This is a genomic window from Streptomyces tibetensis, assembly GCF_007655005.1.
Taxonomy (GTDB): Bacteria; Actinomycetota; Actinomycetes; order Streptomycetales; family Streptomycetaceae; genus Streptomyces; species Streptomyces tibetensis.
In genome coordinates this window covers 1-113559 of sequence record NZ_SZVW01000008.1, presented here as the reverse complement: position 1 = coordinate 113559, position 113559 = coordinate 1, and the positions used below count along the sequence as shown (strand labels likewise).

Annotated in this window: 103 protein-coding genes, 1 tRNA gene and 1 riboswitch (1 of these 105 only partly in view); of the genes, 40 read left to right on the top strand and 64 right to left on the bottom strand. The window is 71.9% G+C overall.

Annotated features, from left to right (window positions below; genetic code table 11):
- The 3 genes from FDO69_RS15500 to FDO69_RS15490 form a co-directional block, all read left to right on the top strand.
- Nucleotides 1-898, top strand: the 3' portion of a protein-coding gene (locus tag FDO69_RS15500; protein WP_104780409.1) for an amidohydrolase family protein. Its footprint begins 242 nt before the window's first position; only the last 898 of its 1140 coding nucleotides appear in the window; the start codon falls outside the window, past its left edge; its stop codon occupies nt 896-898.
- Nucleotides 899-983: 85 nt separating this feature from the next.
- Complete coding sequence (locus FDO69_RS15495; protein WP_167526612.1) at nt 984-1511, top strand: NUDIX hydrolase family protein; 528 nt, start codon at nt 984-986, stop codon at nt 1509-1511.
- 33 nt (nt 1512-1544) lie between these two features.
- Nucleotides 1545-2546, top strand: coding sequence for a glycoside hydrolase family 43 protein (locus FDO69_RS15490; RefSeq protein ID WP_104780407.1), 1002 nt, complete (start codon nt 1545-1547; stop codon nt 2544-2546).
- 66 nt (nt 2547-2612) lie between these two features.
- Here FDO69_RS15490 and FDO69_RS15485 read toward each other — a convergent pair.
- Nucleotides 2613-2686 (bottom strand) — tRNA-Pro (locus FDO69_RS15485).
- A 135-nt stretch (nt 2687-2821) separates the two neighbouring features.
- On the opposite strand from FDO69_RS15485, the gene FDO69_RS15480 reads away from it, so the two are divergent.
- Together FDO69_RS15480 and FDO69_RS15475 are read left to right on the top strand one after the other, a co-directional pair.
- A complete protein-coding gene (locus tag FDO69_RS15480; protein ID WP_104780406.1) occupies nt 2822-3532 on the top strand; it encodes a thiamine pyrophosphate-dependent enzyme in 711 nt (236 codons plus the stop codon).
- A 27-nt stretch (nt 3533-3559) separates the two neighbouring features.
- A complete protein-coding gene (locus FDO69_RS15475; protein ID WP_104780405.1) occupies nt 3560-4471 on the top strand; it encodes a transketolase family protein in 912 nt (303 codons plus the stop codon).
- 13 nt (nt 4472-4484) lie between these two features.
- Here FDO69_RS15475 and FDO69_RS15470 read toward each other — a convergent pair whose 3' ends face one another.
- The 11 genes from FDO69_RS15470 to FDO69_RS15420 form a co-directional block, all read right to left on the bottom strand.
- Nucleotides 4485-4841 carry an MmcQ/YjbR family DNA-binding protein gene (locus tag FDO69_RS15470; protein ID WP_167526602.1) on the bottom strand — a complete coding sequence of 119 codons (357 nt, stop codon included), beginning with the start codon at nt 4839-4841 and terminating at the stop codon, nt 4485-4487.
- 30 nt (nt 4842-4871) lie between these two features.
- Nucleotides 4872-5399, bottom strand: coding sequence for a GNAT family N-acetyltransferase (locus FDO69_RS15465; RefSeq protein WP_104780403.1), 528 nt, complete (start codon nt 5397-5399; stop codon nt 4872-4874).
- Complete coding sequence (locus FDO69_RS15460; RefSeq protein WP_104780402.1) at nt 5396-5968, bottom strand: helix-turn-helix domain-containing protein; 573 nt, start codon at nt 5966-5968, stop codon at nt 5396-5398. Before FDO69_RS15460 ends, FDO69_RS15465 begins: the two co-directional genes overlap by 4 nt.
- Before the next feature lie 46 nt (nt 5969-6014).
- Entirely contained in the window at nt 6015-6917 is a 903-nt protein-coding gene (locus FDO69_RS15455) for a LysR family transcriptional regulator (RefSeq protein WP_104780401.1), read from the bottom strand.
- A gap of 26 nt (nt 6918-6943) precedes the next feature.
- Nucleotides 6944-8146 (bottom strand): glycine C-acetyltransferase, encoded by a 1203-nt coding sequence (locus FDO69_RS15450; RefSeq protein ID WP_104780400.1) that lies wholly within the window; start codon nt 8144-8146, stop codon nt 6944-6946.
- A 36-nt stretch (nt 8147-8182) separates the two neighbouring features.
- On the bottom strand, nt 8183-9211 hold the full coding sequence (tdh, locus tag FDO69_RS15445) for an L-threonine 3-dehydrogenase (RefSeq protein WP_104780399.1): 1029 nt from the start codon (nt 9209-9211) through the stop codon (nt 8183-8185).
- A 179-nt stretch (nt 9212-9390) separates the two neighbouring features.
- Complete coding sequence (locus FDO69_RS15440; protein WP_104780398.1) at nt 9391-9963, bottom strand: GAF domain-containing protein; 573 nt, start codon at nt 9961-9963, stop codon at nt 9391-9393.
- 61 nt (nt 9964-10024) lie between these two features.
- Nucleotides 10025-10654, bottom strand: a complete 630-nt coding sequence (locus FDO69_RS15435; RefSeq protein WP_104780397.1) for a GTP-binding protein — start codon at nt 10652-10654, stop codon at nt 10025-10027.
- Complete coding sequence (locus FDO69_RS15430; RefSeq protein ID WP_104780396.1) at nt 10632-11003, bottom strand: DUF742 domain-containing protein; 372 nt, start codon at nt 11001-11003, stop codon at nt 10632-10634. Before FDO69_RS15430 ends, FDO69_RS15435 begins: the two co-directional genes overlap by 23 nt.
- Before the next feature lie 2 nt (nt 11004-11005).
- Entirely contained in the window at nt 11006-11437 is a 432-nt protein-coding gene (locus FDO69_RS15425; protein ID WP_053671618.1) for a roadblock/LC7 domain-containing protein, read from the bottom strand.
- A gap of 93 nt (nt 11438-11530) precedes the next feature.
- On the bottom strand, nt 11531-13876 hold the full coding sequence (locus FDO69_RS15420; protein ID WP_104780395.1) for a sensor histidine kinase: 2346 nt from the start codon (nt 13874-13876) through the stop codon (nt 11531-11533).
- A 147-nt stretch (nt 13877-14023) separates the two neighbouring features.
- On the opposite strand from FDO69_RS15420, the gene FDO69_RS15415 reads away from it, so the two are divergent.
- Nucleotides 14024-14344, top strand: coding sequence for a hypothetical protein (locus FDO69_RS15415; protein WP_138430100.1), 321 nt, complete (start codon nt 14024-14026; stop codon nt 14342-14344).
- 228 nt (nt 14345-14572) lie between these two features.
- On the opposite strand, the gene FDO69_RS15410 is transcribed toward FDO69_RS15415, so the two are convergent.
- Nucleotides 14573-15838: an MBL fold metallo-hydrolase gene (locus FDO69_RS15410; RefSeq protein ID WP_104780393.1), complete on the bottom strand. Its 1266-nt coding sequence runs from the start codon at nt 15836-15838 to the stop codon at nt 14573-14575.
- Between the two features lie 139 nt (nt 15839-15977).
- Here FDO69_RS15410 and FDO69_RS15405 point away from each other — a divergent pair, with 139 nt between their 5' ends.
- A complete protein-coding gene (locus FDO69_RS15405; RefSeq protein WP_104780392.1) occupies nt 15978-17156 on the top strand; it encodes a glutamate dehydrogenase in 1179 nt (392 codons plus the stop codon).
- 95 nt (nt 17157-17251) lie between these two features.
- Nucleotides 17252-17863 carry a TetR/AcrR family transcriptional regulator gene (locus FDO69_RS15400; RefSeq protein ID WP_276616063.1) on the top strand — a complete coding sequence of 204 codons (612 nt, stop codon included), beginning with the start codon at nt 17252-17254 and terminating at the stop codon, nt 17861-17863.
- A gap of 149 nt (nt 17864-18012) precedes the next feature.
- Here FDO69_RS15400 and FDO69_RS15395 read toward each other — a convergent pair whose 3' ends face one another.
- The 4 genes from FDO69_RS15395 to FDO69_RS15380 form a co-directional block, all read right to left on the bottom strand.
- Nucleotides 18013-18798: an SGNH/GDSL hydrolase family protein gene (locus FDO69_RS15395; protein WP_104780390.1), complete on the bottom strand. Its 786-nt coding sequence runs from the start codon at nt 18796-18798 to the stop codon at nt 18013-18015.
- A gap of 145 nt (nt 18799-18943) precedes the next feature.
- Complete coding sequence (locus tag FDO69_RS15390) at nt 18944-19660, bottom strand: DUF6250 domain-containing protein (RefSeq protein WP_104780389.1); 717 nt, start codon at nt 19658-19660, stop codon at nt 18944-18946.
- A gap of 195 nt (nt 19661-19855) precedes the next feature.
- On the bottom strand, nt 19856-20782 hold the full coding sequence (locus tag FDO69_RS15385) for a M23 family metallopeptidase (protein ID WP_104780388.1): 927 nt from the start codon (nt 20780-20782) through the stop codon (nt 19856-19858).
- A gap of 4 nt (nt 20783-20786) precedes the next feature.
- Nucleotides 20787-20941: riboswitch (cyclic di-AMP (ydaO/yuaA leader) on the bottom strand.
- 316 nt (nt 20942-21257) lie between these two features.
- Nucleotides 21258-23333, bottom strand: a complete 2076-nt coding sequence (locus tag FDO69_RS15380) for an alpha-galactosidase (protein ID WP_104780561.1) — start codon at nt 23331-23333, stop codon at nt 21258-21260.
- Between the two features lie 179 nt (nt 23334-23512).
- Between FDO69_RS15380 and FDO69_RS15375 the strand changes: the two genes are divergently transcribed.
- A complete protein-coding gene (locus tag FDO69_RS15375; protein WP_104780387.1) occupies nt 23513-24310 on the top strand; it encodes a tyrosine-protein phosphatase in 798 nt (265 codons plus the stop codon).
- Between the two features lie 16 nt (nt 24311-24326).
- On the opposite strand, the gene FDO69_RS15370 is transcribed toward FDO69_RS15375, so the two are convergent.
- From FDO69_RS15370 to FDO69_RS15280, 20 genes are all read right to left on the bottom strand, one after another.
- The gene (locus tag FDO69_RS15370; RefSeq protein ID WP_104780386.1) at nt 24327-24446 is read right to left on the bottom strand and encodes a DUF6126 family protein; all 120 of its coding nucleotides are present in this window, start codon (nt 24444-24446) and stop codon (nt 24327-24329) included.
- Nucleotides 24443-25126 (bottom strand): helix-turn-helix domain-containing protein, encoded by a 684-nt coding sequence (locus FDO69_RS15365; RefSeq protein WP_234387944.1) that lies wholly within the window; start codon nt 25124-25126, stop codon nt 24443-24445. The genes FDO69_RS15370 and FDO69_RS15365 overlap by 4 nt, the downstream gene beginning before the upstream one ends.
- Before the next feature lie 67 nt (nt 25127-25193).
- Nucleotides 25194-26609: an aspartate aminotransferase family protein gene (locus FDO69_RS15360; RefSeq protein ID WP_104780385.1), complete on the bottom strand. Its 1416-nt coding sequence runs from the start codon at nt 26607-26609 to the stop codon at nt 25194-25196.
- Nucleotides 26606-28501, bottom strand: a complete 1896-nt coding sequence (gene dxs / locus FDO69_RS15355) for a 1-deoxy-D-xylulose-5-phosphate synthase (RefSeq protein WP_104780384.1) — start codon at nt 28499-28501, stop codon at nt 26606-26608. Before dxs ends, FDO69_RS15360 begins: the two co-directional genes overlap by 4 nt.
- Before the next feature lie 29 nt (nt 28502-28530).
- Nucleotides 28531-29688: a flavodoxin-dependent (E)-4-hydroxy-3-methylbut-2-enyl-diphosphate synthase gene (gene ispG, locus FDO69_RS15350; RefSeq protein ID WP_104780383.1), complete on the bottom strand. Its 1158-nt coding sequence runs from the start codon at nt 29686-29688 to the stop codon at nt 28531-28533.
- Nucleotides 29689-29692: 4 nt separating this feature from the next.
- Nucleotides 29693-30715, bottom strand: coding sequence for an adenosyl-hopene transferase HpnH (gene hpnH / locus FDO69_RS15345; protein WP_104780382.1), 1023 nt, complete (start codon nt 30713-30715; stop codon nt 29693-29695).
- Nucleotides 30716-30720: 5 nt separating this feature from the next.
- Nucleotides 30721-31362, bottom strand: coding sequence for a phosphorylase family protein (locus FDO69_RS15340; RefSeq protein ID WP_104780381.1), 642 nt, complete (start codon nt 31360-31362; stop codon nt 30721-30723).
- Nucleotides 31359-33446, bottom strand: a complete 2088-nt coding sequence (gene shc, locus FDO69_RS15335; protein WP_104780380.1) for a squalene--hopene cyclase — start codon at nt 33444-33446, stop codon at nt 31359-31361. Before shc ends, FDO69_RS15340 begins: the two co-directional genes overlap by 4 nt.
- Nucleotides 33447-33568: 122 nt before the next feature.
- Entirely contained in the window at nt 33569-34636 is a 1068-nt protein-coding gene (locus FDO69_RS15330; RefSeq protein ID WP_167526601.1) for a polyprenyl synthetase family protein, read from the bottom strand.
- Between the two features lie 65 nt (nt 34637-34701).
- The gene (hpnE, locus tag FDO69_RS15325) at nt 34702-36114 is read right to left on the bottom strand and encodes a hydroxysqualene dehydroxylase HpnE (RefSeq protein WP_104780378.1); all 1413 of its coding nucleotides are present in this window, start codon (nt 36112-36114) and stop codon (nt 34702-34704) included.
- Nucleotides 36111-36245, bottom strand: coding sequence for a DUF6380 family protein (locus tag FDO69_RS41940; protein ID WP_234387943.1), 135 nt, complete (start codon nt 36243-36245; stop codon nt 36111-36113). The genes hpnE and FDO69_RS41940 overlap by 4 nt, the downstream gene beginning before the upstream one ends.
- Complete coding sequence (gene hpnD / locus FDO69_RS15320; RefSeq protein WP_104780377.1) at nt 36242-37192, bottom strand: presqualene diphosphate synthase HpnD; 951 nt, start codon at nt 37190-37192, stop codon at nt 36242-36244. The genes FDO69_RS41940 and hpnD overlap by 4 nt, the downstream gene beginning before the upstream one ends.
- Nucleotides 37189-38091 carry a squalene synthase HpnC gene (gene hpnC, locus FDO69_RS15315; protein WP_104780376.1) on the bottom strand — a complete coding sequence of 301 codons (903 nt, stop codon included), beginning with the start codon at nt 38089-38091 and terminating at the stop codon, nt 37189-37191. The genes hpnD and hpnC overlap by 4 nt, the downstream gene beginning before the upstream one ends.
- Before the next feature lie 359 nt (nt 38092-38450).
- Nucleotides 38451-39239, bottom strand: a complete 789-nt coding sequence (locus FDO69_RS15310; RefSeq protein ID WP_167526600.1) for an ABC transporter ATP-binding protein — start codon at nt 39237-39239, stop codon at nt 38451-38453.
- Nucleotides 39232-40161 carry an ABC transporter permease gene (locus FDO69_RS15305; RefSeq protein WP_104780375.1) on the bottom strand — a complete coding sequence of 310 codons (930 nt, stop codon included), beginning with the start codon at nt 40159-40161 and terminating at the stop codon, nt 39232-39234. Before FDO69_RS15305 ends, FDO69_RS15310 begins: the two co-directional genes overlap by 8 nt.
- Before the next feature lie 106 nt (nt 40162-40267).
- Nucleotides 40268-41140 (bottom strand): glycosyltransferase family 2 protein, encoded by an 873-nt coding sequence (locus tag FDO69_RS15300; RefSeq protein ID WP_104780374.1) that lies wholly within the window; start codon nt 41138-41140, stop codon nt 40268-40270.
- Between the two features lie 5 nt (nt 41141-41145).
- The gene (locus tag FDO69_RS15295; RefSeq protein ID WP_104780558.1) at nt 41146-41925 is read right to left on the bottom strand and encodes a CDP-alcohol phosphatidyltransferase family protein; all 780 of its coding nucleotides are present in this window, start codon (nt 41923-41925) and stop codon (nt 41146-41148) included.
- Nucleotides 41903-42964, bottom strand: coding sequence for an iron-containing alcohol dehydrogenase family protein (locus FDO69_RS15290; protein WP_104780373.1), 1062 nt, complete (start codon nt 42962-42964; stop codon nt 41903-41905). Before FDO69_RS15290 ends, FDO69_RS15295 begins: the two co-directional genes overlap by 23 nt.
- A complete protein-coding gene (locus tag FDO69_RS15285) occupies nt 42952-43704 on the bottom strand; it encodes a phosphocholine cytidylyltransferase family protein (protein ID WP_104780372.1) in 753 nt (250 codons plus the stop codon). The genes FDO69_RS15290 and FDO69_RS15285 overlap by 13 nt, the downstream gene beginning before the upstream one ends.
- A complete protein-coding gene (locus tag FDO69_RS15280; protein WP_104780371.1) occupies nt 43701-45515 on the bottom strand; it encodes a DUF5941 domain-containing protein in 1815 nt (604 codons plus the stop codon). Before FDO69_RS15280 ends, FDO69_RS15285 begins: the two co-directional genes overlap by 4 nt.
- A 278-nt stretch (nt 45516-45793) precedes the next feature.
- Here FDO69_RS15280 and galE point away from each other — a divergent pair, with 278 nt between their 5' ends.
- The 3 genes from galE (at nt 45794) to idi (ending at nt 48819) form a co-directional block, all read left to right on the top strand.
- A complete protein-coding gene (galE, locus tag FDO69_RS15275) occupies nt 45794-46765 on the top strand; it encodes a UDP-glucose 4-epimerase GalE (protein WP_104780370.1) in 972 nt (323 codons plus the stop codon).
- Nucleotides 46766-46912: 147 nt separating this feature from the next.
- Entirely contained in the window at nt 46913-47848 is a 936-nt protein-coding gene (locus FDO69_RS15270) for a cation diffusion facilitator family transporter (protein WP_104780369.1), read from the top strand.
- 377 nt (nt 47849-48225) lie between these two features.
- Nucleotides 48226-48819, top strand: coding sequence for an isopentenyl-diphosphate Delta-isomerase (gene idi, locus FDO69_RS15265; protein ID WP_104780368.1), 594 nt, complete (start codon nt 48226-48228; stop codon nt 48817-48819).
- Nucleotides 48820-48911: 92 nt separating this feature from the next.
- Here the strand turns inward: idi and FDO69_RS15260 are convergent, their stop codons facing one another.
- Complete coding sequence (locus FDO69_RS15260) at nt 48912-49418, bottom strand: ATP-binding protein (protein ID WP_104780367.1); 507 nt, start codon at nt 49416-49418, stop codon at nt 48912-48914.
- A gap of 218 nt (nt 49419-49636) precedes the next feature.
- Here FDO69_RS15260 and FDO69_RS15255 point away from each other — a divergent pair, with 218 nt between their 5' ends.
- Nucleotides 49637-50392: an enoyl-CoA hydratase/isomerase family protein gene (locus tag FDO69_RS15255; protein WP_104780366.1), complete on the top strand. Its 756-nt coding sequence runs from the start codon at nt 49637-49639 to the stop codon at nt 50390-50392.
- Here the strand turns inward: FDO69_RS15255 and FDO69_RS15250 are convergent.
- Together FDO69_RS15250 and FDO69_RS15245 are read right to left on the bottom strand one after the other, a co-directional pair.
- Nucleotides 50379-51014, bottom strand: a complete 636-nt coding sequence (locus tag FDO69_RS15250) for a DJ-1/PfpI family protein (protein ID WP_104780365.1) — start codon at nt 51012-51014, stop codon at nt 50379-50381. The two genes, FDO69_RS15255 and FDO69_RS15250, sit on opposite strands and share 14 nt — an antisense overlap.
- 32 nt (nt 51015-51046) lie before the next feature.
- The gene (locus tag FDO69_RS15245) at nt 51047-52006 is read right to left on the bottom strand and encodes a GlxA family transcriptional regulator (protein WP_104780364.1); all 960 of its coding nucleotides are present in this window, start codon (nt 52004-52006) and stop codon (nt 51047-51049) included.
- Nucleotides 52007-52120: 114 nt separating this feature from the next.
- Here FDO69_RS15245 and FDO69_RS15240 point away from each other — a divergent pair, with 114 nt between their 5' ends.
- From FDO69_RS15240 to FDO69_RS15230, 4 genes are all read left to right on the top strand, one after another.
- Nucleotides 52121-52990 carry an SCO6745 family protein gene (locus FDO69_RS15240; RefSeq protein ID WP_104780363.1) on the top strand — a complete coding sequence of 290 codons (870 nt, stop codon included), beginning with the start codon at nt 52121-52123 and terminating at the stop codon, nt 52988-52990.
- Between the two features lie 74 nt (nt 52991-53064).
- Complete coding sequence (locus FDO69_RS42695; RefSeq protein ID WP_267889763.1) at nt 53065-53190, top strand: LPFR motif small protein; 126 nt, start codon at nt 53065-53067, stop codon at nt 53188-53190.
- A 99-nt stretch (nt 53191-53289) separates the two neighbouring features.
- Nucleotides 53290-55686 (top strand): Tex family protein, encoded by a 2397-nt coding sequence (locus FDO69_RS15235; RefSeq protein ID WP_104780362.1) that lies wholly within the window; start codon nt 53290-53292, stop codon nt 55684-55686.
- 113 nt (nt 55687-55799) lie between these two features.
- Nucleotides 55800-56348 carry a putative glycolipid-binding domain-containing protein gene (locus tag FDO69_RS15230; RefSeq protein WP_104780361.1) on the top strand — a complete coding sequence of 183 codons (549 nt, stop codon included), beginning with the start codon at nt 55800-55802 and terminating at the stop codon, nt 56346-56348.
- Here the strand turns inward: FDO69_RS15230 and FDO69_RS15225 are convergent.
- Complete coding sequence (locus FDO69_RS15225; RefSeq protein WP_104780360.1) at nt 56345-57982, bottom strand: ABC-F family ATP-binding cassette domain-containing protein; 1638 nt, start codon at nt 57980-57982, stop codon at nt 56345-56347. The two genes, FDO69_RS15230 and FDO69_RS15225, sit on opposite strands and share 4 nt — an antisense overlap.
- A gap of 103 nt (nt 57983-58085) precedes the next feature.
- Nucleotides 58086-59108 carry an oxidoreductase gene (locus FDO69_RS15220; protein ID WP_104780359.1) on the bottom strand — a complete coding sequence of 341 codons (1023 nt, stop codon included), beginning with the start codon at nt 59106-59108 and terminating at the stop codon, nt 58086-58088.
- 67 nt (nt 59109-59175) lie between these two features.
- On the opposite strand from FDO69_RS15220, the gene FDO69_RS15215 reads away from it, so the two are divergent.
- Nucleotides 59176-60126 carry an NAD(P)/FAD-dependent oxidoreductase gene (locus FDO69_RS15215; RefSeq protein ID WP_104780358.1) on the top strand — a complete coding sequence of 317 codons (951 nt, stop codon included), beginning with the start codon at nt 59176-59178 and terminating at the stop codon, nt 60124-60126.
- A gap of 135 nt (nt 60127-60261) precedes the next feature.
- Here FDO69_RS15215 and FDO69_RS15210 read toward each other — a convergent pair whose 3' ends face one another.
- The 3 genes from FDO69_RS15210 to FDO69_RS15200 all read right to left on the bottom strand — a co-directional run bounded on the left by FDO69_RS15210 (nt 60262) and on the right by FDO69_RS15200 (nt 65307).
- Nucleotides 60262-61986, bottom strand: a complete 1725-nt coding sequence (locus FDO69_RS15210; RefSeq protein ID WP_104780357.1) for a BCCT family transporter — start codon at nt 61984-61986, stop codon at nt 60262-60264.
- An 85-nt stretch (nt 61987-62071) separates the two neighbouring features.
- Entirely contained in the window at nt 62072-63346 is a 1275-nt protein-coding gene (locus FDO69_RS15205; RefSeq protein ID WP_104780356.1) for a M14 family metallopeptidase, read from the bottom strand.
- Nucleotides 63343-65307: a Xaa-Pro dipeptidyl-peptidase gene (locus tag FDO69_RS15200; protein WP_104780355.1), complete on the bottom strand. Its 1965-nt coding sequence runs from the start codon at nt 65305-65307 to the stop codon at nt 63343-63345. The genes FDO69_RS15205 and FDO69_RS15200 overlap by 4 nt, the downstream gene beginning before the upstream one ends.
- A 211-nt stretch (nt 65308-65518) precedes the next feature.
- Between FDO69_RS15200 and FDO69_RS15195 the strand changes: the two genes are divergently transcribed.
- Both FDO69_RS15195 and FDO69_RS15190 read left to right on the top strand, forming a co-directional pair.
- Nucleotides 65519-67012 (top strand): M1 family metallopeptidase, encoded by a 1494-nt coding sequence (locus FDO69_RS15195; protein ID WP_167526599.1) that lies wholly within the window; start codon nt 65519-65521, stop codon nt 67010-67012.
- A 217-nt stretch (nt 67013-67229) separates the two neighbouring features.
- Nucleotides 67230-68117: an arginase family protein gene (locus FDO69_RS15190; protein WP_104780353.1), complete on the top strand. Its 888-nt coding sequence runs from the start codon at nt 67230-67232 to the stop codon at nt 68115-68117.
- 362 nt (nt 68118-68479) lie between these two features.
- Here FDO69_RS15190 and FDO69_RS15185 read toward each other — a convergent pair whose 3' ends face one another.
- Nucleotides 68480-69205: a dienelactone hydrolase family protein gene (locus tag FDO69_RS15185; protein ID WP_104780352.1), complete on the bottom strand. Its 726-nt coding sequence runs from the start codon at nt 69203-69205 to the stop codon at nt 68480-68482.
- Between the two features lie 221 nt (nt 69206-69426).
- Entirely contained in the window at nt 69427-70893 is a 1467-nt protein-coding gene (locus tag FDO69_RS15180) for an amino acid permease (protein WP_104780351.1), read from the bottom strand.
- A gap of 229 nt (nt 70894-71122) precedes the next feature.
- Between FDO69_RS15180 and FDO69_RS15175 the strand changes: the two genes are divergently transcribed.
- Nucleotides 71123-71845, top strand: a complete 723-nt coding sequence (locus tag FDO69_RS15175; protein WP_104780350.1) for a MerR family transcriptional regulator — start codon at nt 71123-71125, stop codon at nt 71843-71845.
- Here FDO69_RS15175 and FDO69_RS15170 read toward each other — a convergent pair.
- From FDO69_RS15170 to FDO69_RS15155, 4 genes are all read right to left on the bottom strand, one after another.
- Nucleotides 71831-74017 (bottom strand): 3-hydroxyacyl-CoA dehydrogenase NAD-binding domain-containing protein, encoded by a 2187-nt coding sequence (locus FDO69_RS15170; RefSeq protein ID WP_104780349.1) that lies wholly within the window; start codon nt 74015-74017, stop codon nt 71831-71833. The two genes, FDO69_RS15175 and FDO69_RS15170, sit on opposite strands and share 15 nt — an antisense overlap.
- A gap of 34 nt (nt 74018-74051) precedes the next feature.
- On the bottom strand, nt 74052-75266 hold the full coding sequence (locus FDO69_RS15165) for an acetyl-CoA C-acetyltransferase (protein WP_104780348.1): 1215 nt from the start codon (nt 75264-75266) through the stop codon (nt 74052-74054).
- An 11-nt stretch (nt 75267-75277) separates the two neighbouring features.
- Entirely contained in the window at nt 75278-76423 is a 1146-nt protein-coding gene (locus tag FDO69_RS15160; protein ID WP_104780347.1) for a CaiB/BaiF CoA transferase family protein, read from the bottom strand.
- 110 nt (nt 76424-76533) lie between these two features.
- Nucleotides 76534-76914, bottom strand: a complete 381-nt coding sequence (locus FDO69_RS15155) for an MmcQ/YjbR family DNA-binding protein (RefSeq protein WP_104780346.1) — start codon at nt 76912-76914, stop codon at nt 76534-76536.
- 91 nt (nt 76915-77005) lie between these two features.
- Here FDO69_RS15155 and FDO69_RS15150 point away from each other — a divergent pair, with 91 nt between their 5' ends.
- On the top strand, nt 77006-78184 hold the full coding sequence (locus tag FDO69_RS15150) for a saccharopine dehydrogenase family protein (RefSeq protein ID WP_104780345.1): 1179 nt from the start codon (nt 77006-77008) through the stop codon (nt 78182-78184).
- A 15-nt stretch (nt 78185-78199) separates the two neighbouring features.
- Here the strand turns inward: FDO69_RS15150 and mmpA are convergent, their stop codons facing one another.
- Both mmpA and FDO69_RS15140 read right to left on the bottom strand, forming a co-directional pair.
- Complete coding sequence (mmpA, locus tag FDO69_RS15145; RefSeq protein WP_170320889.1) at nt 78200-78346, bottom strand: morphogenic membrane protein MmpA; 147 nt, start codon at nt 78344-78346, stop codon at nt 78200-78202.
- 88 nt (nt 78347-78434) lie between these two features.
- Nucleotides 78435-79127, bottom strand: a complete 693-nt coding sequence (locus tag FDO69_RS15140; RefSeq protein WP_104780343.1) for an endonuclease V — start codon at nt 79125-79127, stop codon at nt 78435-78437.
- A 62-nt stretch (nt 79128-79189) separates the two neighbouring features.
- On the opposite strand from FDO69_RS15140, the gene FDO69_RS15135 reads away from it, so the two are divergent.
- Entirely contained in the window at nt 79190-79483 is a 294-nt protein-coding gene (locus tag FDO69_RS15135) for a YciI family protein (protein ID WP_104780342.1), read from the top strand.
- Between the two features lie 10 nt (nt 79484-79493).
- On the opposite strand, the gene FDO69_RS15130 is transcribed toward FDO69_RS15135, so the two are convergent.
- Together FDO69_RS15130 and FDO69_RS15125 are read right to left on the bottom strand one after the other, a co-directional pair.
- Complete coding sequence (locus tag FDO69_RS15130) at nt 79494-79817, bottom strand: plasmid stabilization protein (protein WP_104780341.1); 324 nt, start codon at nt 79815-79817, stop codon at nt 79494-79496.
- Between the two features lie 70 nt (nt 79818-79887).
- Nucleotides 79888-80934, bottom strand: coding sequence for a beta propeller repeat protein (locus FDO69_RS15125; protein ID WP_170320888.1), 1047 nt, complete (start codon nt 80932-80934; stop codon nt 79888-79890).
- Nucleotides 80935-81239: 305 nt separating this feature from the next.
- Here FDO69_RS15125 and ssgD point away from each other — a divergent pair, with 305 nt between their 5' ends.
- The gene (gene ssgD / locus FDO69_RS15120) at nt 81240-81656 is read left to right on the top strand and encodes a spore wall synthesis regulator SsgD (RefSeq protein ID WP_104780339.1); all 417 of its coding nucleotides are present in this window, start codon (nt 81240-81242) and stop codon (nt 81654-81656) included.
- A 1-nt stretch (nt 81657) separates the two neighbouring features.
- On the opposite strand, the gene FDO69_RS15115 is transcribed toward ssgD, so the two are convergent.
- Together FDO69_RS15115 and FDO69_RS15110 are read right to left on the bottom strand one after the other, a co-directional pair.
- Complete coding sequence (locus tag FDO69_RS15115; RefSeq protein ID WP_104780338.1) at nt 81658-82488, bottom strand: isocitrate lyase/PEP mutase family protein; 831 nt, start codon at nt 82486-82488, stop codon at nt 81658-81660.
- Between the two features lie 86 nt (nt 82489-82574).
- Nucleotides 82575-83219, bottom strand: a complete 645-nt coding sequence (locus tag FDO69_RS15110) for a GOLPH3/VPS74 family protein (protein ID WP_167526598.1) — start codon at nt 83217-83219, stop codon at nt 82575-82577.
- 309 nt (nt 83220-83528) lie between these two features.
- On the opposite strand from FDO69_RS15110, the gene FDO69_RS15105 reads away from it, so the two are divergent.
- From FDO69_RS15105 to FDO69_RS15090, 4 genes are all read left to right on the top strand, one after another.
- Nucleotides 83529-85154, top strand: coding sequence for an ABC-F family ATP-binding cassette domain-containing protein (locus tag FDO69_RS15105; protein ID WP_104780336.1), 1626 nt, complete (start codon nt 83529-83531; stop codon nt 85152-85154).
- Nucleotides 85155-85383: 229 nt separating this feature from the next.
- On the top strand, nt 85384-87927 hold the full coding sequence (locus FDO69_RS15100) for an Orn/Lys/Arg family decarboxylase (RefSeq protein WP_104780335.1): 2544 nt from the start codon (nt 85384-85386) through the stop codon (nt 87925-87927).
- Between the two features lie 192 nt (nt 87928-88119).
- Complete coding sequence (gene ddaH, locus FDO69_RS15095) at nt 88120-88896, top strand: dimethylargininase (protein ID WP_104780557.1); 777 nt, start codon at nt 88120-88122, stop codon at nt 88894-88896.
- 190 nt (nt 88897-89086) lie between these two features.
- A complete protein-coding gene (locus FDO69_RS15090; RefSeq protein WP_104780334.1) occupies nt 89087-90064 on the top strand; it encodes an acyl-ACP desaturase in 978 nt (325 codons plus the stop codon).
- 106 nt (nt 90065-90170) lie between these two features.
- On the opposite strand, the gene FDO69_RS15085 is transcribed toward FDO69_RS15090, so the two are convergent.
- Nucleotides 90171-90416, bottom strand: a complete 246-nt coding sequence (locus FDO69_RS15085) for a WhiB family transcriptional regulator (protein ID WP_030841026.1) — start codon at nt 90414-90416, stop codon at nt 90171-90173.
- Between the two features lie 225 nt (nt 90417-90641).
- Between FDO69_RS15085 and FDO69_RS15080 the strand changes: the two genes are divergently transcribed.
- Entirely contained in the window at nt 90642-91427 is a 786-nt protein-coding gene (locus tag FDO69_RS15080; protein ID WP_104780332.1) for a VOC family protein, read from the top strand.
- A 108-nt stretch (nt 91428-91535) separates the two neighbouring features.
- On the opposite strand, the gene FDO69_RS15075 is transcribed toward FDO69_RS15080, so the two are convergent.
- Nucleotides 91536-92573: a LacI family DNA-binding transcriptional regulator gene (locus FDO69_RS15075; protein WP_104780331.1), complete on the bottom strand. Its 1038-nt coding sequence runs from the start codon at nt 92571-92573 to the stop codon at nt 91536-91538.
- A 95-nt stretch (nt 92574-92668) separates the two neighbouring features.
- Nucleotides 92669-93646 (bottom strand): multicopper oxidase domain-containing protein, encoded by a 978-nt coding sequence (locus tag FDO69_RS15070; protein ID WP_104780330.1) that lies wholly within the window; start codon nt 93644-93646, stop codon nt 92669-92671.
- 188 nt (nt 93647-93834) lie between these two features.
- Between FDO69_RS15070 and FDO69_RS15065 the strand changes: the two genes are divergently transcribed.
- A complete protein-coding gene (locus FDO69_RS15065) occupies nt 93835-96315 on the top strand; it encodes a ThuA domain-containing protein (protein ID WP_170320887.1) in 2481 nt (826 codons plus the stop codon).
- Between the two features lie 44 nt (nt 96316-96359).
- A complete protein-coding gene (locus FDO69_RS15060) occupies nt 96360-98504 on the top strand; it encodes an OmpL47-type beta-barrel domain-containing protein (RefSeq protein WP_104780556.1) in 2145 nt (714 codons plus the stop codon).
- On the opposite strand, the gene ligD is transcribed toward FDO69_RS15060, so the two are convergent.
- Entirely contained in the window at nt 98491-99522 is a 1032-nt protein-coding gene (ligD, locus tag FDO69_RS15055; RefSeq protein WP_104780328.1) for a non-homologous end-joining DNA ligase, read from the bottom strand. The two genes, FDO69_RS15060 and ligD, sit on opposite strands and share 14 nt — an antisense overlap.
- Before the next feature lie 74 nt (nt 99523-99596).
- Between ligD and FDO69_RS15050 the strand changes: the two genes are divergently transcribed.
- Nucleotides 99597-100661, top strand: a complete 1065-nt coding sequence (locus FDO69_RS15050; protein WP_104780327.1) for an ATP-dependent DNA ligase — start codon at nt 99597-99599, stop codon at nt 100659-100661.
- A gap of 78 nt (nt 100662-100739) precedes the next feature.
- Here the strand turns inward: FDO69_RS15050 and FDO69_RS15045 are convergent, their stop codons facing one another.
- Nucleotides 100740-101930 (bottom strand): zinc-dependent alcohol dehydrogenase, encoded by a 1191-nt coding sequence (locus FDO69_RS15045; protein ID WP_104780326.1) that lies wholly within the window; start codon nt 101928-101930, stop codon nt 100740-100742.
- 189 nt (nt 101931-102119) lie between these two features.
- Here FDO69_RS15045 and FDO69_RS15040 point away from each other — a divergent pair, with 189 nt between their 5' ends.
- Nucleotides 102120-103109, top strand: a complete 990-nt coding sequence (locus tag FDO69_RS15040) for a DUF3048 domain-containing protein (RefSeq protein ID WP_234387942.1) — start codon at nt 102120-102122, stop codon at nt 103107-103109.
- A 36-nt stretch (nt 103110-103145) separates the two neighbouring features.
- On the opposite strand, the gene FDO69_RS15035 is transcribed toward FDO69_RS15040, so the two are convergent.
- Entirely contained in the window at nt 103146-103610 is a 465-nt protein-coding gene (locus tag FDO69_RS15035; RefSeq protein ID WP_104780324.1) for a MarR family winged helix-turn-helix transcriptional regulator, read from the bottom strand.
- A gap of 217 nt (nt 103611-103827) precedes the next feature.
- Here FDO69_RS15035 and FDO69_RS15030 point away from each other — a divergent pair, with 217 nt between their 5' ends.
- The 7 genes from FDO69_RS15030 (at nt 103828) to pcaDC (ending at nt 110332) form a co-directional block, all read left to right on the top strand.
- Nucleotides 103828-104583, top strand: coding sequence for a CoA transferase subunit A (locus FDO69_RS15030; RefSeq protein ID WP_104780323.1), 756 nt, complete (start codon nt 103828-103830; stop codon nt 104581-104583).
- A complete protein-coding gene (locus FDO69_RS15025; protein ID WP_104780322.1) occupies nt 104583-105227 on the top strand; it encodes a CoA transferase subunit B in 645 nt (214 codons plus the stop codon). Before FDO69_RS15030 ends, FDO69_RS15025 begins: the two co-directional genes overlap by 1 nt.
- Nucleotides 105224-106426, top strand: a complete 1203-nt coding sequence (locus FDO69_RS15020; protein WP_104780321.1) for a thiolase family protein — start codon at nt 105224-105226, stop codon at nt 106424-106426. Before FDO69_RS15025 ends, FDO69_RS15020 begins: the two co-directional genes overlap by 4 nt.
- Before the next feature lie 113 nt (nt 106427-106539).
- Entirely contained in the window at nt 106540-107313 is a 774-nt protein-coding gene (gene pcaH / locus FDO69_RS15015; RefSeq protein ID WP_104780320.1) for a protocatechuate 3,4-dioxygenase subunit beta, read from the top strand.
- Between the two features lie 6 nt (nt 107314-107319).
- The gene (pcaG, locus tag FDO69_RS15010) at nt 107320-107925 is read left to right on the top strand and encodes a protocatechuate 3,4-dioxygenase subunit alpha (protein ID WP_104780319.1); all 606 of its coding nucleotides are present in this window, start codon (nt 107320-107322) and stop codon (nt 107923-107925) included.
- Entirely contained in the window at nt 107922-109217 is a 1296-nt protein-coding gene (pcaB, locus tag FDO69_RS15005) for a 3-carboxy-cis,cis-muconate cycloisomerase (protein ID WP_104780318.1), read from the top strand. Before pcaG ends, pcaB begins: the two co-directional genes overlap by 4 nt.
- Nucleotides 109214-110332: a bifunctional 3-oxoadipate enol-lactonase/4-carboxymuconolactone decarboxylase PcaDC gene (gene pcaDC / locus FDO69_RS15000; RefSeq protein WP_104780317.1), complete on the top strand. Its 1119-nt coding sequence runs from the start codon at nt 109214-109216 to the stop codon at nt 110330-110332. The genes pcaB and pcaDC overlap by 4 nt, the downstream gene beginning before the upstream one ends.
- A 137-nt stretch (nt 110333-110469) precedes the next feature.
- On the opposite strand, the gene FDO69_RS14995 is transcribed toward pcaDC, so the two are convergent.
- Nucleotides 110470-113154 (bottom strand): ATP-binding protein, encoded by a 2685-nt coding sequence (locus FDO69_RS14995; RefSeq protein WP_104780316.1) that lies wholly within the window; start codon nt 113152-113154, stop codon nt 110470-110472.
- Nucleotides 113155-113559: the final 405 nt, after the last annotated feature.

The following is a 113559-nucleotide window of genomic DNA, read 5'->3' as shown; positions in this document are numbered from 1 at the left end:
CGGCTGGCGCGAGGTGCAGCGCCGCTTCCTGCGCGCGACGGGCACGGACGTCTTCTGCGTCGACACCGGCTACGCCCCCGACCGCATCACCACGCCCCGGGACATCGCCGAGGCCGCGGGCGGGGCGTCGTACGAAGTCGTGCGGCTGGAGGGCGTCGCGGAGTCGGTGGGGGCCGCGGGCGTCGAACCCGAGACCTACGCGGACGCCTTCCGCACGGCCGCGCTGGACGCGGTGCGGCGGCCCGGCGTGGTGGCCGTGAAGTCGGTTGCGGCCTACCGCACCGGTTTCGATCTGGACCCGGCCCGCCCGTCGGACGCGGAGGTCACCAAGGCGGCCCGGTCCTGGCTCGGCAGAGGGGGCCGTCTCGACGACCCGGTCCTCATGCGGCACCTGCTGTGGACCGCCGTCGACCTCGGTCTGCCGCTCCAGCTGCACACCGGTTTCGGCGACAACGACATCCGGCTGCACCGCGTGGACCCCACCCACCTCACGGACTGGCTGCACCTCACCGCCGGGACGGTCCCCGTCCTGCTCCTGCACTGCTGGCCCTACCAGCGGCAGGCCGCCTACCTGGCGGCGGTCTTCGAGCAGGTCTACCTCGACGTCGGCCTCACCCTCCACCACGTCGGGCCCGCCCGTGCCGGTGCGGTCCTCGCGGAGGCCCTGGAGATCACACCGTTCCGCAAGCTGCTGTACAGCTCCGACGCCTACGGTGTGCCCGAGTTCCACCACCTCGGGGCGCTCGCCTTCCGGCAGGGGCTCGCGGGGCTGCTCCAGGAGCGGGTGGACGCCGACGAGCTGGCCCTGCCGGACGCGCTGCGGATCGCCCGCTGGGCGGGTCGGGACAACGCCCTGCGGGTCTACCGGCTGCAGAACGAGTGGCCTCAGGACGATTGAACAGGCGTGGGGCCGGTCACAGTTCCCCTGAAGCGGCTACCCAGGAAGTCCGAACGGCTGAAAGTATGATCAAGCAATGTCTGACATGACCGAAACCACGCCCGGCTGGCTGTCCTCCGACGAACTGGAGATGACACGTGCCCGCATGCCGATCCTGTACGTCGAGGCCGTCCCGGTACGCGTCGACGACAGCGGCGAAGTGACCAGTGTCGGCCTGCTGCTGCGCATCGGGCCCGACGGCACGGTCAGCCGGACGCTGGTATCCGGCCGCGTGCTGCACCACGAGCGCGTCCGCGACGCCCTCCTGCGCCACCTGGAGAAGGACCTCGGCCCGGTCGCGCTGCCCCGCGTCCCGGCGTCGCTCCAGCCGTTCACGGTCGCGGAGTACTTCCCGACGCACGGCGTCACGCCGTACCACGACCCGCGCCAGCACGCGGTGTCCCTCGCCTACATCGTGCCGGTGACGGGCGACTGCCGGCCTCGGCAGGACGCCCTCGACCTGGTGTGGTTCAGCCCGCAGGACGCCGTCTCGGAGGCGGTGCAGAGCGAGATGCCGGGCGGGCACGGGGTGCTGCTGAAGCAGGCGCTGGCGCATGCGGGCTGCGGGATCTGACCGTCCCGGGCGGTCAGGAAAGGACCTCCACCGATGCGGCTTCCCGGCATGCCGCTGCACGACCCGTTCGTCGTCGCCGACGACGCGACACGCACCTACCACCTCTACACGTCCAACGTTCCCGCGGTGTCGGGCGTGGGCGGCACCGGCACGATGGTCTATCGCAGCCGTGACCTGCGCGACTGGACGCCGCCGGTGGTGGTCTTCCTGACGGCCGGGCAGGAGGACCTCTGGGCCACCGACGGCGCGTGGGCGCCGGAAGTGCACGCGTGGGACGGCAGGTACTACCTGTTCACCACGCTGCACAACGCGGACCGGCCACTTCCGGTTCCGACGCCGAACCAGTGGGGTGTGCCCTTCCGGACCCCGACCCACATGCGCGGCACGGTCACCGCGGTCTCCGACTCCCTGCTCGGCCCCTTCACGGTGCTCGACCCGTCGCGCCCGGTACCGCCCGAGCACCTCATGACCCTGGACGGCACGCTGTACGTCGACCCGTCCGGTCAGCCCTGGATGGTGTACGCGCACGAGTGGCTGCAGACCATCGACGGAACGATGGAGGCGGTCCGTCTGACCCCGGACCTGTCCCGCTCGGTCGGCGATCCGGTGTTCCTCTTCAAGGCGTCGGACGCGCCCTGGACCGGTGAGCAGATTCCCGCCGGCGTCCCGCACCAGTTGCCGCCCTACATCACCGACGGCCCCCAGCTGTCCCGCACCCCCGACGGCTGCCTGCTCATGCTCTGGTCGACCTACGAGAAGAACGTGGCCGGCCAGGACGGCACGGTCAGCGGCGGCTACGCGCAGACCTACGCCGTGTCCGGCTCCGGGGACCTCACGGGGCCGTGGGAGCAACGCCGTCCGCTGGTCCGCGACGACAGCGGCCACGGCATGCTCTTTCACACCTTCGACGGCCGGCTGATGATGATCCTCCACCGGCCCTTCGAGAACGCCCGCGGCAAGCTGTACGAGATGCGGCTCGACGGCCACGAGCTGGAGATCGTGCGCCGGTGCGACGACCTGGACGGTGGCGGCTGACGTCGGCCGGACCCTCCGACGCGATCAGCGGGCCCGCCGATACCGGCGGACCCGCTGATCATTCTGTCGGGACGACAGGATTTGAACCTGCGACCCCTTGACCCCCAGTCAAGTGCGCTACCAAGCTGCGCCACGTCCCGTTGCCCGTCTGACCTGGGGGTTCCCCCGGCCGAACGCGCAGGGAAACAATACCGCACTCGCACCGCTGATCGCGCATCCGTTTCCGGCGAACGCCACTTGACCTCAAGTTTGGTTGAGGTTGCACGCTCGTCGTCATGACCGACGCGACACTGACGCACACGCACGCGTACACCTATGCCGACCTGCCGGGGCTGATGGGCCTGATGACCGGCGACGAGAAGCACGGCCCGGCCGCGACGTCCACGCTGGACGTGCTGTGGGTCCTCTACGACCGGGTGCTGCGGGTGAGCCCGGAGGGCCTGGAGGACCCGGGACGGGACCGGTTCCTGCTGTCGAAGGGGCACGGGCCGATGGCGTACTACGCCGTGCTGGCCGCCAAGCGCTTCCTGCCGGTGGAGTGGCTGCCCGGCTTCGGCTCCTACGACTCCCCGCTCGGCCACCACCCCGACCGGACGCTCGTGCCGGGGGCCGAGATCGGCAGCGGATCGCTGGGGCACGGGCTGCCCATCGCCGTCGGGACGGCGCTGGGGCTGCGTGCCCAGGGGCTCGACGAGCCGCGGGTGTGGGCGCTGATCGGGGACGCCGAGTTGGACGAGGGCAGCAACCACGAGGCGATCGCCTTCGCCGGGCCCGCCGGGCTCGACCGGCTGCACACCGTCGTCGTCGACAACGCCTCCGCCGCATACGCGCGGCCCGGCGGGATCGCCGCCCGCTTCGAGGCGGCGGGCTGGTCCGCGCTGACCGTCGACGGCCGTGATCACGACGCCCTGTACGCCGCCTTCACCGCGCCGCACCCGGGTCGCCCGCACGTGGTCGTGGCCCGGGTCGAGCCGAAGTCCGCCTGAGCCCCGCACCGAAAGGAACCTTTCCCCATGGACACCATGCGTGACCGTTTCGCCCCCGTCGTCTCCCGGCTCCTCGACGAGGATCCCCGGGTCGCCGTGGTCCTGGCCGCGATCGGCACGGACGGCTTCGCGGGGGCCGCCCGCCGCCATCCCGGCCGGGTCGTCGACGTCGGCATCCGTGAGCAGCTCCTGATCGGGGCGGCGGCGGGGCTGGCACTGACGGGGCTGCGGCCCGTCGTGCACACCTTCGCCAGCTTCCTCGTGGAGCGGCCCTTCGAGCAGGTCAAGCTGGACCTCGGGCACCAGGACGCGGGGGCGGTGCTGGTGAGCGCCGCCGCCTCCTACGACTGGCCGGCCGGCGGCTACACCCACATGGCACCGGGCGACGTGGCGTTGCTCGACACCCTGGACGGCTGGACCGTCCATGTGCCAGGGCACCCGGACGAGGCCGAGACGCTGCTGCGGCACGCGGTCGCCGCGGGCGATGACAAGGTGTACGTACGGCTGTCCGTCCAGGCCAACGGACAGGCGCTGCCGGTCGACGGCGAGCGCTTCCGTACGGTCCGCGAGGGGCGCTCCGGCGTGGTGGGCGCCGTCGGGCCGATGCTCGACGCCGTACTCGCCGCCACCGAGGGACTGGACGTCACCGTCCTGTACGCGACCACCGTCCGCCCCTTCGACGGCGCCACCCTGCGCCGGGCCACCGAGACGGCAGGGACGGACGTCGTCCTCGTCGAGCCCTACCTGGCGGGCACCTCGACGGCCGCCGCGAACGACGCGCTGTCGGATGTGCCGCACCGGGTCCTCGGACTGGGCGTGGGACGCCGAGAGCTGCGGCGGTACGGGCAGGTGGAGGAGCATGTCACCGCCCACGGCCTCGACGCCCGGTCGCTGCGGGAGCGCATCGGGGGCTTCGTCGGGGCGGGCGTCCGGGTGTGAGACCGGGCGGACGTCACTGCGCCGGGAGGCCGAGCCGGGGGTGGGTTTCAAGGAGCCGGGTCGGGGCCGCCTGGCGCCAGGAGTCGGCGAGGATGTCCCGCAACTCCCCCTCGTCCTCGATGGCTTCGAGCCTGGCCCGCACCCAGGCGAACTGGGACTCGTGGTCGGCGATCCAGAACTTCCCCGGCTCGGCGAGCACCAGCTCGTTCCGCTCCTCCTTGGGGCAGCGCACGGCGATGGAGGTCTCGTCCTCCGGCAGCGTGGCGAACATCTTCCCCGCGACCCGGAACGTGGGCATGCTCCAGGCGATCTTCTCCGTCGTGTCCGGCAGGGACAGGGCGATCCGTCGTACGTCTTCGGCATCCGGCATGGCAGGCACCGTATCGGCTCCCACTGACAATTACCTGGTGAGAGCGGCTGCCGGTACGCGCTTGTAGTAGATCGTCGTCGGCCGCAGCACCCCGCCGGGATCGGCCGCGTAGTCGGGGATCGCGCCGATCGGGGTCCACCCGGCGGACCGGTACAGGCGCTCGGCGGGGCTGCCGGTCTCGGTGTCCAGGTGCAGGAGAGTGAGACCGGCCGCCGCTGCCGCGTCCTGCGCCGTGGCCAGGAGCCCGCGGCCGAGACCGCGGCCACGGGCCTCCCGGTGCACCATCAGCTTCACGAGCTCGGCGCGGTGCCGGCTGTTGGTCTTGCCGGGGAAGGCCAGGCTCACGGTGCCGAGCACCCGCTCCCCCTCGCACGAGACCCAGACGGCGAGCCGGCCCGCGGCGACGTCCGCGGCCCGCTCCTCCCACCAGGTCAGGGCTTCCGCCCGGGTGAGCGGGGCGAGGAATCCGACCGACGCACCACCGTTCACGGTGTCGCACAGCAGATCCGCCAACGTCCCCGCGCGCTCCAGGAGCCTGGCCTCGTCCAGGCGGATCACGGCCGCACCACCGCCAGCAGGTACCGCACGCCCGCGGGAGCGGTACACCGGAACCGGGTCGGGCCCCACACGCGCATCCTCAGGCAGTCGCCGGTGGCGAGGTGGTGTTCGGTGTCCTGGGCGGTCACGTCCAGGGCCCCCTCCAGGATCCAGATGTGCTGCTCCAGCCCGGCCAGGGGCGGACGGTCGTAGGCGATGTCGGCGCCGGGCGCGAGGCGGGCCTCGATCAGCTCGCCGCGCAGGGCGGTGTGCGGGGGCGACACGGAGCGCCGTACGAAGCCGGAGGCCCGGTCCTGCCACACGGGCTGCCCGGCGGAGCGGACCACCGTCTCCGGTTCCGCCTCGACCTCGCTGAGCAGCTGGGACATGGTGCGTCCGTAGACGGCGCAGAGGCGGTTCAGGAGTGCGGCCGTCGGGCTGATCTCCGCCCGCTCGGCCCGGGACAGGGTCGAGCGGCTCACCCCGCTGCGGTCCGCCAACTCGCCCAGGGACCAGCCGTGTTCGGCCCTCAGTTCGGCCAGGCGTACGCCCAGCCGGGCGTCGACGGGGTCCACCTCGTCATGTCTCATATCCGGGACGCTATCCCGGATATGAGACGGCCGCGTTACGAGGTGCTCACACCCGGGCCGCGGCGCCGAGCGCGTCCAGCACGGGGCGGATGAGCGGGTGCTCCTCGGCTCCCCTGCGGACGGCGGCGAAGACCCGGCGGGTGGGGGGCGTCCCGTCGACGGGGCGGACGACCACTCCGGTGAGGTCCATGCCGCGCAGTGCCGAGCGCGGCACCAGGGCGACGCCCGCGTCGGCGGAGGCGATGGCGACGACCGCGCGGAAGTCGTCCGAGGAGTGCTCCATGCGCGGCTGGAACCCGGCGTTCTCGCAGGCCAGGACCACCACGTCATGGCAGGGATTGCCGGGGTACGGGCCGATCCACGCGTCCTTGGCCAGTTCGGCGAGCGGCACCTCGGGCGTGCCCGCCAGGCGGTGACCGACCGGCAGGACCGCGTCGAAGGGCTCGGCGTACAGCGGTACGTGGGCCAGTCGCGGGTCGTCGGCGGGCGGGGCCCCGCGGTACTCGACGGCGACCGCGACATCGACCTGCCGGTCCAGCACCATCGGCAGGCTGGCGTCGCCCTCGGCGTCCTGGACGCGGATGCGGATCCCGGGTGCCGACCGGGCGAGACCGGCCACGGCGGGCGCGACGACCAGGGCGATGCCGGTGGCGAAGGAGGCGACCGTGACGGTGCCGGCCGCGCCCGAGCTGTACGCGGCGAGCTCGGCCTCGGCCCGCTCCAGCTGGGCGAGGACCGCATTGGTGTGGTTGAGCAGGATCTCCCCGGCGGGGGTGAGCCGTACGCCCTTGGCGCCTCGCTCGACGAGCCGGTGGCCGGTCTCCTGCTCCAGGGCGGCGAGCTGCTGGGAGACGGCCGACGGGGTGAGATACAGCGCGGCGGCAGCCGCCGTCACCGTACGGTGGTCGGCCACCGCCCGGAGGATGTGGAGCCGCCGCGCTTCGATCATGCGATCGATTGTCTCAAACGCGTCCCTCAGGCCTGCTCGGAGTCCAGCTGGGCCCGGGCCGCCACGAAGGCGTCCACCGCGCGGTTGACGTCGTCCGTGGAGTGCGCGGCCGACAGCTGGACGCGGATCCTGGCCTGGCCCTGCGGCACCACCGGGTACGAGAAGCCGATGACGTAGACGCCGCGTTCCAGCAGCAGCTCCGCCATGCGGCCGGCGACCGCCGCGTCGCCGATCATCACCGGGGCGATGGCGTGGTCGCCGGGGAGCACGTCGAAGCCCTCCTCGGTCATGCGGCCGCGGAACAGGGCCGTGTTCTCTGCCAGCCGGACGCGCAGGTCGTCCGCCGACTCCAGCAGGTCGATGACCTTGAGGGAGGCCGCCGCGATCACCGGGGCGAGCGTGTTGGAGAACAGGTACGGCCGCGAGCGCTGGCGCAGCAGGGCGACGATCTCGGCGCGGGCCGCGACGTAGCCGCCGGAGGCGCCGCCGAGGGCCTTGCCGAGGGTGCCGGTGATGATGTCGACGCGGTCCATGACGCCGTGCAGTTCGGGCGTGCCCCGGCCGCCGGGGCCGACGAAACCGACCGCGTGGGAGTCGTCGACCATGACCATCGCGTCGTAGCGGTCGGCGAGGTCGCAGATCTCGCGCAGCGGGGCGACGTATCCGTCCATGGAGAAGACGCCGTCGGTGACGATCAGGCGGCGGCGCGCGTCGGAGGCCTCCTTGAGGCGGGCCTCCAGCTCGGCGAGGTCGCGGTTGGCGTAGCGCAGGCGGCGGGCCTTGGACAGACGGATGCCGTCGATGATGGAGGCGTGGTTGAGCGCGTCGGAGATGACCGCGTCCTCCGCGCCGAGCAGCGTCTCGAACACGCCGCCGTTGGCGTCGAAGCAGGAGGAGTAGAGGATGGTGTCCTCCTGGCCGAGGAACGCCGAGAGCCTGGCCTCGAGTTCCTTGTGCACCTCCTGGGTGCCGCAGATGAAGCGGACGGAGGCCATGCCGTAACCCCAGCGGTCCAGGGCCTCGTGGGCGGCGGCGACGACCTCGGGGTGGTCGGCGAGGCCGAGGTAGTTGTTGGCGCAGAAGTTGAGGACCTCGCCGGGGCGGCCGCCCGCGGTGACGTTCACGGTGGCGGACTGCGGACTGCCGATCACGCGCTCGGGCTTGTGCAGGCCGGCGGCGCGGATCTCGTCGAGGGTGGCGCGCAGGTCGTCGCGCACGGAGTCGAACATGGGGGAAGCTCCTAGGGTGCTCGCGGAGAAAGGGAGTTACGCCGTCCAGTCGAGGATGACCTTGCCGCCGCGGCCGCTCGCCGCGTCCTCGAACGCCGCCTCGAAGTCGCGGTGGCCGTAGCGGCCGGTGATGACGGGTGCGAGGTCCAGGCCGGCCTCCATCAGGACCGACATGGCGTACCAGGTCTCGAACATCTCGCGGCCGTAGATGCCCTTGATGGTGATCATCGAGGTGACGACGCGGGCCCAGTCGACGGGGAACTCCTGCGCGGGCAGGCCGAGCATGGCGATGCGGCCGCCATGGGTCATGTTGGCGATCATGTCGCGCAGAGCCTCGGGGCGGCCGGACATCTCCAGGCCGATGTCGAAGCCCTCGCGCAGTCCGAGCGTGCGCTGCCCGTCGGCGATCGTCGAGCCGGAGACGTCCAGCGCCAGGCTGACACCGATCTTGCGGGCCAGCTCCAGCCGCTCCGGGCTGACGTCGGTGATCACGACGTTGCGGGCGCCGGCGTGCCGGGCCACGGCGGCGGCCATCAGGCCGATGGGGCCGGCGCCGGTGATCAGGACGTCCTCGCCGACGAGCGGGAACGACAGGGCGGTGTGCACGGCGTTGCCGAACGGGTCGAAGATCGCGGCCACGTCGAGGTCGACGGGCACCCGGTGCACCCAGACGTTGGCGGCGGGCAGGGCGACGTACTCGGCGAACGCCCCGTCCCGGCCCACGCCCAGCCCCACGGTGGCCCGGCAGAGGTGCCGGCGGCCGGCCTGGCAGTTGCGGCACTTGCCGCACACCAGGTGGCCCTCGCCGCTGACCCGATCGCCGATGCCGATGTCGGTGACGTCCCGCCCGGTCTCGACGACCTCGCCGACGAACTCGTGCCCGAGCACGAGCGGGGTGCTGATCGCCTGCTGCGCCCAGCCGTCCCAGGCCCTGATGTGCAGGTCGGTGCCGCAGATGCCGGTGCGCAGCACCTTGATGAGCACGTCTTTGGGCCCGACGGTGGGCTCGGGGACGTCCGCGAGCCACAGCCCGGGTTCCGCCTTCTGCTTGACCAGCGCCTTCACCGCTACGGCTCCTGTGGGTGAGTCCCGGCTCCGGGCATGCCGAAGGAACCCCTGGACCGGGAGAGGAGTGGGATCGCACTGCAATCTGCCGTACGGCGGCCTGCCGGTCCATCGAGGATTTCTTAACCGCCGCCTCAGCTTTCCTTCACGCCCCAGGGGTCCTGTGGGAACCCGCGGCGTCAGTAGGGCGGCAGGCCGTCGCGGCTCTCCAGCTCCACGACGAGCAGCGAAGCGTGTTCCTTGATCGCCGTCAGGCCGGGTTTCCCCCACGGTCGCGGCGCGACGTCCGCCACGCTGACCGTGCCCAGTACCAGGCCCGTGCCGTCGATGAGCGGTGCCCCCAGATAGGAGCGGATGCCGAACTCGTCGACCACCGGGTTGCCCGCGAACCGCGGATAGTCGGCGACGTCCTCCAGGGCGAGGGCCTTGCGGCGCGCCACCACATGGGGGCAGAAGCCGTGGTCGCGGGGCAGGGCACGGCCGAGGCGCGGGCCGGTGCCGTCGCTGCGCACGACCGGGGGGACAGCCGGCACGTACAGGCCCGCGTAGAACTGCCCCTGTTGGCCGGGGAAGTTGACCATGGCGTACGGCGCCCCGGTGAACTCGGCGAGGCGCTGCGCGAAGGCGTCGAGTGCGGGTTCGGGGCGCTCCCCCAGGCCCAGTCGGCGCAGTCGGCCGGTGCGGGCGGGGGCCTCCCTGTCCTCGGGTGTGAGCAGCAGACGACCGGCCGGGCGCGGCGGGTCGTAGGTCATGGGCATGCTCCCGGGCTGTGGGTTTGCGTCATGTACGGGCTCCCTGGGGGATGTGAAGGGGTCACGTGTGGGCGCCATATCCCGAAGCAGGGGCCGGCGTGTGGGCGATGAGGTGGCGCACCAGGGTCAGCAGGGTCTGGACCCCGGAGCTGGAGATCCGCGCGTCGCAGCACACGACGGGGACGTCCGCGGACAGATCCAGGGCACCGCGCACCTCATCCGGGTCGTAGCGGTGGGCGCCGTCGAACTCGTTGACGGCGACGATGAATCCGAGGCCGCGCTGCTCGAAGAAGTCGACGGCCGCGAAGCACTCCTGGAGCCGGCGGGTGTCGGCGAGGATGACCGCGCCGAGCGCGCCCTCGCACAACTCGTCCCACATGAACCAGAACCGCTCCTGCCCGGGCGTCCCGAACAGGTACAGCACGTGCCGCGGGTCGAGGGTGATGCGGCCGAAGTCCATGGCCACGGTCGTCTCGAGCTTGTTCTCGATGCCGTCGAGATTGTCGGTCGCGGCGCCGACGGTGGTGAGCAGCTCCTCCGTGCTGAGCGGCGCGATCTCGCTGACCGCGCCGACGAAGGTCGTCTTGCCCACGCCGAACCCGCCCGCCACCAGGATCTTCAGCGCGGTGGGGAACGGGTCGGCGCCGTGGCCCGGTCCGTCGGTGTAGTCAGAGCTGTCGTCGTAGTCCATCGAGCACTGCCTCCAGAAGGGCCCGGTCCGTCGGGTTGTGGTGGAACGCGGGGGGCTTGGTCGTCAGCGCCCCGCAGTCGACGAGGTCCGCCAGCAGCACCTTGGTGACGGCCACCGGCAGTGTGAGATGGGCGGCGACCTCGGCGACGGCGACGGGCACCCGGCACCGCTCGATCGCCTGCGCGTGTTCCGGGCCGAGATAGCCGAGGGGGGTCGCCCCGGTGGCCATCACCTGCGACACGAGGTCGAGCGCGACGGTCGGACGGGTGCGGCCGTTGCTGACCGTGAACGGCCGCACCAGCCGCCCGGCCGCATCGTCGAGCCAGGGCCCGTCACCGGCCGCCGTCACGCTCAAGGCCTCATCGCCGGGGAATCGACGGACTGCCGGGGAGCGGTCACCAGGTAGGGGCGGACGCTCTTGACCAGCATCGCCATCTCGTAGCCCAGCACGGCCGCGTCGGCCTCGCGGCCGGCGAGCACGGCCAGGCAGGTGCCCGAGCCCGCGGTGGTGACGAACAGCAGGGTCGAGGCGAGTTCGACGACGACCTGCCGCACGTCGCCGCCGTCGCCGAAACGGACTCCTGCGCTACGGCCGAGGGAGTACAGGCCGGAGGCCAGCGCTGCCATGTGGTCGGCGCTGTCCGGATCGAGGCCGTGCACGGACTTCACGAGCCCGTCGCAGGACAGGAGCACCGCGGCGGTCGTGTGCGGTACGCGCTGCACGAGGCCGCTCATCAGCCAGTCGAGATCGGAAACATGGGCGGTCGGCGCATCGCTCGCCATGGTGGATCGACTCCTTGGGGTACGAAGGTCTGGGGGAGCGCTGGGGGTGGGGGTGGAAATCGGGGTGGTAAGGGGGGTGGTAAGGGGGGATGGTCATCCGGCAGGTGCGCTCCCGTCCTGCCGGGTCCTGGTCGTGCGGTGGTCGGAACGGGATCCGGGCTCGGGCCTGCTCGAGGGGGACGGCTCCGAGGGGAGCGCCTCGAGGTGAACCGGCCGGACGGGCATCGGCTCCCTGGGAGCGGACCCGCTGGGTGCGGGGTCCGCGTGGGCCTGGTCTGTGTAGGCGGAGTCCATGTGTGCGGAGCCCATGTGGGAGGCATCCGTGTGGACCGAACCCACGTGCGAAGGGTCCGTGTGGGCCGCACCGGTGTGGGAGGGGCCGGCGTGGGAGGGGCCGGTGTGGACCGGGTCCGTGTGGGAGGACTCCGTGTCGTCCCAGTCCGTGTGCCCGGCCTCCATGTTCTGCTGGGCTTCCGCGAGGCTGATGCCGCGCTGGAAGGCCGCCATCAGACCGGGGTCGTGGCCCACGAGGTGGTCGGGGTCCTGGCGTGGCGTCGGGCCGTCGCGCAGTTGGGGCGCGATGTGTTCCTGGGCGCGCCGACGGGGCAGTTGGGGTTTGCCCATGGTGCCGCGCACGGCGCCGTTGCGGGGGGTGGGCAGCTCGGTGATGTTCTCGGCGAGCACGCGCCGGTCGTCGGGACCGATGCCGGGCCGTGCCTCGGCCGGGGTCGGACGCTCCCGACGGGCACCGCGCATGGGCAGGGGCGCCGGCCTGCCGCCCGGAGCGTTCCCGCCCGGAGCCGGTTCGGCTTCCTGTTCGTGCCCGCGCGAGGCCCCTGGTGCCGGTGCCGCGAGCGGCATCGACGCCCCGGATCCGGACACGGGCAGCTGGGGGGAGGAGGCCCCGAGTTGAGTCCCCTCGACCGACGACCGGTCCGTCGGCGTGGCCCCGGCAACGGCACTCGGCCCGGCTCCGGCACCAGCCGCGGCCTGCCCGGTCCGGCCCTGCCGCCCGGCCTGCCCACGCTGCCCGGTCTGACCCCCCTGCCCGGCCTGCCCACGCTGCCCGGTCTGACCCCCCTGCCCGGCCTGGTCTCCCTGCCCGGCCTGGCCAACATGCCCGGCCTGCCCGGCGGGTGGACCCACCACGGCCGGACGCTGCGCACCGGCCGTGCCGCCCTCCGGCTGCCCCACTCCCCCGGCCGCCCCCGCCCCGGCCCCGCTCTCCGCTCCCAGCAGCGCCTGCGGTACGACGAGCACCGCCTGCACTCCGCCGTAGATGTTGGTCTGGAGCCGGACGGTGATGCCGTGCCGACGGGCGAGCTGGGAGACGACGAACAGGCCGATGCGGCCGTCCGCCAGGAGCCTTGCGACGTTCACCTGGTCGGGGTCGGCGAGCAGCGCGTTCATCCGCGTCTGCTCCTCCAGGGGCATGCCGAGTCCGCGGTCCTCGACCTCGACGGCGAGCCCTGAGGTGACGAGGTTGGCGCGCAGCAGGACGTGGGTGTGCGGGGCGGAGAACACCGTCGCGTTCTCGACGAGTTCGGCCAGGAGGTGGATGACGTCGGCGACGGCGTGCCCCCGCAGCTCCCCGTCGATCGGCGGCACGAGCTTGACCCGCGAGTACTGCTCGACCTCGGCGATGGCCGAGCGCAGCACCTCGGTCATGGAGACCGGGTTGCTCCACTGGCGGCGTGAGACGGCCCCGCCGAGCACGGCGAGGTTCTCGGCGTGCCGGCGGATGCGGGTGGCGAGGTGGTCGACGTGGAAGAGCCCCTTGAGCAGGTCGGGGTCCTCCATCTCGTTCTCCAGCTCGTCGAGGATGGAGATCTCGCGGTGCACCAGGGACTGCAGGCGCCGGGCGAGATTGACGAACACCTCGAGCTTCTGTTCGCTTCCGGTCTGGCTGGAGAGCTGGGAGGCCTGCACGACGGCGGTGACGGCGCCGTCGTGTGCGCGTGACAGGTCGGCGGCGAGGAGGTCGAAGTCGTCGGCGTCCTCCGCGGGCGCCCCTGTCCGGCTCTGCGGTGCCAGCTGCGGCGGGCCGTCGCCGCGGCGCAACGTCTCGACCAGGGTGCGCAGATCGGCCTCGCGCCGAGCGGTGCCGCGGCGCAGCACGCCGATGCGGTCGTGCACGGAGCGGGCGGCCCGGTCGGCGGCGACGGCGGCGACGACGATCCCGACGAGGGCCACGAAGACCGCGCCGCCGAGCACCGCCCACAGGGTGGGGCCCGGCCGCGTGCCGGTGGACCGGACGGTGAAGAGAACGGCGGCGCAGCCGCTCAGTGCCACGGCGACGGGGGGCAGGACCGCGAGCCGCAGCAGCTGGGGCCGTATGTGGGTCTCGGGCAGCGTGGGTGCGGTGCGGACGGCGGGCCGCCCGTGCCGCCCGCCCTCACGGCGGTCTGCGCGCGCGGCCGGTGCGCGGAGGTGAGACATCGGTGTCCTCGTACTGGTACGTCGGGCCTGGCTGCCAGGGGGGCTCGCAGGGTTGCGACCGGGTTCGCGCGGCCGCTTGCGCACGCCCCGGGCCGCGCGCCCGGGCTCCCCTGGCTTCCGCCCGGCCCCGGCGCCACCGGGGCCCGCGTGCCGGCCCGGGCCATGGGCTCCGGCACCACGAGCGCCGGCCGCGGCCGAACCCGCGCCACCGACGGCGGCGGTTGCGCCACCGGCCCGGGCGCCCGGGTCACCGGCCCGCGCACCCCGGTCACCGGCCCGCGCACCCGGGTCACCGGCCCTGGCACCCCGGTCACCGGCCCGCGCACCCGGTTCACCGGCCGCCCCCGGGCCGGCCTCACTGGCGCGCGGGCAGCGGGGATCCCCGTCGCGTCGACTCCCTCGTCCGCCCTGCGCCTGCACGTGCCGGCCCCCGCTCCCTGTTCCGCCCTGTTTCCCGACGGCCACTGACAGTAGTCGCCAGCGCATCATGTGCGGTGGGCAGTTGACAAACTCATACGGTGAGCGTCCCGCTCTGGTATGAGGCCTCGCACGACAGATCGATTGCACCCCTCCGCATCCGAGCCTGAAGGGAAAGAGATCGATCCGACCTGGTCAGAAGCGGTCACGCAGAGACGGCGAGGGCCGGGGAGCCCCTCGCTCCCCGGCCCTCGCCGTCGGCCTGCCGTACGCCCCGGGTCAGCCCGCCGGGAGCGTCTCGGGGTCCCCGGTGTCCTTGCCCGCCCCGCGACCACTGTCACTCACCGTGCCGGCCTGGGCCATGGCTGCCGTGTCCGACGCGGTCTTGATCGTGGCGCCGGCGGGGGCTTTCCCGGCCGGGAAGCCACCGGCCGGGGCGAGCGCCACCCCACGCCACCACGGCTCGGACGGGACGTTCTCAGCGGCGGGCTCGAAGGGCTGGCCGGGGCGGGGCAGGGCGACTCCGGCGCCCACCGCGCGGGCGGCCGCGAGCGTCCCCTCGCCGGGATCCGCCCACGGATGCGCCGCCAGATTGAAGGTGGCCCAGTGGATCGGCAGCATCGGGCCGTGCTCCGGGCCGCCCTGGAGGTCGAGGTGGGCGCGCATGCCCTCCTCGGGGGTCATGTGGATGTCGGGCCAGAAGTCGGAGTACGCGCCGATCTGGATCATCGTGGCGTCGAACGGCCCGTGCTCGGCGCCGATCTCCTTGAAGCCGTCGAAGTAGCCGGTGTCGCCGCTGTGGTAGATCCGGTGCTCCTCGCCGGTGACGACCCAGGAGGCCCACAGGGTGTGCTGGGTGTTGCGCAGCCCCCGGCCGCAGAAGTGCCGGGCCGGGGTGGCGGTCAGGGTGAGGCCGCCGACCTCGGTGGACTCGTGCCAGTCCAGCTCGCGCAGCCGGTCGGCGGACACACCCCAGTGCTCCAGGTGCGCGCCGACGCCGAGGGGCACGGCGAACAGCGTGTCCGTGCCCGCCAGTGCCTTGATGGTCGGCATGTCCAGGTGGTCGTAGTGGTCGTGCGAGATGACCACGACGTCGACCGGGCCGAGGGCGGCGAGCGGCAGGGGCACGGGGTGCAGCCGCTTGGGACCGGCGAAGGAGAAGGGGGAGCAGCGCTCGCCCCACACCGGGTCGAACAGGACGCGCCGGCCGTCCACCTCCGCGAGCACGCTGGAGTGTCCCATCCAGGTCAGCCGGAGCCCGGTGGCCGGGGGGCGGGCGATGTCGGCGAGGGTGGTGGAGTGCACCGGGACGGTGCCCTTCGGGGCGCGGCGGGGCCGGGTGTCCTTGTCGAAGAAGACCTTCGCGAAGTCCAGGGTCGAGCCCGAGGGCCGGGTCCGCGCGGGGCCGCCGGGGTTCTGGAAGACGCCGTCCTTGAAATGGGGGGATCTGCGGATGCGCGCCATGCGCTCACCGCCCGGGTCGGCGCCGAACGCCCCGGGCTGCAGCGCGCGGAGCCCGGAGCTCAGGGTACGGAAACCGGCCACGGTACCTCCAGGTCGAGTCGGTCAGGCTTTCCATTATGGTCGGCCCCTCGGACCACACCGGATCACAGGGGCCCCACCGGAAGCGAACCGGGGCGATACTGACCGATGATTCAGTAACCCGCGTCGCCAAGGAGCCCGGATGGCCACCCCCCTGTTGTCCCTGACCTGGACCGATCACCTCACGGGACGGCAGGGCTTCCTGGTCGTCGACCGGCTGGTCCGCGGGGTCGCCAGCGGCGGTCTGCGGATGCGCGCCGGGTGCACCCTGGACGAGGTCACCGGCCTGGCCCGTGGCATGACCCTCAAGGAGGCCCTGCACTACGACCCGGCGAGCCGCTACGTCCCGCTCGGCGGCGCCAAGGGCGGCATCGACTGCGACCCCCGCGATCCCGGCGCGTACCCGCTGCTGGTGCGGTACCTGCGCGCGATGCGGCCGTACATAGAGACCTGCTGGACGACGGGCGAGGACCTGGGACTCACCCAGGACCTGGTCGACCGGGCGGCGGCCGAGGCGGGGCTGGTCTCCTCGATCCAGGCCGTGTATCCCCTGCTCGACGACGAGGCCGAGGCCCGGCAGCGGCTCCGGGACGCGTTCGCGGTCGAGGTCGACGGCATCGGCCTGGACGAGCTGGCCGGGGGCTGCGGTGTGGCCGAGGCGACCCTGGCCGCCCTGGACCGTGCCGGTGTGCCGGCCACCGGGACCCGGGTCGCCCTCCAGGGTTTCGGCACCATGGGCGGGGCGACCGCGCGTTTCCTCACGCGCGCGGGGCTCACGGTCGTCGCCGTCGCCGACCTCAAGGGCACGATCGCCAACCGGGAGGGACTGGACGTCGAGGCGCTGCTCGCGGCCCGGGACGCCCACGGCACGGTGGACCGCTCCGCACTGCGCCCCGGCGACCGCGAACTACCGGGCGAGGCCTGGCTGGCGGCCGACGCGGACGTACTGGTTCCGGCCGCCGTGTCGTACGCGATCGACGCCGGGAACCAGGAGCGGATCACCGCCCGCTGGGTGGTGGAGGCGGCCAACATGCCCGTACGTCCGGAGGCGGAGCCGCTGCTGACCGCGCGCGGGGTGACCGTGCTGCCGGACGTCGTGGTCAACTCGGGCACGAACGCCTGGTGGTGGTGGACGCTGTTCGGGGACATCGGCGCCGACGCCGAGGAGGCGTTCGCCCGCACCCGCCGCTCGATGCGGGCGCTGGTGGAGCGGATGCTTGCGCGCGCGCAGGCCGACGGCACGACGCCCCGGGCCGCCGCCCATGCGATCGCGGCGGACCGGCTGCCGCTCATCGCGGAGCGGTTCGGCTGGTTCCGGTGAGGCGCCCGCCGTCTCTGCCGGCTGTCCCGGCGGGCCCGCCGGGCAGGCCGAAACGCCCCGTCAGCGGACGGCACGGCCGTGGGTAGGGTGACGGCGTGACGAGAGTCCGGTTGAGTGTGGCTCAGCGGCGCGGAGATCTGTTGCGGGCCGCCATCGAGCAGATCGAGGCGAGGGGTGTGGCGGCGGTCAGGATCGCCGACGTGGCCTCGGCGCTCGGTGTGAGCAACGCGCTCGTCCTCTACCACTTCTCTTCGAAGGAGCAGTTGGTCGCCGCCGCGTTCCGGCACGCGGCGGAGGGCGACCTGGCGCATCTGCGCAAGCTCCTCGGCCGCCGTTCGCCCGCGCTGCGCCGGCTGCGGTCGGCCGTGCGGTGGTACGCCCCGACCGGGCAGGCCAAGGGCTGGCGGCTGTGGATCGAGGGCTGGGCGGCGGCGCTGCGCGACCCGGCGCTGCGGGAGGTGGCCCAGGATCTCGACCGGCAGTGGAAGGCGGCCCTGGCCGGGGTCATCGCGGAGGGCGTGGCCGCCGGTGAGTTCCGCTGCCCCGACCCGGGCGGCACGGCCCTGCGGCTGACCGCCCTCCTCGACGGTCTCGCCGTCCAGTTGACGTCCTACGCCGGTGCGGTGCCGCGTGCGCGGGCCCAGGAGTGGGTGGAAGAGGCCCTGACCCGCGAGTTGGGCCTGACGGCGAAGCCGCCGACGCCTTAGCCGGTGTCTTGCGGATCACTCCGGAGCCACGGGGCTCCCCGGCACCGCGAGTCGGGCTGAGCCGGAAGACCCGCCCTGGAAGCCACGGCTCCTGTGCGTGCGGGCCGCGCCGGGGTCCCACCGGCGCGGCCCGCACGCGCAGGAGCCGCTCACGCCACCGATGCGATCCACGTCCTGATGTCGTCCGGCGACAGCGCCCCCTTGGCCGTCACGTGGTCGCCCGAGGACTCCCCGCGCAGTCGGCGCCCGATCCACGGCACGAGGAACTCGCGTGCCCAGGCGACGTTGTCACGCCGCATGTCGAGAGCGCCGCGCGGGGGCAGCGCAGGCCACGCCTGCTCGGGGTCGGCCGGCACGTCGAGGCCGAGCACCTGGCCCGCGCGGAGCGCCACGCGTGTGTGCCCCTCGGGCGACAGGTGCAACCGGTCGGCGTCCCAGGCCCGGCGGTCCTGCACGCTGCGCAGGGACCACAGGTCGAGCACCGGGCAGCCGTACCGGTCGGCGATGGCCCGGACGTGCCCGTTGTACGTGGCGATCTTGCCGCGCAGATGCTTGAGCACGGGCACGCCGCGGGTGTCGAAACCGGTCGTCACCATCACCGTGCCGGACACGGCGGTGAGTTGGGCCAGGGCCCGCTCGAAGCGCTCGGCCACCTCGTCCGGGTCGGTGCCGGGCCGGATGATGTCGTTGCCCCCGGCGCAGAACGAGACGAGGTCCGGGGCCATGCCGACGGCCCGCGGAACCTGGTCCGCCACGATCTGGTCGAGGAGCTTTCCGCGTACGGCGAGATTGGTGTACCGGAAGTCGCCCTCGGGCCTGCGGTCGGCGAGCAGGACGGCGAACCGGTCGGCCCAGCCGACGAACGCCCCGTCGGGGCCGGGGTCGCCGACGCCCTCGGTGAAGCTGTCCCCCACCGCCACGTACGACCCGATCACTGCTTTGCTGTCACTCTTCGAATCGTCTGCCACAGCAGTCCATGATTCACCTTCGAATGTGACCTACGCGACCGTAGGAAAGGGTTGACCTGCGGTGAGATAAGCCACTCCTAAAGTGTTCGCCAACTCCGGAATACCCGGCTTGTCAGGGATGTTTCGGGGTGAGCCGCCAGACCCGGAACCCGTTGATCCGGAAATGGCTCCAGACGGTCCGGAAGGCGAAATGGCCGCCGGTGTAGGGCTGCGGATCGGTGTGGTCGAAGACGAGCCGTCCGTTGTTCCACCATCGGACCGTGGAGCCGTCGGACACGATCCGCACCCGGTTGGGCTCGTTCGGTGCCAGCAGCGGCTCGGTGTAGTCGAAGACCAGGGGGCGGACGCCGGGTTCGCCGACGTAGCGGCGCAGCCGGGTCGTGGTGTTGTAGTTGGCGCCGTAGCCCGCGTAGTACGTCGTGAGGTGGTCGTACTCGTCGAGGGCTCCACCGCGCGGTGTCGCGAAGAGGTCGTCCGGGGAGCGGACGTCGGTCGCGTTCCAGAAGTTGTTGAGGTCCGAGACCCGGTCGTTGACACCGCCCTCGGCGACGGGGGTCGCGGTGTATTCGAGGAGGTACGGCCCTTCGAGCCGCTGCCTGAACCACACGGTCGCGCCGCTCGGTACGTCGATCTCCAGCGTGCCGCGTGAGGCGGTGACGGTGCCGCCGTCCTGGAGTTCGGTCGCCCACCGCCCGAGGCCGTGACAGAAGTCGTCGCGTGCGACGAGACGGCGGTGAGGGGAGGCGGCGTACGCGGTGACCGTGGGGGCGAGGGCCCCCAGGGCGGCGCCGGCGGCCAGGGCTCCGAACGCTCTGCGGGTGGTCGGCACGGTGACACAACTCCTCGGGATCCGCCGGGAAGGCTCTGGGAAGCGCTTTCACTCCGGCCGTGATCACTCTGTCCCAACTGCCGCCGCCTGTCGATCCCTTGGGGCGAGCGACGGCACGCGTACACACCGAAGGCCGGACCCGGGGATCGGGGTCCGGCCTTCGGCCGCGTGTCAGGCAGGTGGTCGTGCGGTGGGTCAGCCGACGGAGACGCCGTGCGAGCGCAGGAAGGCGACCGGGTCCACGTCCGAGCCGTAGTCCGGCGTGGTGCGGATCTCGAAGTGCAGGTGCGGTCCGGTCACGTTGCCGGTCGCGCCCGACAGGCCGACCTGCTGCCCCGCGGTCACGGTCTGGCCGGCCGAGACGGAGAGCTGGGACAGGTGGGCGTACTGGGCGTAGTAGCCGTCGTCGAGCTTGATGACGACCTGGTTGCCGTACGCACCGCCCCAACCGGCGGAGACGACCGTGCCCGCGCCGACGGCCTTGAGGGAGGTGCCGGTCGGGACGACGAAGTCGACACCGGTGTGGTAGCCGCTGGACCACATGCTGCCGGACATGTGGTACGGGGTGCCTATCGTGGCACCGGTCACCGGGAGGGTGAAGCCGCTGGAGTTGTTCTCGGCGGCGGCCGGCTTCGCGGCGGTCTCCGTCTTCGGGGCCGAATCGGCGGCGGACGGCTTCGGAGCCGAGGCCTTCGGCGTGGACGGGGCCGAAGCCTTCGGCGTGGACGGGGCCGCAGCCTTCGGGGCGCTCGCCGCCTTCTTGCCGATCGACAGCTTCAGGCCCGGGTGGATCAGCGACGGGTCGGAGCCGACGGCGTCACGGTTGTCCGCGTAGAGCTTCTTCCAGCCGCCGCTGACGTGCTGCTCGCCGGCGATCTTCGCGAGGTAGTCACCGGCCTTCACGGTGTACGTGCGGACGCCGTTGGCCTTTTCGGCGGCCTTTTCCCCGGCGGCCGGAGCTGACTGGACGGCCTTTTCCGGAGCCGACTGCGGGGTGGCGGCGTGAGCGCCGGCGGCCCCCATGAGCGGCAGGGCGAGAGCGGCCCCGCCGGTTCCGGCGACGGCGATGGAGCGGGTGAAACGCTGGGTCTTGGGACGGCGGTGCTTACCCTTCGCGGGCATGGCGAATTCCTCTCCGTCGCCTGCGAGGTGAGCTGTCGGGTGCGGGCTGGAGATGCCCGGCCGTGCCGTGGCGCGGCTGAACCCCAAGCCGTTCCGGGAACCGGAACAGGCGTCTTACCTGTGGGTCCCCCGCTCCTGCCGTGCTTCGGGTCAGTGTGTGCGGGCTCCGGGCGGCGGCAGGATTAGGCGTCCGTCCGGATTGGTGTGGAACGTAAGCGACCACGACGCAATAGGACAAGCTTGCGGTTGCCCGTGACGGTGTTTTTCTTGACGCGTCGCCACATGTGCCGTCACCGAGCGTGGATTACCGATCTCCCGCTTGCTTCAATGGCCCTGCAAATTGCGCAGATTACGTGAACATGGCGACAGCATATGGTCACGAATATGACAATGGTCACGCACCCCGACCTCATCTCCTGTGCGATCGGGGCACGTTATCCCTAAGCGGCTAAAATTCCTTATTCGGACAGAATGGTTACTTACGCTTAAGGCGGACGATGGCGGCATCCAGATCCCCGCGCACACCGACCCGCAGTCCGTGATGGAGCAGTACGGCCCCTCGGTGAACTTCGCCCGTTTCAAGGCATTCATACGTTTTTGTCGGGTCGAGGCCGCGCAGCCGGAGCGTCGGAGCGGGCTCGCCGTAGCGCTGGGCCTGGAGCCACGCGAAGACCACCGTCTCCTCGCCGAGGACGTACTGCACGGCGCTCAGCCCGCCCTCCGGAGGCCGCAGCCGGTACTGGTCGCCGCGCTGCACCACGGCCCGGATCTCCTTGTAGAGCCCCACCCACTCCGCCGCCTCGGCGAGCTCCTCCTGCGTCCACTTCGTGAGGTCGCCGCCGACGCCGAGGACCCCGGCCATGGCGCTGACGAACCGGAACCGCAGCGAGCTGGCCCGGTGGTTGAGCATGGCGTTCGGGCTGTCGGTGACCCAGGCGGCCATGACCCGGGCCGGATGGATCTGGCTGAAGCCGTGCTGGATGGCGAGCCGGTCGAGGGGGTCGGTGTTGTCGGAGGTCCACACCTGGTCCGTTCGGCTCAGCACACCGAGGTCGATCCGCCCGCCGCCGCCCGAGCAGGACTCGAAGGCCACCCCCGGATGGGCGGCCCGCAGCCGGTCCAGCAGGGCGTACAGGCCGCGCACGTGGTCGACCCACAGCCGCTGCGGGTAGGCGTCGTCCGGCCAGCCGGCGTCGGTGAAGCAGCGGTTGAAGTCCCACTTCACGTAGTCGATCGGAGCACTGGAGAGGAGCCCGTCGAGCTGCTCCCACAGGTACTCCCGGACGTCCTCGCGGGCGAGGTTGAGTACCAGCTGGTTGCGGAACTCTGTCCGCGTTCGTCCTGATTGGTACTGCACCCAGTCCGGGTGCGCGCGGTACAGGTCGCTGTCCGGGTTGACCATCTCGGGCTCGACCCAGATCCCGAACTGCATACCGAGGCCGTGCACATGGTCGGCGAGCGGCTTCAGCCCGCCCGGGAAGCGGTCGAGGTTCGGACTCCAGTCGCCGAGCCCGGCCCGGTCGCTGGTGCGCGCCCCGAACCAGCCGTCGTCGACGACGAACAGCTCGACACCCATGGCGGCGGCCCGCCCGGCGAGCTCCCGCTGCTGCTCCTCGGAGATGTCGAACTCGGTGGCCTCCCAGCAGTTGAACAGCACCGGCCGGTCCCGGTCGGCGTCCGGGATCACGTACGCCCGCTGGTAGGCGTGCCAGGCGCGGCTCGCCCCGCCGAACCCGCCGTCGCACCAGAGCCCGGCGAAGACGGGGGTCGTGTACGACTCCCCGGTCCCGAGCATCAGCAGGCCGGAGTCGTCGTGGCCGGCGCCGCCGGTGATCTGCACGCGCGCGTCCGGGAGCTGGGCCACGGCGATGCGCCAGGACCCTGACCAGCCCAGGGCGCAGCTGTAGACCTCACCGTGCTCCTCGGTGGCCTCGGTGTCGAGGGCGACCCACGGCAGGTGCTGGTGGGAGGTGTGGCCGCGACGGCTGCCGATGACCTTCTCGCCGTGGGTGAGGGCGGAGCGGGTCAGCCGGGACTCGGCGCCCCAACGGCCGTGCAACTGGGAGAGCCGCCAGGTGTCGCGGTCGGGCAGGGTCCAGGTGGCGGAGTCGGCACGCAGCAGCTCGACGGCCGGTCCCCGGTTGTCCACGGTCACCCAGCGCTCGACGACATCCGCCGAGGGGCGCATCCGGTAGTGCAGCGTGATGTCCAGGTCGCCGTCGCGGAACCGGAGCCGCAGCTCGCCGTCCTCGGCGTCGTGCCCCTCGTAGGCCCACTCGGTGCCCCGCCGCTCGGCTGTGCGTACGGACAGGGCGGGACGGACGAAGCGGGGACCGCCTTCGACCGGGTACTCCTCGCGTCCGTCGAGCGGGGACTCGAAGGGCCAGAAGTCCGGCAGCGGGCGGACGGCGAGGGCCTCGGCGTCGGCCAGGCCGATACGGGGGCCCCAGTGCAGGTGCAGCAGCTCGTCCCGTTCCGTGACATGGACGGCATAACTGCTGGCCGGCCCGGAGAGGACCCAGGTACGACCGTCTTCGGAGATGTCCAGCATCATGCCCTCACATATTCGAACAAGCCCGACCAGGTGCGACCAGGCGGCAACATCATCAGGGGCCGCGGGGCTTCCGGGCAACGCCTGTGGACAACTCATTGCCCCAGGCAGGCATGTCGTATCGTCGAGAGACGCCCGTCGACGAGCCGCGCCGGCGGCGCCGAAGGGGAGGAGCCCTCGTGACACAGCAGGTCCCGTCGACCGAGCCCGAGCTGGCCGGAGTGCGCAACTTCCGTGATGTGGGCGGACTTCCGACCGTGGACGGGCGGCGGGTGCGCCAGGGCGTGCTGTTCCGCAGTGGCCACCTCGCCCACGCGACCGGGGAGGACGCCGCCTTCCTGACCGGTCTGGGCCTGCACACGGTCTTCGACTTCCGCAACGCGGCGGACCAGAAGCTCGAGGGGCCGGACGTCGAGCTGCCCGGCGTGCGCAATGTGAACCTGCCGTTGAGCGACCCCGCCGACGGCGCCGAGTTCTGGAAGATGGTCCGCGACGGCGACCTGGACCAGCTGCGCGAGATCCTCTCGGACGGCAAGGGCGCCGGCCGCATGATCGCCTCGTACCGCACGATCATCAAGCACCGCACCGACGAGCACTCCCGGGTGCTGCACGCGCTCGCCGAGGACAGTGTCCCCGCGCTGATGCACTGCGCGGCGGGCAAGGACCGCGCGGGGCTGTCCATCGCGGTGACGCTGCTCGCCGTGGGCGTCGAGCGCGAGGCGATCGTCGAGGACTACCTGAAGTCGAACGCCAAGCACCGCCGCTACAAGGTGCACCGCTCCAGCTCCGCCGCCTCGGCCTACTCCCCCGAGGTCATGGAGCTGCTCAGCCCCCTCTTCGACGCGCGCGCCGAGTACCTGACGGCGGCCTTCGACACCATCGAGGAGACGTGGGGCGGCGTCGACACCTACCTGGAGAAGGGGCTGGGGCTCTGCGCGCAGACCCGGGAGCGACTGCGCGAGCGGCTCCTCGACTGAGGTGCGCGGGCGGAGGCTACTTCGCCCCGACCTCGAGCAGCAGGTACACGAAGGCGGCGAAGACGTGGCCGGCGATGAGGTAGATGAACAGCCTCACCCACAGGGCACGGGGGAACTTCTCCTCCATGTTGCTCATGACAGGTCTCCGGGGGTGGGGCCCAGGCACAGGGCGGCCGTGGGGCTCTGCAGCAGGGTGTGGACGAAGAGCAGGTCGACGCCGTCGTGGTCCTCGGCGGCGATCCGGTGCGGGGTGAGCGAGTCGAAGTGGGCGCTGTCACCGGCCGCCAGCCGGTGCGTGGTGTCCCCGAGGCGCAGCCGCAGCCGGCCGCGCAGCACGTGGAGCCACTCCTCGCCGGGATGGACGCGCACGATGTCGCCCTGGGAGCCGTGGGGGACGTGGACCCGCAGGGCCTGCATCCCGCGGCCGGGGGCGCCGGCCTGCCAGTAGGTCCAGCCGCCCGCCGCGGTGGGTTCCATGTCGGTTGCGCGGATGACGGCGTCCCGGTCGGCGACCGTCTCGCCGAGCAGCTCGGAGACGGTCGTACCGTAGATACGGGCCAGTGCGAGCAGCATCGGCAGCGAAGGCTGGCGCTGTCCGGTCTCAAGACGGGAGAGGTGGGCGGGCGACAGCCCGGCGGTGCGGGCCGCGGCCTCCAGCGTCAGGGAGGCCTGGCGCCGCAGCGCCCGCAGCTGCGGCGCCACCACGGGCGGCAGCGCACCGGCCGCCGGGTCGGCCGACGCGTCGGCCCCGGGGGGCCGCTCGGTCTCGGGGGGCCGCTCGGTCTCGGGGGGCCGCTCGGTCTCGGGGGAGCTCATGCCTCCATTCAGCCGGAGCCTTGCCTCAGCGGCAAATTTCTTGCCTCACAGGCAAAAGCCCCCGTTCTCAGCGGTTGGCCACGGCCTGCTTCACGAGCGTCTTGCCGAAATCCCACACCAGCCCGCCGTTGTGCGCGTCGTCCATCACGGCCGTGAAGGCGTCGACGAACCGGTCCACCTCGCGCTCGCCGATGATCAGCGGCGGGATCAGCTTGATCACCTCCATGTGGTCGCCGGAGACCTGAGTGAGGATCCGGTGCTTCTGCAGCAGCGGCACCACGACCATCTGTGCGAAGAGCCCCTTGCGCGCCGCCTGGAGCATCGTCCAGCGGCCGCGCAGCTTCAGCGACTGCGGCCGGCCGAACTCGATGCCGATCATCAGCCCCCGGCCGCGCACCTCGGCGAGCATCTCGTACTGGTCCGTGAGCGCGGCCAGCCGGGACCGCAGCCGCTCACCGGTGGCCCGAACGTTCGCGACGATCTGCTCGTTCTCCATCACCGACAGCACCGCGAGGCCGGCCGCCATGGCCTGGGCGTTGGACCCGAAGCTCGCCGAGTGGACCAGGACCCGGTCCATCGACGAGTAGACCTTCTTGAAGATCCAGTCCTTGCCGATCGTGGCGCCGACCGGCACATAACCACCGGAGAGTGCCTTGGCCACGCACACCAGGTCGGGCTCCACGCCCTCCTCGTGCTGATAGGCGTAGAAGTCGCCGGTGCGGCCGAGGCCCGTCTGCACCTCGTCGGCGATGAGCAGCGCCTTGTGCCGGTGCAGCAGCTCCTGCGCGGCCCGCAGCCAGCCGGGCGGGCCCGTGAGGACCCCCTTGCCCTGGATCGGCTCGACGATCAGCGCGGCGACGTCGCCCTTCCTCAGCTCCCTCTCCAGCACGTCGAGGTCGCCGAGCGGGACGGCCGTGTCCGGCAGCAGCGGGGCGAAGCCGTCGCGGAAGCCGGATTCGCCGTTGACGGACAGGGAGCCGGTGGTGAGTCCGTGGAAGGCGTGTGCGCAGTACAGGACCCTGGGCCTGCCCGTGACGAATCGGGCGAACTTCAACGCGCCCTCGACCGCCTCCGTGCCGCTGTTGCCGAAGAACACCCGGTCCAGGTGCGGGCTGTGGGCGAGCAGCTTCTCGGCCAGCAGGCCCGGCAGCGGCTGGCAGTCGAACCGGGTGAGATCGGCCAGCTGCGCGTCCAGGACGTCGTGCAGCGCCTTGCGGATCACGGGGTGGTGGCGGCCGAGGCCCATCACCCCGAACCCGGCGAGCATGTCCAGGTAGTCGTCGCCGTCCGCGTCGTAGAAGTAGGCGCCCTCGGCGCGCTCGTAGACCTTGTCGAAGCCGATGGTGTGCAGCATGCGCGGGAGCTGGTGGTTGAGGTACCGGGTGTGCAGCTCGTAGCGCTCGGCTCCGCGGTCGGCCAGCAGCCTGCCGAGGTCGAACTCCCCGGCCTGCGACGACTCCGACGCGGATTCGGCGGTGGTCATTCCTCTGGCTCCTTGGACAGCTCTTCCTTGACGGCCAGGCTCGCGCCGATCCGTCCGGCGACCTCGACGGGTGTCAGGCCGATGTCGGCGAGCACCTCACCGCGCTTGGCGTGCGCGAGGAACTGCTCCGGGATGCCGAACCGCCGTACCGGTACGTCGACCTCGGCGTCGCCCAGGGCGAGCGCCACGGCCGAGCCGACCCCGGCGGCGCGGCTGTTGTCCTCGACGACGGCGACGAGGCGGTGCTCGGCGGCGAGTTGCGGGAGCGCCGGGTCGACGGGTTTGACCCAGCGGGGGTCGACGACGGTGCAGCCGATGCCGCGCGCTTCCAGCAGCTCGGCGGCCTGCAGGCAGACCGGCGCCATCACACCGACGGCCACCAGGAGGGCCTGCGGTTCGGGCGAGCGGTGCAGCACGTCCAGTCCGCCCACCCGGTCGACCGCCGGGACCGCCGGGCCGACGGACTCCTTGGGGAAGCGCACGAGGGTCGGCGCGTCGTCCACGGCGACGGCCTCGCGCAGCTGGGCGCGCAACTGGTCGGCGTCGCGCGGCGCGGCGATCCTGAGCCCGGGCACGACCTGGAGGACGGACATGTCCCACATGCCGTTGTGGGAGGCCCCGTCGACGCCGGTGACACCGGCCCGGTCCAGCACGAAGGTCACCCCGCAGCGGTGCAGGGCCACGTCCATGAGCAACTGGTCGAAGGCGCGGTTGAGGAAGGTGGCGTAGACGGCGACGACCGGGTGCAGACCGCCCGTCGCCAGGCCGGCCGCGGACACGGCCGCGTGCTGCTCGGCGATGCCGACGTCCCACACCCGGTCCGGGAACCGCTCGGCGAAGGCACCGAGACCGACCGGGTGCAACATGGCGGCGGTGATCGCCACCACGTCCTCGCGCTCCTCGCCGATCCGGACGATCTCCTCGCCGAACACGGAGGTCCAGGAGGGGCCGCCCGCCGGGGAGAGCGGTGCGCAGGTCAGCGGGTCCATCACGCCGACGGTGTGGAAGTGGTCCTCCTCGTGGGCGAGGGCGGGTTCGTAGCCGCGGCCCTTCTCCGTCAGGCAGTGGACCAGCACCGGGCCGTGGAAGCGCTTCGCGCGCCGCAGCGCGGACTCCACGGCCCCGGTGTCGTGCCCGTCGATCGGCCCCAGGTACTTCAGGCCCAGGTCCTCGAACAACCCCTGCGGGGCGAACGCGTCCTTGAAGCCCTTCTTGGCGCCGTGCAGAGCCTCGTAGAGGGTGTTGCCGACCAGGGGCGTGCCCTGGAGCACGTCCTTGCCCCAAGCGAGGACGCGCTCGTAACCGTCGGTCGTGCGCAGGGTCGCGAGGTGGTTGGCCAGGCCGCCGATGGTGGGGGCGTAGGAGCGTTCGTTGTCGTTGACGACGATGATCAGCGGGCGGTCCTTGGCGGCCGCGATGTTGTTCAGGGCCTCCCAGGCCATGCCGCCGGTGAGGGCCCCGTCGCCGATGACCGCGACGACATGGCCCTTCCCGCCCTGCACCTGGTGGGCCTTGGCGAGTCCGTCGGCCCAGCCGAGGGCGGTGGAGGCGTGGCTGTTCTCGATGACATCGTGCTCGGACTCCTCGCGCGAGGGGTAGCCGGACAGGCCGCCCTTGCCGCGCAGCTTGGAGAAGTCCTGGCGGCCGGTCAGCAGTTTGTGGACGTAGCTCTGGTGGCCGGTGTCCCACAGGATGCGGTCGGCCGGTGACTCGAAGACCCGGTGCAGGGCGATGGTCAGCTCCACCACGCCCAGGTTGGGTCCCAGGTGCCCGCCGGTCCTGGCGACCGCGTGCACCAGGAACTCCCGGATCTCTTCAGCCAGTTCCCCCAGTTCCGCCTCGGACAGCGCCTTCAGGTCGCGTGGTCCCCGGATGTTCTCCAGCATCGTCACGCTCGGGCCCCCTTCGGATTCCGTGCTGCTCAGCTCACGGTGACGGCCGGCTCCCCCGACCCCACGCCGTCGTTCTCCATCTGCTCGGCGATCTTCATCGCCTCTTCGATCAGCGTCTCGACGATCTTGGATTCCGGGACGGTCTTGATGACCTCGCCCTTCACGAAGATCTGCCCCTTGCCGTTGCCGGAAGCGACGCCGAGGTCGGCCTCGCGGGCCTCGCCGGGGCCGTTGACCACACACCCCATGACGGCGACCCGCAGCGGCACCTCCATGCCGTCGAGCCCGGCCGTGACCTCCTCGGCGAGCTTGTAGACGTCGACCTGGGCGCGCCCGCAGGACGGGCACGACACGATCTCCAGCCGGCGCTCCTTGAGCCCGAGGGACTGCAGGATCTGGATGCCGACCTTGACCTCCTCGGCCGGCGGCGCGGACAGCGACACCCGGATCGTGTCGCCGATGCCGCGCGAGAGCAGCGCCCCGAACGCCACCGCCGACTTGATCGTGCCCTGGAAGGCCGGGCCCGCCTCCGTCACGCCCAGGTGCAGCGGGTAGTCGCACTGTTCGGCCAGCTGCCGGTACGCCTCGATCATCACGACCGGGTCGTTGTGCTTGACGGAGATCTTGATGTCCCGGAAGCCGTGCTCCTCGAACAGCGACGCCTCCCACAGCGCGCTCTCCACGAGCGCCTCCGGGGTCGCCCTGCCGTACTTCTGGAGCAGCCGCCGGTCCAGCGACCCTGCGTTGACGCCGATGCGGATCGGAGTGCCGTGGTCCTTCGCCGCCTGGGCGATCTCCTTGACCCGGTCGTCGAACTGCTTGATGTTGCCGGGATTGACGCGGACCGCCGCGCAGCCCGCCTCGATGGCCGCGAACACGTACTTCGGCTGGAAGTGGATGTCCGCGATCACGGGGATCTGCGACTTGCGCGCGATGGTCGCGAGGGCGTCGGCGTCGTCCTGGGTGGGGCAGGCGACCCGGACGATCTGGCAGCCGGACGCGGTCAGCTCCGCGATCTGCTGCAGCGTGGCGCCGACGTCCGACGTGCGGGTCGTCGTCATCGACTGCACCGACACCGGGGCCCCGCCCCCGACCGCTACCGGACCGACCTGGATCCGGCGCGAGATGCGCCGCTCGGCGATCGGCCGGGCCGGCACCTCGGGGACACCCAGCGGGACAGCGGTCATGACATCACTCCCGGTTCCCGGAGACCGTCTCGCGCATGGCGCGCAGCGACTCCTTGAGCGATCCCATGGTGGCGAGGACGGCGGTGGGCTCGTAGCCGCAGTGCGCCATGCAGTTGGCGCAGCGCGGGTCCTTGCCGCGCCCGTACTTGTCCCAGTCGGTGTCCTCGACCAGCTCCCGGTACGTCGGCACGTAGCCGTCGCTCATCAGGTAGCAGGGGCGCTGCCAGCCGAAGAGCGAGTAGTTCGGGATGGCCCACGCGGTGCACGGGAAGTCGACCTTGCCCTCCAGGAAGTCCAGGAAGAGCGGGGAGTGGTTGAGCCGCCAGCGCCGCCGGTTGCCGCCGGAGAAGGCCTTCTTGAACAGCTCGCGGGTCTGCTCCACGCCGAGGAAGTGCTCCTGGTCGGGGGCCTTCTCGTAGGCGTAGGCGGGCGAGATCATCATCTCGTCGACCTGGAGGTCGTCGTTGAGGAAGTTGAGCACCTCGATGATGGTCTGCGGGGTGTCGGTGTTGAAGAAGGTCGAGTTGGTGGTGACCCGGAAGCCGCGCCGCTTGGCCTCCTTGATCGCCTCCACGGCCTCGTCGAACACGCCCTCCTTGGCGACCGACTCGTCGTGCCGCTCCCGCAGCCCGTCGATGTGCACCGCGAAGGCGAAGTAGGGCGACGGCGTGAACGCGTCCATCTTCTTGCGCAGCAGCATCGCGTTGGTGCAGAGGAAGACGTACTTCCGCTTGGCCACCAGCTGACGCACGATCTCGTCGATCTGCGGGTGCATCAGCGGCTCGCCGCCGGCGATGGACACCATCGGGGCGCCGGACTCCACGACCGCCCCCACGGCCTGGGCGACCGGCATCCGCTGCTTGAGCACCCCGGCCGGATGCTGGATCTTGCCGCACCCCTCGCATTTGAGATTGCAGGCGAACAGTGGCTCCAGCTCGACGATCAGCGGAAACTTGTCCCGTCGACGGATCTTCTGTTCAGCCAAATATGTAGCGACCTTGATGGACTGTCGGAGCGGCATGGCCATCTGGCTCACCTCCTGGGGAGCAGCAAGGAACGGTGCCATTCGAAGAAAGCGGGAAGGACGGAACGAAGAACACGGAAAGCTGATATTCCACCGCGCACCGTGCCGATCCGGACGAGTTCATGTTCAGGAGCGTCCACGACCACCCGGACGGCCGCAACCGGGCGCTCGCCCGCGCGCACGGCGCTCAGGAGCGTGACGGCGGACTCCATGTCGACCGCGATCGCGCCCGTCGCGCGCAGAGCGGACCGTTCGGGGCCGCGCACGACGTGGTCGGAGCCGGTCAGCGGCCCGGTGTGCACGGTCCGCCCGGGCAGCGCGCGGGCCAGTTCCTTCACCAGCAGTTCGGTCCCGACGCAGGGCGTCGTGCCGCGCGGGTCGCGGGTCTCCTCGGCGACGACCAGATCGCCGGGGTGCATGCCCGGCGCGAGGCCCGCGCAGAAGCCGGTGGCCAGGACGGCGGCGTCGCGCAGGGCCGGGTCGGCCAGCACGCGGGTGACGGCCCGCTCGGCGGCCGCCGGCCCCATGCCCGTCCGCAGCACCGTGACCGGCCCGCCGGCCTCGCCCCGGCCGCCCGCGCGCAGGGCGAACTGCTCGATGCCGAGCGCGCAGGCGATCAGCAGCGGGGCCGGGGCGGGCTGTGCGCTCATCCGCTCCCCTTGGCCCCGGCCAGCGGCTCGCCGTCCCCGCTCTCCGGAAGCTCCTCGGCCTTCCGGGTGCCCCGCGGCTCCCCGGCCTTTCCGCTCTCCCGGGGCTTCCCGGCGAAGGGCTCCCCGTGCAGATACCTGCCGAGCGCGGTGAGCGGGAAGACCTGCCGGTAGAGGTGGTAGTTGATCGAGAAGTCCCATGGGAAGCCCGTCCCGGTGAAGTACGGCTCGTCCCAGGAGCCGTCCTCCCGCTGCGTGGCGGCGAGCCACTCGACCCCGCGCTCGACGGCCTTGGAGTCGCGCTCCCCCGCCGCGAGCAGGGCCATCAGCGCCCATGCCGTCTGCGAGGCGGTCGAGGCGCCCTTGCCGCTCCACTCCCTGACGTACTTGTAGGAGCGCAGGTCCTCGCCCCAGCCGCCGTCGTCGTTCTGGACGGACTCCAGCCAGGCCACGGCCCGTCGGATCGCCGGGTGCGCGGCGGGGATGCCGGCGGCGGTCAGCGCGGGCACGACGGACCCGGTGCCGTAGACGTAGTTGACGCCCCAGCGCCCGAACCACGAGCCGTCCGGTTCCTGCTCGGCGAGCAGCCACTCGATGCCGCGCCGGGTGCGCGGGTCGTGGGCGAGGCCCTCCACCGCGAGCATCTCCACGACGTGCGCGGTGACGTCGGCGGAGGGCGGGTCGATGACCTCGCCGAAGTCGCAGAACGGCAGCCGGTTCGGGAACGGGCTGGTGTTGTCGACGTCGAACGCGGCCCAGGCCCCGTTCTTCGACTGCATGCCGAGCGTCCAGCGCATGCCGCGCACGACGGCCCGGTCCAGCCGCTCCGGGTCGGGGTGGGTGATCCGGCGCAGTGCGAGGATCACCTCGGCGGTGTCGTCGATGTCGGGGTAGTTGTCGTTGTGGAACTCGAACGCCCAGCCGCCGGGCCGCAGTCCGGGCCGCTTCACGGACCAGTCACCGGGCCGGACGATCTCCTCGCCCAGCATCCAGTCGGCCGCCTTCACCAACTGCGGGTGGTCGGCGGGCAGTCCGGCGTCGACCAGGGCGATGGCGGCCAGGCAGGTGTCCCACACGGGTGACTGGCAGGCCTCGATCATCCGGGCCCCGTCCTCGCGCCAGACGGCGAACCGGTCCAGGGACGCCAGCCCCTCGCGCATCACGGGGTGTTCGAGGTCGTAGCCGAGCAGGTGCAGGGCGATGATCGAGTACACGGCCGGGGGCTGGATGCCGCCCCAGCAGCCGTCGTTCTCCTGCCGCTCGATGATCCAGCGGGCGGCGCTGTTCAGGGCGGCTCTGCGCAGCCGGCGCGGCGCGATCTTCCGCAGGGCGTGCAGGCCCTTGTCCATCCGCTGGAACGCCCCGTCCCAACTGAACGGCGACGCCAGGGGTCTGGGCGGATTGGGGTGGTCGGGGTCGGTGTGCAGCTCGTCGAGCGGGAAGGGTGCGGGGCGTACCGGCCGCTTCGCGGAGACGATCGTCAGCGGGACGATGGTCTGGCGCGCCCAGCAGCCGAAGTCGTAGATGTTGAGCGGCACCCACTTCGGGAAGAAGACCAGCTCCGGCGGGAGTTCGGGCAGGTCCTCCCACTTCCACCAGCCGAACAGGGCCAGCCAGATGCGGGTGAAGACCCGGGCGGCGGCGATGCCGCCCTGCGCGCGGATCCAGGCGGAGGCCCTGGCCATGTGCGGGGCCTCGGGCGCGTCACCGGCCAGGCGGAGGGCGACGTACGCCTCGATGGTGGCGGACAGTTCGCTCGGTCCGCCGTAGAAGGTGGCCCAGGTGCCGTCCTCGCCCTGCTCGCCGCGGATGTGGAGGGCGGCGGCCTGCGTGGTCTTCTCGTCGCGGATGCCCAGGAACTGACGGAGCAGCAGGTCCTCGGCGTCCATCGTGACGTTGGTCTCGAGGTCGCCCTTCCACCAGCCCTCGGCGTCCTGGAGGGAGAGCAGGAAGTCGGTGGCACGCCGGGCGGCGCGTGCGGCGGCTTCCGGTACCCCGGCCGCCCCGGGGGTGTGCGTGTCGGTGTCGCTGGCCGCGGCGGCGCGGGGTGGCAGGGCCCCGGTGCTTCCGTCGGTCGTCGCTGTCATGGCTTCCCCTTCGTGCAGTGGTGCAAGGTGTGCAGCTGCTGTGGGTCCGCCGTCGGCCGGTGCTCCGTGATCTCTCACGGCACCGGCCGGCGACTACGCGAGGGCTATTCGGCCGATAGTGATCATCTCTTCCGTACGACGACGAAGTCCGCGAGGGCCGTGAACTGTTCCCGCACCCGGTCGGGCATGTCGACGGCGTCGAGGGCCTCGATGGCGATGGTGTGCTGACGGCGTGCCTCGTCGGCGGTCCACTCGCGACCGCCGGCCTCCTCGATGAGGGCGGCGCGGGCCGCGAACTCCTCCTCGGAGAAGTTCTCGAAGTCGCTGCTCTTGGCGTCGGCGGCGAGGATCTCGCCGAGCCGCTCGGAGGCGGAGCCGCCGGCGGCGAGGGCGGCCACGACCGGCAGGGACTTCTTGCGCTGGCGCAGGTCGCTCCAGGTCTGCTTGCCGGTGGAGACCGGGTCGCCCCAGATGCCGAGCAGGTCGTCGACGGCCTGGAAGGCGAGACCCAGGTGGTAGCCGTACTTCTCGAGGGTGTCGGCGGTGTGGTCGTCGGCGCCGCCGAGGACCGCGCCGATGGAGCTGGCACAGGCGAGCAGGGCGCCGGTCTTGTTGCCCTCCATCTCCAGGCACTCCTCGACGCTGACGCGGTCGCGGTGCTCGTAGGAGATGTCCTGGGCCTGGCCGTCGATCAGGGCGCGGGTGGCGGTGGTCAGGCGGCGGGTGGCGCGGCCGGCCTCGACGGTGCCGAGTTCGAGGAGGACCTCGTTGGCCAGGGCGAACAGGGCGTCGCCGACCAGGATGGCCTGGGCGGGCCCGTGCACCTTCCACACCGTGTCGCGGTGACGGCGCTGCTCGTCGCCGTCCATGAGGTCGTCGTGCAGGAGGGAGAAGTTGTGGACGAGTTCCACGGCGACGGCGCCGGGGATGCCCGTCTCGGGGGCGGACGACATGACCTCGGCGGACAGCACCGCGAGGGCGGGGCGCACGGCCTTGCCGCCGTCCCCCTCCGCGGGCCTGCCCTGGGCGTCGATCCAGCCGAAGTGGTAGGCGGCAACAGTGTCCATGGGAGGTGCCAGGCGGTCGACGGCCGCCCGCAGTACCGGTGTGGCCAGGGTCCGGCCGCGCTCCAGCAGCGCGGTCACGTCCACCGCCTCGGCAGTCTTCGAGGCCGGGGGCACAGTGGGCACAGTCTCTCCTCTTGTTGCGGTACCGGGGGTGCGGGGGCCGCCCGCCGCGCCGGCCTGGGCCGGCATCACGCCGCCTCCTCGAAGTCGAAGAGGTGGCGAGGACGGGGCCGGCCCAGGGCGCCCAGCACGGCGTCTGCCGCGCTCACACCACTGCGGACCGCACTCTCCATGGTCGCGGGCCACCCGGTGGCGGTCCACGCTCCGGCCAGGTAGAGGCCGGATGCCTTGGTGCGGGCGCCGGGCCTGAGGTGCCCGACGCCTGGGGTGGGAGCGAACGTCGCGGTGCGCTCCCGGGTGACGAAGAAGTCCTTCACGTGGGCGCCGCGGGTCAGCGGCAGCAGTCGCTCCAGCTCGGGCAGGTACCGCTCGCGCAGCACGGCCACGGGCTCGTCGATCTCGTCCTGGGCGGCCGACTGGGACAGGGCGAGGTACTGGCCCTGGCGCAGCCCGGACGCCTCGGTCCGGTCGAAGACCCACTGCACGGGGCTGCCGAGGGCGGTGAAGAAGGGCCGGCCGAGGACCTTGCGGTCGTAGACCACGTGGACGTTGAGGATGGGCGCGGTGCCGATCTCCAGGAGCCGTTCGGGCGCGTCCAGGGCGCCCGCGGGCAGCAGGTCGTGCGCCTCGCGCTGCGGTACGGCGAGGACCACGGCGTCGGCCTGGAGCGTCTCGCCCGGGACCTCGACGCTCCACTGCCCGTCCCCGTGGGAGGAGACGGAGGTGACACGGGTGCGGACCTCGGTGCGCACGCCCGCCGAGTCGAGCGCCTTGCGGGCCAGCCGGTCGTGCAGGTCGCCCAGCGGGACCCGCGCCCAGCCGATGTCGGCAGCGCCCGGGTCGGACAGCAGGCCGGTCTTGAACACCATCGCGGCCAGCGCCAGCGAGGCGTCGGAGGCGACCGCGTTGAGGGTGGCGACCCCGACCAGGTCCCACAGGGCCTCCACGGCGCGCGCCGACTGGCCGTGCGCGGCCAGCCAGCTGCCGAAGTCCTGCGTGTCCAGCGCCGGGTCGGTGAGGTCGAGTCCCTTGAGCGCGAGCGCGGCCCGGCCCACCTTGGCCCGGTCGGCGAGCGACAGGTGCGGATAGGCGGCGAGGCTGCGGCCCAGGTGCAGCGGCACGGGCAGGGCGTCGCGCCGCAGCCGGCCGAGCCGCCGCCCCTCGGGCCGGGCGAGGTCGAGGACGGGAACGTCGAGCCGGTCCTGCAGCGGGGCCAGCGCCGCGCCCTCGATGCGGTCGAGGAACCAGCGGTAGGCGGTGCAGCAACGCAGGTAGACGTGCTGGCCGTTGTCGACGGTGAGTTCACCGCGCCGGAAGGAGAAGGCGAGGCCGCCGAGCCGCGGCCTGCCCTCCAGCAGCGTGACGCGCACCCCGGCGTCGGCGAGCGCGAGCGCCGTGGTGACACCGGCGAGCCCGCCGCCCACCACGACGGCATGCCGCGCTTGTGCGACCGGTCCCCCGGACCCTGTGCCATGGGTCATCGCGCGCCCTCCCCCGCGGCCCGGGCGTGCTGCTCGAACGGTGCACGGCCGGCCGTCTCCGTCAGGGACGCGGCCCCGGGCCGGAGGGTTGCCCGCCGCTTCTCGCCGACGGCGGCGTCTGTGTCCGTCACGCACGCCTCCTGACGGTCCGCCGGGTCACGTGCCGGGCGTCGAGTCCTGACAGGCCGCGCACGGCGACGTACGCCTTCTCCCGGCCGGGCAGGGAGACCCGGCCGCGCAGCACGGCCTGCGGGTCGCGCTCGATGCGGTCGAGGAGGCGGCGGTAGATGCCGGCCATGGCGGCGACGCAGGCGCCGCTGCGCCGGTCGAGCATGGGGAGCAGCCGGTAGCCCTCGGCGAACAGGGCGCGGGCCCGTCGCACTTCGAAGTGCACGAGGCCCGCGAAGTCGGAGCCCTCCGGTGGCCGCGGCCCGCTGAAGCCGGCCGAACAGCCGAACTTGGCGAGATCGTCGGCGGGCAGATAGGTCCGCCCGCCCACGGCGTCCTCGCGGACGTCTCTGAGGATGTTGGTGAGCTGAAGCGCGAGCCCGAGCGTGTCGGCATACTCCGGCGCGCGGTCCACTCCGCGCGCCCCGGGTTCGGTGCCGAAGACGCCCAGCGAGAGCCGCCCGATCGCACCGGCGACGCAGCGGCAGTAGATTTTCAGGTCGTCCCAGGTCTCGTACGTCTCGCCGCGGACGTCCATGAGGACGCCGTCGATGAGCTCGTCCAGGCCGCAGAGCGGGATCGGGAAGGCCCCGGCGGCGTGCGCGAGGGCGACCGCGACCGGGTCGGTGTCGTCCTCGTCGACCCGGTCCTCGCGGATCCGGGTGAGCAGCGCCCGGGTCTCCTCCAGCCTGGCCACCTTGACGTCGTCGGCGAGTGCGCCGTCGCCGATGTCGTCGACCCGCCGCGAGAACGCGTACAGCGCCGACATCGCCCGGCGCTGAGGCGCCGGCAGCAGCCGGATGCCGTAGGCGAAGTTGCGGGCCTGCCGCCCGGTGACGGCCTCGCAGTAGCTGTAGGCGGCGAGTACCGGCGGGGACGCGTGCGGTTCCGACTCCACGGTCCGGATCACCCCTCTCCTCGCAGAGTCACGCCCACCTCACGCAGCAACCGGACCTTGCCGGGCTCGGGCGGGCCGGGAAGTACGTCGTATTCGGCGGCGGCGATCGCGTGGAGGGCCGCCCTTCCCCCCGCCACGAACCCTGCGAGCAGCAGCTTCAGCCTGCCGTGGACGCTACCCACCAAGGGGGCGCCTTCATTCAGGAGGTCCCGTGCCCTTTGCGCTTCGTACGCAATCAGCGCACGGACCGACGCACCGGCGGATGTCGTGGCGAGATCCGCTTCCTGGACGTGGAAGCGTTTCATGTCGGCCGCAGGCAGGTAGACCCGGCCGCGGGTGAGGTCCTCGGCGACGTCCTGGAGGTGCTCGACGATCTGGAGGGCCGTGCAGATCATGTCGGAGCGCCGGATCCGCTCCGGAGTCGAGGTGCCGGTGAGGGCGAGGACGAGACGGCCGACGGGGTTGGCGGACAGTTCGCAGTAGGCGAGCAGGTCGTCGTAGGTCTCGTAGCGGCTGACCAGCTGGTCCCGGCGGTTGGCGGCGATCAGGCCGAGGAACGGCCCCGGGGTCAGGGAGCAGCGGCGAACGGTCGACTGGAGGCGGCGCAGCAGGGGGTGACGCGGGGTCGAGTCGAAGACCCTGCGCAGGTCCGCCTCGAAGGCGTCGAGCAGCACCAGCCGGTCCTCGGCCTCCTCGGCGCAGACGCCGAGCAGCCGGGCGTCGGCGCCGCCGGGGGCGAGATCGCCGTCGCCGATGTCGTCGACCAGGCGGGCGAAGCCGTAGACGGCCATGAGGTCGGTGCGCCAGGCCCGGGGCAGGAAGAAGGGGGCCACCGGGAAGTTCTCGCCGGCGGCCTTGTCGAGCGTGCCGCGCTCCGGATCGAGGGAGCGCGCCGTGCCGGTTCCCGTCACCGCCGACTGCCCGGCGCGGGGACGGCACGTGCTGCGTGGAGCTGGGGAGTTTCCGTAGCCATCGCCGTCACATCTCCCGTTCTACACTGCCGACCCAATACACACTATTTCGGACACGCCGCCCCGCCGTCCGCACGGTGGTCCGACGGGCGGTGTCGCGCATTATCACCCTGATTGCCGTGTTTCGGGACCGGTACAGCTTACGTTGTACAACGCGACACGGTTCGTCAGGGTGTCCCGCACATCACGAGAACACACCGATTGGCCCCAAGATTCCTGAGATGGGCCGGAGTTGACGTTTCCTTTGCAGACGCCGGGCCCCGCCGGAACAGTTCCGTCGGGGCCCTGTCCGAAAGCGGCTACTTGCCCGTGAACTTCTCGTACTCCTTGAGCACCTCGTCCGTGGGGCCGTCCATGCGCAGCTCGCCGCGTTCCAGCCACAGGACGCGGTTGCAGGTGTCGCGGATGGACTTGTTGTTGTGGCTGACCAGAAACACCGTGCCGGCTTCCTTGCGCAGCTCCCGGATGCGGTCCTCGGAACGCTTCTGGAACTTGCGGTCGCCGGTCGCCAGAGCCTCGTCGATCATGAGGACGTCGTGGTCCTTGGCCGCCGCGATGGAGAAGCGGAGCCGGGCCGCCATACCGGAGGAGTAGGTACGCATCGGCAGGGTGATGAAGTCGCCCTTCTCGTTGATCCCGGAGAAGTCGACGATGTCCTGGTAGCGCTCCTTGATCTCCTCACGGGACATGCCCATGGCGAGGCCGCCCAGTATGACGTTGCGTTCGCCGGTGAGGTCGTTCATCAGGGCCGCGTTGACGCCCAGCAGCGAGGGCTGGCCGTCGGTGTAGACCTTGCCCTGCTCGGCGGGGAGCAGGCCCGCGATGGCGCGCAGCAGGGTCGACTTGCCGGAGCCGTTGGAGCCGATCAGGCCGATGGCCTCGCCGCGGTACGCCACGAAGGAGACCCCTCGCACGGCGTGCACCTTGCGAACGCCCCGCGCCGTGTCGTCGGAGCCTCGCTTGACGATGCGGCTGAGGGCGGCGGTGGCGCTGCCCTTGCCGGTCTTGGCGCCGTTGACGCGGTAGACGATGTGCAGGTCGTCCGCGACGACGGTGGGGATGCGTGCGTCCTGCTTCTGCTCAGCCACGGCCGTACCTCTCCTCCGCCTTCCAGAAGTACACGAAGCCGCCGAGGGCGAACAGCACGGCCCAGCCGCCCGCGACCGCCCACACGTGGTCGGGCAGGTTCTCCGAGCCGTAGCCGTCGATGAGGGCGAAGCGCATCAGGTCCATGTAGATCGCGGCCGGGTTCCACTGGAGGACGTTCGCGATCCACTCCGGCTTGTCCTTGAGGAAGATCGGAATGGAGAACATCACGCCGGAGGCGTACATCCACGTGCGCATCACGAACGGCATCAGCTGTGCCAGGTCGGGAGTCTTGGCGCCCGCCCGGGCCATGATCAGCGCGAGACCGGTGTTGAAGCAGAACTGCAGGACGAGCACCGGCACGATCAGCGCCCAGGACAGGTCCGGGTAGCTGCCGAAGCCGACCGCGATGGCGAACAGCACGATCATCGAGAACAGCAACTGCTGGAGCTGCTGGAGCGCGAAGGAGATCGGCAGCGAGGCGCGCGGGAAGTGCAGGGCGCGGACCAGGCCGAGGTTGCCGGAGATCGCGCGCACCCCCGCCATGACCGAGCTCTGAGTGAAGGTGAACACGAACACGCCCGTGACCAGGAACGGGATGTACACCTCCCGGGACATGCCCCGGTCGGCCTCCAGGAGCAGGCCGAAGATGAAGAAGTACACGGCCGCGTTCAGCAGCGGCGTGGCCACCTGCCACAGCTGGCCCAGCTTGGCCTGGCTGTACTGGGCGGTCAGCTTCGCCCGGGAGAAGGCGAGGATGAAGTGCCGCCGGTCCCAGAGCTGACGGACGTACTCGATGAGGGACGGACGGGCGCCGCTCACGGTCAGCCCGTGCTTGGCGGCGAGTTCCCTCGCCGTGAGGCCCTCGTCGGGCGCCGCGGGCGGGGTCACCGCGACCGTGGCGTCGTGCGTTGTCTCACTCACTAGTGGAAACTTTCGTCTTCGAGATGCTCGGCCTGTGCCGGTCCGGCACGCGCCGGGGCCAGGGTACGGCCCGGGGGCTCCCGGGTGTCTCCCGGATACGAGCTTGTCAGATGACGGGGGGCCGGCCCAGCCGGGTCAGCCGCCACACCGTACGCCACTTCATGGGCCGGCGGGGACCGCACGAGGTGGTCCAGCCTTCGCGGAATCCGCCGAACCAGGCCCGCAGCGCACTGCGGGAGGGGCGGCGCAGCAGAGTGAGCAGCAGCCACACGCCGAGGTAGACCGGGACGAGCGGCGCGGGGAGGTTGCGGCGGGCCAGCCAGACGCGGTTGCGGGCGACCATGCGGTGGTAGACCGCGTGCCGCGAGGGGGCGGTCGTCGGGTGGTAGAGCACCATGTCGGACCGGTAGTCGATCATCCAGCCCGCGTCCAGGGCCCGCCAGGCCAGGTCGGTTTCCTCGTGGGCGTAGAAGAACTCGTCCGGGAGTCCGCCGACGTCGGCGAAGACGCGGGTGCGCACGGCGTTGGCTCCGCCGAGGAAGGTGGTCACACGCGAGGAGCGCATCGGGTCGGCGGCGCGCAGCCGGGGGACGTGGCGGCGCTGGGTGACGCCGGTCTCCGGGTCGGCTATGCGGAAGCTCACGATGCCGAGCTTCGGGTCGGCCTCGAACGCCTTGCGGCACAGCTCGGCGGTGTCGTGGCTCGCGAGCAGTCCGTCGTCGTCGAGGAAGAGCAGGACGTCGACGTCCCGGCCGGACGGGCCGAAGGCCTCGATGCCGACGTTGCGGCCACCGGGGATGCCGAGGTTCTCGGGCAGCTCGATGGTGCGGACGCCCTCGGGGACGTCCGGGACGGGCGAGCCGTTGCCGACGACGACCACCTCCACCCGGTCGCCGTCCTGCTTGGCGACGGAGTCGAGCAGGGCGCGCAGTTCCTCGGGCCGGTTGCCCATGGTGATGATGACGGCGCCGACCTTCATACCGCTCACTTCAGCCTGCTGGAAGCCAGGATGGACACGAGGTGCAGCAGGGTCTGCACGAGCGCGATGCCGGCCAGCACCGCGACGCCGAGCCGGGAGAAGAACAGGTCGCCGCGGACCTGGTCGACGATCGCCAGCACGAGGATCAGCAGGGACGCCTCGATGCCGAGGATCAGCCGGTGGAAGTTCAGGGCGGCGGCGGCCTTGCGGGCCAGCGCCATGCCGGAGGAGCGCATCTCGGCGGCGGCCTCCTTGACCGGGGGCTTGCCGGCCTGGTGCCGGGCGACACCGACGAGGTCGGTCTCGGCCTTGATCAGGATGGCGCCGAGGGCGGCCAGGGTGCCGAGGAAGGCCCACAGCCAGTCGATGCGGCCGGTGCCCCACAGGTCGGCGGCGCGCAGGCCGAAGCCGGTGAGCACGGCGGCGTCGGTCAGGTAGGCGCCGACGCGGTCAAGGTAGACCCCGTTGAGCGAGTACTGCTTCTTCCAGCGCGCGATCTCGCCGTCGACGCAGTCCAGCAGCAGATACATCTGCACGCAGACCACACCGAGTACGGCGCCCGCGATCCCCGGCACGAGCAGTGCCGGGGCCGCGAGCACACCGAAGACGGTCATCAGGTACGTGAGCTGGTTGGGTGTGACCCTGGTGTTCACCAGGTAGCGGTCGACCCGCAGGGACACCTCACGCATGTAGAGGCGTCCCATCCAGTGCTCACCGCTGCGCCGGTCCTTCACCCCTGCGGGGTGAACGACGGGGCGTAGTTCAGCTACCGATGGCCTTGACATAGTCGGCGTAGATGTCCTTGATCTGTTCGGTGTTCAGGTCGAGGTGTTCGAGGATGGTGTAGCGGCCGGGCCGGGTCTCCGGGGCGAACTCGACGGCCTTGACGAACTCGTCCGTCGTGAAGCCGATCTCCTCCGGCAGCACGGGCAGGCCGTGGCGGCGCAGGACCTCGGCCATGTACGCCGAATCCTCGTGCGCCCCGCGCAGCCACATCGCGAAGGCCGCGCCGAGACCGCACTGCTCGCCGTGGGCGGCGGCCCGCTTCGGGTAGAGCAGGTCGAAGGCGTGGTTGATCTCGTGGCACGACCCCGAGGCCGGCCGCGAGTCGCCGGAGATCGACATCGCGACGCCGGTGAGGACGAGCGCCTCGGCGAGTACCTGGAGAAAGCCGTTGTCGCCGACCCCGGCCGGGTGCCGGAGCACCGCTTCGCCCGCCTGGCGGGCCATGGCGGCGGCGAGTCCGTCGATCTTCTCGCCCTTGACGCGGTTGGCCAGTTCCCAGTCGGCGATCGAGTTGATGTTGGAGATCGCGTCGCCGATGCCCGCGCGCACGAAACGCACCGGGGCCTCACGGATGACGTCCAGGTCGATGACCACGGCGATCGGGTTCGGCACACCGTAGGAGCCGCGGCCCGCGTCGTTGTCGAGGGTGGCGACCGGCGAGCACAGGCCGTCGTGCGCGAGGTTCGTCGGCACGGCGACCAGGGGCAGGCCGACGCGTGCCGCGGCGAACTTGGCGCAGTCGATGATCTTGCCGCCGCCGAGACCGACGACCGCGTCGAAGTGGCCGGCCTTTATGTCGCTCGCCAGCCGGACCGCGTCGTCGAGGGTGCCGCCGCCGACCTCGTACCAGGTGGCGCCGGGCATGCTCGGCGAGATGCGCTCGCGCAGCTTGGCGCCGGAGCCGCCGCTGACGGCGACGGCGAGGCGGCCGGAGTGCGAGATGCGCTCGTCGGCGAGGACGCAGGCCAGGTCCTCGAGGGCACCCGGGCGGATGTCCACGACCAGCGGCGAGGGGATGAGCCGGGTCAGTACTGGCACGCGATCTCCCGTCCGCGGGCGAGATCGTCGTGGTTGTCGATCTCCACCCACTTGACGTCGCCGATCGGCGCCACGTCGATACGGAAGCCGCGGTTGACGAGCTCCTGGTAGCCGTGCTCGTAGAACTGCTGGGGGTCGGTCTCCCAGACGGCCTTGAGGGCGTCGGCCAGCTCGGGGGCGGCGTCGCCCTCGATGAGGGTGACGCCGATGTACTCGCCGGTGGCCTCGGCGGGATCCATCAGCTTGGTGATCTTCGTCATGCCCTTCTCGGGGTCGACGACGACCTTCATCTCCTCTTCCGCGAGGTCCTTGACCGTGTCGAGGGCGAGGATGATCTTCTTGCCGTCGCCGCGGGCGGCGAGCAGCGTCTTCTCGACGGAGACCGGGTGGACGGTGTCGCCGTTGGCGAGGATCACCCCGTCCTTGAGCGCGTCACGCCCGCACCACAGGGAGTAGGCGTTGTTCCACTCCTCGGCCTTGTCGTTGTCGATCAGGGTGAGCTTGAGGCCGTACTTCTGCTCGAGGGCTTCCTTGCGCGCGTACACGGCCTCCTTGCGGTAGCCGACGATGATCGCGACCTCGGTGAGACCGATCTCGGCGAAGTTGCCGAGCGTCAGGTCGAGAACCGTGGGCTCGCCTTCTATGCCCGCGGGGCCCACCGGCACCAGTGCCTTGGGGAGGCTGTCGGTGTAGGGGCGCAGACGCCGTCCGGCGCCGGCTGCGAGCACGAGGCCGATCATGCGGTTTCTCCTTCGTCGTGTACGGCGGGTGCGCCGCCCTGGTGGGCGCCGACCCAGAAGCGGATGCTCTCGACGAGCACCACGAGGGCCACAGCCACGGCCAGTGCCGTGAGCGCGACCTTGAACTGCGAGGCGGTGAGCAGCGCGGCGAGGACGGTGACGAGCAGCGTCCGCCCTTCGTGCCCTCCGATGGAGCGCACCAGCCAGGCCGGGGGCGCTCCGGCGTCGCCGCGGATGCGGTAGACCGTGTCGTAGTGATGGTAGGCGACCGCGGCCACCAGCCCGAAGGCCGCGGGGAGGGCCCCGTTCACGTCCGTCTTGGCCGCGAGGACCAGGACGGTGCCGTATTCGGCGGCGCGGAAGACCGGGGGGACCAGCCAGTCGAGGGCGCCCTTGAGGGGGCGGGCGACGGCGAGGCCCGAGGTGAGGGCGTAGACGAGCGCCGCGACGACCGGCCAGGGACCGCCGAAGTCCGTCAGCGCCGCGGTGAGGGCGACGGCGAGACCGCCGAGCAGGGCGATCACGGGGGCGGTGAGGCCCGGCAGCTTTCGGGCGGGCTTCTTGAGCGCCTCGGCGAAGCCCTGTGCGAGGGGGCCGCTGTCGGCGAGGTCGGCCAGGGCGCCGGCCGCCCGGTCGGTCCGCCTGGCCTTGCGGGTCAGGGAGCGCAGCACCCGGCCGGCCGTGGTGTAGGTCGCGGCGAAGGCGCAGCCGATGAGCAGCGCGTAGAAGGTGATGCGGGGCGTGGTGAGCGCCGTCAGGACCGCGATCATCGCCCAGCGCTCGCCGATCGGCAGCACGATCATCCGGCGGATCCACACCGTCCAGCCGACACTGTCGAGCTTGTCGGAGAGCGCGGCGGTGGGGCTGGTGTTGGCGGTGGCGTCGTGGTTGGCCTCGTTGAAGGAGAAGTCCACGACGTGCCGGCAGGACTGCAGGACCATGGCACCGAGGGCCAGGGCCCACACATCGTCGCCGCCGCGGGCGGCTCCGAGGGCGAGGCCGGCGTAGTAGGCGTACTCCTTGGCCCGGTCGAAGGTCGCGTCCAGCCAGGCGCCGAGCGTGGAGTACTGCAGGGAGTAACGGGCGAGCTGGCCGTCGGTGCAGTCCAGCACGAAGGACGCGATCAGCAGGACGCCGGCCGCGACGAAACCGCCGCGGGTGCCGGTGGCCGCGCAGGCCGCCGCTATGAGGGCGGTGATCAGCGAGGCGGTGGTGACCTGGTTCGGGGTCAGGCCACGGCGGGCGCACCAGCGGGCGATGTAGCGGGAGTAGGGGCTGATGCAGTACGTGGTGAAGAAGCCGTCGCGGGCCTTCACGGCGGACTTCAGGCGTACGGCCTCGTCGTCGACGTCGGTCACCGCCTGCCGTGCTTCGTTGCGGGCCTGCGGGTCGGCGGGGACGGCGGCGACGAGACTGCCCAGCTCCGGGCGGTGCACGGCGGTGCCGTCGGCGTCGAGGGCGGTGAGAATGCGGTCGGCGAGGCTGTCGACGAGGGTGGTGCCGCCGCCCGCGGAGTTCTCGCGGGCCATCGCCCGGGTCAGCGCCTGGCGGCCGGCGGGCTGGGCGGTGACGGCACCGGGGATCGCGGCGAGCGGGAAGCGGGGGTCGGTGAGGCCGAGGCGCAGCGCGTGCACGTGGCCCACGAAGCGGGCGTCGACCAGGGCGACCCTCTGGTCGCCGGGTACCTCGGCGAGGAGGGTCTCGGCCTCGGCGGCGTCGGTCGCGGTCCGGAGGTCGAACCCGAGGGACCGCAGGTCGGCCTCGATCGACGATCCGGGGACCGGCTGGCCGGTGAGGATGGCGGTCGACAACCGAATTCACTCCCTGGATACCGACGCGTCGACGCCGGTGACGTACATGATGGGGGCGCCTTCTCCGGTGGCTCCCGGGCGGCGTGTCGGCAGAGGCTATCGGATGCCGGGAGGGCCACGTTCACCGCCTGTTCGGCGGATGGATCGACGCGGTTCGCACGAGCCTTTGCCGCGATCATCATCGTGGATCCGGGGCCCGCCCCACAAACCGCGCCCCCTTAAGCGGACATCGAGGACATTGCGCAGGCGGTGTCCTCGGCCGCATAGGGTGGGCGACCATGACGTGGCTGATCACCGGCGGTGCCGGCTATATCGGAGCACATGTGGCGAGGGCCATGACCGAGGCCGGGGAGAGCGTCCTCGCCCTGGACGATCTGTCGGCCGGGGTGCCCGCGCGGCTCCCTGCCGAGGTCCCGCTCGTGCGGGGCTCCTCGCTGGACGGGGGGCTGCTGAAGCGGGTCTTCGCCGAGCACGGCGTGACGGGCGTGGTGCATCTCGCGGCGCGCAAGCAGGTCGCCGAGTCCGTCGCGCAGCCGACGCGCTACTACCGGGAGAACGTCGGCGGTCTGGTGACTCTGCTGGACGCGGTCGCCGAGGCCGGGATCGAGCGCTTCGTGTTCTCCTCGTCGGCCGCCGTGTACGGCGACCCGGGTGTGGACCTCATCACGGAGGACACCCCCTGCGCGCCGGTGAACCCGTACGGCGAGACCAAGCTGGCCGGGGAGTGGCTGGTGCGGGCGGCGGGAAAGGCGCACGGAATCTCCACCGTATGTCTGCGCTATTTCAACGTGGCGGGCGCCGCCGCGCCGGAGCTGGCGGACACGGGCGTCTTCAACATCGTCCCGATGGTCTTCGACCGGCTGACGCGCGACGAGGCGCCCCGGATCTTCGGCGACGACTACGCGACCCCGGACGGCACCTGCGTCCGTGACTACATTCACGTCGCCGACCTCGCCGAGGCCCATCTGGCGGCGGCCCGGCGACTGGCCGGGGGCGGTGGCAAGGGTGATCTGACGGTCAACATCGGCCGCGGTGAGGGTGTCTCGGTCCGCGAACTGGTCACGGTCATCGGCGAGGTCACCGGCGACCGCCGGACTCCGATGGTCGAGGGGCGCCGCCCCGGAGACGCCCCCCGTGCGGTGGCCTCGGCCGCCCGGGCGGCCGCCGAACTCGGCTGGACCGCCCGGCGCGGGGTGCGCGAGATGACCGAGTCGGCCTGGCGGGGCTGGCGGCTGCACCACGGCTCCTGATCGCCCGCAGCGCCCTGACCTGCGCAACGTTTCCGCAGGTCAGGGCACATGACAACGGTGTTCAGTGCCGCGTTGCACATACCCCCTCCCCGTAGTTCACTGGGGTCCCCGAGCACGATCAGGCGGACACACGGAGGCTGACTTCTCATGGGGGCTGGGCACGATCACGGGCACGCGCACGGCGCGGGGGCCGGTACGGCGACCTCGGCGTACCGCGGCAGACTGCGCGTCGCGCTGGCGATCACGCTCGGCATCGTGGCCGTGCAGATCGTCGGCGGCGCCCTGGCCGACTCCCTGGCACTCGTCGCGGACTCCGCGCACATGGCGACGGACGCCCTGGGCCTCGGCATGGCGCTGCTCGCCATCCACTTCGCGAACCGGCCGCCCAGCGAGCGGGCCACCTTCGGATACGCCCGGGCCGAGATCCTCGCCGCCCTGGCCAACTGCCTGCTGCTGCTCGGTGCCGGCGGCTACGTCGTGTACGAGTCGGTCCAGCGCTTCATCACGCCGGCGGAGACCGAGGGCCGACTGGCTCTGCTGTTCGGTGCGATCGGCCTGGTGGCGAATCTGGTCTCGCTGTCGCTGCTGATGCGCGGGCAGAAGGAGAGCCTGAACGTGCGCGGCGCGTTCCTGGAGGTGGCGGCGGACGCCCTGGGCTCGGTCACGGTGATCGTCTCGTCCGTGGTGATCATGCTCACGGGCTGGCAGCCCGCCGACCCGATCGCCTCGCTCGTCATCGCGCTGATGATCGCCCCCCGGACGTGGAAACTGCTGAGCGAGACGCTCTCCGTGCTGCTGGAGGCCGCTCCCAAGGGCGTCGACATGGTGGAGGTGCGGTCGCACATCCTCGCCACGGAGGGTGTGGAGGACGTGCACGACCTGCACGCCTGGACGATCACCTCCGGTATGCCGGTGCTGTCGGCGCACGTCGTCGTCAGCTCGGAGGCCCTGAACGCGATAGGCCACGAGAAGATGCTCCACGAGCTCCAGGGCTGCCTCGGCGACCACTTCGACGTGGAGCACTGCACCTTCCAGCTGGAACCGGTCGGGCACGCGGAGCACGAGGCGCGGCTCTGCCACTGACGCGGCGGTCGCGGAGGCGTGTGCGTCAGGTGGGGGCAGGGGTGTGAGTCAGGTGGGGCAGGGGTGTGAGTCAGCTGGGCAGGGTTGTGAGTCGGCTGGGGCAGGTGGGAGCAGGTAGGGCGCACTTCGCTGCGCGTGCGCCGGAGAACGCAACCTTCCGCCACACGCCCGCGCCCTGAGCCCCACAGCCCCGGCAGGGACGAATTTCCGCCTGCCCGGCCGGGCACGATCATCTACCGGGTCCCTTTCCCGGCGTCCGACCGGTGCCGGCCGCGGTCCGCGCAGCCGCGCGGGACATGCGGGCGTGCCGCGAAGTGCCGGGAGTGCCGGATTCGTACGGCAGACTTGGGGCGCGAAGACCGATGTGAAGGATGGGTATGCCGATCACACCTGCCACCGCGACGCACAACCCGTCGAACGGCACCGCAGACGCGATTTTGCTGGAACTGGTCGACGAGGACGGCGTGACGATCGGCACCGCGGAGAAGCTCGCCGCCCACCAGCCGCCCGGACAGCTGCACCGCGCGTTCTCGGTGTTCCTCTTCGACGAGTACGGCCGGCTGCTCCTCCAGCAGCGCGCGCTGGGCAAGTACCACTCCCCCGGTGTGTGGTCCAACACGTGCTGCGGCCACCCCTACCCCGGCGAGGCGCCCTTCGCCGCGGCGGCGCGGCGCACGTTCGAGGAACTCGGCGCGTCCCCGTCCCTGCTGGCCGAGGCGGGCACGGTCCGCTACAACCACCCGGACCCGGAGTCCGGCCTGGTGGAGCAGGAGTACAACCACCTCTTCGTCGGCATGGTGCAGGCCGTGGTGCGGCCGGACCCGGAGGAGGTGGCGTCGACGGTGTTCGTGACCCCGCCGGAGTTGGCGGAGCGGCACGCCAAGGACACCTTCTCGTCCTGGTTCATGACCGTCCTGGACGCGGCCCGGCCGGCGATCAGGGAGCTGACGGGCCCGTCGGCCGGCTGGTGACGGGGGCCCGGCGCCGGGGCCTTGGGGGGTGGGCTCCTTTCACCCGGGCCGCCGGGTCGCGCGGCCCGGCACCGCTCTGAAGGGACCTTCCCTCACGCGAAGCGCGCGGGTTTGAGCGGCAGGGCGGCCCAGACCACCTTGCCGCCGCTCGCGGTGTACTCGACCTCGCACACGCCGCCCGCCTCGCGGGTGATCTCGCGCACCAGGAGCAGTCCGCGCCCGCCGGTGCGGCCGTGGTCCGTCTCCAGGGCGGTGGGCCGGTACGGATGGTTGTCCTCCACGGACACCCGGAGCCACTCGGCACCGACGGCCAGCTCGACGGCGATCGTCGGGGACAGCACGGCCGCGTGCTTCACGGCGTTCGTCACCAGCTCCGAGACGATCAGCAGCAGCCCCTGCGCCAGGTCGTCCGAGACCGGCACTCCCTGCCGCAGCAGCAGGTCCCGCACGGCGTGCCGTGCCTGGGGGACCGAGGCGTCGACCGCCGGTGCGGTGAACCTCCAGACCCCTTCATAGGGCAGCGGATCCGCGGGCCCCGGGCCGAAGGGCGCCGCGCCGCCCTCTGGGCGCGGACCGAACCCACGCCCGTCGTCGTCCATAGTCCGGTCGCCACCCTCGCGCTCGATTGTCGCCACACACCGAGTGTTGGTAACGATGCGCCTCGCGCCCCGGGACTGAACAGAAGTCAGCAGATATCGAGCGCTTCTGACCGTTGGCGTATGACACGGTCAGTTGTGGGACTGGTCCTGTCCCTGTTGTGCCGTCTCGGCGAACTATTCGGGTTGTACGGGTTTGGCATCCGGATAGCATCCGGCGCATGGAGCCGCAGCTGAAGCACCGCGTGACCGACTCGGTCGCGACGGTCGTCATACGTCATCCCGAGAAGCGCAACGCCATGACGGCCGCGATGTGGCGCTCCCTCCCCACTGTGCTGGATGAGCTCGCGCAGGACCCGGCCGTACGGGCGCTGGTGCTGACCGGTGAGGGGGGCACGTTCTGCGCCGGGGCCGACATCTCGACGCTGCGGGGCTCGCCCGAGGAGGCGCAGGGGCTGGCCGTGCGGGCCGAGGAGGCGCTGGTCAGGTTCCCGAAGCCGACGCTGGCCGCGATCCGGGGGCACTGCGTGGGCGGCGGGTCGCAGCTGGCGGCGGCCTGCGATCTGCGGTTCGCCGAGGACGGGGCGCTGTTCGGTGTGACACCCGCGAAGCTCGGCATCGTGTATCCGGCGTCCTCGACCCGGCGGCTGGTGTCCCTGGTGGGTCCGGCCACCGCCAAGTACCTGCTGTTCTCCGGGGAGTTGATCGACGCGCAGCGGGCGCTGCGCGCCGGGATGGTGGACGAGGTGCTGCCCGAGGGTGAACTCGGCAAGCGGGTCGCCGAGTTCACCCGGATCCTGGCATCCCGTTCGCAGCTGACGCAGGCGGCGGCCAAGGAGTTCGCGGACGGGCGTACGGACCGGGACGCGCACTGGGCCGGGCAGGCGCGGGCGAGCGGCGACACCGCGGAGGGTGTCGCCGCCTTCCTGGAGCGCCGGCAGCCGCGGTTCGGCTGGAGTGTGCCTACGTCAGGATGACGCCGGAGTGCGTGCGGAGCAGTTCCACGAGATGCGCGGGGGCCTTCTCGGGTGATCCGGCGTCGTAGGGCGGCTGCGGGTCGTACTCGGTGGCGAGCTGGACGAGTTGCGCGTGGTCGTCGCCCGCGATCCGGCCGAGCAGGGTGAGGCCCATGTCGATACCGGAGGAGACACCGGCCGCGGTGACGTACTTGCCGTCGGTGACGACCCGCTCCCCCGTCGGCTCGACGCCGAGGCGCTTCAGCTCCTCCAGAGCCAGCCAATGGGATGTGGCGCGGCGGCCGCGGAGAAGTCCCGCGGCGGCGAGCAGCAGGGAACCGGTGCACACGGACGTGGTCCAGGTGCTGGTGGCGTCGGCGGTGCGCAGCCAGCTGAGCAGGGGCCCGTCCGTGGCCAGCGGGAGCGGGCCGGGGCCGCCGGGGACCACGATGATGTCGGGGTGCGGTACGTCTGCCAGGGCCCGGTCGGCGATGAGCGCGAGGTTCCCCGAGTCGTTGCGCACGGGGCCGGCCTCCTCGGCGACGAAGACGGTCTCCGCGTCCGGCAGCCGGCCGATGGTCTCGTAGGGGCCGATGGCGTCGAGGGCGGTGAAGCGGTCGTAGAGGACGATGGCGATCTGCATGGGGACCTTTCGTCGGCTGGTGTCGAGGAGGTTCAGGGCGTGGTCGCGGGGCGGAAGCGGCGGCGGTACTCGGCCGGGGGCGTTCCGAGGGTCCGGACGAAGGCCCGGCGCATGGCCTCGGGGGTGCCGTAGCCGCTGGTGCGGGCGATCTCCTCGACACCGCCGGCGGTGTCCTCCAGGAGGCGCCGGGCGTGTTCGAGGCGGACGCGGTCCACGTAGCGGCCCGGTGTCATGCCGGTCTCGGCGCGGAAGGCACGGGCGAAGTGGCGGGGCGAGAGACGGGCGCGGGCGGCGAGGGTGTCGACGCTGAGGTCCGCGTCGGGGTGGTCGGTGATCCACCGCTGGACGTCCCGCAGGGGCTCCCGCTGTGCGGTCTGGGCCGCGAGCTGGGCGCTGAACTGGGCCTGGTTGCCCGGGCGGCGCAGAAACACCACCAGGTGCCGGGCGATCGTCAGGGCGGCGTCCCGGCCCAGGTCCTCCTCGACCAGGGCGAGGGCCAGGTCGATGCCGGCGGTGACACCGGCCGAGGTGGAGATGCGCCCGTCGCGTACGTAGACGGGGTCGGGGTCGATCTCGACGGCCGGGTGCTCGCGGGCGAGCCGGTCGCAGTACGCCCAGTGGGTGGTCGCGCGGCGGCCGTCCAGCAGGCCCGCCCCGGCGAGCACGGCCGCGCCGGTGCACACGGAGACCAGACGGGCCGCGCGCGGACCGCGTTCGCGCACCCAGTCCACCAGGCGCGGGTCGGGCCGCAGGCTGCCCGGTCCGCCGGGGACGAGGAGGATGTCAGGGTCTCTCGCGTCGGCAAGGGACCCGTCGGGTACGAGCGTCAGCCCGCTGGTGGTCCGCACGGGCGCGCCGTCCAGGGAGGCGGTGCGGATCCGGTACGCGCCCGGGGAGAGCAGGTCCGCGCCCGCGAAGACCTCCAGGGGTCCGGTGACGTCGAGACTCTGCAGGCCGTCGAAGAGGACGGCGAGAACCGTGCGGGGGGCCATGCGGTCGATTCTTCGCGGGGGCCGGACATGGCCGCAAGGACGAGTACCCCACCTTTCCTGCCATGCGGTGCCTGCCCGTGGAGAACATACCAAGCGGTTGGTAACCTGCCGGGCATGACGACTGCCGCTCTGGAGCCGCGCGCCGGCCGACGCTGCCACAACGTGCTCAACTCCCTGCACGCGACGCACTACTTCTCCCCCGACCTCGGGCGCGAGCTGGGCGCCGTCGGGGTCACCGACCCGCGTGCCGTGAACTTCGCCGTGCGGGCCGCCGCCTTCGGACCGGTCGGCGCCGGGGCCGTGACGGCCGCCTTCTACAACTACAAGTACGAGCTCGTGGCCCGGTACGTGCCGGCCGTGTGGGAGACCGCCACCCCGGGACAGATCCTGGCCGCACGCACGCGTGCGGTCGACGCGACACTGCACCGCCTGCTCGGAGCGGAGGCCCTGGCGTCGGCGGAGATGGCCGAGGCCGCACGGCTCGCGCTGCGCGCCGCCGAGGCCTGCTCGCGCGGGGCACGGCCGCTGTACTCGGCACACGCCGACCTGCCCGTCCCCGAGGAGCCGCACCTCGCCTACTGGCACGCGGCGACCCTGCTGCGCGAGCACCGCGGCGACGGGCATCTGGCCGCCCTGATGTCCGCGGGTCTCGACGGCCTGGAGGCGATGGTGACCCACACGGCGACGGGCAAGGGCATGACCCCGAGGTGGGTGTGCGCCACTCGGGGCTGGAGCCGGGACGAATGGGACGCTGCGACGGACCGGCTGCGGGGGCGCGGGCTGCTGGATGCCTCCGGTGACCTCACGGAAGAGGGCGGAGCCCTGCGCCGGGAGATCGAGGACGAGACGGACCGGCTGGATCGCGCCCCGTACGAGCATCTCGGCCCGGAGGGAGTGACCCGGCTGACCGAGCTGGGCGGGGTGTTCGCGCAGGCCGCACTCGAGGCGGGGGCCTTCCCGGCGGATCTGATCGGCAAGGGATGACGCATAGTGACGCGTCTGCGAGGTACCCGCACTCCACCGGCCGGCGCGGCCGGGAGTGGAGAAAGGGGAATTTCGTGTTCCGTGCTATCGCAGACGTGCTGCGCCAGATCGGCGGCGCCATCGCCACCGTCGTGACACTGCCCTTCCGGGCCCTGGCCCGGCTGTTCGGCGGGGCCTCGTCCTCCACCCGCAGGGCCTGATCCGGACACGGACCTGCCGGGTGCCGCCTTGATCCCCATGTGCCGGTGCCACCTGCCACAATTGCCGCGCAACCTCAGCGGAGAAGGCGGTACGGGATCGTGACGACACCCGGGTCCAACGGGTCCATCAACGCAGTGTCCATCGAAGGCAGGATCGCCGAGGAGCTCGGCGTACGGGAGCGGCAGGTCAGGGCCGCCGTGGAACTGCTCGACGGCGGTTCTACGGTGCCCTTCATCGCCCGCTACCGCAAGGAAGCGACCGAGATGCTCGACGACGCGCAACTGCGCACCGTCGAGGAGCGACTGCGCTATCTGCGGGAGCTCGAGGAGCGGCGGACGGCGATCCTGGACTCGGTGCGCGAGCAGGGCAAGCTCACCGAGGAGCTTCAGGCGAGCATCCGGGGCGCCGAGACGAAGGCGCGCCTGGAGGACATCTATCTCCCGTACAAGCCCAAGCGACGCACCAAGGCGCAGATCGCCCGCGAGGCGGGGCTCGAGCCGCTGGCGGAGGGGCTGCTCGGCGACCCCGCCGTGGATCCCCTCGCCGCGGCCGCCGCGTTCGTCGACGCCGACAAGGGCGTGGCGGACCCGCAGGCAGCCCTCGACGGCGCCCGGGCGATCCTCACCGAGCGGTTCTCGGAGGACGCCGACCTGATCGGCGAACTGCGCGAGCGCATGTGGGTACGCGGGCGGCTCGCCGCCAAGGTGCGCCAGGGCAAGGAGGAGGCGGGCGCGAAGTTCGCCGACTACTTCGACTTCGCCGAGCCGTTCACGGAGCTGCCCTCGCACCGCGTCCTCGCGATGCTGCGCGGTGAGAAGGAGGAGGTCCTCGACCTCGTCCTGGAGCCCGAGGAGCAGACGGACGGGCCTTCCTCGTACGAGGGGATCGTCGCCCAGAAATTCGGGATCGCCGACCGGGGCCGCCCCGGGGACAAGTGGCTGAAGGACACGGTCCGCTGGGCGTGGCGCACGCGCATCCTCGTCCACCTCGGCATCGACCTGAGGCTGCGGCTGCGTACGGCCGCCGAGGACGAGGCGGTGCGGGTCTTCGCGGCGAATCTGCGCGACCTGCTGCTCGCCGCCCCGGCGGGCACCCGCGCGACGCTCGGCCTGGACCCCGGTTTCCGCACGGGCGTGAAGGTCGCCGTGGTCGACGCCACCGGCAAGGTCGTCGCCACGGACGTCATCCACCCCCACGTCCCGGCGAACCGGTGGGACGAGGCCATCGCCAAGCTGGCCCGCCTCGCCAAGGAGCACGCGGTCGAGCTGGTCGCCATCGGCAACGGCACGGCGTCCCGCGAGACCGACAAGCTCGCCGGGGAACTGATCACCAAGCACCCCGAGCTGAACCTGACGAAGGTGATGGTGTCCGAGGCCGGCGCGTCCGTGTACTCGGCGTCCGCCTTCGCCTCGCAGGAGCTGCCCGACATGGACGTGTCGCTGCGCGGCGCCGTGTCGATCGCCCGCCGGCTCCAGGACCCGCTGGCCGAGCTGGTGAAGATCGACCCGAAGTCGATCGGCGTCGGCCAGTACCAGCACGACCTGTCCGAGGTGAAGCTGTCGCGTTCGCTGGACGCGGTGGTGGAGGACTGTGTGAACGGCGTGGGCGTGGACGTCAACACGGCGTCGGCCCCGCTGCTCGCCCGGGTCTCCGGCATCACCTCCGGGCTCGCCGAGAACATCGTGGCGCACCGGGACCAGAACGGACCCTTCAAGGCCCGTGGCGAGCTGAAGAAGGTGGCGCGGCTCGGCCCGAAGGCGTACGAGCAGTGCGCGGGCTTCCTGCGGATCCGTGGCGGCGACCCGCTGGACGCGTCGAGCGTGCACCCGGAGGCATACCCGGTGGTCCGGCGCATGGTGAAGACCGCCGGGCAGGAGGTCGGCTCGCTGGTCGGCAACACCGGCGTGCTGCGTTCGCTGAAGCCGCAGGACTTCGTGGACGAGAAGTTCGGTCTGCCCACCGTCACCGACATCCTGAAGGAGCTGGAGAAGCCCGGTCGCGACCCGCGCCCGGCCTTCAAGACGGCCGTCTTCAAGGAGGGCGTGGAGAAGATCTCCGACCTGTCGTCCGGGATGATCCTGGAGGGCGTCGTGACGAACGTCGCCGCGTTCGGGGCGTTCGTCGACGTCGGTGTCCACCAGGACGGCCTGGTGCATGTCTCCGCCATGTCGAAGACGTTCGTGAAGGACCCGCGGGACGTGGTCAAGCCCGGCGACATCGTCAAGGTGAAGGTGCTCGACGTCGACATCCCGCGCAAGCGGATCTCGCTGACGCTGCGTCTGGAGGACGAGGCGGCCCAGCAGGGACAGCAGGGCGGCGGCTCGGGTGAGCGCCGGCAGCGCGGCGGGCGTCCGCCGCAGCAGCGGCAGGGCGGGCGTGGTGGTGGCCGTGGCGGTGGTGGCGGTTCGCGTCAGGCGCCGCCGCCTGCCAACAGTGCGATGGCCGACGCGCTGCGCCGCGCGGGGCTGGCGGATCCCAAGGGCGGCAAGCGCTGACTGTTCCGTCGGGGAGGCCGTGGGGAGCTGCGGGCCCGTTGTGGCTGGTCGCGCAGTTCCCCGCGCCCCCAGGAAAGAGGCGCTTCGCACCCTTTCCGTTCTAGGGTTGCCGAATGCGTGCCATCACCTGGGAAGTGTCCGGCAGCCGAGGGTTCGAGACCGCCTGGCTCCAGCTCGGAGAAGGCGCGCTGCGGGCGCGCGGGCGGGCCGTCGGTACCGTTCCGGAGCCGTACTGGATCTCGTACGAGCTGGAGACCGCCGAAGGATTCGTGACCAGGCGGTTGACTGCCACGGCGGAGACCGGTGCCGGGACCCGCGCGCTCGATCTGCTCCACGACGGTCAGGGCCGATGGACCGCGAACGGCGAGCCGCTGTCCGATGCCGACGGGGCGCTCGATTGCGACCTCGGGCTGTGCCCGCTCACCAACACCATGCCGGTGCTGCGGCACGGGCTCCACCGGATGCCCGGTCAGCGGGAGTTCCTGATGGCCTGGGTGTCGGTGCCGGACCTGACGGTGCGGCCGTCGCGGCAGACCTACACGCATCTCGGGGCCGGGCGGGTCCGTTTCGCCTCCGGCGACTTCCGGAGCGACCTGGAGTTCGACGAGGAGGGGTACGTCGTGGACTACCCCTCCCTCGCCACCCGCCTGACGACCCCTTAGCGCTCGGTCACCTTGCCGTCCGCCACCTCCAGGCGGCGGGTGACGTGCACGGCGTCCAGCATGCGGCGGTCGTGCGTGACCAGCAGGAGGGTGCCCTCGTAGGCGTCGAGGGCCGACTCCAGTTGCTCGATGGCGGGCAGGTCGAGGTGGTTGGTCGGCTCGTCGAGGACCAGGAGGTTGACGCCCCGGCCCTGGAGCAGTGCCAAGGCGGCCCGGGTGCGTTCGCCCGGGGAGAGGCTCGCCGCCGGGCGCAGCACGTGATCGGTCTTGAGGCCGAACTTGGCCAGGAGGGTGCGGACCTCGACCGGTTCGGTGTCCGGGAGGGCCGTGCGGAATGCGTCGAGCAGCGACTCCTCGCCGTGGAACAGCTTGCGGGCCTGGTCGACCTCGCCGAGCAGGACGCCCGAGCCGAGCGCGGCGTGCCCGGCGTCCAGCGGGACACGGCCGAGGAGGGCGGCGAGCAGCGTGGACTTTCCGGCGCCGTTCGCGCCCGTCACCGCCACCCGGTCCGCCCAGTCGATCTGGAGGGAGACGGGGCCGAGGACGAAGCCCTCCCGGCGCACCTCGGCGTCCCGCAGGGTCGCGACGACGGCGCCCGAGCGCGGGGCCGACGCGATCTCCATCCGCAGCTCCCACTCCTTGCGGGGCTCCTCGACGACGTCCAGGCGCTCGATCATGCGCTGGGTCTGGCGGGCCTTCGCGGCCTGCTTCTCGCTGGCCTCGCTGCGGAACTTGCGGCCGATCTTGTCGTTGTCGTTGCCCGCCTTGCGGCGCGCGTTCTTCACACCCTTGTCCATCCAGGAGCGCTGCGTCTGCGCGCGGTCCTGGAGGGCCGCCTTCTTGTCGGCGTACTCCTCGAACTCGTCGCGGGCGTGCCGGCGGGCCACCTCCCGCTCCTCCAGGTAGGCCTCGTAGCCGCCGCCGAAGAGGTTGATCTGCCGCTGGACGAGGTCGAGCTCGAGGATCTTGGTGACGGTGCGGGTGAGGAACTCGCGGTCGTGGCTGACGACCACCGTGCCGGCGCGCAGGCCGCTCACGAAGCGTTCGAGGCGCTCCAGGCCGTCCAGGTCGAGGTCGTTGGTCGGCTCGTCGAGGAGGAAGACGTCGTAGCGGGACAGGAGCAGGGAGGCGAGTCCGGCGCGGGCCGCCTGACCGCCGGACAGGGACGTCATCGGCTGGTCCAGGCCGACCGCGAGCCCGAGGCCGTCCGCGACCTCGGCGCGTTCGTCGAGGTCGGCGCCGCCGAGCCCGAGCCAGCGCTCCAGGCTGGTGGCGTAGGCGTCGTCCGCTCCGGGCGCTCCGTCGACCAGGGCCTGGGTGGCCTCGTCCATGGTCCGCTGGGCCTCGGCGACGCCGGTGCGGCGGGCCAGGAACGCCCGTACGGTCTCGCCGGGCCGGCGGTCCGGTTCCTGCGGGAGGTGACCGACGGTGGCGGTCGGCGGGGACAGTCGCAGTTCGCCCTGCTCGGGAGCGGTGAGTCCGGCGAGCATGCTGAGCAGGGTGGACTTGCCCGCGCCGTTGGCCCCGACCAGGCCGATCACGTCGCCGGGCGCGACGACCAGGTCGAGTCCGGTGAACAGGGAGCGGTCGCCGTGGCCGGCGGCGAGGTTCTTGGCGACGAGGGTGGCAGTCATCAGGGCGCCGATCCTAGTACCGCGGCAGGCAACGCTCACCCGGTCGCGACGCCCGGCAGGCTCTCTCGCCGCGCCGGCCGAAGGCCCAAGTACGTCCAGCCGCTCACTGCCGCACGGCCGCCACCAGGACGCTTGTGGAGGTGCGCGCCACGAGGAACGACCGGCTCCTTGCCGCCTTCGCGTCGAGGGCGAGCCGGTGGCGGCCCGTTTCGAGGACGCCGTCGAAGACCTCGTGGGTGTGGGTGCGGGAGAGCCGGTCGAGGCGGTACGCGGTCAGGGTGACCCGGCAGGACGAGGTGACCTCGACGTGCGCGCCGCCGTCGGTCACGGTCAGGCCGGTGAGGCGGCGCTGCTCGGCCGGGCTGCTGTCCAGCGCGTGTTCGATCTGGGCGACGAGGAGCGGCACGATCGGGGCGAGGCCGTCGACGTGGGCGACCGGGACCCCGGCGCGCTCGAAGGCGCGGCGGACGGCGGCACGTTCCTGCTCCCCGGCCGCATGACCGAAGGCGACGGCGCCGTAGCCGCGCAGTTCGTCGGCCGGTACGCCGTCGGCGTCGTGGGCGATGTCGGCGCCGACGCCGATGGTGCGCAAGGCGGCGGCCAGCTTGGCGAGGACGGCGACGCGGGGTCCGATCAGCAGGACGCGGCGCCGGGGTTCGGGCGCGGAACCGTTGAGCAGGGCGCTCAGCGCCGTCCGGTATTCGGCGCCGCGGAAGCGGAACGGGCCGATGCCGTGGTAGCCGTTGAGGTCCAGGTCGGCGTGTTCGTCGGTCTGCCAGGCGAAGTCCCGCCAGACGAAGTCCTCGCCGTCGCTGCGGATCACCGCGGTGACGGCGCCGCAGGCCAGGTCCTCGCACTCGGGGCAGCCGTAGACCACGTAGCGGCCGCCGGGCAGTGGGGCCGGGCTTTCCAGGAGCAGGCTGCGGACCTGCGCGGTGAAGATCGCGGGCGGGACGTCGGAGGCGAGCGGGGAGACCGCATCGAGGTCGGAGAGCTGGAACAACAGGGGGCGTCCGTCGACGATGAAGTCCACGAAGTCCCGGTGGACCTGGTAACCACCGTCGTTGCGTACTCCCCCGGCCCGCATCGCGGGCGCCAGGCCGAAGGTCGCGTACTCGGCACACATACCGTGAGTATCCCCACACTGCGCGTGATGTGAGCACGGCATGACGGATTCCGCTACGGTCCGGGGCATGACGCGTGAACCGAGTGGCGAGATCGTGGTGGTCGGCGGCGGAGTCATCGGGCTGACGACCGCCCTGGTTCTCGCGCAGCGGGGCCGGCGGGTGCGGGTGTGGACGCGGGACGCCGTCGAGGCGACCACCTCCGCCGTCGCGGGCGCGCTGTGGTGGCCGTACCGGATCGAGCCGGTGGCGACGGCTCGCCGGTGGGCGCTGCGGTCGCTGGAGGTGTACCAGGAGCTGGCGGAAGGGGCCGAACCGGCCGGCGTACGCATGGTCGAGGGGGTGCAGGGCGAGGTCCGCCCGGACGAGGCCGATGCGTGGCTGGCGGGCCGGGTGCCGGGGCTGCGGGCCGCCACGGCCGACGAATACACGGGGACGGGCCTGTGGGCGCGGCTGCCGCTCATCGACATGCCGGCCCATCTGCCGTGGCTGCGGGAGCGGTTCGCCGCGGCGGGCGGTGTGGTCGAGACGCGTACGGTGTCCTCCTTCGCCGAGGTGGACGCGCCCGTCGTGGTCAACTGCACGGGGCTCGCCGCGCGGGAGCTCGTGCCGGACCCCTCGGTGCGGCCCGTGCGCGGGCAGTTGGTCGTCGTGGAGAACCCGGGGATCGACACCTGGCTGGTCTCCACCGACGCGACCGGGGAGCACACGTACCTGTTCCCGCAGCCGGGCGGGCTCGTCCTCGGCGGTACCTCCGAGGAGGACGCGTGGTCGCTGGAGCCCGACCCCGCGACGGCCGAGGCGATCGTCCGCCGCTGTGCGGCCCTCAGGCCGGAGGTCGCCGGGGCCCGGGTGCTGGGGCACCGGGTGGGTCTGCGGCCCACCCGGCCCGCGGTCCGGCTGGAGCGTGACACCCTGCCGGACGGGCGGCTCCTGGTGCACAACTACGGCCACGGCGGCGCGGGCGTCACCGTGGCCTGGGGATGCGCGGACGAGGCGGCCCGGCTGGTCTCCGGCTGAGCCGCGCGGCACCTGGTACGGCTTGTACGGATCCGGCCGGGTGAGGGGGCCCACGAGCCGGCCTGGTGCTCGTGCGCCGTCCGAACGGCAGAGGGCGGCCCGGGTTCGACACCCGGGCCGCCCTCGCCGTGCGGATCAGTGCTTGCCGATCGGGTCTCCCTCCACGTCCGGGCCGCGGCCCGGGCCGACGCGGAACTCGAACTCACCGTCGTACTTCTTGTGGCCCTCCATGACGGCCATTTCGACGGCCTCGGAGCCCATCTGCTCGCGCACGATCACCGGGTCCCGGCGCAGGTCCCGCATGAGGGCGACGCACATGAAGATCATCACGACGACGAACGGCGCGGCCGCGAGGATCGTGAGGTTCTGCAGACCGGTCAGAGCGTCACCCTGACCGCTGCCGACCATCAGCATGATCGCGGCCACCGCGCCGGTGACCACACCCCAGAACACGACCACGAAGCGGCCGGGTTCGAGGGCGCCCTTCTGCGACAGGGTGCCCATGACGATGGAGGCCGCGTCGGCGCCCGAGACGAAGAAGATGCCGACGAGGATCATCACGAGCAGGCTCGTGACGGTGGCGACGGGGAACTGCTGGAGCACGTCGAAGAGCTGGCCCTCCGGGGTCGCCTCCTTGCCGAGCTGCCCCTCCTCCTGCATCTTCATCGCCGAGCCGCCGAAGATCGCGAACCAGATCAGGCTGACCGTGCTGGGCACGAGGATGACACCGCCGACGAACTGGCGGATGGTGCGACCCCGGCTGATGCGGGCGATGAACATGCCGACGAACGGCGTCCAGGAGATCCACCACGCCCAGTAGAAGACGGTCCAGCTGCCCAGCCAGTCGGCGACGCCCTTGCCGCCGCTCGCCTCGGTCCGGCCGGCCAGCTGGGGCAGGTCGCCGAGGTAGGCGAAGACCGAGGTGGGCAGCAGGTCCAGGACGATGATGGTCGGGCCCGCCACGAACACGAACAGGGCGAGGATCAGCGCCAGCACCATGTTGGTGTTGGACAGCCACTGGATGCCCTTCTCCACACCGGAGATCGCGGACGCGACGAAGGCCAGGGTCAGCACCGCGATGATCGTGACGAGCAGCCCGGTGCTCACCTTGTCCATCCACTTCAGCTCCTGCACACCGGAGCCGATCTGGAGCGCGCCCAGGCCCAGGGAGGCGGCGGAGCCGAAGACGGTCGCGATGATCGCGAGGACGTCGATGGCCCGGCCGATGCCGCCGTTGGCGTTCTTCTTGCCGATGAGCGGGGTGAACACCGCGCTGATGGTCTGCCGGCGGCGCCTGCGGAAGGTGCTGTAGGCGATGGCGAGACCCACCACGGCGTAGATCGCCCAGGGGTGGAGCGTCCAGTGGAACAGGGTGGTGGCCATGGCCGTCTCCATGCGGTCGCCGGAGTCGGCCGGGTTCGTGCCCGGCGGCGGCGTGCCGTAGTGCGACAGCGGCTCGCTCACGCCGTAGAACATCAGGCCGATGCCCATGCCGGCGCTGAACATCATCGCGACCCACGACACGGTGCGGAACTCGGGCTCCTCGCCCTCCGCGCCGAGGTGGATCCGGCCGTACCGGCTGATCGCGAGCCAGAGGGCGAAGACGACGAAGCCGGAGGCGGCGAGCATGAACGCCCAGCCGCCGTTGTGCATCAGCCCGCCGAGCATGCTGGTGGAGACGTCTTCGAGCGAGTCGGTCGCGGTCGCGCCCCAGACCACGAAGGCGAGGGTGAGGGCCGCCGTGACGCCGAAGACGATGCGGTCGGTCTGCGGCCGGTCCTGACCGGGCAGGCCCGCTTCCGACCCCGGCAGCGCGGCTCCCTCCGGGGAGTCCTTGTCGCTTGGTCGTTCTTGCGTCACAGGCGGAACCTTTCATCGGGACAGCGGGGGAGGATGTAGGCCCTCCGTAAACGCTGCTACCACGTATGGCGGAATTTCACCCCTCTCAACATGCGGTTTCGTATGAACCTCCTGTCAGGTGGTACTCGGCCCGGTCGTCGAGCAGCAGCGGCACGAGCGCCCGCAGGGGCTGGCGCAGCGGGATGAGCACACCCTCGCCGTCCTTGCGCACCCGCACGCCGTGCAGGGCGAGTTCGTCGCCCACCTCGGCGTACTGGGCGGCGGTGAGCCGGTAACCACAGGGTGGGTTCGGGATGATTTCGGCTGGTTCGGGGGCCTCGTTGTCGGCGCCGCCGACGTAGACGGGTCCGGTGTCGGCGTAGCCCGCGAGCCGGGCCCGTGCCGTCGCCGCCTCGACGCGCGCGCGGCGCTGGCCGGTGTATCCGAACATGCCCTTGAGCGCGTCCAGTTGGGAGGTGACCCGGCGCCGGTTGTTGAGCGCCTCATCCGCCTTCTCCGCCTCGGTGAGCGGGTCCACCCGGCTCTCGATGAGCAGGCCGACGGAGTGTTTCACACCGGACATGTTGCGCAGAATGCGCTCCTGTCCGTCGCCGGCGACCTGTTTGACCGGCTCACCGGTCTCGGGGTCGGTCCAGATGCCGTAGGTGCCCGTCGAGTGGCCGGCCCGCCGGGCGGCGGGGCGGACGTACGCCTCGGAGAGGGTCCGCGCCTCGTCGTGGACGGCCTCGTGGGTGTTGAGGTTGCGCGGCCACAGGTCGAAGAGGTCCTTGTCGTAGAACCGGGGGGTGGCGCCGTACTCGTGCAGGTCGTAGACGATGTCGGGGCGCTGGTCCCGGATGAGGGCGGCCAGGGCGCGGCCCTCGGCTGTCTTGAGGGCGAGGTGGTCGCGGTTGATGTCGACGCCGTCGCTGTTGCCGCGGGTGTTCACGGCCCGGCCGTCCGGGTTGGCGGTGGGCACGACCAGGACCGTGGTGCGGTCCAGGAAGCGGCGGGTGCGGCTGTCGCGGGCGTAGGCGAGGTCGCGGACGGTGGTCAGGCAGGCCTCGCGGCCGGAGGGCTCGTCGCCGTGCTGGCTGCAGACGAGCAGGACCCTGCTGGGGCTCGGACGGTTTCCGATCCGCACCACCTGGAGCGGGCGGTCCTGCTTCGTCGTGCCGAAGCGGGTCACGGAGACGCGGCTGCCCGACCGGTCGACGGCCCGCAGGAAGTCCTGCTCCTCGGGCTGGGTGGTCCAGCGGGCACCGTCGGACTGCTCGAAGCCGGTGCGCGGCGGGGAGCCGGTGGCCGCCTGTGCCGGTGCGGCGACCAGGGAGGCCGTCAGGGCCGCGGTGGTCAGGATGAGGGCGCCGGCGCGGCTCATCGGGTTCCCTCCGGGACGCGGTGCGTGGTGCGCGGTTCCCGTACGCCGTCCAGCGATGTGGCGTCGGGGGTGGCGGACGCGGCCTTTGTGGTGGCGCGGGCGAAGGCGGCCGCTCCGCCTGCGAACGGGACGCGCGCCGAGGTGCGGGACAGGTCGAGCGTGAGCTTCGGCTTGTCGGCGGGAGGGTCGATGAGGCCCTGGTCGGTGCCCGCGACGATCAGCGCCAGGCGGTGGCCCTTGCGGACGACGTGGTCGGTCGCGGCGAGGTCGAGGGTGATCGTGTACCGCTTGCCCGGGGTGAGTGGGGAACCCTTGTTCTCCGAGGCGTGGTTGCCGAGGTCGGCCCAGCCGCGGCTGACGACCGTGAAGTCGACGTCGGCGGTCTTGGCCTTCGTCTCCTTGAAGCAGGAGCTGTCGCCGGTGGTGCTCGCGCCCCAGCAGGTCCGGTCCGTGAGGGTGGTGATGCCTTCGCCGGCGTCCGCGTAGTCGCGGATCGTGGCGGGGCCGACGTCCACGAGGACGGCGGAGAGGTGGGCCGTCGGGGTGGAGGGCGTGGCGGTGACGGTGACCCGGGAGGAGCCGGCCAGGCGCAGGTCGCGGGTGAGCGGTCCGGTGCCGAAACCGGCCTTGTCCGGTGTCGGCTCGTCGAGCCGGCCGGCCCAGTCGGTCTCGCCCCGCCGCGGGTCGTCGGTGAAGGTCTCGGTGCCGTGGCCGCGGTGCAGGCCGAGGGTGCCGACGCCGGCCTGGGTGCCCCGGTCGGGGCGCAGGGTGGCGGCCCGGGTGCCGCTCGGCGGCCAGGTCCTGGAGGTGTCCCACCGGTCGGGTGCGCGTTCGATGTCGGCCATGGGCTCGCGGTCGATGCCGTTGTCGTAGCCCATGAGTTCGTGGTCGAACCAGCGGTGCAGGGTGTCGACCCAGGCGCCGCGGCGGAAGTCGAAGGGGTCGACGTGGCCGGTCTGGGAGAGCCAGATCTTGCGCTCGACGCCGTGCTTCGCGAGGGCGTTCCACCACTGGCCGACGTGCTTCATGCGGACGTTGAGGTCCTGCATGCCGTGCACCAGGAAGACGCTGGCCGTGACCTTGCGCGCGGCCTTCACGTAGTCGCGCTCGGCCCACAGCGGGGTCCGGTCGCCGGTGCGCGGGGCGCCGTCGACGAGCTTGCGCTGAACGGCCGCGCACTTGGCGCGGGCGTCGGGACTGTCGACGTAGTCCGACAGCCACTCGGGGCCGGAGTCGTAGAGCGGGGCACCCTGCTGGAAGTAGTAGTCGTACCAGGAGGAGATGGCGCTGATCGGGACGATGGTCTTCAGGCCCTTGACGCCGGTGGCGGCGACGCCGTTGGCGATGGTGCCGTCCCAGCTCTTGCCGATCATGCCGGTGCGGCCGTTGGTCCAGCCGGCCTGCGCGCGGGTGGTGCCGGTGCGGCTCGTGTAGGCCTTGGCACGGCCGTTCAGCCAGTCGACGACGGCCTTCGCGGACCGGATGTCGGAGCGGCCGCCCACGTCGACGCAGCCGTCGGATCGATTGGTTCCGGCCAGGTCCACGCCGACGAAGGCGTAGCCGCGCGGGACGAAGTAGTTGTCGTAGTACAGCGGCGTCTGGACGACGCGGCCCTGCGCGTCGTAGGTCTTCTTCTGGCTCTCGTTGCCGCGCCCGCAGCAGGAGTAGTACGGGCTGGCGTCCATGATGACGGGGACCTTGCGGCCCTGCCGGGCGGTTTCGCGGGGGCGGACGATGTCGGCGGCGACCCGGTCGGTCTTCCCGTCGCGGTCGCCGTCGAGCCCGGTGTCCACCCAGACGGCCTCGCGGACGGCGTTCTCGTAGGAGTAGACGGGTTCGCTCCCGCGCGGGGCGGCCGGTGCGGCCTGGGCGGCCGCGGGGGTGAGCAAGGTGGCCAAGAGGGCGGCCGTGGCCGCCGTCGCGAGCGGTCTCCAGGTCGTGAAGCGCGTGCGTTTCGGCATGCGCCGGACGGTACATCGGTGAACTCCTGTTCAGAAGAGGGCAGCTGACGGACCGGCGTGTCCGGGTCGGGCGTCCGGGGCGGGTGTCTCATGTCGGCCGAATGGCGATCGTGTGACAGCAGGGGCCATGGACATGATCAGGGACACAGGGAGTCAATAGGCTCCGGACAGACCCCGGAAGACCTCGGGACCCTACGACTTGGAGCCTTGCGTGCACCGCAGAATCATCGCGCCGGGAGCCCTGGCAGCGGCCGTTCTCCTGCTGGCGATCCCGGCATCGGCCGCCTCCTCCTCCCCCGGCGCGCCGGGTATCGGCGACCCCTACTACCCGGCCTACGGCAACGGCGGATACGACGTCTCCCACTACGACCTCCGCCTGAAGTACCAGCCGGCCACGGACGAACTGGAGGGCACGGCCACGCTCGTGGCCCGCACCACCCAGGACCTGTCGAGCTTCAACCTGGACTTCCTGCTGGACGTCGGCGAGGTACGGGTCAACGGGGCGAAGGCCTCGTTCCGCACCTCGGGCGAGCAGGAGCTGGAGATCACACCGAAGACCCCGCTGGCCAAGGGCGCGCCCGTCACGGTCGTCGTGCGCTACCGCGGGGTGCCGTCGTCGAAGCAGGCCTTCGGTTTCACCAGCTGGCACCGCACCCCGGACGGAGGCGTCGCGGCGAACGAGCCGGAGGCGGCGGCCTGGTGGTTCCCGGGCAACGACCATCCGCTGGACAAGGCGACCTACGACGTGTCCGTGCTGGTCCCGGACGGCACCCAGGCCATCTCCAACGGCACGCTGCAGTCGACGAGTTCGAAGCTCGGCTGGACGCGCTGGAACTGGCGGTCCGACAAGCCGCAGGCCACGTACCTCGCCACGCTCGCGGTCGGGAAGTTCGACATCACGACCGGCACGACCGAGGGCGGCATCCCGGTCCTCAACGCCTACAGCAAGGATCTCGGGGCGAACGCCGGGGCCGCGCGGGCGAGCATCGAACGGACCGGGGAGATCGCGGACTGGCTCGCCGGGTACTTCGGGCCGTACCCCTACAGCGCGCTCGGCGGATACGTGCCGAACACGGACACCGGGTACGCGCTGGAGACCCAGACCCGGCCGTTCTACAGCCCGCGGCAGTTCGCGAACGGGTCGAACGTGTCGGTCGTCGTCCACGAACTGGCCCACCAGTGGTACGGCGACGAGGTGTCGGTCAAGGGCTGGAAGGACATCTGGATCAACGAGGGCTTCGCGCGGTACGCGCAGTGGCTGTGGTCCGAGCACGAGGGCGAGGGCACGGCGCAGGAACTCGCCGACTACGTGTACGCCTCGCATCCCGCCGACGACCCGTTCTGGACGGTGAAGCCCGGGGATCCCGGCCCGGACAACCAGTTCGACATCGCGGTCTACGACCGCGGCGCACTGGCCGTCCAGGCGTTGCGCAACAAGATCGGCGACGAGGCGTTCTTCGCGATCCTCAAGGGCTGGCCGTCGAAGTACGCCCACGGCAACGCGTCGGTGGCGGACTTCCAGCGGTACGCGGAGGAGGTGTCGGGCAAGCCGCTGGCCGCGCTGTTCGACACGTGGCTGTTCCAGCCGTCGAAGCCGGGGGCGCCGGCGGCTCGGACCGCTGCGGTGGCCGAGGCGGCGAAGGGCGTTCCGCAGCCCAGGTCGTGGAAGCGGATCGCGGCGACGAACGGGGCGCACGGGCACTGACGTCCTCACGCGGGGGTGTCCGGCGCGACCCGGCCGGGGCGGCTCGCCGCGCCGGCGCCCCACCCCGTCAGGCGGCACCCGCTGCCGGACGAGCCCGGCTCGCCGCGCCGGCGCCCCCGTCAGGACGCACCCGGCCTGCCGGACGGGGCCCGGCTCGCTACGGTGAGCCCATGCGCCGTGACGAGTGAGGCCGCGGCTGCTGACGAGGGAGCCGGCGTTGCGGAAACTGGCGATCATCGAGGCCCCGTCCGTGCTCGGGCTGCGCCCCACCGGGGTGGAGGATCTGCCGGCGGCGCTCCTCGGGGCGGGGCTGGCCGAGGGACTCGGGGCGGTGCACGCGGGCCGGGTCGAGCCGCCCCCGTACGCCCCGGAGCGGGACCCGGACACCGGTGTCCTGAACGCCGGTGGCATCGCCACTTACTCCGTTGCGCTGGCCGGAGCCGTGGGCGGCGTCCTCGACGACGCCCGGTTCCCCGTCGTGCTCGGCGGCGACTGCAGCGTGCTGCTCGGCACCCTGCTCGCGCTGCGCCGACGCGATCGGCACGGTCTGCTCTTCCTGGACGGCCACACCGACTTCTACCAGCCCTCGGCCGAGCCGGCCGGCGAGGTGGCCTCCATGGAACTCGCCCTGGCCACCGGCCGCGGCCCGCGCGTGCTGGCCGACCTGGAGGGCCGGGGCCCGCTCGTGCGGGACGAGGACGTCGTCGCCCTGGGGTTCCGGGACGCGGAGGAGTCGGCGGCACACGGGATGCAGCCGCTGCCGCCCGCGCTGCACGCGATGGAACTGGACACCGTGCGCGCACTGGGGGCGGCCGAGGCGGCCCGCCGCGCGGTCGGGCTGCTGAGCGGCGGCGGCGCCGACGCCGGGTTCTGGGTCCATCTCGACGTCGACGTGCTGGACGACGCGCTCATGCCCGCCGTCGATTACCGGCAGCCGGACGGCCTGTCCTGGCGGGAGCTGGAGACCGTCCTGCGCACGGCCTTGTCCGGCGGCGGCGCGGTCGGCCTCACCGTCACGATCTTCAATCCCCGCCTGGACCCCGGCGGCACCCTCGCCCGGCGCCTCGGCGACTGCCTGGCAGCGGCCTTCGACAGCCAGGGCTGAGCCGGCGGCTGCCATGGAGCCGTTGACCGGACCACGGAAGGACACGCCGGACGAGTACGCATCCCCCCGCTTGGTCCAGTCGGTGGACGTCGCGCATCCGGACGACGAAGGAGCGCAACGGAGTTGAACAAGCAGTCCCGTGACGTCCGCGCCATCCAGCTTCCGCACTGGGGGCGGGTGGCTACGGACTCACAGTCCCCGCACGCACCCGATGCGCCTGATCTCTTTCGGCTGCCTGCGCCTCCCCACGGGCCCGACAGGCCGATCCCGCCAGCCGCTGACCGCGTCGAGGGTGAGACCACCGGAGCCGGTGGCGGTCGCGCGGCCTGGTCCGGGGCCCGGAATCGCGGTTGTCGATTGGATCACTCCGTCACGGTCAGGCACTCGGCGAGCAGGTCGACGACGTCGTGCCAGGCTCGCTGCGCGTGCCGTGGGTGGTAGCCGACGCCGGGGACCACGGGGTGGTCGACCGGCGGGTGGTGGAAGGCGTGCAAGGCGCCGCCGTAGACCACCAGGCGCCAGTCGACGCCCGCGGCCTGCATCTCGGCGGTGAACGCGCCCCGTTGCGCGGGCGGCATGATCGGGTCTTCCGACCCGACCCCGGCCCACACCGGGCAGCGAATGCGCGCCGCCTCGCCCGGTCGGCCCGTGGTCAGCGCGTTGACTGTCCCGATCGCACGCAGGTTGACGCCGTCGCGCCCGAGTTCCAGCCCGACGGCGCCCCCGGTGCCGTAGCCGATGGCGGCGATCCGGTCGGGGTCGGTCCGCGGCTCGGCGCGCAACACGTCGAGCGCCGCATGACCGATGCCCCGCATCCGCTCGGGGTTGGCGAGCAGCGGCATGCAACGGGCCAGCATCTCCTCGGGGTCACCCAGATAGCGGCCGCCGTGAAGGTCGAAGGCCAGCGCGACGTATCCCAGCTCGGCGAGAGCATCGGCCCGGCGGCGCTCGACGTCGCTGAGCCCCATGCCCTCCGGCCCGATCAGCACCGCGGGCCGGCGATCGACTCCGGCCGGGAGTGCGAGGTGCCCGATCATCGTCAGACCGTCGGCCGGGTACTCGACCGTGCGCGTTGCAATCGTCGTCATGCGACTGGACAGTAGTGATCGTCGAGTCCGGTCGGGCCGCTGTTCTGCCGCGGGCAGAACAGCGCGGGTGTTTCCTCTGAGATGCGGCGATGGCTCACGTGTCGCCGTGATGGAGCACAGGCAGGACCGCCTTCCTCGCGCACAGGCAGGACCACCTTCCTCGCGCGCTGAAGGGTGCCGAATCGTGATCGGTTCCTTGGTCCGGAAGAGGCCCCGTCCCGCTACTTCGTCAGCTGTGACAGTTCCTGGTCCGCCGTCTGGGAGACCCTGCGGCGGACGCCGAACCAGCCGGCGACCAGCATGGCGGCGATCAGCGGGATGAGCAGGAGGGTCTTGCGGCCGACCTCGGGGTCGTTCCACATCATGCCGAGGCAGGCCAGCAGGAAGACGATCGTGGCGATCTCCGTGACCGGGGTGCCCCGGAGACGGAACGTGGGGCGGCTGATCAGGCCCGCCTTGGCACGGCGGACGAAGACCAGGTGACAGACCATGATGATCACCCAGGTGCTGATGATGCCGAGGGAGGCCACGTTCAGCACGATCTCGAAGGCCTGGGCCGGCACGAGGAAGTTCAGGCCGACGCCGAGCACACACACCCCGCAGGTCAGCAGGATGCCGCCGTAGGGCACCTGGCTGCGGTTCATGCGGGCGGTGAACTTCGGCGCGGAGCCGGCCATCGCCATGGAGCGCAGGATGCGGCCCGTGGAGTACAGGCCGGAGTTGAGGGAGGACATGGCGGCCGTGAGGACCACCAGGTTCATCACGTCGCCGGCGGCCGGGATGCCGATCTTCGACAGCACCGTGACGAAGGGGCTCTGGTCGGCCGAGTAGACAGAACCCGGCAGGAGCAGGGCCAGCAGGACGACCGAGCCGACGTAGAAGAGGCCCACGCGCCACATGATCGAGTTCACCGCGCGCGGGACGATCTTCTCCGGCTCGGCGGTCTCGCCCGCGGCGACACCGACCAGCTCCAGCGCGGCGTACGCGAAGATCACGCCCTGCATGACCAGGACGACCGGCATCATGCCGTGCGGGAAGACGCCGCCGTTGTCGGTGATGACGCTCAGGCCCGGCGTCCCACCGCCGACCTTGTGCTGCGTGGCGAGCAGGAAGATGCCGATGAGCATGAAGCCGACGAGCGTGGCGACCTTGATGATCGAGAACCAGAACTCCATCTCGCCGAAGATCTTCACCGAGATCAGGTTCACCACCAGGACCACCGCCAGGGCGACCAGCGCGAGCACCCACTGCGGGATGTCGGTGAACAGGCTCCAGTAGTGCGTGTAGAGCGCGATCGCGGTGATGTCGGCGATGCCGGTGGTCGACCAGTTCAGGAAGTACATCCAGCCGGCGACATACGCGCCCTTCTCACCGAGGAACTCGCGCGCGTAGGAGACGAAGGAGCCCGAGGAGGGGCGGTAGAGCACGAGCTCACCGAGGGCCTTGACCACGAAGAAGGCGAAGATGCCGCAGACCAGGTAGGCGATCGCCAGGGCCGGGCCCGCGTTGTGCAGGCGGCCGCCCGCACCCAGGAAGAGCCCGGTGCCGATCGCGCCTCCGATGGCGATCATGTTGAGGTGGCGGGGCTTGAGGTCCTTGCTGTAGCCGGCGTCGCCCGCGTCCGCGGGCACCTGGGCCGCGTCACTGCGGGATGCGGCTGCTGCCGTGTTCACGGCGTCCTTGCTCACGGTGGATCCACTCTCTGGTGCTCCCGAGCGGGTCGCGCTCGGCTTTCCGGACGTACATAAGGTCCGCGCCCTCGGTAAAGGCGCAGACCAAGGGGCCACCTTCCCCCACCCTTCGCGGCTCACGCGGTGGCGTACGTCACAGGGCGCGACTTCTCACACCAGAGGTCCCTGACGTCCCGTGGGTCTCGGAAGGTTTCACAGCACTGGTGAGACAGCGATACTGCTGCACATGACGACCGACACCGAGGAGCCGACCCTCACGATCGACGAGCTGGCGGCCCGGGCCGGAGTCACGGTGCGCACGGTCCGCTTCTACGGCACGAAGGGGCTGTTGCCCCCGCCGGTGCTCGGGCCGCGGCGGGTGGGGCACTACGGGCGCGAGCACCTGGCCCGGCTGGCGTTGATCGAGGAGTTGCAGCAGCAGGGCATGACGCTGGCCGGCATCGAGCGCTACCTGCGGCAACTGCCGCCGGACCTGAGCGCGCACGACCTCGCCATCCACCGGGCCGTGGTGGCCTCGTGGGCGCCGGAGACCGTGGAGACGGTCACCCGGGCGGAGCTGGAGCGGCGGGCCGGACGGCCGCTGGGCGACGAGGACGTCGAGCGGCTCGCCGCCATGGGCGTGGTCCGGCCCGCGGACGGTGGGTACGAGGCCGACCTCGGTCTGCTCCGGCTCGGCGCCGGGCTGCTGGACGTGCCGCTGTCCCAGGAGGCGATCTTCGCGGCGCGCAAGGTCCTCGTCGAACACACGCGGGCCGCGGCCCGGGAGCTGTCCCAGCTCTTCCGCGGTGAGGTGGCGGAGCGTGACGCGCGGGACGTGCGGTCCCTGTCGGCGCACATGCACCCGCTGGTGGTGCAGGCGCTCCTCACCGCTTTCCAGCGGTCGCTGAAGGAAGAGCTGGGCGAGTGGCTCACCGGGCCGTCGGGCTCCGGCGGGTCAGCCGCGGACTGAGTCGCTGAACCGCTCCCCCTTCTCCGCCTTCTCCACCAGCAGCGCGGGCGGGGCGAAGCGCTCGCCGTACTGTTCGGTGAGTTCCCGCGCGCGGGCCACGAAGCCGGGCAGGCCCCCTTCGTAGCCGTTGATGTACTGGAGCACGCCGCCGGTCCAGCCCGGGAAGCCGATGCCGAAGATGGAGCCGATGTTGGCGTCGGCGACGGAGGTCAGCACGCCCTCCTCCAGCAGCCGGACGGTGTCCAGCGCCTCGGAGAACAGCATGCGCTCCTGCATGTCCCGGAACGGGATCCGATACCCCGGCTTGGTGTAGTGCTCGCGCAGGCCGGGCCAGAGGCCGGTGCGCTTGCCGTCGTCGCCGTAGTCGTAGAAGCCGGCGCCGCCGCTGCGGCCGGTGCGGCCGAACTCGTCGACCATGCGGTCGATGACGGCCTCGGCGGGGTGGGCCGTCCAGGTGCCGCCCGCCTCCTCGACCGCCCGCTTCGTCTCGGCCCGGATCTTGCGGGGCAGGGTCAGCGTCAGCTCGTCCATCAGCGACAGCACCTTGGCCGGGTAGCCGGCCTGGGCGGCGGCCTGCTCGACCGAGGCGGGCTCGATGCCCTCGCCGACCATCGCGACGCCCTCGTTGATGAAGTGGCCGATGACGCGGGAGGTGAAGAAGCCGCGCGAGTCGTTGACGACGATGGGCGTCTTGTTGATCTGCCGGACCAGGTCGAAGGCGCGGGCCAGGGCCTCCTCGCCGGTGTGCTCGCCCTTGATGATCTCGACGAGCGGCATCTTGTCGACGGGCGAGAAGAAGTGCAGGCCGATGAAGTCGCCCTGGCGCTCCACGCCTTCGGCGAGGGCGGTGATGGGCAGGGTGGAGGTGTTGGAGCAAAGCAGCGCGTCGGGCTCCACGACGTGCTGGATCTCCTGGAACACCTTGTGCTTGAGGGAGGTGTCCTCGAAGACGGCCTCGATGACGGCGTCGCAGCCGGCCAGGTCCTGCGCCTCGGCGGTGGGGGTGATGCGGGCGAGCAGCGCGTCGGCCTTCTCCTGGGACGTGCGGCCCTTGGAGACGGCCTTGGCGGACAGCTTCTCGGAGTAGCCCTTGCCCTTGAGGGCCGCCTCCAGGGAGACGTCCTTGAGGACGACGTCGATGCCGGCGCGGGCGCAGGAGTAGGCGATGCCGGCGCCCATCATCCCGGCGCCGAGGACGGCGACCTTGCGGACCTTGCGGGGCTCGATGCCCTTCGGCCGGTTGGCGCCGGAGTTGACGGCCTGGAGGTCGAAGAAGAACGCCTGGATCATGTTCTTCGACGTCTGTCCGGCCGCAAGGTCCACGAAGTAGCGGGCCTCGATGACCTGGGCGGTCTCGAAGTCGACCTGGGAGCCCTCGACCGCGGCGGCGAGGATGTTGCGCGGGGCCGGGTAGGGGGCGCCGTTCGTCTGCTTGCGCAGGCTGGCCGGGAAGGCGGGCAGGTTCGCGGCGAACTTGGGGTTGGCCGGTGTGCCGCCCGGGATGCGGTAGCCCGGCTTGTCCCAGGGCTGCTGGGACTCGGGGTTGGCGTCGATGAAGGCGCGGGCCTTGGCGAGCATGTCCTCCTGGCTGTCGGCCACCTCGTCGACGAGGCCGTTCTCCTGGGCGCGGCGCGGGTTGTACTGGGTCCCCTGGAGGAGGACCTTCAGCAGGGCGTCGGCGATGCCCAGCAGCCGGACGGTGCGGACGACGCCGCCCCCTCCGGGCAGCAGACCGAGGGTGACCTCGGGGCAGCCGATCTTGGAGCCGGGCGCGTCGAGCGCGACACGGTGGTGGCAGGCGAGGGCGATCTCGTAGCCGCCGCCGAGGGCCGCGCCGTTGAGGGCGGCGACGACGGGCTTGCCGAGGGTCTCGATGCGGCGCAGGTTCCGCTTGATGGCCATGCCGCCGTCGAACAGCTCCTGGGCGGTCTCGGGCGTGACGCGGATGAGGTCGCGCAGGTCGCCGCCGGCGAAGAAGGTCTTCTTCGCGGAGGTGATGATGACGCCCCGGATGGAGTCCTTCTCGGCCTCCAGACGGTCGGTGACGGCGGCCAGCGAGTCGCGGAACGCCTGGTTCATGGTGTTCGCGGACTGGTTCGGGTCGTCGATGACGAGGGTGACGAGGCCGGTGCGGTCCTGTTCCCAGCGGATGGTGGTGGACTCAGTGCTCATGTGGAGGTGCTCCGTGTGATCCGTCGGGAGGGGGTCAGATGCGCTCGACGATGGTCGCGACGCCCATGCCGCCGCCGACGCACAGCGTGGCGAGGCCGTACCGCTTGTCCTGGCGCTCGAGTTCGTCGACGAGGGTGCCGAGGATCATCGCGCCGGTGGCGCCGAGGGGGTGGCCGAGCGCGATCGCGCCGCCGTTGACGTTGACCTTGTCCAGGGACAGGCCCATGTCCTTGACGAAGCGCAGGACGACCGCCGCGAACGCCTCGTTGATCTCGACGAGGTCGATGTCGTCGATGGTGAGGCCCGCCTTGGCGAGGGCTTTGCGGGTGGCGGGGGCGGGGCCGGTGAGCATGATGGTGGGCTCGGACCCGGAGACGGCGGCGGAGACGATCCGCGCGCGGGGCGTGAGGCCGTAGCGCTCGCCGACCTCCTTGGAGCCGATCGCGACGAGCGAGGCGCCGTCGACGATGCCGGAGGAGTTGCCCGCGTGGTGGACGTGGTCGATCTTCTCCACCCAGTGGTACTGCTGGAGCGCCACCGCGTCGAAGCCGCCGAGCTCGCCGATGTCCGCGAAGGACGGCTTGAGCCCCGCGAGGGAGTCGGCCGTCGTGCCGGGACGCGGGAACTCGTCGTGGTCGAGGACGACGAGGCCGCTGCGGTCCTTCACCGGGACGACGGACCTCTCGAAGCGGCCGTCCTTCATGGCGGTGGCGGCCCGCTCCTGGGAGAGGGCCGCGTACTCGTCGACGTCGCGCCGGGAGAAGCCCTCGATGGTGGCGATGAGGTCGGCGCCGATGCCCTGCGGCACGAAGTTGACCTCGAGGTTGGTCATCGGGTCGTTGAACCAGGCCCCGCCGTCGGAGGCCATCGGCACCCGGGACATCGACTCGACACCGCCCGCGAGGACGAGGTCCTCCCAGCCGGAACGCACCTTGGCCGCCGCCAGGTTGACGGCCTCCAGGCCCGAGGCACAGAAGCGGTTCTCCTGCACGCCCGCCACCGTGTCGGGCAGGCCCGCGGCGATGGCCGCGATCCGGGCGATGTCGGAGCCCTGGTCGCCGACCGGGCCGACGACGCCGAGGACGATGTCGTCGACGGCGGCCGGGTCGAGGTCCGGGAACCGGGCCCGGATCTCGTGGATGAGTCCGACGACCAGGTCGATGGGCTTGGTGCCGTGCAGGGCTCCGTTGGCCTTGCCGCGGCCGCGCGGGGTGCGGATCGCGTCGTAGACGTACGCTTCGGTGCTCACGAGGGGGCCTTTCACTGAGGGTTTCGGGACGACGGGAGGAGCCCGGGAACGTCCCAGTCCCGGGCGACGTCCGCCGTGTGGGCACCCGGCCGCGCCGGGCCGGTGCGGACGGAGGTCGGGGTCGCGGAGAAGCGGGGGGCCGGGGCGGGCTGGGTGATGCCGCCGTGGTCGGTGAAGGTGCCGCGGGCGGCCAGGTGCGGGTGGTGCGGTGCCTCGCGCAGCGACAGCACGGGCGCCACACAGGCGTCGGACCCGTCGAAGACGGCCGTCCACTCGTCCCTCGTCCGCGCTTTGAAGCGGACGGCGATCTCTTCGCGCAGTTCGTCCCAGCGGGTGACGTCCTTGCGCGCGTCGGCTCGGTCCTCGACGCCGAGGAGGCCGAGGAATTCGGCGTAGAACTGCGGTTCCAGGGCGCCGACTGCCATGTACCGGCCGTCGGCCGTCTCGTAGGTCCCGTAGTAGGGGCAGCCGCCGTCCAGGAGGTTGCCGCCGCGGCGGTCCTGCCAGCCCCCGGCGGCGAGCATGCCGTGGATCATCGTGGTGAGGTGGGCCGTCCCGTCGACGATGGCGGCGTCGACGACCTGGCCGGTGCCGGTCGCGCGGGCGTGGTGGAGGGCGGCGAGGACGCCGACGACGAGGTAGAGGGAGCCGCCCGCGTAGTCGCCGAGCAGGTTGGCCGGGGCCGGCGGCGCCTCCTGCGGCCTGCCGATCATGCCGAGGGTGCCCGTGGGGGCGATGTACGCGATGTCGTGCCCGGCGCGCCGGGCGAGCGGGCCGTCCTGACCCCAGCCGGTCATCCGGCCGTAGACGAGACGCGGGTTGCGGGCGTGGCAGGGCTCGGGGCCCACGCCGAGGCGTTCCGCGACGCCGGGGCGGTAGCCCTCGACCAGGACGTCGGCGCGGGCCGCGAGGTCGAGCACCTGTTCCTGGCCGTCGGGGGACTTCAGGTCGACGATCACCGAGCGCTTGTTGCGGTTGGTGACGTCATACGCCGGGTCGATCCCGAGTCCGGGGCCGCCCGGGCGGTCCACGCGCACGACGTCGGCCCCGAGGTCGGCCAGGAGCATGGCGGCGAACGGGCCGGGGCCGATACCGGCCAGCTCGACGACGCGCACGCCGGTGAGCGGGCCGTGTCCTGGCGTCCTTGCCGTGGTCATCCAGCCCCCAGTGCTGTGACACATCTGATGTAACACCAGTGATGCTAAGAACGTGTTCCACTCGGCACAAGACCTGAACGAGCAAGCGCTTAGCAATCTGCCGGACGGGGTCAGGTCCCGTCCAGCTCGACTATCAGCCGCTTCGGGGCGATGACCCGGTAGCTCTCCTCCACCCAGTCGCAGAGCACCTCCGCTGCCGGGGCGCCCTTCGCCTCCAGGGGCACGCTCACCCAGCCTGCCCTGCCCAGGCCGTACCCGGCGGGCTCGGCGCCGGGGCAGGCCAGCGCGTGGGCGTGCGCCGTCTCGTCCGTGAGCTTCACCGTCACCCCCAGGGGGTAACTGCCGTCCTCGACCCCGAGGAAGACGAACACCTTCTTGTTGACCTTCGCGACGGACTCGCCCCAGGGAAACTCCTCGACGGCATCCGGCAGCCCCAGTGCGAACGCGCGCACTTTCTCCCACTTCTTCAGGGCAATCCTGGGCACGGCCATCGTCGTCCTCCGGGCTCGTCGTCGGGCTCCGCATTCCTCACGCTAGCCTCGGCCACCGACAGCGGCACGGGCTGCACGACCGAGGGGTGTCATGAGCAGGCAAAGCAGGACGGACCGTCCGTACGACATCGTGCTCTTCGGAGCGACCAGTTTCGCCGGTGCGCTCACCGCGGAGTATCTGGCCGCCCACGCGCCCGAGGGGCTGCGCTGGGCGATCGCGGGCCGCAGCGCGCAGAAGCTGGAGCGGCTGCGGGAGCGGCTGCCCGCCGACGCGGAGATCGGGGTGCTGCGGGCGGACGTCTCCGACCCGGCCTCGCTGCGCGACCTCGCCGGACAGGCGCGCGTGGTGGCCACGACCGTCGGCCCGTACGTGACGTACGGCGAGGAACTCGTCGCCGCCTGCGCGGACGCCGGGACCGACTGTCTGGACCTGTGCGGCGAGCCCGAGTTCGTGGACCTGATGTACGTCCGGCACGACGCACGCGCGCGGGAGACCGGGGCGCGGCTGGTGCACGCCGCCGGGTTCGACTCGGTCCCGTACGACCTGGGTGTGTACTTCACCGTGCAGCAGTTGCCCGAGGACGTGCCGCTGACCGTGGAGGGCTTCGTCACCGCGGACGCGGCGTTCTCGGGCGGCACCTTCGCCTCCGCGCTGGGCCAGTTCGCACGGCAGCGGGAGATGGCGGCGGCCGCGCGGGACCGGCGGCGGCACGAGCCCCGGCTGGTGGGCCGGCGGACGTCGGCGCCGTTGGGCGGACCGCGGTTCGCCAAGGAGGTCGGCGCGTGGGCACTGCCGATGCCGACCATCGACCCGCAGATCGTGCGGCGCTCCGCCTCGGCCCTCGAACGGTACGGGCCCGACTTCCGCTACCGGCAGTACGCGGCCGTCCGGCATCTGCCCGTCGCCGTGGGCGGGGTCGCGGCGGTCGGCGCACTGGTCGCGGCGGCTCAGGTCGCTCCGGCCCGACGCTGGTTGTCGGACCGGCTGAAGCCCGGGGACGGGCCGAGCCCCGAGAAGCGGGCGAAGAGCTGGTTCTCCGTGCGCTTCGTGGGCGAAGGCGGCGGCTCGCGGGTCTACACGGAGGTCTCGGGCGGCGATCCCGGCTACGACGAGACGGCCAAGATGTTCGCCGAGTCGGCGCTGTGCCTGGCCTTCGACGACCTTCCGGAGACGGCGGGTCAGGTCACCACGGCGGTGGCGATGGGCGACGCGCTGATCGGCCGGCTGCGCGCGGCGGGCATCCGCTTCCGCGTCGCGGCGGCCCGCTGAGGGCCCGCCGGGGGCCTACAGCGGCCACTCGGCGAGGGTGTAGATCATCCCGGCGATCCAGCCGAGCCCGGCCAGGACGGCGAGGATCAGTCCTATGGTGACGGCCCGCTCGACGGTCTGGGTCGGAGCGGCAACAGGCTTGGGGGCGCGGTGCGTTGTCATGCGCCCCAGCCTGTCGGCCCGGTCCCCGCCGGGCATCCGTACGGGTACTCAGAGCCGGTACTCAGATCGCCCCTCATCGTGCGGCCGGTCAGCCCGGGTGCGTCTCCCGCAGGGCCCGGCGGCACAGCGCGTCCGCCCGGCGGGTGGTCTCCGGGAGGCGGTAGGCGGGGGTCAGCGCGAGGGTGTGGGCGCAGGCGTCGTCCAGCGTCACCCGGTGGCCCACGGAGACGAAGACCGGCTTGACCCCGTCCCGGGTGCGCAGGGCCCGGCCGACCTCCTCGGAGCCGGCGAACAGGGGGGCGGTGCTGCCGCGCGGGGTGTCCGGGTCGTCGTAGGTGAAGGTGAACGGGTTCTTCGCGACGCCGATCGTGGGCAGGCCGGTCAGGACGCCGAGGTGGCTGGCCAGGCCGAAGCGGCGGGGGTGGGCGAGGCCGTAGCCGTCGCAGACGACCAGGCCGGGCGGGCAGGGCAGGGCCTCGAGGGCGGCGAGAACCGTGGGGATCTCGCGGAAGGCGAGCAGCCCGGGCACGTACGGGAAGGAGACCCGGCCCACGGCCGTGGCCTCGGCGACGACGTCGAGGCTCGACGCGTCCAGCACGACCGCCGCCGCCGCGACGACGTCCCGTTCGTCGTCGTACGCGACGTCCACCCCCGTCACACGGCCTGTTCGGGGCGGCGGTCCCGGTTCGTCGAGGATCACACGGGCGCGCAGCGCGTCCTGGACGGCGCGGGCCTGTTCCTCGGTGGCGGGCCAGTCCTCGGGGATGCGTACGGTCGTCATGATGGCCTGAGCCTACGGGCTGCCCGGCGGCCGGACGGGTGCCCGGGGGTAGGGTCACGATCATGTTCGTGCTGGAACTGACGTACACCGCCCCGCTGGAAGCCGTCGACGCCGTGCTGAAGGAGCATGTGTTGTGGCTCGACGAGCAGTACCGGCAGGGGGTGTTCCTCGCGTCAGGGCGCAAGAACCCCCGCGACGGCGGGGTGATCATCGCCGTCGCGGGGGATCGCGCGCGGATCGAGGAGATCACCGCGGAGGACCCGTTCGTCACCGCGGGCGTGTGCGCGTACCGCGTCACCGAGTTCACGGCGACGAAGACTGCGCCCGCGCTGGAGGCCTACCGGGAGACCCTCTGAGGCATCCGCCTCACTTGCCCAGCGCGCGCTGCAACTGGCTCTTGTTCATGCTGGAACGGCCCTCGACGCCCTTGCGCTTGGCCTCCTGGTACAGCTGGTCGTACGTGGGCCCCTGGGAGCCCTGCCCCGACCGCTGACCGCCCCGCTTGCCGGAGGACATGTCCTGGGTGGAGGTGCGGCTGGCCGTCTTCGACTCGCCGGAGCGGGCGCGTTCCTTGTTCACCGTCCGCGCGGCGATCTCCTCGGCGCGTCCGGTGCTCTCGCCCCGGTCCTTCGCACTTTCCTTGATGTGCTCGTACTGGCGCTCCCGCTTGGGGCTCGAACCGCGTGGCATGTCCGCTCACTTCCTTTCCCGATCAGTGAACGAGTACCCACACTGCCAACGATCAGGGCACCCCGCATGCTCAGTGCTCCAGGCGGGCAACCCGGCCCTTCTCACCGGCGGCCCAGCACCCGTGGTCCGGGGTGCAGTCGACGGTGTCGTAGGAGCCCGGGTCGACGGTCCGCCAGGTCCGGCCGGCGTCCGTGGTGAGGTCGGTGCCGGTGGGGCCGACGGCGAGGGCGGCGGTGCGGCTGTGCGGGAGCCAGGCGACGCCGGAGCGGTAGGCGGGCGGGGGTGCGGCGGCCGGGCGCCAGGTGCGGCCGCTGCTGGAGGTGCGGGCGGCGGCCTGCGGTGAGGGCTGGTCGGGGCGGAAGTCGCCGCCGACGGCGAGACCGTGGGTGCGATCGCGGAAGGCGAGCGCGAAGACGCCCCGGGCGGGGTCGCCCGCCGGGAGGGACGAGTCGGCGGCCGTCCAGGTGCGTCCGCGGTCGGAGGAGTGCAGGACCCGGGCGCGTGCGGCCCCGCCGGTGGCCAGCCAGACGTCCTTCGTCCCGGACGTCACCAGGCACTGGCCGCTCGCCGCGAATCCGGCCTCGCCCTCCTGCGCGGCCGGCATCCCCCGGTCCGGCAGCACCGTCCAGGTGCGGCCGCCGTCGCCGGTCGACAGGATGCGGAACTTCCCGTCCACCGGGTCGCTCATCGCGAGACCGTGGCGGCGGTCGAAGAAGGCGAGGCAGTCGTAGAACGCCTTCGGGTCGGGGTTGCGGAAGGACTCCGTCCAGGTCGCTCCGCCGTCGTCGGTGCGGTAGACCCCGGACGCCTCGCCCTCGCCAATGGCCAGCACCACGGCCCGGCGGGCGTCGAACGCCTCGACGTCCCGGAACTGCAACTCCCCCGCGCCGGGGGGCGACACGTTCCGCCAGCTCTCCCCGCCGTCGGTGGTGCGCAGCACGGTGCCGCCGGTGCCGGCGACCCAGGCGGTGTTCCGGCTGACGGCGGCGAGGCCCCGGAAGCGTGCCTGCGGGGTGCCGGTGTCCTTGAGTTCCCAGTGCGCCGGCCGGTGCTCAGGCCCGTGCGCCTGCGCCGGTACGGCGGTCAGGGCCGCCAGTGCCGCCGCGCAGGCCGCCATCGCGGTCGCCCTGCCCCGTGTTCGTCCCGTCCGTCGCGTGCTCCCCATGCGCCTCATGGCGGGGGAAGCTAGCCCACCGCCCGGGTGCCGTCCAGACGGCCTCGTGGGTGGCACGGGAGGTGCGGCGGGCGGCACAAGTGCCTTGGGAGGCACACAAGGAGAGTCACGTCACTCTGGCGCATGAACGCGGTGACAGAGGTCACTCGCATTTCGTGTGCACGGATTGGCTGATTCCGTCGTCTCTTCCAGTGCCCGGCCTCATCCGCCCGGAAGTGTCCGTCCAGCCGTCACAAGGGAGCAAGGCGTTGTCCATCGTCATCGAGCAGCCCGTGGAGGCCCGCCTCGTCGCCGCCGCGCCGCGTATGCCGAGCATTCCCGCGACGCTGCACTACGACCGGCGTGATCCTTTCGCGGTCCGCATGACCTTCCCCGCCCCGGCCACGCTGGAGGGCGTCGAGGTCTGCTGGACCTTCTCCCGCGAGCTGCTCGCCGCGGGCCAGAGGAGCGCCGAGGGGCACGGCGACGTGCGCGTACGCCCCTACGGCTACGACCGCACGGTGCTGGAGTTCCACGCCCCCGAGGGCACGGCCGTGGTCCATGTCCGCTCCAGCGAGATCCGCCGGTTCCTCGAGGCCACGAGCGAACTCGTGCCGGTGGGTCTGGAGCACCTCCAGCTGGATCTGGACCACGGTCTCGCGGAGCTGATGCGGGACGCGTGCTGAGCTAACGCGGCTGTCCGAGAAGGGCGTTGACCTCACCGTAGGCGAGCGCGTCGGTCAGCGACCCGTAGGTCCCCCGGTCCAGCAGCTCCCGGGCGGCCCGGCGGACCAGGGCGTGGGCGGCCTGGGCGATTCCCGAGCCGACGCTGATGCGGGCGACGCCCAGGGCGGCCAGTTCGGCGACCGGGGGTGCGCCGGGGCCGGCCATGACGTTCAGCGGTCCGTCGACGCCGTTCACGAGTTCCTTCACCGTTCCCGGGTCGACGGCCCCGGGAACGAAGATCCCGTCGGCACCCGCGGCGCGGAAGGCGGCGGCCCGCTCCAGGGTGAGGTCCACTCCCCCGGCGCCGCTCAGGAAGGTGTCGGTCCGGGCGTTGACGAACAGCGGCACACCCGCCGCGTCGGCCGCCTCACGGGCGGCGGCGATCCGCTCCGCCTGCTCGGCGACGTCCCGCAGCCGGCCGCCGCTTCCGGCTCCGTGCAGCGCGTCCTCGATGTTGACGCCCACCGCTCCCGCGGCGATGACCGCCCGGACCGTGCCGGCGACGCCCTCGGCGTCCTCGGCGTAGCCGCTCTCGATGTCCGCGGTCACGGGGACGGTCACGGCACCGGCGATCCTGGCGACGGCGGCGACCGCCGCCTCGCGGTCCACCCGCTCACCGTCCGGCGCGCCCAGCGCCCAGACGAGCCCTGCGCTGGTCGTCGCCACGGCGGCGGCACCGGCGTCCTCGACGAGCCGCGCGCTCACGGCGTCCCAGGTGTTGGGCAGGACCAGCGGGGTCCCGGGGAGGTGGAGGTCACGGAAGGCGAAGGCACGGTCGCTCTGGTTCGTCATGCGGGCAACTGAACCAGCGGGACGGGGTGCGGGTCTGGCAGGAATCCGACAGGGTGGTCGGTCCGCCTGATCGGCCCTGCCGGATGTCAGGGCGAGGTCGCCACCGCTGCCCCGGCCGTCACCGCCGTGCTCAGCTCGCGCAGGATCCCGCGCAGCCCGGGCGTCGCCGCGGCGGCCCGTTCGGCCAGCTCCTCGGCGCGCCGGCCGGGAGCGCTGTCGCCGAAGAGGCCGGCCGCGGGGGCGAGGACGGCGAGCGCGGCGTCCCGCTCGGAGATCCCGGCGACCGGCAGCGGCCCGCGCAGGACCTGCCGGGTCTCCTCCCGCAGCACTTCCACGGCGGCCCTGCGCTCCAGCGCGTACTCCACGGACGGGAACACCCCGAGCACCCGGTGCTTCTCCGCCCGCAGGTACCCCTCGGCCACCAGCTGCTCCCGAACGGCATCGAAGGTCACCCGTGCCCGCAGCGTCACCCATGTCCGCCAGGGGTGCGGGCACGACTCGCGGACGAGATCCAGGAGCCCGTCGAGGACCGGGTCACCCGCCCTCGCGTCCAGGTCCACCGGCGTGGCGATACCGTCCACGTCGATCAGCAGCCCGCGCTGGGCCAGCTCGACGAGGGCACCGGCCCGCACCAGGCCGGGCCGCAGGGCGGCGCGGCCGGCCGCGGGGCGTGCGGCGTCCCAGGCCAGCAGGCAGAGCCGGGCCGGCAGCGAGAGCGGGCCGTGCGGCACGGGAGGCCTCCTCGGAGCGGGAAGATCGGGTTGCGCGTTAATGCGTTGACAGGCCTGCAGGGCCTTCGTAGCGTGTACAGCGTCCTGTTGCCGCCGATTGGAGAAGGACGTTGCTCGTCTGAGGTCCTGAGACACCGTGTCACATCCCTCTGTGGTGTGCGCTGCGTGCGACCTCGGCGTTCGAGCCGTCCTCCTGGTGCAGGGCATTTTTCATGTCCGTGACGTGCCCATGGAACCTCCTCCCCTGGTCGCAGGTGTCTCGACACGCGTTTGCCCCTGACCGCTTCGAGCAACCGCGAGTGAGGCCCCATGTCCACTTCCATCACCCTTACGTCCCTTGCGTTCACCTGGCCCGACGGCAGTGCCGTCTTCGAGGGCCTGGACGTCGCGTTCGGCCCCGGTCGGACCGGCCTGGTCGGCGTCAACGGGTCCGGAAAGTCAACCCTGTTGAAGCTGATCGCCGGTGAACTCGCACCGGCAGACGGCACCGTCCGCGTGGCCGGTGAGGTCGGTTACCTCCCGCAGAACGTCACGCTCGGCACCGCCCTGCGTGTCGACGAGGCCCTCGGCATCGCCGCTCAGCGCGCCGCCCTGCACGCCATCGAGTCGGGCGACGTCTGCGAGGCGCATTTCGAGACCGTCGGCGACGACTGGGACGTCGAGGAGCGCGCCCTCGCCACGCTCGGCGAACTCGGCCTGGGCCACGTCGAACTGGACCGCACCATCGGCGAGGTGTCCGGCGGCGAGTCCGTCCTGCTGCGTCTGGCCGCGCTGCTGCTGCGCCGGCCCGACGTGCTGCTGCTGGACGAGCCGACCAACAACCTCGACCTGTACGCCCGTCGGCGGCTGTACGCGGCCGTCCAGTCCTGGCCGGGCGTGATGGTCGTCGTCAGCCACGACCGCGAACTGCTGGACCTCGTCGACCAGATCGCCGATCTGCGTTCCGGCGAGATCGCTTGGTACGGCGGCAACTACTCGGCCTACGAGGAGGCACTGGAGATCGAGCAGGAGGCGGCGGAGCGCATGGTGCGCGTCGCCGAGTCCGACTTCCGCAAGCAGAAGCGCGAACTGGCCGACGCCCAGGTCAAACTGGCCCGCCGCAAGCGGTACGGGCAGAAGATGTGGGACCAGAAGCGCGAGCCGAAGATCGTCATGGGGGCGCGCAAGCGCGCGGCGCAGGAGTCCGCGGGCAAGCACCGCATCATGCACGAGGAGAAGCTCGCCGAGGCCAGGGGGCGGCTCGACGAGGCGGTGGAGGCCGTACGGGACGACGACGAGATCCGTGTCGACCTGCCGTACACGGCGGTGCCGCCGGGGCGGACCGTCCTCACCCTCCGGGATCTCGGGCTCCGGTACGGCGCCCGGGTGAAGGGCGGCTTCGACCTGCGCGGGCCCGAGCGGGTCGCGTTGATCGGACGCAACGGCGCGGGCAAGACGACGCTGCTGCGCACGATCACCGGCGAGCTGGCCCCGGAGGCGGGTGAGGTGCGGGCGCACGTCCCGCTGCGGTTCCTGCCGCAGCGGCTCGACGTCCTCGACGGGGAGCTGTCGGTCGCCGAGAACGTGGCCCGGTTCGCGCCGGACGCCACCAACAACCGGATCCGGGCGCGGCTGGCGCGCTTCCTGTTCCGGGGCGCCCGCGCCGACCAGAAGGCGGCGACGCTGTCCGGCGGCGAACGCTTCCGGGCCGCGCTGGCCGCGCTGATGCTGGCCGAGCCGGCACCGCAGCTGCTCCTGCTGGACGAGCCGACCAACAACCTGGACATGGCGAGCGTCCGGCAGCTCACCACGGCCCTGGAGTCCTACGAGGGAGCGCTGGTCGTGGCCAGCCACGATCTGCCGTTCCTGGAGTCGATCGGCATCACGCGCTGGCTGCTGATGGAGGAAGGAGAATTGAGGGAAATCACGCCGGAGGCTGTCGGTGCTCCCTCCTAGGAGGCCGAGGGCTCGTGCACCGGGGAACATCTGCGGCGGACCGTGCGGCACCGCCGGTGAGCCGCGGCCACGCCGACGCCGATGAGCGGTCCGGGCGTCGGACAGAGCGTCAACGCGCGGTCCGGGCGTTCAACTGATGGGGTGGTTTGACCCGGCGGCGGCCGATCATGCGTGCGGGGCCCGCGAACACTGGAGGGGGTGGCGCGGGCCACCGTGGAGGGGGGACGGCATGGCCGACGGCACGGTACTGGTGGCGGTGGCGGAGCATCCGGACGACGGGGGTGTCGGCGCGGAGCAGTTGACGTGCATCGCCGAGGGAATCCGGGCGCGCGGTTTGCAGGTGCGGTGGGTGGTGGGCGTCGCCGACGCCGAGGCGGTGCTGCGGACCGAGGCCGGGCTGGCCGCCGCGGTGGTCGCCTGGGACCTTCCGTCCGGAGCGGGGGGCGGAGCCGGGGGCCGGGGCGGAGCCCTCGCCCGGGCCGGTGGCCTGGGCGAAGCGGGAGTTGGTGGCCGGGGCGGAGCGGGAGCCGGTGGCCGGGGCGAAGCGGGAGCCGGCGGCCGGGGCGGAGCCCTTGCCGGGGGCGAGGGCGAAGCGGGAGCCGGAGGCGGGCCGGGCGGTGCGACGGTGCTGCGCCGGATCGGGCGCCGGTTCCAGAACCTGCCGGTGTTCCTGGTCATGGCGGACGAGGGGCTGCGCGAGCTGCCGCTGTGGGTGTCCCAGTCGGTGGTGGGCTACGTGTGGCCGCTGGAGGACACGCCGGCGTTCATCGCCGGGCGGATCACCAGCGCCGCACGCGCCTACCAGGACGCGCTGCTCCCGCCGTTCTTCAAGGCGCTGCGGCGCTTCGACGACGCGCACGAGTACTCGTGGCACACTCCCGCGCACTCCGGCGGTGTCGCCTTCCTCAAGTCACCCGTGGGCCGGGCCTTCCACGCCTACTTCGGGGAGCGGCTGCTGCGCAGCGACCTGTCGATCTCCGTGGAGGAGCTCGGCTCGCTGTTCGAGCACACCGGGCCGATCGGCGAGGCGGAGCGCAACGCCGCGCGGGTCTTCGGCTCCGCGCACACCTTCTTCGTCCTGCACGGCGACTCCACCTGCAACCGCCTGGTCGGACACTTCAGCGTGACCCGCGACGAGATCGCCCTGGTCGACCGCAACTGCCACAAGTCCGTCCTGCACGGCCTGGTCGTGTCCGGCGCGCGCCCGGTGTACCTGGTCCCCACCCGCAACGGCTACGGCCTAGCCGGCCCTCTGCCGCCCGCCGAGATCGCGGCGGACTCGGTGGCCGCGCGGATCGCCGCGAACCCGCTGACGCCGGATGCCGTCTCCTCGCGCGCCCAGTACGCGGTGTTCACCAACTCCACGTACGACGGGCTGTGTTACGACGCGGTGGCCGCGGCCCGGGCGTTCGCCACGGCCACGCCCCGGCTGCACTTCGACGAGGCCTGGTTCGCCTACGCCCGCTTCCATCCCCTCTACGCCGGGCGCTACGGCATGTCGGTGGACGAGGAGGCCTTCCCCGGCCCCGACCGGCCGACGGTCTTCGCGACCCAGTCCACCCACAAACTGCTGGCGGCCCTGTCGCAGGCGGCCATGGTGCACATCAGGCCGGCACCGCGGGCACCGGTCGAGCACGACCGGTTCAACGAGGCGCTGATGATGCACGGGACCACGTCACCGCTGTACCCGATGATCGCCTCGCTGGACGTGGCGACGGCCATGATGGACGGCCCGCAGGGACAGTGGCTGGTCGACGAGGCGGTGACCGAGGCGATCCGGTTCCGCCAGGAGGTGGTGCGGATCGGACGGCGGATCGAGGCGGCGGGTGACCGGCCGCCGTGGTTCTTCGGCGTGTGGCAGCCGGACGAGGTGACGGACCCAACGAGCGGGAAACGGCTGCCCTTCGACGAGGCACCGGCCGACCTGCTGCGCACCGAGCCGTCCTGCTGGCACCTCGCGCCCGACGCGGACTGGCACGGTTTCCCCGGTCTGACCGACGGCTACTGCATGCTCGACCCGATCAAGGTCACCCTGACCTGCCCGGGGCTCGACGCGAGCGGGGAGATGTCCGAGCGGGGCATCCCGGCCCGGGTGCTGACCGCGTATCTGACGACCCGCGGCATCGTCGTCGAGAAGACCGACAGCTACACCACGTTGGTGCTGTTCTCCATGGGCATCACCAAGGGCAAGTGGGGCACCCTCCTGGACGCCCTCATGGACTTCAAGGACCTCTACGACGGTGACGCCCCGCTCGAGCGTGTGCTCCCCGCGCTGGTGGCGGAGCACCCTCGGCGCTACAGCGGGCTGACCTTGCGCGACCTGTGCCAGGAGATGCACGACCATCTGCGCGCGGCCCGCCTGGTCGAACTGCTCGACACCGCCTTCCAGCACCTGCCCGAGCCGGTCGCCCCGCCCCAACTGTGCTACGAGCGCCTGATCCGCGGCGGCACGGAACGGATCCGCCTGACGGACGCACCAGGGCGGGTCGCCGCGGCGATGGTCACGGTGACACCGCCCGGCATCCCGGTCCTCATGCCGGGCGAGAGCACCGGCGAGGCCGACGGTCCCCTCCTGCGCTACCTCGGCGCCCTGGAGTCCTTCGACCGCCACTTCCCCGGCTTCGGCAGCGAGACCCACGGGGTGACCCGAGACCCCGACACGGGCGACTACCTGATCGAGTGCCTGCGTCCGGACGAACAGCGGGAGACCGCCGCCGGTGCGGTGACGCCGACACAGCGCCGAGGGCTGGAGGGGGCCGGGTCGGTGGGCTGAGTTGGACGGCGGGCTCGGCGGGTACCCGGCGGGCGGTGGCTCGGCCCCTCCACCCGCTCCGCCCCTCCCCGGGGCTGTCCTCGCCCTCGTTCGCCCTGCATGATGGTCGGCCGACGCCCGATGGGTTCCGGTCGATCCCGGAGGCTCCGTCGGTGCGGTCCCGACCGTCCCATCCGATACGGAGTCATGCTCGTGCCCAGCAAGAAGGCCCTCGTCCGCCGCCCCAGCCCGCGTCTCACCGAAGGGCTGGTGACGCATATCGAGCGGGAGAAGGTCGACGCCGGCCTCGCCGTCGAGCAGTGGGAGGCGTACGTGGAGGCCCTGCGCACGCACGGCTGGGAGACCATCGAGGTGGACCCCGCCGACGACTGCCCGGACTCGGTGTTCGTCGAGGACACGGTCGTGATGTACAAGAACGTGGCCCTGATCGCGCGTCCCGGCGCCGACTCCCGGCGGGAGGAGACCGCCGGGGTGGAGGAGGCCGTGGCCGGTCTGGGCTGCTCGGTGAACTGGATCTGGGAGCCGGGCACCCTGGAGGGCGGAGACGTCCTGAAGATCGGCGACACCGTCTACGTGGGCCGGGGCGGTCGTACCAACGCCGATGGCGTCCGGCAGCTGCGCGCCGCGTTCGAGCCGCTCGGCGCGCGGGTCGTCTCCGCGCCGGTGAGCAAGGTGCTGCACCTGAAGTCGGCGGTCACGGCGCTGCCCGACGGCACGGTCATCGGGCACATCCCGAAGATGGACACCCCGTCGCTGTTCGCGCGCTTCCTGCCGGTCCCGGAGGAGGCGGGGTCGCACGTGGTCCTGCTCGGCGGCGACAAGCTGCTGATGGCGGCGAGCGCGCCGAAGACCGCCGAGCTGTTCGCCGACCTCGGGTACGAACCGGTCGTCGTCGACATCAGCGAGTTCGAGAAGCTCGAGGGATGTGTGACATGCCTCTCGGTGCGGCTGCGGGAGCTGTATGTCTGACCGGAGGCACACGTTCCCCGTCCGGCCTCCCGACCTGCGGGTCCGGGAAGCCCGACGCGCGGTCGGGTGACCCTGCTGATCAGCGGTCTTTACAGCACCCTTAACCTACGGCTTCGTAACCTACGGATACGTAGCCTACGATGCCGTAGGTCACCGCTCACCGCTCGTACGCTTGTTTCCTGGAGAGTCCATGACGATCACCACTCCCCACCTCGGCAGCCCGGCCGGCGCCTGGACCGACGCTCAGCTGCTGTACGCCCTGGAGGAAGTGGTCGAGAAGGAACTCAACCGGCATCTGAAGGTCGCCAAGGACTGGATGCCGCACGAGTACGTGCCGTGGACCGACGGTCGCAACTTCCCCGGTGTCTTCGAGGACGGCCAGGCCTGGGAGAAGGAGCAGTCCAAGGTCACCGAGATCGGACGCATCGCGCTCGTCGTCAACCTTCTCACCGAGGACAACCTGCCCAGCTACCACCACGAGATCGCCTCGCTGTTCGGCCGCGACGGTGCCTGGGGCACCTGGGTGCACCGCTGGACCGCGGAGGAGGGCCGGCACGGCATCGTGATGCGCGACTACCTGCTCACCTCGCGCGCGGTGGACCCGGACAAGCTGGAGGAGTTCCGGATGTCCCACATGAGCGAGGGCTTCGAGTCGGACAACCGGCACTCGATGCTGCACTCGGTCGCCTACGTGGCCTTCCAGGAGCTCGCGACCCGCGTCTCGCACCGCAACACCGGCCACCAGTCCGGGGACCCGGTCTGCGACCGCATGCTGGCGCGCATCGCCACCGACGAGAACCTGCACATGGTCTTCTACCGGAACCTGCTCAAGGCGGCCTTCGAGCTGGCGCCCGACCTGACGATGATGGCGGTGCGTGACGTCATCGTGAACTTCCGGATGCCCGGCCACGGCATGCCCGGCTTCGAGCGGGCCGCCGCGCAGATGGCGATCGGCGAGGTCTACAACATGCGCATCCACCACGACGACGTGCTCCAGCCGGTGCTGCGCTTCCTGAAGGTCATGGAGATCGACGGCCTGGGCCCCGAGGGCCGCAAGGCGCAGGAGGAGCTCGGTCTGTTCATGGGCGGTCTGGACTCGGAGGCGGCGAAGTTCGACGAGAAGCTGGCCGCCCGCAAGGCGCGTATGGCCGCCCGGGCCGGCGCCTGACGCCGACCGGCACGCACGGACACAGGGCTCCGGCCGCCACGAGCGGCCGGGGCCCTGTGCGTTCCGGCTGCGGACAGGGCGGGACCGCACCCCGCTCCCGCGGCGGCTACCGCGACACGCGCCGCAGCTCCAGCCGCTCCTTCTCCGAAAGACCGCCCCAGACGCCGAAGCGCTCGTCGTGGTCCAGCGCGTACTCCAGGCAGGCCGCGCGGATCGGGCACATACCGCAGATCCGTTTCGCCTCCCGCACCGAACTGCCCGGCTCGGGGAAGAAGAAGTCCGCCCCCGTCTGCGCGCACAACGCCTCTTGCTGCCATTCGAGTTCGGGCGAAGTGATCGTGTCGATGTGCATGCCCGAAAGCGTCGCGGGCGGCGAAAAACGTTCGATCAACGCGGGATCAACACCTCGTTCACGGGCCCCGGCCGCCTCGATGGTGGCCCGCCGGACGGGGCCGGCGCACGGCGGCGCGCGGAAACATCCGAAACCACGCCGCGGCCCCGCTCCGGCGGCGGTCGGCACCGCGCGGTGAAAGACTCGGCAGTGCAGACGACGGGCCCCTGTGCGAGGAGGGCGACGATGCTCACCACCCGTTTTGTCACCGGCGCTCCGAACTGGATCGATCTCGGCACCCCCGACATCGACGGCGCCGCCGCCTTCTACGGCGGACTGTTCGGCTGGCGGTTCCAGCCGGGCGGCCCGGAGGTCGGAGGGTACGGCCTGTTCCAGCTCGGCGGCAGGACGGCCGCCGGAGGCATGCAGACCACGCCGGAGCAGGGCCCGCCGTCCTGGACGGTGTACTTCCAGGCTCCGGACGCGGACGCCACGGCGCGGGCGGCCGAGCAGGCGCACGGTGCGGTGACGGTGCAGCCGATGGACGTCCAGGACCTGGGCCGGATGGCGATCCTCGCCGACCAGGCCGGGGTGTCCTTCGGGCTGTGGCAGCCGGGCCGCAACAAGGGCCTGGAGGTCGTCCAGGAGCACGGGTCGCTGTGCTGGGTCGAGCTGTACACGGCGGACGTCCCGGCCGCGGCGGCCTTCTACCACTCCGTGCTCGGTCTGGAGACCTTCGGCGCCGACTTCGCCGGCGGCACGTACACCACGTTCAATCCCGCCGGGGAGAGCGAGGACGCCATGTTCGGCGGTGTCGTCCCCCTGGCCGACGACCCGGCGGAGAACGAGGCGTACTGGCTGCCGTACTTCGAGGTCGCCGACACGGACGCCATCGTCGCCAGGGCCGAGGAGCTGGGCGGCACGGTCCGCCTCCCCGCGACGGACCTCCCCTCCGTCGGCCGCCTGGCCAAACTCGCCGACCCGTACGGCGCCCGCTTCGCGGTGATCCGCAGCGAGCCGCGGCAGGGCTGAGGCCCCGGGCACGCCGTCCGGCTCCCCCCCCCGGCGACGCGTGCCCTTCCCCTCGTCCAAGGACCGCTCAAGGTGTTCGCCTGTCACCGACGTCCGGGGACAGCACACCTAGGCCGACTCGCGCCGCACCAGCGTCGTCGGCAGCACCACGCTCGACGGGATCGCCCCGACACCCTCCCGCGGCGCGTCCCGGTCGAGGCCGCGCAGCAGCAGGCGGGCCATCAGGCGGCCCATCTCCTCGATGTCCTGACGGACCGTCGTGAGGGGCGGGTCGGTCTGTTCCGCGACGGGCCGCATGTCGTCGAAGCCGATCACGGCCACGTCGTCGGGGACGCGGCGGCCGCGGGCGCGCAGGACGCGCAGCGCGCCGGCGGCCGTGAGGTCGTTGGCGGCGAACACCGCGTCCACGTCCGGGCAGCGCTCCAGGAGCTCGCGCATCGCCCGTTCGCCACCGGCCGGGGTGAAGTCGGCCTCGGCGATCAGCCGCGGGTCGGCGTCCACCATGACGTCCCGGTAGCCGTCGAGGCGGTCCGCGGCGGAGGTCTGGTCGAGGGCGCCGGTGATGTGCGCGATCCGGGTACGGCCGAGCCCCGCCAGGTGGCGGACGGCGTCACGGGCGCCGCCGCGGTTGTCGCTGTCGACGTAGACCACGTCGCGCCGGTCGCCGCTCCAGCCGGGCCGCCCGCCGAAGACGGTGGGCACACCGGCCCGCTGGATCAGCTCCGGCAGCGGGTCGTCCAGGTGCAGGGAGAAGACGAGGGCGCCGTCGACGTGCCCGCCGGCGAGGTAGCGGCCGACCCGGGCGTGGTCGTCCCTGCCCTCCGTGAGCAGCAGCACGAGCTGGTTGTCGTGGGCGGTGAGCTCCTTGCTGATGCCACGCAGCTGGAGCGCGAAGAACGGGTCGGCGAAGACCCGGGTCTCCGGTTCGGCGACGACGACCGCGACCGCGTCGTGGCGTCGGGTGACCAGCGAGCGGGCGGCCTGGTTGGGCACGTACCCGAGCTCGTCCACGGCCTTGCGGACCCGCTCCACGAGGACGTCCCGCACCCCGTCCCCGCCGTTGACCACGCGGGACACCGTGGCCCGCGAGACACCGGCCCGGGCGGCCACGGCCTCCAGGGTGGGACGCGGCGCTGTGTCGGTCACTTCGGGGCTCCTCACCTGCGGCTGCGGATCAGGATAGCCCCGGGACGCAGCGTGGTGAGAGCGCTCTCGTGCGCTCGGGAGGCCGGCTCCGCCCGTCAGTGCTCGTGGCCGCCGCCCGCCGGCCCGTCGCCGTGCTCGTGCGGCTCGTACCCCGGAATGGTGCCGTCCGGCTTCTTCACCAGGAACAGTCCGACCATGCCCATGTCGGAGTGGCTCTGGACGTGGCAGTGGTACATCCAGGCGCCGGCGCCGACCCCCTCCCCCGCGATCACCTGGAAGCCGAAGGAGTCCGCGGGGCCCGTGATCTTGTTGTCGATGACCTGGCTGGGGTCCTCGGGGCCGGTCAGCATGCCGGTGCGGTTGTCCGCCCAGCGATGACCGTGCATATGGAACGTGTGGTAGAACTCGCCGTGCGTGATCACGACGAACTCCACGCGATCCCCCACCGTGGCCTCGAAGTCCGGCCCCGAGTGCGGCGGCTTGTTGTTGATCCGCATGTCGTTGAAGACGACGGTGTGCGTGCGGTCGGGCAGGACATCGCCCTTGCGGCGGACGATGACCGGGCCGAAGAGGCCCTTCTGCAGCCCCACGGTGCCGTGTTCCGTGCCGACGACGTGGTCGTGGTAGTGCCAGTAGCCCGCGCTGCCCGAGCGCCAGGTGCCGTCCCCCCGGCGTCCGGGGGCGTGGGTGCGCCAGGTGTAGGTGCGGGTGCCGCCCGGCTCGACGTGACTGCGGTTCAGTTTCGTGCCGTCGCTGGTGATCTCGTAGTCCAGGCCGTGGACGTGCAGGCTGACCGCCACGTCCATGGTGTTCTCGAACTCGACGTGCAGCGTGTCGCCTTCGTTGAGCTCGATCAACGGGCCCGGGATGCTCGCCTTGCCCTTCTCCAGGCCGTAGCCCATCTGCCCGTCGGGGAGCTTCTCGGCGTAGAGCTTGATGCGCTTCACCTCGCCTCCGGCGGGAGCCGTCTTCACGGGTCCGGCGGCGCTCACGGCCTCCGGCACCACGGACAGCGACGTCGCGACGGCCGCGCCGCCCAGCAGGATCCGCCGGTTGAAGCTGCGTCTGTCCATGCGGAACTCCCCACCTGGTAAGGCTTTTACGGAGGCGTACCTGTGATGAACCTGTGAGACGGTACCGGCCGCGCTCCCGTTTATCCACACTCAAGACAAAGTTGGCGCCATACCGGTCATAGGTATTGGCGAGACATGCAAAGGGGTTTAGCTTCCTTGGCGGTGTTGCTGTGACCGAGGAGGTGCCCATGCACTTACGAGGGTGGAGCAAGTCAAGACGCGTCTGGGCGGCGTCCGTCGCCGCCGGGGTCGTGACCGCCGGGCTGCTGTCGGGCCCCGCGGCGAACGCGCGCCCTTTCCCCGAACCCCCGCTGACAACGATGTCGATCAAGTCGCCGCCGGGCGGCGCGAACGTACGGGTGCTGATCTTCCACGGTTCCGCGGCGGCCGGGGAGGAGTCGCCGGTGGTGAACGCCGGGATCGAGGCCATCGAGGACATCGGCCTGTCGGGCCCGGCGGACCGCCGCTTCACGGTCCAGGCCACCGGTGACGCCTCGGTGTTCACCGATGAGACGAAGCTGGGCCGCTTCAACGCGATCGTGTTCCTGACCGGCGGGGGCGATGTCCTCGACGCGGAGCAGGAGGCGGGCCTGGAGGCGTACATGGAGGCCGGCGGCGGGTTCGTCGGCATCCATGACGCGGTGCGTGCGGAGCCGTACTCGGACTGGTTCACCGGACTGGTGGGCGCCCGTCCGGCCGCGGCGAGCCCCACGAACGTGCAGCGCGCGACCGTCGAGGTCGGCGACCGCCGGCACCCCGCCACCAAGGACCTGCCGGTGCAGTGGAAGCGCCCGGACCGGTGGCTGAACTGGGTGAAGAACCCCTCGGGCGACGTGCACACGGTGGCCCGGGTCCGCGAGTCGACGTACCAGCCGGGCTCGGGCTCCAACGGCTGGGACCATCCGGTCAGCTGGTGCCGTGACTACGACGGCGGCCGTTCCTTCTACACCGGCATGGGCGGGACGGTGTCGTCGTACGACGAGACCGACTTCCGCGATCATCTGCGCGGCGCGCTGATGTGGACGACCCGGCTGGAGCAGGCCGACTGCAAGGCGACCATCAACGCCAACTACGCGGCGGAGCGGCTGACCAAGCCCAACCAGCCGGGGCAGAACGACCAGATCGGCGAGCCGCACGGGATGGTCACCGCGCCGGACGGCCGGGTCTTCTACATCGGCCGGGGCGGCGCGGACTCCTCGCAGCCCGTGATCACGGACTGGAACAACCCCGACATCGGCAAGGGCAAGGGCGAGATACACGTCTACGACCCGAAGACCAAGCAGGTCACCTTGGCCGGGGCGCTCACCGTCTTCGGCAACAAGGGCGGCGGCGACGAGCTGGTCAAGGTCGAGGAGGGGCTGCTCGGCATCGAGCTGGACCCGCAGTTCGCGCAGAACGGCTGGGTGTATCTGCACTACACGCCGCATGAGCGGATCAACCGCGAGACGCGGATGGCGGAGCGACGGGTCTCCCGGTTCACGCTCGACCGGGCCACGAACAAGCTGGACCTCGCCAGTGAGAAGGTCCTGCTGAAGTGGCCGGTGCAGATCCACAGCTGCTGCCACGCGGGCGGCGGGATGGCCTGGGACTCCAAGGGCAACCTGTACATCGCCACCGGTGACAACAACTCCAGCGGCTTCAGCGACGGCTATGCGGGCAACAACCCGCAGCCGAACTACAAGGGCGTCTCCTTCGCGGACGCACGCCGCACCGCGGGCAACACCAACAACCTCAACGGCAAGATCCTGCGCATCCACCCGGAGCCGGACGGGACGTACACGCTCCCCCAGGGCAATCTCTTCACCGGGAAGGAGCCCGACGAGGGCGGCGGCAAGACGCGCGGCGAGATCTATGTGATGGGCGTCCGCAACCCCGCGCGCATCTCCATCGACAAGTCGACCGACGTGCTCTACGCGGGCTGGGTCGGCCCGGACGCGAGCGCGCCGTCGACGACCTGGGGCCCGGCCAAGTACGACACGTTCGCCGCCATCACCGAGGCGGGCAACCGCGGCTGGCCGTACTGCATGGGCAACAAGCAGCCCTACCGGGACCGGAATCTGCCGGACCCGTCCAAACCGCTGGGCTGGTACGACTGCGACCACCCGAAGAACGAGTCGCCGAACAACGACGGCCTGGTCGACCTGCCGCCGGTGACCGGCAACAACATCTGGTACTCGCCCTCGGGCGGCGGCCCGGACTACCCGCGCGACGCGAACGGCGTCCCGTCGTACAAGCCGGCGGAGGCCACGTACCGGCTGCCCTGGCTGAAGGGCGGCGGGCAGGCCGCGATGAACGGGCCGGTCTACCGGTACGGCACGGCCGCTGCCGACAGCGCCGTGAAGTGGCCGGCGTACTGGGACGGCAAGTGGTTCGTCGGCGACTTCTACGACGCCGACCAGCCGCGCAACGCGGTGCTCATGGACCCGAAGACGCAAGGAGACGGCGGTCTGCCGGTGCACGCGGAGTCGCTGAAGAAGATCGTGCCGGTCGGCAACGACGGCATCAGGAACCTGATGGACTGGAAGTTCGGTCCGGACGGCGCGCTGTACGTCCTCGACTACGGGCGCGGCTTCTTCACCTCGGACTCCAAGTCGGCCCTGTGGCGGGTCACCTACAAGGGCGGCGGGCCCACCCCGGCCGCCGGCCAGTTGGCGAGGGGGACCGAGTGATCCGGCAACGAAGAGTCTGGGCCGCCCTGCTGGCCGCCCTGCTGATGATGCTCGGCGTGCAGGCGCTGCCCGCCGCCGGGCAGCCCGGGAAACAGGCCGCCGACCAGGTGCTCACCTGGACGGCCGGCAACGACATCGCCACGTACCTCTCGGCGCCGAAGACGGCGGTCGCCGGCACCGCCACGATCGTCTTCGAGAACAGCGCGGCCACCGGCAACACCACGGGCATGCCGCACACCCTGACGTTCGTGACCAGCGACCCCGAGTTCAACAGCGACGTGCAGCTCAACATCCTGGCCAACCCGAACGACGCCCAGGGCGGCAAGCACACCGCCCAGGTCACGCTCACGCCCGGCCGGTACTTCTACCACTGCACGATCCCCGGCCACGGCCAGATGCAGGGCATCCTGACGGTGACCGAGGGCACCGGCGAGGACACCACGGCGCCCGAGGCGTCGGCGCACGTGAGCGGCACGCAGAACGCGCAGGGCGAGTACGTCGGCTCGGCGAGCGTGGCGCTGCACGCCACCGACGAGGGCGGCTCAGGCGTGGAGCGGATCGAGTACGCGATCGGCGACGCGGGTGCCTGGCAGCCGTACACCGCGCCGGTCGTCGTCGACCAGGTCGGCAGTCACAAGGTCCGTTACCGCGCCTTCGACAAGGCGGGGAACGTCTCCGCCGAGAAGAGCGCCGCGTTCACGGTCGTCGCTCCCCAGTCGGACGACACCACCGCCCCGGAGACCTCGGCGACGGTGAGCGGTGAGCGCGACGCCGACGGGGCGTACATCGACATGGCGACGGTCACCGTCTCGGCCTCCGACACGGGGGCCGGGGTCAACACGATCGAGTACGCGATCGGCTCCGGCGCCTGGCAGCCGTACACCGCCCCCGTGATGGTGCACCAGGTGGGTGCGCACACGGTCCGCTACCGCGCCACCGACAAGGCGGGCAATGTGGCTGCGGAGAAGAGCGTGCGGTTCACGGTCGTCGCGGCGCCGCCGCAGGACACCACTCCACCGGTGACGGGCGTGGCCGTGGAGGGCACGAAGAACTCCGCCGGGGCGTACGTCAACAGCGCCCGGGTGACGGTCACGGCCACCGACGCGCACGGCTCGGGTGTCGAGAAGATCGAGTACTCGCTCGACGGTGGCCCGTACCTCGCCTACTCGGCGCCGGTGGTGGTCGACCGGGCGGGCGCGCACACCGTGGCGTACCGGGCGACGGACAAGGCCGGCAACACCGCGGCGGCCCGCACGGTGGCCTTCACGGTCGTCTCCGGGCAGGTCCCGGCGCCCGACTGCCCCGAGTACGACGAACGGTTGACGGTGATCGTCGGCACGGTCGACTCGGGCGTGCGCAACCGGGTGACCGACAATCGCTGCCGGATCGGCGAGCTGATCGAGGACGAGAAGGAGTGGACGTCCCAGGCGCTGTTCCTCAAGCACGTGGACTCCGTCCTCGCCGCGCTGCTGAAGGAAGGCGTGATCGACCAGCGGGAGTCCAAGGCGATCCGGAAGGCGGCCCGGCAGTCCGGGATCGGCGAGCCGGGGCAGACCGAGGGTTACCGGGCGCTGTTCGACGGCACCGCGGAGTCCCTGGCCAAGTGGCAGCAGGTGGGCGGCGGTTCGTTCGGGTTGAACCCGGACGGGACGATCACCTCCGGCACCACCACGCCCGGGATGGGCATGCTGTGGTTCCCGGAGCGCAAGTACGGCGACTTCTCGCTGAAGCTCCAGTGGCGCGATGACGCCCCGGGCACGGGCAACGCCAACTCCGGTGTGTTCGTGCGCTTCCCGTGGGTCCACGACCATCCGGAGGAGTCCCGCCCCGAGTGGGTCGCCATCAAGTACGGGCACGAGGTGCAGGTGCTCGACCGGCCCGACGGCGACATCTACAAGACGGGTTCGCTCTACGGCTTCGACCGGGTGGGCCTGGCCGGCGCGGGCGTGACGCAGAAGGGCACCTGGAACGACTACGAGATCCGCGTGGAGGGCCAGCACTACTCGGTGCTGCGCAACGGTGTGCTGATCAACGAGTTCGACAACACCGGCGGCCAGGAGTTCAGCCCGCCCCGCTCGGACGACCCGGGCACGGACGGGCGGCGGTTCGCCTCCGGCTACATCGGGCTCCAGGTGCACGGCACGACGGATGTGGTCTCGTACCGGGACATCCGGATCAAGGAGCTGTAGGAGGCTCCTTCTCCTTGCGGGCCCTGCTCGGCTGTACCCGTCTGGGCTCCCCCGGCATCTTCGGATACTCGGGCGGGTACGGCAGGTCTCCCAGTCCGTGGTCGTGCTCGTCGCGGCGGGCGAGGTCGAGCAGGGCCTCCAGGGAGTAGCGCTTGTCGTCCATGTCCGCGTGCACGTCGCCGAGTTCGGCGAAGCGCGCGGGCATCGTCGCGAGGTCGAAGTCCTGGGGGTGCGCGATGCCGACCTCGTCCCAGCGCAGGGGCGCGGAGACGGGGGCGTGGGGGCGGGGGCGTACGGAGTAGGCGGAGGCGATCGTGCGGTCGCGGGCCGTCTGGTTGTAGTCGATGAAGATGCGTCTGCCGCGCTCCTCCTTCCACCACTTGATGGTGACCTGTTCCGGCATCCGCCGTTCCATCTCCCGGCCGACGGCGATGGCGGCGCGCCGGACCTGGGTGAAGGTCCAGCGCGGTTCGATGGGCACGAACACGTGCAGGCCCCGGCCGCCCGAGGTCTTGGGGAAACCGCGCAGCCCGCCGAACTCGTCGAGCACCTGCCGCAGTTCGTGGGCGGCGCGGGCGGCGTCGTCGTAGTCGGTGCCGGGCTGCGGGTCGAGGTCGATGCGGAGTTCGTCCGGGTGGTCGACGTCGTCGCGGCGCACCGGCCAGGGGTGGAAGGTGAGGGTGCCGAACTGGGCCGCCCACACCACCGCTCCGGCCTCGGTGGGGCACATCTCGTCGGCGCTGCGGCCGCTGGGGAAGGTGATGTGCGCGGTCGGGATCCAGTCGGGCATGTTCTTCGGCGCCCGCTTCTGGAAGAAGTTCTCGCCGTTCACGCCCTCCGGGTAGCGCTCCAGGGTGGTCGGCCGGTCGCGCAGGGCGCGCAGGATGCCGGGGCCGACGGCGATGTAGTAGCGAGCGAGGTCCAGCTTGGTGAAGCCACGCTCCGGGAAGAACACCTTGTCCGGGCTGGACAGCCGTACGGTCCGGCCGCCCACCTCCAGTTCCACCGCGTCACCCATGCTCGCCACGGTAGGCGCAGCCCGCACACCCCGCATATCGGGCGCTGCGTGGCATATCAGAGCAGAATCGATCCATGGATCTCCCGGTGATGCCCCCTGTCCTGCCGATGCTCGCCAAGTCCGTGGCGGCGATCCCCGCGGGTATGCAGTACGAGGCCAAGTGGGACGGGTTCCGGGCGATCGTGTTCCGTGACGGGGACGAGGTCGAGCTGGGCAGTCGCACCGGGAAGCCTCTGACCAGGTATTTTCCCGAGCTTGTGACGGCCGTGCGCGAGCGGTTGCCCGAGCGGTGCGTGGTGGACGGGGAGATCGTGATCGCGCGGGAGGGGCATCTGGACTTCGACGCGCTGACGGAGCGGATCCATCCGGCGGACTCGCGGGTGCGGATGCTGGCGGAGCGGACGCCGGCGTCGCTCGTCGTGTTCGACGTGCTGGCGCTGGGGGACGAGTCGCTGATGGACGCGCCGCTGACCGAGCGGCGGGAGCGGCTGACCGCTGAGCTGTCCGGGGTGCGGGCGCCGGTGCACCTGGCCCCGGCGACCACCGACATCGAGGTGGCGCGGCGGTGGTTCGAGGAGTACGAGGGGGCAGGACTGGACGGGGTCATCGCCAAGCCGCTGACGGTGCGCTACCGGCCGGACGAGCGCGCCATGTTCAAGATCAAGCACGAGCGGACGGCGGACGTCGTGGTCGCCGGGTACCGCCTGCACAAGAGCGGCCCGGTCGTGGGTTCGCTGCTGCTCGGCCTGTACGACGAGCGGGGGACACTCCAGCACGTGGGGGTGTCCGCCGCCTTCACGATGAAGCGGCGCGCCGAGCTGGTGGAGGAGCTGGAGCCGCTGCGCCTGGACGACGTGGCGGGGCATCCGTGGGCGGCCTGGTCCGAGGAGGCCGCCCATGAGAAGGCCCGGCTGCCGGGGGCGCCGAGCCGCTGGTCCGGCCGCAAGGACCTGTCATGGGTGCCGCTGCGGCCGGACCGGGTGGCCGAGGTGGCGTACGACCACATGGAGAACGGGCAGCGCTTCCGGCACACTGCCCGTTTCCGCCGCTGGCGCCCGGACCGGACCCCCGAGAGCTGCACCTACGCGCAGTTGGAGGAGCCGGTCCGCTACGACCTGGCGGAGATCCTCGGCGTCTAGTGTTGCCGCAGCGGCCGACCGGGCCTGCTCGGCGTTTCGAGAAGCCCGGCGTGGTGCCCGTCCCGGTCCGGACGGTCCTCACGGCTGCATGATGACCTTCACCGCGCCGTCCTGCTTGCGCTGGAACATCTCGTACGCGTGCGGGGCCTGCGACAGCGGCACCCGGTGGGTGGCGAAGTCGTCCACGCCGAGGGGGTCCTCGTCCGTCAGGTACGGGATGATGTCGTCGGTCCAGCGGCGGACGTTGGCCTGCCCCATGCGCATCTGGATCTGCTTGTCGAACAGGGTGAGCAGGGGCAGCGGGTCCGCCATGCCGCCGTAGACGCCGGACAGCGAGATGGTGCCGCCGCGGCGCACCAGTTCGATGGCGGTGTGCAGCGCGGCGAGGCGGTCGACGCTGAAGCGCTCGGCGATCGGGCCGCCCAGCTTGCGGGGCAGGATCGCGGCGGCGTTCTGCACCATGCGCGCGGCCGCACTGCCGTGGGCCTCGGTCCCGACCGCGTCGATCACGGCGTCCGGGCCGCGGCCGTCGGTCTGGTCGCGGATCGCTTCGACGAGTTCCTTCTCGTCGTCGAAGGACCTCAGGTCGAAGGTCTCCACGCCCCGTGCCTTCGCCCGGCGCAGCCGGTCCGGGACCAGGTCCACGCCGAACACCCTCCCGGCACCCTGCACCTGCGCGACACGGCACGCCATGTCGCCGATGGGTCCGAGACCGAGCACGGCGACGCTGCCGCCCTGGGGGACATCGGCGTAGGCGACCGCCTGCCAGGCGGTGGGCAGGACGTCGGAGAGGTAGACGAAACGGTCGTCGGCCGGGCCCTCGGGGACCTTGATCGGGCCGAACTGTGCCTGCGGGACGCGCAGGTACTCGGCCTGGGCGCCCGGCACCGAGCCGTACAGACGGGTGTAGCCGAACAGCGCGGCGCCCATGCCCTCGCCCTGCACCTGGGTGGTCTCGCACTGGGTGGGCAGGCCGGTCAGGCACATCCAGCAGTTGCCGCAGGCGATCTGGAACGGCACCACGACCCTGTCCCCCACCTGCAGGTCCTGGACGCCCGCGCCGACCTCCTCGACGATGCCCATGGGTTCATGGCCGAGGATGTCGCCCGGGGTCATGAACGGGGTGAGCACCTCGTACAGGTGCAGGTCCGACCCGCACAGCCCGGTGGAGGTGATGCGGATGATCGCGTCCGTCGGCTCCTGGATCGTCGGATCGGGCACGTTCTCCACCCGGACGTCCCGCTTGCCCTGCCAGGTCACTGCCTTCATCGCCTCGCGCTCCCTCCGTCAGCGTGCGCGTCGGTCGTACGGCGCCGTCCGGGTACCCGGACGCCCCGCGCTGAATCTTGAGCCGATCGACGGACGCGGCGCAGACACCTCCCCGGCCGCAACGATCGACTATGGCCATCGATGTTCAGATAAGCGCACAATCAAGACACGTCGAGGACATGGGGCGCGGTGGCGACAGTGAGACGGAGACGAGGGGCGCGCGGACGGCGCGCCACGACGGCGGCGCTGCTGGCCGCCGCGGTCACGGCCGCCGTGGCGGCGGGCTGCACCGCCGCCGACGGACCGGGCGACGACGGACGGGGTTCCCCGAAGGAGTCGAAACAGGACGCGTCCCCGTCGGCGACCGGCCCCTCCGCACTCGTCGTCAAGATCGACAACGCGGCCGTGGCCCGTCCGCACACGGGCGTCGACGCGGCCGACGTGGTCTACGCGGAGCAGGTCGAGGGCGGGCTGAGCCGGCTGATGGCGGTGTACGCGACCCGGCTGCCGGAGACGGTGGGGCCGGTGCGCAGCGCGCGCGAGTCGGATCTGGAGCTGCTGCGCCAGTTCGACCGGCCCACGCTCGCCTTCTCCGGTGCGCAGAAGAAGCTGCTGCCGCTGATCGACAAGGCGCCGCTGCGGGCGGAGACACCGGGCAACGCGGCCGACGCCTATTTCCGCGGCTCCGGCAATGCCCCGCACAACCTCTACCTGAGGCCCGAGCGGATCGCGCCGAAGACCCCGGGCGAGGCGGCCCTGACCACCGGTTTCCACTACGGAGCGGCGCCCGCGGGCGGCACGGCGACGAACTCCCGGACCGTGCGGTACCCGGGCGCCCGTTTCACCTTCACCTGGTCGGACTCCCGCGACCGCTGGCTGGTCGGCATGGACGGCGCACCCGCGACGACGGCCGACGGCGAGCGGATGACGGCCCCGACGGTCGTCGTGCAGTACGTGAAGGTGCGCGAGTCCGCCTTCCGGGACTTCCTCGGCAACAACACGCCGTACACCGAGACGGTCGGTTCGGGCACGGCGCAGGTGCTGCGCGACGGACGCGCCTGGGACGTGAACTGGAAGCGGGAGAAGGCCACGGACGGCACCGCGTTCACCTCGGGTGACGGGATGCCGGTGAACTTCGCCAAGGGCCCGGTGTGGGTGGTGTTCGCCAAGGCGCCCTGACCGGCCCTTGGCCCCGTACCGCCCCGGCGGCCTCCCTCAGCGGGGCGCCGCCAGGGGCTCCGAGGGGTTGCGGAGCCCCTCGGCCGCGTCCGCCACCCGCCGGATGAGGTCGAAGAACACCGTCCGCTCGTCGGCGGTCAGCGGGGCGAGGAACACCTGGTTCATCCGGGCGGTGCGCACGGTCAGCTTGCGATGCGTGCGCACCCCCTCGTCCGTCGGACGCAGCAGGGAGCGGCGGCCGTCCTGGGGGTCACGCACCTTGTCGAGCAGCCCACGCCGGCTGAGCCGGCTGATCACCTCGGCGATGGTGGACCGGTCGAGCCCCACCCGCTCCCCCACCGTGCGCTGGTCCAGGCCGGGCTCGGCGACGAGGGTGTTGAGGACCGCGTACTGGGGCGAGGTGATCTCCTCGGAGACCATCGCGTTCCACAGCAGATAGTGCGCCTGCTGAAGCCGCCGGGCCAGGTGCCCGGGGTGGGTGGTGAGGTCCGCGGCCGCCATGTGCACCCCTCGCTCGTTCGTCGGTGCACTGAACAATACTCAAAGCGACTCCCACTGTCTGCCGGTCCTGCCAAGGTTCCCGGCGTATTCACCGAGGTCTTGACGTCCTTCCGGCTCGGTGGCAGCGTGAAGGGCAGCTCGCAGAAATACTCAGTGCCCTGATTAATTTGATCGGGTCGCTGTGATCGGGTCGCTTGGAAGAGATGGGGCTTCTCGGATGGACAAGGTGGTCGCCACAGCCCTGGAGGCGGTGGCCGACGTGCCGGACGGTGCGTCGCTCGCGGTGGGCGGTTTCGGGCTGAGCGGTGTGCCGAACGTGCTGATCGAGGCGCTGTACGAGCGCGGCGTGGCCGGGCTGTCGGTGGTCTCCAACAACTGCGGCGCGATGGAGTCGGGCCTGGCGGTGCTGCTGGCCGCCGGCCGGATCGCCCGGGTCACGGGTTCCTACATCGGCGCCAACAAGGAGTTCGCCCGGCAGTACCTGGCCGGGGAGCTGGAGGTCGAGCTGATTCCGCAGGGCTCGCTGGCCGAGCGGCTGCGGGCCGGCGGAGCCGGGATCCCCGCCTTCTACACCCCGGCCGGTGTGGGCACGCAGGTCGCCGACGGCGGACTGCCCTGGCGCTACGACGGTCAGGGCGGGGTGGCACTCGCCTCGCCGCCGAAGGAGGTCCGGGACTTCGACGGCACCGAGTACGTGCTGGAGCGGGGCATCCGCACCGACTTCGCGCTGGTGCGGGCCGCGCGCGGCGACCGGCACGGCAACCTCGTCTTCAACAAGTCCTCCCGGAACTTCAACCCCCTGGCCGCGATGGCCGGGAAGGTCACGATCGCCGAGGTGGAGGAGCTGGTGGAGCCCGGCGAGATCGACCCGGACGCGGTGCACCTGCCGGGCATCTTCGTGCAGCGGGTGCTCGCGCTCACCCCGGAGCAGGCGGCGGACAAGAAGATCGAGCAGCGGACGGTGAGGTCCTGATGGCCTGGACGCGTGAGGAGATGGCGGCGCGGGCGGCGCGGGAGCTGCGGGACGGCCAGTACGTCAATCTCGGCATCGGCCTGCCCACACTCATCCCCAACCACCTCCCCCCGGGCGTCGAAGTGGTGCTCGAGGCGGAGAACGGCATCCTGGGCACCGGCCCCTACCCCACCGAGGACGCCGTCGACCCGGACCTGATCAACGCCGGGAAGGAGACGGTGACGGTCCTGCCGGGCGCCTCCTTCTTCGACTCGGCGCTGTCCTTCTCGATGATCCGGGGCGGACACATCGACGTGGCCGTGCTCGGCGCCATGCAGGTGTCCGAGCGGGGCGACCTGGCCAACTGGGCCGTCCCCGGCAAACTGGTCACCGGCATCGGCGGGGCGATGGACCTGGTGCACGGCGCCCGTACGGTCGTCGTCGTCATGACCCACACCGCCAAGGACGGCTCGCCGAAGATCCTCACCGAGTGTTCTCTGCCGCTGACCGGCAAGGGGTGCGTGAACCGGATCATCACCGACCTCGGCGTTCTGGACGTCACCGACGACGGGCTCGTGCTGGTGGAGACCGCGCCGGGCGTGACCGCCGACGAGATCGCCGCCAGGACGGACGCCGAACTGACCGTGCCGGAGGGCCTGAAATGAAGGACGTCTACATCGTCGACGCGGTCCGCACGCCGATCGGCCGCTACGACGGGGCCCTCAAAAGCGTGCGCCCGGACGACCTGGCCGCGCATGCCGTCCGCGAACTCCTCGACCGCACACCGCAGCTGGATCCGGCCCGGGTCGAGGACGTGTACTTCGGCAACGCCAACGGGGCCGGCGAGGAGAACCGCAACGTGGGCCGGATGGCCGCGCTGCTCGCGGGTCTGCCCACGTCCGTTCCGGGCGTGACGGTCAACCGGCTGTGCGCGTCCGGCCTGGAGGCCGTGATCCAGGCGGCCCGGGCCATCGCGCTGGGCGACGCGTCCATCGCGCTGGCCGGGGGCGTCGAGTCCATGACCCGGGCGCCGTACGTGCTGCCGAAGAACGACAAGCCCTTCCCGGCCGGGCACACCGAGCTGTACTCGACGACGCTCGGCTGGCGGATGGTCAACCCGCGGATGGAGCCGCAGTGGACGATCCCGCTGGGCGAGTCGGCCGAACTCATCGCGGACAAGCACGAGATCGGCCGGGAACAGCAGGACGAGTTCGCGCTGCGCAGCCATGAGAAGGCGGCGCGGGCGCAGGCCGAGGGCCTGTTCGACGATGAACTGGCGCCCGTGACGATCCCGCAGCGCAAGGGTGAGCCGGTGGTCTTCGCCGCCGACGAAGGTGTCCGCGCGGATGCCTCCCTGGCGGCGATGTCCAAGCTGAAGCCGTCGTTCCGCCGGGAGGGCGGCACGGTGACGGCGGGCAACGCGTCCCCGCTGAACGACGGTGCGGCGGCGTTGCTGCTCGTCGACGAGGAGGGGCTGAGGGCGACGGGCCGCGAACCGCTGGCCCGCGTCCGCGCGACGGGTGTCTCCGCGACCGACCCGCAGTACTTCGGGCTGGCGCCCGTGGAGGCGGTGAACCGTGCGCTGGCCAAGTCGGGCAGGGGGTTCGACGACCTGTCCGTGCTGGAGCTGAACGAGGCGTTCGCCGCGCAGGTGCTGGGGTGTGTGGCCGAGTGGCCCGAGTTCGATCCCGGGATCCTCAATCCGCAGGGCGGCGCGATCGCGCTGGGGCATCCGCTCGGTGCGTCGGGAGCGCGGCTCGCCGGGACGGTGGCTCATCAGCTCGCGCGGCGTGGCAGCGGTGTGGGTGTGGCCACGTTGTGCATCGGGGTGGGGCAAGGGCTCGCCCTCGTTCTGGAACGCTGAGCGATGCGCGCGGCTGCGGGCCGTGCGTGGCCGGTCGCGCAGTTCCCCGCGCCCCTTCGGGGCGCGCCCCCTCCCCCGTCGACGACAACCGGAAGAACCTTTCAGGGACCCCCATGACTCTCACGCAACACGACATCGATCAGGAGATCGCGGCCGAGCGTGCCGCGTACGAGAAGCGGCTCGCCGACGGGGGACCCGTCGAGCACCAGCCGCGTCGCGACTACGCGCCGTACCGGTCCTCGGTGCTCCGCCACCCCAAGCAGCCGCCGGTCACCATCGACGTCGGCAAGGACCCCGAGCTGGTGGAGCTGTTCTCCCCCGCCTTCGGGGAGCGGGACATCACCGACATCGACAACGACCTCACCCGGCAGCACGACGGCGAGCCGATCGGTGAGCGCATCACCGTCTCCGGACGGCTGCTGGACCGCGAGGGCCGCCCGGTGCGCGGTCAGCTCGTGGAGATCTGGCAGGCCAACTCCGCGGGCCGCTACGCCCACCAGCGCGAGCAGCACGACGCCCCGCTCGACCCCAACTTCACCGGTGTGGGCCGCACCCTCACCGACGACGACGGCCACTACCGCTTCACCACCGTCCAGCCGGGCCCCTACCCCTGGCGCCAGCACGTCAACGCCTGGCGGCCCGCGCACATCCACTTCTCGCTCTTCGGCACGGCGTTCACCCAGCGGCTCGTGACCCAGATGTACTTCCCGAGCGACCCCCTGTTCCCCTACGACCCGATCATCCAGTCCGTGACGGACGACGCCGCCCGGCAGCGGCTGGTCGCGACGTACGACCACAGCCTGTCGGTGCCGGAGTTCTCCATGGGCTACCACTGGGACATCGTGCTGGACGGCCCGCAGGCCACCTGGATCGAAGAAGGGCGCTGAAGGGCCATGACGAAGATCGACACCAGCCGGCCCGACAGTGTGCTGCCCACCCCGTCGCACACCGTCGGACCGTTCTACGGCCACGCCCTGCCGTTCCGCGGCGGCGAGGACATCGCGCCCCTCGGGCATCCCGACACCGTCACCGTGCACGGCCACGTCACCGACGGCGAGGGCAACCCGCTGCCGGACGCCCTGATCGAGCTGTGGGGACCGGACCCCGACGGCAACCTGCCGACCGCCGACGGCTCCATGCGGCGCGACCCGGCCTCCGGAGGCTTCCTCGGGCGCAACGGCGTGGAGTTCACAGGCTGGGGACGCATCCAGACCGACGCCGACGGCCACTGGTACGCGCGCACGCTGCGGCCCGGCGCGCGGGGGCGCAGCGCCCCGTACCTCAGCGTGTGCGTGTTCGCGCGCGGGCTGCTCGTGCACCTGTACACCCGGATCTACCTGCCGGGCGACGCGGCGGTACTCGCGGCCGACCCACTGCTGTCCGGGCTGGAGGACGCTCGCCGCGACACGCTGATCGCCGCGGAGGAGGGCAACGGCACGTACCGTTTCGACATCCGCCTTCAGGGCGAAGGCGAGACGGTCTTTCTGGAGTTCACGTGACAGCGCACCCCGGTGACACCGGCCTGCTCGCCCCCGGGTGGGCCGATTCGGCGGCCTCCTCCGCCACCGGCGACGAGGCGTATCTGCGGGCCCTGCTCGACGCGGAGGCCGCGCTGACCCGTGCCCAGGCCGCCATGGGGCTCGCCCCCGTCGAGGCGGCGACGGCGGTCACGGAGGCGGCCGGGGCGGGTGCCTTCGACGTAACGTCCCTCGCCGAGCGGGCCCGAACGGGCGGCAACCCCGTCATCCCCCTGGTCGCGGATCTCACCGAGGCCGTGGGCGAGGCGTACGGGCCCTACGTCCACCGGGGCGCGACCAGCCAGGACATCATGGACACGGCGACGATGCTGGTCGCCGCGCGGACCCTCGACGTGGTCCTCGCCGACCTCGGCCGAACCGAACGGGCGCTGTCCCGGCTGGCCGCCGAGCACCGCGACACCGCGATGCCGGGGCGGACCCTCACCCAGCACGCGGTACCGACCACCTTCGGGCTGAAGGCCGCCGGGTGGCGGTCACTGGTCCTGGACGCTCGGGACCGGCTGCGGGCCGTCCGGGAGTCGCTGCCCGCCCAACTCGGCGGCGCGGCAGGAACATTGGCGGCCTTCGGGGCGTACGGAGCGAGCGATCCGGCCGGGCTGCCGGAGGCGTACGCCCGGGAACTCGGCCTGCGGGCACCCGGCCTGCCCTGGCACACCCTGCGCACACCGGTCGGCGACCTCGCCGGATGCCTCGCGTTCACGGCGGGCGCCCTCGGCAAGCTCGCCGTGGACGTCCTCACCCTGTCGCGCACCGAGATCGCCGAGGTTGCGGAGGGCAGCGGCGGGGGTTCGTCCGCCATGCCGCACAAGTCCAACCCCGTACGGTCCACCCTGATCGCCTCCGCCGCGCGACGGGCACCCCAGCTCGCGGCGACCCTGTACGGGGCGATGGCCGCGGAGGACGAACGCCCGGCCGGGGCCTGGCACGCCGAGTGGGAACCGCTGCGGGATCTGCTGCGGCTGGTCGGCGGTGCCGCCCGGGACGCCGCCGAACTGGCCGAGGAGCTGCGGGTCAGGCCCGAGACCATGCGCGAACACCTGGATCTGACCCACGGGTTGATCGTCTCGGAGCGGCTGTCCGCCGAACTGGCCCCGGTGCTGGGCCGCGCCCGCGCCAAGGAGCTCCTCACCCGGCTGGCCTCCTCAGGGCAACCGCTCGCGGGGGCACCCGAGTTGGCCGACGTGGATCTCGATCCGGCCCATTACACGGGCTCCGCCGGAGTCCTCACCGACCGTGCTCTGGAGCGACGTTGACACTTCTGAACCACCATGCGGAAGGACCCGCCTCCGCTCCCCCGCTGCTGCTCGGCCCCTCGCTCGGCACCTCGTACGCCCTGTGGGACGACGTGGCGCCCGAGCTGTCGATCACCCATCGGGTGGTGCGCTGGGACCTGCCCGGGCACGGCGGTTCGGCGGCCGGTCTCATCCGGGCGGGCGCGAGCGTCGGTGACCTCGCCGGGCGGGTGCTGGCGCTCGCCGACTCGCTCGGCATCGAGCGGTTCGCGTACGCGGGTGTGTCGCTGGGCGGGGCCGTGGGGCTGCATCTCGCGGTGCACCATCCGGAGCGCCTGACCTCGCTCGCCGCGATCTGCTCGTCGGCCCACTTCAACGGGTCCAAGCCGTGGGAGGAGCGGGCCGCGCTGGTACGGCGGGAGGGGCTGGCCGGGCTGGCGGACAACGCCGGCGCACGCTGGTTCGCCGGAGACTTCACCGTGCCGCGCCTGGTCCGGGACCACCGGCGCGCCGACCCGGAGGCGTACGCCGCCTGCTGTGACGCGCTCGCCGCGTTCGACCTGCGCGACCGGCTGCCGGAGATCGCCGTGCCGACCCTGCTGGTCGCCGGCCGCGAGGATCCCGCGACACCGCCCGCGCATCTGCGGGAGATCGCAGACGCCGTGCCGGGCGCGACGCTCGTGGAACTGCCGGGCGCCTCGCACCTGGCGCCCGCGCAGTGCCCTAAGGCGGTGCTGACCGCCCTGCGCGCTCACTTCGGCCAGGGCGCCCACCTGGGCATGGCGGTACGGCGCGAGGTGCTCGGCGACCAGCACGTCGACCGGGCCCAGACCCGCCAGACCCCGTTCACGGCCCGGTTCCAGGACTTCATCTCGCGCTACGCCTGGGGCGAGATCTGGACCGACCCCACGCTGTCCCGCCGTGAGCGCAGCATGATCACCCTCACCGCGCTGGTCGCACACGGCCACTACGACGAGCTGGCCATGCACGTCCGCGCGGCCCGCCGCAACGGCCTCACCCCGGAGGAGATCGGCGCGGTGCTGCTCCAGACGGCCGTGTACTGCGGGGTGCCGGCGGCGAACTCGGCCTTCGCGACGGCCCAGCGGGTACTGGCGGAAGAGGACGGCACCTCGTGAGGGCGGGAAGACGGCACCTCGTGAAGGCCGACGGGCGACCCGGCCGGTCATGAGCCCGGCCGGGTCTCGCGCACGCCTGCCTCGCACGCCTGCCGGGGCGGCAGGTGCACGGACCGGCCCGTTGCTGGGTGTGTGAACTACGCCGGGCCGACACCGGCCCTGAGCGCGGCACGTGCCCGCTCCGCCAGTCCGTCGGCCCCGCACGAGACCGCCAGGTCCAGGCCGCGGTGCAGGTCGGCCGCCGAGCGGGCGGCGATGCCGAACTCGATGCGGGCCGCCGCGTGTTCGTACTGGCAGGGCGACGCCTCCAGGTACGTGACGGCCTGGCCGTAGAGCCGGACCGCCCGCTGGCCCGTCTCCAGGTCGGCGGCGCAGCGCAGGGCTTCCCCTATCGCCGTGTCCGTGCCGAAGCGCTCGGCCTGGCGCCGGACGTCGACGGCGAGCCGCGCGGCCCGGGCCGGGTCCTCGGTGCGCAGGGCGCGGGCGAGGTCGGCCGCCCAGGGGACGAGCACCGGGTTGTGGTGCCCGCGGGCCGCAGCCGCCTTCTCCGCGGCCTCCAGTTCGTTGATGCCGTCCTTGGTGCGGCCGACGGCCAGCAGCAGCCGGCCGCGCACCGAGCGGGGATCGGGCAGGACGATGGTGGACGGGTAGGGCGGGGCGAAGCCGTGCCGTTCGGCGACCTCCCAGGCCTGCTCGACCTGGCCGCGGGCGAGCAGGGTGTCGACCAGGCTGCAGGTCGCGGACCAGTACAGGGGCAGGCCGCGGCCGACGCGCTCGGCCAGGCGCAGTGCCTCGCGCAGGGACGCCTCGGCCTCCTTCAGCCGGCCTCGCCTGCGGTGGCCGATCCCGACGTAGGCGTGGGCCAGGGCGAGGTGCCCGCCGCTCCAGCCGGCCGTCTCGTAGGCGCGCAGCGCTTCGTTGTAGAGGGTCTCGGCGCGGTCCAGGCGGTCGGTGAAGCCGTACGCGTTGGCCAGCATCAGCAGCAGTTCGATGCCCCACTCGGTGTCGGTCCAGCCGAATCCGGGGGCGAGGCGGCCGTTGACGAGGGCGCGGTCGCACAGCTCGGCGACCTCCTCGGCGTTCTCGCCGTGCATCAGGGCGTCGAAGCCGCGCAGGATGAGCAGGGCGCGCTCGGAGTTGTCCCGGCCGGTACAGGGGCGGGCGAGGTCGGCGAGCCGCTGGGAGCGGCCGGGTGAGGCGGCCTCGCCGGCGTGCAGCCCCTCCCACATGAACTGCGCGGCCTGCAGCCGCATCCGGTCGGGGCCCGGCTGGAGCCGGGCGGCCTCCGCCTCGACCGTGCGGACGGCTTCCTCCAGCTGGTCGTTGTGGAGCAGCGCCTGGGAGAGCCGGAAGACGGCGTCGACCCGCTGGCCGCCGTGGAGGCCGGGCATGCCGAGCGCGGCCCGCAGATGGCCGATGGTGCGGGCGGGCGCGGTGAGGAAGGTGGCCTCGGCCAGTTCGTACAGCACCTGCGGGTGCGACTCGGCCCGGGGCGGTTCCTTCAGGGCTCGTTCCAGACAGCGGCGGGCCGCGTCGGGGGCGCCGACGGCGAGGTGCTCACGGGCGGCCTCGCGCAGTTGCCCGACGAGTTCCTCGTCGTCGTCCGGGTGCACCTCCAGGAGGTGGCGGGCGGCCGCCGCGGCGCCGTGTCCCTCGTCGGAGACGATCCGGGCGGCGATGCCGTGCATGGCGGTGCGCAGGGCGTCGGGGATGGAGTTGTAGACGGCGGTGGCGATCAGCGGGTGGACGAATTCGAGGTCGCCGTCGGCGCTGCGGCCGGTCGCGGGGTCGGGCGCGGTGAGGATACGGGCGGTGCGCAGCAGTTCGGCGCAGCGGCGGGCGTCGTCCGCTCGCAGGGTGGCGAGCTTGGCGACCAGGTCGATGGAGATGCCGGTGCCGAGGATGGCGGCGGCCCAGGCGAACCTGGTGGCGTCGATGCCCAGTTCCTCCAGGCGGGCGACGAGGCCGCCACCGCGGGCCGAGCGGTTCAGGTCGCGCAGTTCACCGGCCCGGGCCTCGACCGGTTCGAGCTCGCTGTCCTGCACTCGGGCGAGGAGTTCGACGGCGTCGTAGGGGTTGCCCGCGGTGACGGCCCAGACCTCTCGGCAGAACGCGGCGTCGGCGTGTTCACCGAGGGTGGCGCGGGTGAGTCCGGCAGTGGCGGCCGGGGTGAGGGCGCTCAGGGTCGTGGCGGGGCCGTGCGCGGCGGCGGCGACGGTGTCCAGGTGGCGGGCGCTCGCGCCGGACACCTCTTCGGGGCGGCGCGTGACGACGACCAGGACGGACACCTCGTCGAGGCGCTCGGCGAGTCCCGCGAGCCAGTGCAGGGTCTCCTGGTCCGCCCAGTGGGCGTCGTCGATCAGCAGCACCAGCGGCCAGTCGCGGCGGGCGAGCCGGCGTACGGCCGCGACCAGGCCGTCGCACACGCCCTGCGGGTCGGCCTGCCGGTCGCCGGGCTCCGCTATGCCGAGGGCGGGGCCGGCGATGTCGTACCAGTCGCCGAGGTACTCGCGTGCCTCCTCCGGCAGCATCGACACCAGCGCCGGCTGCAGCAACTGCCGTACCACGTTGAAGGGGACCGACCTGAGGGTCTCGCCGCCGCGCGCGGACCAGACCGTGCAGCCGCGGGCCTCGGCGATGCGGCGGGTTTCGGCCAGCAGCGCGGTCTTGCCGAGTCCGGCCTCGCCGCGGAAGACCAGCAGTCCGCCGGACGAGGAACGGTCCGCGCACAGGCTGTCGACCGCCCGCTCGACGGCGGCGACCTCCTCGTCGCGCTCCCACAGGGAAGCCGAGGCGGCGGCCGTGGGCCGTACCTGCGTCATCCCGCTACCTCCCCAAGTCGCCCGAACGACGTACAGACATCGAGCGTAGCCGCCCGACTGCCTGAGTGGAGGGTGGTCGGGGCACCTCTTGCCGTGACGGGTGACACCGGGTGCGGCCGGGCGACGCACTTGTCCCGTCACCAGCCGTCTTCGGGTCAACAGCTCGCAAAGCAAAGGGAGGTGACGCCCACTCAGCAACGGAGGGGAAGCGCGGCGCGGCCGACGGGCGCCGGTGGCGGGGTCGGTGGGCCGTCTGGGTTCCGCGACGACGATCGTGCCGGCGGGGCTGCTCGGCGACCGGCTCGGGCGGCGGACGGCGGACGGCCGGCGGCGGACAGCCGGCGGCGGACGGCGGACGGCGGACAGCCGGCGGCGGACGGCGGACGGCGGACAGCCGGCGGCGAA

Bases quoted from the DNA above. Each gene is read 5' to 3' on its own strand.
- FDO69_RS15230 (WP_104780361.1), top strand. From the start codon at position 55,800: ATGCGTGCCATCACCTGGGAAGTGTCCGGCAGCCGAGGGTTCGAGACC.
- FDO69_RS15495 (WP_167526612.1), top strand. From the start codon at position 984: ATGACCGAAACCACGCCCGGCTGGCTGTCCTCCGACGAACTGGAGATG.
- FDO69_RS15090 (WP_104780334.1), top strand. From the start codon at position 89,087: ATGACGATCACCACTCCCCACCTCGGCAGCCCGGCCGGCGCCTGGACC.
- idi (WP_104780368.1), top strand. From the start codon at position 48,226: ATGCCGATCACACCTGCCACCGCGACGCACAACCCGTCGAACGGCACC.
- FDO69_RS15130 (WP_104780341.1), bottom strand. From the start codon at position 79,817: ATGCCACGCGGTTCGAGCCCCAAGCGGGAGCGCCAGTACGAGCACATC.
- FDO69_RS15185 (WP_104780352.1), bottom strand. From the start codon at position 69,205: ATGACGACGATTGCAACGCGCACGGTCGAGTACCCGGCCGACGGTCTG.
- FDO69_RS15295 (WP_104780558.1), bottom strand. From the start codon at position 41,925: ATGTCAAGGCCATCGGTAGCTGAACTACGCCCCGTCGTTCACCCCGCA.
- FDO69_RS15435 (WP_104780397.1), bottom strand. From the start codon at position 10,654: ATGGACTACGACGACAGCTCTGACTACACCGACGGACCGGGCCACGGC.
- FDO69_RS15300 (WP_104780374.1), bottom strand. From the start codon at position 41,140: ATGAAGGTCGGCGCCGTCATCATCACCATGGGCAACCGGCCCGAGGAA.
- FDO69_RS15065 (WP_170320887.1), top strand. From the start codon at position 93,835: ATGCACTTACGAGGGTGGAGCAAGTCAAGACGCGTCTGGGCGGCGTCC.
- galE (WP_104780370.1), top strand. From the start codon at position 45,794: ATGACGTGGCTGATCACCGGCGGTGCCGGCTATATCGGAGCACATGTG.
- FDO69_RS15240 (WP_104780363.1), top strand. From the start codon at position 52,121: ATGACGACTGCCGCTCTGGAGCCGCGCGCCGGCCGACGCTGCCACAAC.
- FDO69_RS15035 (WP_104780324.1), bottom strand. From the start codon at position 103,610: ATGGCGGCCGCGGACCTCACCACCCACCCCGGGCACCTGGCCCGGCGG.
- shc (WP_104780380.1), bottom strand. From the start codon at position 33,446: ATGACAGCGACGACCGACGGAAGCACCGGGGCCCTGCCACCCCGCGCC.
- pcaH (WP_104780320.1), top strand. From the start codon at position 106,540: ATGACTCTCACGCAACACGACATCGATCAGGAGATCGCGGCCGAGCGT.
- FDO69_RS15420 (WP_104780395.1), bottom strand. From the start codon at position 13,876: ATGTCTCACCTCCGCGCACCGGCCGCGCGCGCAGACCGCCGTGAGGGC.
- FDO69_RS15020 (WP_104780321.1), top strand. From the start codon at position 105,224: ATGAAGGACGTCTACATCGTCGACGCGGTCCGCACGCCGATCGGCCGC.
- FDO69_RS15080 (WP_104780332.1), top strand. From the start codon at position 90,642: ATGCTCACCACCCGTTTTGTCACCGGCGCTCCGAACTGGATCGATCTC.
- FDO69_RS15440 (WP_104780398.1), bottom strand. From the start codon at position 9,963: ATGACCTACGACCCGCCGCGCCCGGCCGGTCGTCTGCTGCTCACACCC.
- FDO69_RS15470 (WP_167526602.1), bottom strand. From the start codon at position 4,841: ATGCCGGATGCCGAAGACGTACGACGGATCGCCCTGTCCCTGCCGGAC.
- FDO69_RS15125 (WP_170320888.1), bottom strand. From the start codon at position 80,934: ATGGCGGCCTGCGCGGCGGCACTGGCGGCCCTGACCGCCGTACCGGCG.
- FDO69_RS15085 (WP_030841026.1), bottom strand. From the start codon at position 90,416: ATGCACATCGACACGATCACTTCGCCCGAACTCGAATGGCAGCAAGAG.
- FDO69_RS15155 (WP_104780346.1), bottom strand. From the start codon at position 76,914: ATGGCCGTGCCCAGGATTGCCCTGAAGAAGTGGGAGAAAGTGCGCGCG.
- FDO69_RS15215 (WP_104780358.1), top strand. From the start codon at position 59,176: ATGACGCGTGAACCGAGTGGCGAGATCGTGGTGGTCGGCGGCGGAGTC.
- ligD (WP_104780328.1), bottom strand. From the start codon at position 99,522: ATGGGTGACGCGGTGGAACTGGAGGTGGGCGGCCGGACCGTACGGCTG.
- FDO69_RS15455 (WP_104780401.1), bottom strand. From the start codon at position 6,917: ATGATCGAAGCGCGGCGGCTCCACATCCTCCGGGCGGTGGCCGACCAC.
- FDO69_RS15245 (WP_104780364.1), bottom strand. From the start codon at position 52,006: ATGGCCCCCCGCACGGTTCTCGCCGTCCTCTTCGACGGCCTGCAGAGT.
- FDO69_RS15425 (WP_053671618.1), bottom strand. From the start codon at position 11,437: ATGGCGAGCGATGCGCCGACCGCCCATGTTTCCGATCTCGACTGGCTG.
- FDO69_RS15460 (WP_104780402.1), bottom strand. From the start codon at position 5,968: ATGAGACATGACGAGGTGGACCCCGTCGACGCCCGGCTGGGCGTACGC.
- FDO69_RS15260 (WP_104780367.1), bottom strand. From the start codon at position 49,418: ATGGACGACGACGGGCGTGGGTTCGGTCCGCGCCCAGAGGGCGGCGCG.
- FDO69_RS15045 (WP_104780326.1), bottom strand. From the start codon at position 101,930: ATGAAGGCAGTGACCTGGCAGGGCAAGCGGGACGTCCGGGTGGAGAAC.
- FDO69_RS15060 (WP_104780556.1), top strand. From the start codon at position 96,360: ATGATGCTCGGCGTGCAGGCGCTGCCCGCCGCCGGGCAGCCCGGGAAA.
- FDO69_RS15160 (WP_104780347.1), bottom strand. From the start codon at position 76,423: ATGACCACGGCAAGGACGCCAGGACACGGCCCGCTCACCGGCGTGCGC.
- FDO69_RS15225 (WP_104780360.1), bottom strand. From the start codon at position 57,982: ATGACTGCCACCCTCGTCGCCAAGAACCTCGCCGCCGGCCACGGCGAC.
- FDO69_RS15365 (WP_234387944.1), bottom strand. From the start codon at position 25,126: ATGAGCTCCCCCGAGACCGAGCGGCCCCCCGAGACCGAGCGGCCCCCC.
- FDO69_RS15370 (WP_104780386.1), bottom strand. From the start codon at position 24,446: ATGAGCAACATGGAGGAGAAGTTCCCCCGTGCCCTGTGGGTGAGGCTG.
- FDO69_RS15030 (WP_104780323.1), top strand. From the start codon at position 103,828: ATGGACAAGGTGGTCGCCACAGCCCTGGAGGCGGTGGCCGACGTGCCG.
- FDO69_RS15380 (WP_104780561.1), bottom strand. From the start codon at position 23,333: ATGCTGGACATCTCCGAAGACGGTCGTACCTGGGTCCTCTCCGGGCCG.
- FDO69_RS15270 (WP_104780369.1), top strand. From the start codon at position 46,913: ATGGGGGCTGGGCACGATCACGGGCACGCGCACGGCGCGGGGGCCGGT.
- ispG (WP_104780383.1), bottom strand. From the start codon at position 29,688: ATGACCGCTGTCCCGCTGGGTGTCCCCGAGGTGCCGGCCCGGCCGATC.
- hpnH (WP_104780382.1), bottom strand. From the start codon at position 30,715: ATGGCCATGCCGCTCCGACAGTCCATCAAGGTCGCTACATATTTGGCT.
- FDO69_RS15205 (WP_104780356.1), bottom strand. From the start codon at position 63,346: ATGAGCCGCGCCGGCGCCCTCATCCTGACCACCGCGGCCCTGACGGCC.
- FDO69_RS15105 (WP_104780336.1), top strand. From the start codon at position 83,529: ATGTCCACTTCCATCACCCTTACGTCCCTTGCGTTCACCTGGCCCGAC.
- FDO69_RS15025 (WP_104780322.1), top strand. From the start codon at position 104,583: ATGGCCTGGACGCGTGAGGAGATGGCGGCGCGGGCGGCGCGGGAGCTG.
- FDO69_RS15490 (WP_104780407.1), top strand. From the start codon at position 1,545: ATGCGGCTTCCCGGCATGCCGCTGCACGACCCGTTCGTCGTCGCCGAC.
- hpnE (WP_104780378.1), bottom strand. From the start codon at position 36,114: ATGACCCATGGCACAGGGTCCGGGGGACCGGTCGCACAAGCGCGGCAT.
- FDO69_RS14995 (WP_104780316.1), bottom strand. From the start codon at position 113,154: ATGACGCAGGTACGGCCCACGGCCGCCGCCTCGGCTTCCCTGTGGGAG.
- FDO69_RS15475 (WP_104780405.1), top strand. From the start codon at position 3,560: ATGGACACCATGCGTGACCGTTTCGCCCCCGTCGTCTCCCGGCTCCTC.
- FDO69_RS15170 (WP_104780349.1), bottom strand. From the start codon at position 74,017: ATGAGCACTGAGTCCACCACCATCCGCTGGGAACAGGACCGCACCGGC.
- FDO69_RS15220 (WP_104780359.1), bottom strand. From the start codon at position 59,108: ATGTGTGCCGAGTACGCGACCTTCGGCCTGGCGCCCGCGATGCGGGCC.
- FDO69_RS15140 (WP_104780343.1), bottom strand. From the start codon at position 79,127: ATGACGACCGTACGCATCCCCGAGGACTGGCCCGCCACCGAGGAACAG.
- FDO69_RS15250 (WP_104780365.1), bottom strand. From the start codon at position 51,014: ATGCAGATCGCCATCGTCCTCTACGACCGCTTCACCGCCCTCGACGCC.
- FDO69_RS15360 (WP_104780385.1), bottom strand. From the start codon at position 26,609: ATGACCACCGCCGAATCCGCGTCGGAGTCGTCGCAGGCCGGGGAGTTC.
- FDO69_RS15200 (WP_104780355.1), bottom strand. From the start codon at position 65,307: ATGCCGAAACGCACGCGCTTCACGACCTGGAGACCGCTCGCGACGGCG.
- FDO69_RS15070 (WP_104780330.1), bottom strand. From the start codon at position 93,646: ATGGACAGACGCAGCTTCAACCGGCGGATCCTGCTGGGCGGCGCGGCC.
- FDO69_RS15050 (WP_104780327.1), top strand. From the start codon at position 99,597: ATGGATCTCCCGGTGATGCCCCCTGTCCTGCCGATGCTCGCCAAGTCC.
- FDO69_RS15480 (WP_104780406.1), top strand. From the start codon at position 2,822: ATGACCGACGCGACACTGACGCACACGCACGCGTACACCTATGCCGAC.
- FDO69_RS15285 (WP_104780372.1), bottom strand. From the start codon at position 43,704: ATGATCGGCCTCGTGCTCGCAGCCGGCGCCGGACGGCGTCTGCGCCCC.
- FDO69_RS15405 (WP_104780392.1), top strand. From the start codon at position 15,978: ATGGCCACCCCCCTGTTGTCCCTGACCTGGACCGATCACCTCACGGGA.
- FDO69_RS15450 (WP_104780400.1), bottom strand. From the start codon at position 8,146: ATGTTCGACTCCGTGCGCGACGACCTGCGCGCCACCCTCGACGAGATC.
- mmpA (WP_170320889.1), bottom strand. From the start codon at position 78,346: ATGACAACGCACCGCGCCCCCAAGCCTGTTGCCGCTCCGACCCAGACC.
- FDO69_RS15175 (WP_104780350.1), top strand. From the start codon at position 71,123: ATGACGACCGACACCGAGGAGCCGACCCTCACGATCGACGAGCTGGCG.
- FDO69_RS15340 (WP_104780381.1), bottom strand. From the start codon at position 31,362: ATGAGCGCACAGCCCGCCCCGGCCCCGCTGCTGATCGCCTGCGCGCTC.
- FDO69_RS15150 (WP_104780345.1), top strand. From the start codon at position 77,006: ATGAGCAGGCAAAGCAGGACGGACCGTCCGTACGACATCGTGCTCTTC.
- pcaG (WP_104780319.1), top strand. From the start codon at position 107,320: ATGACGAAGATCGACACCAGCCGGCCCGACAGTGTGCTGCCCACCCCG.
- FDO69_RS15135 (WP_104780342.1), top strand. From the start codon at position 79,190: ATGTTCGTGCTGGAACTGACGTACACCGCCCCGCTGGAAGCCGTCGAC.
- FDO69_RS15115 (WP_104780338.1), bottom strand. From the start codon at position 82,488: ATGACGAACCAGAGCGACCGTGCCTTCGCCTTCCGTGACCTCCACCTC.
- FDO69_RS15255 (WP_104780366.1), top strand. From the start codon at position 49,637: ATGGAGCCGCAGCTGAAGCACCGCGTGACCGACTCGGTCGCGACGGTC.
- FDO69_RS15100 (WP_104780335.1), top strand. From the start codon at position 85,384: ATGGCCGACGGCACGGTACTGGTGGCGGTGGCGGAGCATCCGGACGAC.
- FDO69_RS15385 (WP_104780388.1), bottom strand. From the start codon at position 20,782: ATGCCCGCGAAGGGTAAGCACCGCCGTCCCAAGACCCAGCGTTTCACC.